The 112,547-nt window shown below is 61.2% G+C and carries 110 protein-coding genes and 1 tRNA gene (1 of these 111 running past the window's edge); 66 read left to right on the forward strand and 45 right to left on the reverse strand.

Annotated features, from left to right (window positions below):
• Positions 1-308 precede the first annotated feature (308 nt).
• The 7 genes from I3J13_RS15475 (at position 309) to I3J13_RS15505 (ending at position 5,382) form a co-directional block, all read left to right on the forward strand.
• On the forward strand, positions 309-1,475 hold the full coding sequence (locus tag I3J13_RS15475; protein ID WP_196379368.1) for a phage portal protein: 1,167 nt from the start codon (positions 309-311) through the stop codon (positions 1,473-1,475).
• Positions 1,476-1,670: 195 nt separating this feature from the next.
• Positions 1,671-1,991 carry a DUF6107 family protein gene (locus I3J13_RS15480; protein ID WP_020808622.1) on the forward strand — a complete coding sequence of 107 codons (321 nt, stop codon included), beginning with the start codon at positions 1,671-1,673 and terminating at the stop codon, positions 1,989-1,991.
• A 28-nt stretch (positions 1,992-2,019) separates the two neighbouring features.
• Positions 2,020-2,592, forward strand: coding sequence for an HK97 family phage prohead protease (locus I3J13_RS15485; protein WP_020808623.1), 573 nt, complete (start codon positions 2,020-2,022; stop codon positions 2,590-2,592).
• A gap of 30 nt (positions 2,593-2,622) precedes the next feature.
• Positions 2,623-3,891: a phage major capsid protein gene (locus I3J13_RS15490; protein WP_196379369.1), complete on the forward strand. Its 1,269-nt coding sequence runs from the start codon at positions 2,623-2,625 to the stop codon at positions 3,889-3,891.
• 190 nt (positions 3,892-4,081) lie between these two features.
• Complete coding sequence (locus I3J13_RS15495) at positions 4,082-4,651, forward strand: head-tail connector protein (protein WP_196379370.1); 570 nt, start codon at positions 4,082-4,084, stop codon at positions 4,649-4,651.
• Between the two features lie 3 nt (positions 4,652-4,654).
• Positions 4,655-4,990 carry a phage head closure protein gene (locus tag I3J13_RS15500; protein ID WP_196379371.1) on the forward strand — a complete coding sequence of 112 codons (336 nt, stop codon included), beginning with the start codon at positions 4,655-4,657 and terminating at the stop codon, positions 4,988-4,990.
• Positions 4,987-5,382, forward strand: a complete 396-nt coding sequence (locus I3J13_RS15505; protein WP_196379372.1) for a DUF3168 domain-containing protein — start codon at positions 4,987-4,989, stop codon at positions 5,380-5,382. The genes I3J13_RS15500 and I3J13_RS15505 overlap by 4 nt, the downstream gene beginning before the upstream one ends.
• A gap of 7 nt (positions 5,383-5,389) precedes the next feature.
• Here the strand turns inward: I3J13_RS15505 and I3J13_RS15510 are convergent, their stop codons facing one another.
• Positions 5,390-6,589, reverse strand: a complete 1,200-nt coding sequence (locus tag I3J13_RS15510) for an MFS transporter (protein ID WP_196379373.1) — start codon at positions 6,587-6,589, stop codon at positions 5,390-5,392.
• Positions 6,590-6,679: 90 nt separating this feature from the next.
• Between I3J13_RS15510 and I3J13_RS15515 the strand changes: the two genes are divergently transcribed.
• From I3J13_RS15515 to I3J13_RS15525, 3 genes are read left to right on the forward strand one after another with little or no spacing between them, the layout of a single operon-like run.
• The gene (locus tag I3J13_RS15515) at positions 6,680-7,087 is read left to right on the forward strand and encodes a phage major tail protein, TP901-1 family (protein ID WP_196379374.1); all 408 of its coding nucleotides are present in this window, start codon (positions 6,680-6,682) and stop codon (positions 7,085-7,087) included.
• Positions 7,087-7,446, forward strand: coding sequence for a gene transfer agent family protein (locus I3J13_RS15520; protein ID WP_196379375.1), 360 nt, complete (start codon positions 7,087-7,089; stop codon positions 7,444-7,446). The genes I3J13_RS15515 and I3J13_RS15520 overlap by 1 nt, the downstream gene beginning before the upstream one ends.
• Complete coding sequence (locus I3J13_RS15525) at positions 7,443-7,652, forward strand: rcc01693 family protein (protein WP_196379376.1); 210 nt, start codon at positions 7,443-7,445, stop codon at positions 7,650-7,652. The genes I3J13_RS15520 and I3J13_RS15525 overlap by 4 nt, the downstream gene beginning before the upstream one ends.
• A 5-nt stretch (positions 7,653-7,657) precedes the next feature.
• Here the strand turns inward: I3J13_RS15525 and I3J13_RS15530 are convergent, their stop codons facing one another.
• Entirely contained in the window at positions 7,658-8,062 is a 405-nt protein-coding gene (locus I3J13_RS15530; protein WP_196379377.1) for a DUF2442 domain-containing protein, read from the reverse strand.
• Entirely contained in the window at positions 8,055-8,282 is a 228-nt protein-coding gene (locus I3J13_RS15535) for a DUF4160 domain-containing protein (RefSeq protein ID WP_196379378.1), read from the reverse strand. Before I3J13_RS15535 ends, I3J13_RS15530 begins: the two co-directional genes overlap by 8 nt.
• A gap of 112 nt (positions 8,283-8,394) precedes the next feature.
• On the opposite strand from I3J13_RS15535, the gene I3J13_RS15540 reads away from it, so the two are divergent.
• The 19 genes from I3J13_RS15540 to I3J13_RS15630 all read left to right on the forward strand — a co-directional run bounded on the left by I3J13_RS15540 (position 8,395) and on the right by I3J13_RS15630 (position 29,032).
• The gene (locus I3J13_RS15540; protein ID WP_196379379.1) at positions 8,395-8,973 is read left to right on the forward strand and encodes a phage tail tape measure protein; all 579 of its coding nucleotides are present in this window, start codon (positions 8,395-8,397) and stop codon (positions 8,971-8,973) included.
• Positions 8,974-9,029: 56 nt separating this feature from the next.
• Positions 9,030-9,668, forward strand: a complete 639-nt coding sequence (locus tag I3J13_RS15545; protein ID WP_196379380.1) for a TIGR02217 family protein — start codon at positions 9,030-9,032, stop codon at positions 9,666-9,668.
• A complete protein-coding gene (locus tag I3J13_RS15550; protein ID WP_196379381.1) occupies positions 9,665-10,549 on the forward strand; it encodes a DUF2163 domain-containing protein in 885 nt (294 codons plus the stop codon). The genes I3J13_RS15545 and I3J13_RS15550 overlap by 4 nt, the downstream gene beginning before the upstream one ends.
• Positions 10,546-10,980 (forward strand): C40 family peptidase, encoded by a 435-nt coding sequence (locus I3J13_RS15555; RefSeq protein ID WP_196379382.1) that lies wholly within the window; start codon positions 10,546-10,548, stop codon positions 10,978-10,980. The genes I3J13_RS15550 and I3J13_RS15555 overlap by 4 nt, the downstream gene beginning before the upstream one ends.
• Positions 10,981-10,995: 15 nt before the next feature.
• The gene (locus tag I3J13_RS15560; RefSeq protein ID WP_196379383.1) at positions 10,996-14,796 is read left to right on the forward strand and encodes a baseplate multidomain protein megatron; all 3,801 of its coding nucleotides are present in this window, start codon (positions 10,996-10,998) and stop codon (positions 14,794-14,796) included.
• Positions 14,797-14,830: 34 nt separating this feature from the next.
• On the forward strand, positions 14,831-15,037 hold the full coding sequence (locus tag I3J13_RS15565) for a hypothetical protein (protein WP_035262738.1): 207 nt from the start codon (positions 14,831-14,833) through the stop codon (positions 15,035-15,037).
• Between the two features lie 136 nt (positions 15,038-15,173).
• On the forward strand, positions 15,174-15,428 hold the full coding sequence (locus I3J13_RS15570) for a hypothetical protein (protein WP_003497070.1): 255 nt from the start codon (positions 15,174-15,176) through the stop codon (positions 15,426-15,428).
• Positions 15,429-15,522: 94 nt separating this feature from the next.
• Positions 15,523-16,194 (forward strand): response regulator transcription factor, encoded by a 672-nt coding sequence (locus tag I3J13_RS15575; RefSeq protein WP_196379384.1) that lies wholly within the window; start codon positions 15,523-15,525, stop codon positions 16,192-16,194.
• Entirely contained in the window at positions 16,184-17,584 is a 1,401-nt protein-coding gene (locus tag I3J13_RS15580) for a sensor histidine kinase (protein ID WP_003521230.1), read from the forward strand. The genes I3J13_RS15575 and I3J13_RS15580 overlap by 11 nt, the downstream gene beginning before the upstream one ends.
• Before the next feature lie 105 nt (positions 17,585-17,689).
• Positions 17,690-18,118 (forward strand): membrane protein, encoded by a 429-nt coding sequence (locus I3J13_RS15585; protein ID WP_031233367.1) that lies wholly within the window; start codon positions 17,690-17,692, stop codon positions 18,116-18,118.
• A gap of 161 nt (positions 18,119-18,279) precedes the next feature.
• The gene (gene ccmI / locus I3J13_RS15590) at positions 18,280-19,443 is read left to right on the forward strand and encodes a c-type cytochrome biogenesis protein CcmI (RefSeq protein WP_196379385.1); all 1,164 of its coding nucleotides are present in this window, start codon (positions 18,280-18,282) and stop codon (positions 19,441-19,443) included.
• Positions 19,440-19,952, forward strand: coding sequence for a cytochrome c maturation protein CcmE (ccmE, locus tag I3J13_RS15595; protein WP_196379386.1), 513 nt, complete (start codon positions 19,440-19,442; stop codon positions 19,950-19,952). The genes ccmI and ccmE overlap by 4 nt, the downstream gene beginning before the upstream one ends.
• Positions 19,949-21,940, forward strand: coding sequence for a heme lyase CcmF/NrfE family subunit (locus I3J13_RS15600; protein ID WP_196379387.1), 1,992 nt, complete (start codon positions 19,949-19,951; stop codon positions 21,938-21,940). The genes ccmE and I3J13_RS15600 overlap by 4 nt, the downstream gene beginning before the upstream one ends.
• Positions 21,937-22,404, forward strand: coding sequence for a cytochrome c-type biogenesis protein (locus tag I3J13_RS15605; RefSeq protein ID WP_196379388.1), 468 nt, complete (start codon positions 21,937-21,939; stop codon positions 22,402-22,404). The genes I3J13_RS15600 and I3J13_RS15605 overlap by 4 nt, the downstream gene beginning before the upstream one ends.
• Positions 22,405-22,560: 156 nt before the next feature.
• Positions 22,561-24,159, forward strand: coding sequence for a Do family serine endopeptidase (locus tag I3J13_RS15610; RefSeq protein WP_196379389.1), 1,599 nt, complete (start codon positions 22,561-22,563; stop codon positions 24,157-24,159).
• A gap of 313 nt (positions 24,160-24,472) precedes the next feature.
• Positions 24,473-25,231, forward strand: a complete 759-nt coding sequence (locus I3J13_RS15615) for a response regulator transcription factor (RefSeq protein ID WP_031233368.1) — start codon at positions 24,473-24,475, stop codon at positions 25,229-25,231.
• Between the two features lie 9 nt (positions 25,232-25,240).
• Entirely contained in the window at positions 25,241-26,650 is a 1,410-nt protein-coding gene (locus I3J13_RS15620) for a sensor histidine kinase (protein ID WP_174056897.1), read from the forward strand.
• A 173-nt stretch (positions 26,651-26,823) separates the two neighbouring features.
• Positions 26,824-27,249: a DCC1-like thiol-disulfide oxidoreductase family protein gene (locus I3J13_RS15625; protein WP_196379390.1), complete on the forward strand. Its 426-nt coding sequence runs from the start codon at positions 26,824-26,826 to the stop codon at positions 27,247-27,249.
• 61 nt (positions 27,250-27,310) lie between these two features.
• Positions 27,311-29,032: a saccharopine dehydrogenase family protein gene (locus tag I3J13_RS15630; RefSeq protein WP_196379391.1), complete on the forward strand. Its 1,722-nt coding sequence runs from the start codon at positions 27,311-27,313 to the stop codon at positions 29,030-29,032.
• Between the two features lie 75 nt (positions 29,033-29,107).
• Here the strand turns inward: I3J13_RS15630 and I3J13_RS15635 are convergent, their stop codons facing one another.
• Positions 29,108-29,971, reverse strand: coding sequence for a MipA/OmpV family protein (locus I3J13_RS15635; RefSeq protein WP_196379392.1), 864 nt, complete (start codon positions 29,969-29,971; stop codon positions 29,108-29,110).
• A gap of 287 nt (positions 29,972-30,258) precedes the next feature.
• On the opposite strand from I3J13_RS15635, the gene I3J13_RS15640 reads away from it, so the two are divergent.
• Positions 30,259-33,228, forward strand: a complete 2,970-nt coding sequence (locus I3J13_RS15640; RefSeq protein ID WP_196379393.1) for a bifunctional [glutamine synthetase] adenylyltransferase/[glutamine synthetase]-adenylyl-L-tyrosine phosphorylase — start codon at positions 30,259-30,261, stop codon at positions 33,226-33,228.
• Positions 33,229-33,412: 184 nt separating this feature from the next.
• On the opposite strand, the gene I3J13_RS15645 is transcribed toward I3J13_RS15640, so the two are convergent.
• The 3 genes from I3J13_RS15645 to pepN form a co-directional block, all read right to left on the reverse strand.
• Positions 33,413-35,749, reverse strand: a complete 2,337-nt coding sequence (locus I3J13_RS15645; RefSeq protein ID WP_196379394.1) for a PAS domain-containing sensor histidine kinase — start codon at positions 35,747-35,749, stop codon at positions 33,413-33,415.
• 237 nt (positions 35,750-35,986) lie between these two features.
• A complete protein-coding gene (locus I3J13_RS15650; RefSeq protein ID WP_196379395.1) occupies positions 35,987-36,307 on the reverse strand; it encodes a carboxymuconolactone decarboxylase family protein in 321 nt (106 codons plus the stop codon).
• A gap of 128 nt (positions 36,308-36,435) precedes the next feature.
• A complete protein-coding gene (gene pepN / locus I3J13_RS15655) occupies positions 36,436-39,084 on the reverse strand; it encodes an aminopeptidase N (RefSeq protein WP_196379396.1) in 2,649 nt (882 codons plus the stop codon).
• 440 nt (positions 39,085-39,524) lie between these two features.
• Here pepN and I3J13_RS15660 point away from each other — a divergent pair, with 440 nt between their 5' ends.
• Complete coding sequence (locus I3J13_RS15660; RefSeq protein WP_059753763.1) at positions 39,525-40,460, forward strand: DMT family transporter; 936 nt, start codon at positions 39,525-39,527, stop codon at positions 40,458-40,460.
• A gap of 432 nt (positions 40,461-40,892) precedes the next feature.
• Here the strand turns inward: I3J13_RS15660 and I3J13_RS15665 are convergent, their stop codons facing one another.
• The 3 genes from I3J13_RS15665 to I3J13_RS15675 all read right to left on the reverse strand — a co-directional run bounded on the left by I3J13_RS15665 (position 40,893) and on the right by I3J13_RS15675 (position 43,477).
• A complete protein-coding gene (locus I3J13_RS15665; protein WP_003509784.1) occupies positions 40,893-41,084 on the reverse strand; it encodes a hypothetical protein in 192 nt (63 codons plus the stop codon).
• 151 nt (positions 41,085-41,235) lie between these two features.
• Positions 41,236-42,135 (reverse strand): uracil-DNA glycosylase, encoded by a 900-nt coding sequence (locus I3J13_RS15670; RefSeq protein WP_196379397.1) that lies wholly within the window; start codon positions 42,133-42,135, stop codon positions 41,236-41,238.
• A gap of 43 nt (positions 42,136-42,178) precedes the next feature.
• Positions 42,179-43,477 (reverse strand): Hsp70 family protein, encoded by a 1,299-nt coding sequence (locus I3J13_RS15675; protein ID WP_196379398.1) that lies wholly within the window; start codon positions 43,475-43,477, stop codon positions 42,179-42,181.
• 407 nt (positions 43,478-43,884) lie between these two features.
• Here I3J13_RS15675 and I3J13_RS15680 point away from each other — a divergent pair, with 407 nt between their 5' ends.
• Complete coding sequence (locus I3J13_RS15680) at positions 43,885-44,862, forward strand: sensor domain-containing diguanylate cyclase (protein WP_196379399.1); 978 nt, start codon at positions 43,885-43,887, stop codon at positions 44,860-44,862.
• A gap of 18 nt (positions 44,863-44,880) precedes the next feature.
• Here the strand turns inward: I3J13_RS15680 and I3J13_RS15685 are convergent, their stop codons facing one another.
• Positions 44,881-45,669 (reverse strand): SDR family oxidoreductase, encoded by a 789-nt coding sequence (locus I3J13_RS15685; RefSeq protein WP_003524086.1) that lies wholly within the window; start codon positions 45,667-45,669, stop codon positions 44,881-44,883.
• A 182-nt stretch (positions 45,670-45,851) separates the two neighbouring features.
• On the opposite strand from I3J13_RS15685, the gene I3J13_RS15690 reads away from it, so the two are divergent.
• On the forward strand, positions 45,852-46,772 hold the full coding sequence (locus tag I3J13_RS15690) for a cation diffusion facilitator family transporter (protein WP_196379400.1): 921 nt from the start codon (positions 45,852-45,854) through the stop codon (positions 46,770-46,772).
• A gap of 58 nt (positions 46,773-46,830) precedes the next feature.
• Here the strand turns inward: I3J13_RS15690 and I3J13_RS15695 are convergent, their stop codons facing one another.
• Complete coding sequence (locus tag I3J13_RS15695) at positions 46,831-47,589, reverse strand: hypothetical protein (RefSeq protein ID WP_236000967.1); 759 nt, start codon at positions 47,587-47,589, stop codon at positions 46,831-46,833.
• 292 nt (positions 47,590-47,881) lie between these two features.
• Between I3J13_RS15695 and I3J13_RS15700 the strand changes: the two genes are divergently transcribed.
• From I3J13_RS15700 to I3J13_RS15710, 3 genes are all read left to right on the forward strand, one after another.
• On the forward strand, positions 47,882-48,595 hold the full coding sequence (locus tag I3J13_RS15700; RefSeq protein WP_196379401.1) for a DNA helicase: 714 nt from the start codon (positions 47,882-47,884) through the stop codon (positions 48,593-48,595).
• A 451-nt stretch (positions 48,596-49,046) separates the two neighbouring features.
• The gene (locus tag I3J13_RS15705) at positions 49,047-50,711 is read left to right on the forward strand and encodes an electron transfer flavoprotein-ubiquinone oxidoreductase (protein ID WP_196379402.1); all 1,665 of its coding nucleotides are present in this window, start codon (positions 49,047-49,049) and stop codon (positions 50,709-50,711) included.
• 458 nt (positions 50,712-51,169) lie between these two features.
• Entirely contained in the window at positions 51,170-51,910 is a 741-nt protein-coding gene (locus I3J13_RS15710) for a pentapeptide repeat-containing protein (protein WP_059753741.1), read from the forward strand.
• Between the two features lie 87 nt (positions 51,911-51,997).
• Here the strand turns inward: I3J13_RS15710 and I3J13_RS15715 are convergent, their stop codons facing one another.
• Positions 51,998-53,014, reverse strand: coding sequence for a zinc-binding alcohol dehydrogenase family protein (locus I3J13_RS15715; RefSeq protein WP_196379403.1), 1,017 nt, complete (start codon positions 53,012-53,014; stop codon positions 51,998-52,000).
• A 103-nt stretch (positions 53,015-53,117) separates the two neighbouring features.
• Here I3J13_RS15715 and I3J13_RS15720 point away from each other — a divergent pair, with 103 nt between their 5' ends.
• Both I3J13_RS15720 and I3J13_RS15725 read left to right on the forward strand, forming a co-directional pair.
• A complete protein-coding gene (locus tag I3J13_RS15720) occupies positions 53,118-53,507 on the forward strand; it encodes a winged helix-turn-helix transcriptional regulator (protein WP_196379404.1) in 390 nt (129 codons plus the stop codon).
• A gap of 120 nt (positions 53,508-53,627) precedes the next feature.
• Positions 53,628-54,464 (forward strand): undecaprenyl-diphosphate phosphatase, encoded by an 837-nt coding sequence (locus tag I3J13_RS15725; protein ID WP_080817340.1) that lies wholly within the window; start codon positions 53,628-53,630, stop codon positions 54,462-54,464.
• 245 nt (positions 54,465-54,709) lie between these two features.
• Here I3J13_RS15725 and mgtE read toward each other — a convergent pair whose 3' ends face one another.
• A complete protein-coding gene (mgtE, locus tag I3J13_RS15730; RefSeq protein ID WP_196379405.1) occupies positions 54,710-56,083 on the reverse strand; it encodes a magnesium transporter in 1,374 nt (457 codons plus the stop codon).
• Between the two features lie 282 nt (positions 56,084-56,365).
• Positions 56,366-57,610, reverse strand: a complete 1,245-nt coding sequence (locus I3J13_RS15735; protein ID WP_051671853.1) for an MFS transporter — start codon at positions 57,608-57,610, stop codon at positions 56,366-56,368.
• A 235-nt stretch (positions 57,611-57,845) separates the two neighbouring features.
• Between I3J13_RS15735 and I3J13_RS15740 the strand changes: the two genes are divergently transcribed.
• The 3 genes from I3J13_RS15740 to I3J13_RS15750 all read left to right on the forward strand — a co-directional run bounded on the left by I3J13_RS15740 (position 57,846) and on the right by I3J13_RS15750 (position 60,972).
• The gene (locus I3J13_RS15740; RefSeq protein WP_196379406.1) at positions 57,846-58,754 is read left to right on the forward strand and encodes a diacylglycerol/lipid kinase family protein; all 909 of its coding nucleotides are present in this window, start codon (positions 57,846-57,848) and stop codon (positions 58,752-58,754) included.
• Positions 58,755-59,059: 305 nt separating this feature from the next.
• Positions 59,060-60,436, forward strand: a complete 1,377-nt coding sequence (locus I3J13_RS15745) for an aspartate aminotransferase family protein (protein ID WP_196379407.1) — start codon at positions 59,060-59,062, stop codon at positions 60,434-60,436.
• Between the two features lie 59 nt (positions 60,437-60,495).
• On the forward strand, positions 60,496-60,972 hold the full coding sequence (locus I3J13_RS15750) for an OsmC family protein (RefSeq protein WP_196379408.1): 477 nt from the start codon (positions 60,496-60,498) through the stop codon (positions 60,970-60,972).
• Positions 60,973-60,975: 3 nt separating this feature from the next.
• Here I3J13_RS15750 and vapC read toward each other — a convergent pair whose 3' ends face one another.
• The 7 genes from vapC to I3J13_RS15785 form a co-directional block, all read right to left on the reverse strand.
• On the reverse strand, positions 60,976-61,365 hold the full coding sequence (gene vapC, locus I3J13_RS15755) for a type II toxin-antitoxin system VapC family toxin (protein WP_196379409.1): 390 nt from the start codon (positions 61,363-61,365) through the stop codon (positions 60,976-60,978).
• Entirely contained in the window at positions 61,362-61,592 is a 231-nt protein-coding gene (locus I3J13_RS15760; protein ID WP_196379410.1) for a type II toxin-antitoxin system VapB family antitoxin, read from the reverse strand. Before I3J13_RS15760 ends, vapC begins: the two co-directional genes overlap by 4 nt.
• A gap of 66 nt (positions 61,593-61,658) precedes the next feature.
• A complete protein-coding gene (amn, locus tag I3J13_RS15765) occupies positions 61,659-63,164 on the reverse strand; it encodes an AMP nucleosidase (RefSeq protein ID WP_196379411.1) in 1,506 nt (501 codons plus the stop codon).
• A 105-nt stretch (positions 63,165-63,269) separates the two neighbouring features.
• A complete protein-coding gene (locus tag I3J13_RS15770) occupies positions 63,270-63,443 on the reverse strand; it encodes a hypothetical protein (protein ID WP_003509979.1) in 174 nt (57 codons plus the stop codon).
• A 10-nt stretch (positions 63,444-63,453) separates the two neighbouring features.
• Positions 63,454-63,636, reverse strand: coding sequence for a hypothetical protein (locus tag I3J13_RS15775; protein WP_020809511.1), 183 nt, complete (start codon positions 63,634-63,636; stop codon positions 63,454-63,456).
• 158 nt (positions 63,637-63,794) lie between these two features.
• Positions 63,795-64,391: a P-loop NTPase family protein gene (locus I3J13_RS15780; protein ID WP_196379412.1), complete on the reverse strand. Its 597-nt coding sequence runs from the start codon at positions 64,389-64,391 to the stop codon at positions 63,795-63,797.
• A gap of 161 nt (positions 64,392-64,552) precedes the next feature.
• Positions 64,553-64,891, reverse strand: a complete 339-nt coding sequence (locus tag I3J13_RS15785; RefSeq protein ID WP_003524108.1) for a DUF2147 domain-containing protein — start codon at positions 64,889-64,891, stop codon at positions 64,553-64,555.
• 599 nt (positions 64,892-65,490) lie between these two features.
• Between I3J13_RS15785 and I3J13_RS15790 the strand changes: the two genes are divergently transcribed.
• Entirely contained in the window at positions 65,491-65,754 is a 264-nt protein-coding gene (locus I3J13_RS15790; RefSeq protein WP_003524109.1) for an SEL1-like repeat protein, read from the forward strand.
• Between the two features lie 411 nt (positions 65,755-66,165).
• Here I3J13_RS15790 and I3J13_RS15795 read toward each other — a convergent pair whose 3' ends face one another.
• Positions 66,166-67,278 carry a pyridoxal phosphate-dependent aminotransferase gene (locus tag I3J13_RS15795; RefSeq protein ID WP_196379413.1) on the reverse strand — a complete coding sequence of 371 codons (1,113 nt, stop codon included), beginning with the start codon at positions 67,276-67,278 and terminating at the stop codon, positions 66,166-66,168.
• 440 nt (positions 67,279-67,718) lie between these two features.
• Here I3J13_RS15795 and I3J13_RS15800 point away from each other — a divergent pair, with 440 nt between their 5' ends.
• Both I3J13_RS15800 and I3J13_RS15805 read left to right on the forward strand, forming a co-directional pair.
• Complete coding sequence (locus tag I3J13_RS15800; RefSeq protein ID WP_196379414.1) at positions 67,719-68,864, forward strand: multicopper oxidase domain-containing protein; 1,146 nt, start codon at positions 67,719-67,721, stop codon at positions 68,862-68,864.
• On the forward strand, positions 68,861-70,057 hold the full coding sequence (locus I3J13_RS15805) for a ZIP family metal transporter (protein WP_196379415.1): 1,197 nt from the start codon (positions 68,861-68,863) through the stop codon (positions 70,055-70,057). Before I3J13_RS15800 ends, I3J13_RS15805 begins: the two co-directional genes overlap by 4 nt.
• Positions 70,058-70,212: 155 nt before the next feature.
• On the opposite strand, the gene I3J13_RS15810 is transcribed toward I3J13_RS15805, so the two are convergent.
• On the reverse strand, positions 70,213-70,557 hold the full coding sequence (locus I3J13_RS15810; protein ID WP_020809517.1) for a hypothetical protein: 345 nt from the start codon (positions 70,555-70,557) through the stop codon (positions 70,213-70,215).
• 306 nt (positions 70,558-70,863) lie between these two features.
• On the opposite strand from I3J13_RS15810, the gene I3J13_RS15815 reads away from it, so the two are divergent.
• Positions 70,864-72,081, forward strand: a complete 1,218-nt coding sequence (locus I3J13_RS15815) for an FAD-dependent oxidoreductase (RefSeq protein WP_196379416.1) — start codon at positions 70,864-70,866, stop codon at positions 72,079-72,081.
• Positions 72,082-72,088: 7 nt separating this feature from the next.
• Complete coding sequence (locus I3J13_RS15820; protein WP_196379417.1) at positions 72,089-72,889, forward strand: aldolase/citrate lyase family protein; 801 nt, start codon at positions 72,089-72,091, stop codon at positions 72,887-72,889.
• 1 nt (position 72,890) lies between these two features.
• Here I3J13_RS15820 and I3J13_RS15825 read toward each other — a convergent pair whose 3' ends face one another.
• Positions 72,891-73,067, reverse strand: coding sequence for a hypothetical protein (locus I3J13_RS15825; RefSeq protein WP_162935899.1), 177 nt, complete (start codon positions 73,065-73,067; stop codon positions 72,891-72,893).
• An 89-nt stretch (positions 73,068-73,156) separates the two neighbouring features.
• The gene (locus I3J13_RS15830) at positions 73,157-73,498 is read right to left on the reverse strand and encodes a hypothetical protein (protein WP_020812132.1); all 342 of its coding nucleotides are present in this window, start codon (positions 73,496-73,498) and stop codon (positions 73,157-73,159) included.
• A gap of 162 nt (positions 73,499-73,660) precedes the next feature.
• Here I3J13_RS15830 and I3J13_RS15835 point away from each other — a divergent pair.
• A tRNA-Ser gene (locus I3J13_RS15835) sits at positions 73,661-73,751 on the forward strand.
• Positions 73,752-73,846: 95 nt separating this feature from the next.
• Here I3J13_RS15835 and I3J13_RS15840 read toward each other — a convergent pair.
• The gene (locus tag I3J13_RS15840; protein ID WP_196379418.1) at positions 73,847-74,371 is read right to left on the reverse strand and encodes a chloramphenicol phosphotransferase CPT family protein; all 525 of its coding nucleotides are present in this window, start codon (positions 74,369-74,371) and stop codon (positions 73,847-73,849) included.
• A gap of 617 nt (positions 74,372-74,988) precedes the next feature.
• Between I3J13_RS15840 and I3J13_RS15845 the strand changes: the two genes are divergently transcribed.
• Positions 74,989-76,056: a porin gene (locus I3J13_RS15845; protein ID WP_196379419.1), complete on the forward strand. Its 1,068-nt coding sequence runs from the start codon at positions 74,989-74,991 to the stop codon at positions 76,054-76,056.
• A 604-nt stretch (positions 76,057-76,660) separates the two neighbouring features.
• Positions 76,661-77,725, forward strand: a complete 1,065-nt coding sequence (locus tag I3J13_RS15850; protein ID WP_196379420.1) for a porin — start codon at positions 76,661-76,663, stop codon at positions 77,723-77,725.
• A 331-nt stretch (positions 77,726-78,056) separates the two neighbouring features.
• Here the strand turns inward: I3J13_RS15850 and I3J13_RS15855 are convergent, their stop codons facing one another.
• Complete coding sequence (locus I3J13_RS15855) at positions 78,057-80,129, reverse strand: lytic transglycosylase domain-containing protein (protein ID WP_196379421.1); 2,073 nt, start codon at positions 80,127-80,129, stop codon at positions 78,057-78,059.
• A gap of 465 nt (positions 80,130-80,594) precedes the next feature.
• Here I3J13_RS15855 and dapA point away from each other — a divergent pair, with 465 nt between their 5' ends.
• Together dapA and smpB are read left to right on the forward strand one after the other, a co-directional pair.
• Complete coding sequence (dapA, locus tag I3J13_RS15860; protein WP_003524121.1) at positions 80,595-81,479, forward strand: 4-hydroxy-tetrahydrodipicolinate synthase; 885 nt, start codon at positions 80,595-80,597, stop codon at positions 81,477-81,479.
• A 161-nt stretch (positions 81,480-81,640) separates the two neighbouring features.
• The gene (smpB, locus tag I3J13_RS15865) at positions 81,641-82,123 is read left to right on the forward strand and encodes an SsrA-binding protein SmpB (RefSeq protein WP_003524122.1); all 483 of its coding nucleotides are present in this window, start codon (positions 81,641-81,643) and stop codon (positions 82,121-82,123) included.
• 228 nt (positions 82,124-82,351) lie between these two features.
• Here smpB and I3J13_RS15870 read toward each other — a convergent pair whose 3' ends face one another.
• Positions 82,352-83,851 carry a methyl-accepting chemotaxis protein gene (locus I3J13_RS15870; RefSeq protein ID WP_137452137.1) on the reverse strand — a complete coding sequence of 500 codons (1,500 nt, stop codon included), beginning with the start codon at positions 83,849-83,851 and terminating at the stop codon, positions 82,352-82,354.
• Positions 83,852-84,068: 217 nt separating this feature from the next.
• Positions 84,069-84,638 carry a LabA-like NYN domain-containing protein gene (locus I3J13_RS15875; RefSeq protein WP_003521125.1) on the reverse strand — a complete coding sequence of 190 codons (570 nt, stop codon included), beginning with the start codon at positions 84,636-84,638 and terminating at the stop codon, positions 84,069-84,071.
• A 392-nt stretch (positions 84,639-85,030) separates the two neighbouring features.
• Between I3J13_RS15875 and rpoZ the strand changes: the two genes are divergently transcribed.
• The 11 genes from rpoZ (at position 85,031) to recO (ending at position 94,615) form a co-directional block, all read left to right on the forward strand.
• Positions 85,031-85,423, forward strand: coding sequence for a DNA-directed RNA polymerase subunit omega (rpoZ, locus tag I3J13_RS15880; protein ID WP_035262680.1), 393 nt, complete (start codon positions 85,031-85,033; stop codon positions 85,421-85,423).
• A gap of 132 nt (positions 85,424-85,555) precedes the next feature.
• Positions 85,556-87,790, forward strand: coding sequence for a RelA/SpoT family protein (locus tag I3J13_RS15885; protein ID WP_003521127.1), 2,235 nt, complete (start codon positions 85,556-85,558; stop codon positions 87,788-87,790).
• 197 nt (positions 87,791-87,987) lie between these two features.
• Positions 87,988-88,134, forward strand: coding sequence for a DUF3563 domain-containing protein (locus tag I3J13_RS15890; protein ID WP_162180472.1), 147 nt, complete (start codon positions 87,988-87,990; stop codon positions 88,132-88,134).
• 437 nt (positions 88,135-88,571) lie between these two features.
• Entirely contained in the window at positions 88,572-89,150 is a 579-nt protein-coding gene (locus tag I3J13_RS15895) for a DUF2062 domain-containing protein (RefSeq protein ID WP_078054123.1), read from the forward strand.
• Positions 89,147-89,551 carry a holo-ACP synthase gene (gene acpS, locus I3J13_RS15900; protein WP_196379422.1) on the forward strand — a complete coding sequence of 135 codons (405 nt, stop codon included), beginning with the start codon at positions 89,147-89,149 and terminating at the stop codon, positions 89,549-89,551. The genes I3J13_RS15895 and acpS overlap by 4 nt, the downstream gene beginning before the upstream one ends.
• Positions 89,552-89,759: 208 nt before the next feature.
• Complete coding sequence (gene lepB / locus I3J13_RS15905) at positions 89,760-90,506, forward strand: signal peptidase I (protein WP_003496938.1); 747 nt, start codon at positions 89,760-89,762, stop codon at positions 90,504-90,506.
• Entirely contained in the window at positions 90,503-91,222 is a 720-nt protein-coding gene (gene rnc, locus I3J13_RS15910) for a ribonuclease III (RefSeq protein ID WP_035218055.1), read from the forward strand. The genes lepB and rnc overlap by 4 nt, the downstream gene beginning before the upstream one ends.
• Before the next feature lie 77 nt (positions 91,223-91,299).
• A complete protein-coding gene (gene era, locus I3J13_RS15915) occupies positions 91,300-92,250 on the forward strand; it encodes a GTPase Era (RefSeq protein WP_162936692.1) in 951 nt (316 codons plus the stop codon).
• Positions 92,251-92,510: 260 nt separating this feature from the next.
• Positions 92,511-93,263: a Crp/Fnr family transcriptional regulator gene (locus I3J13_RS15920; protein ID WP_035262671.1), complete on the forward strand. Its 753-nt coding sequence runs from the start codon at positions 92,511-92,513 to the stop codon at positions 93,261-93,263.
• Positions 93,264-93,401: 138 nt separating this feature from the next.
• Positions 93,402-93,779 (forward strand): response regulator, encoded by a 378-nt coding sequence (locus I3J13_RS15925; protein ID WP_035262668.1) that lies wholly within the window; start codon positions 93,402-93,404, stop codon positions 93,777-93,779.
• A 56-nt stretch (positions 93,780-93,835) separates the two neighbouring features.
• A complete protein-coding gene (gene recO, locus I3J13_RS15930; protein ID WP_003521134.1) occupies positions 93,836-94,615 on the forward strand; it encodes a DNA repair protein RecO in 780 nt (259 codons plus the stop codon).
• Here the strand turns inward: recO and I3J13_RS15935 are convergent, their stop codons facing one another.
• The 6 genes from I3J13_RS15935 to I3J13_RS15960 form a co-directional block, all read right to left on the reverse strand.
• Positions 94,616-95,830, reverse strand: coding sequence for an MFS transporter (locus I3J13_RS15935; protein ID WP_196379423.1), 1,215 nt, complete (start codon positions 95,828-95,830; stop codon positions 94,616-94,618).
• Between the two features lie 154 nt (positions 95,831-95,984).
• Complete coding sequence (locus I3J13_RS15940) at positions 95,985-96,491, reverse strand: hypothetical protein (protein ID WP_196379424.1); 507 nt, start codon at positions 96,489-96,491, stop codon at positions 95,985-95,987.
• A 73-nt stretch (positions 96,492-96,564) separates the two neighbouring features.
• Complete coding sequence (locus I3J13_RS15945) at positions 96,565-97,407, reverse strand: MOSC domain-containing protein (RefSeq protein WP_196379425.1); 843 nt, start codon at positions 97,405-97,407, stop codon at positions 96,565-96,567.
• Positions 97,408-97,418: 11 nt separating this feature from the next.
• Positions 97,419-98,063: an HD domain-containing protein gene (locus I3J13_RS15950; RefSeq protein ID WP_137452132.1), complete on the reverse strand. Its 645-nt coding sequence runs from the start codon at positions 98,061-98,063 to the stop codon at positions 97,419-97,421.
• Positions 98,060-100,840: a DUF2339 domain-containing protein gene (locus I3J13_RS15955; RefSeq protein ID WP_196379426.1), complete on the reverse strand. Its 2,781-nt coding sequence runs from the start codon at positions 100,838-100,840 to the stop codon at positions 98,060-98,062. Before I3J13_RS15955 ends, I3J13_RS15950 begins: the two co-directional genes overlap by 4 nt.
• Positions 100,841-101,110: 270 nt before the next feature.
• A complete protein-coding gene (locus tag I3J13_RS15960; protein ID WP_196379427.1) occupies positions 101,111-102,670 on the reverse strand; it encodes a VOC family protein in 1,560 nt (519 codons plus the stop codon).
• A 290-nt stretch (positions 102,671-102,960) separates the two neighbouring features.
• On the opposite strand from I3J13_RS15960, the gene I3J13_RS15965 reads away from it, so the two are divergent.
• The 4 genes from I3J13_RS15965 to xopAW all read left to right on the forward strand — a co-directional run bounded on the left by I3J13_RS15965 (position 102,961) and on the right by xopAW (position 106,826).
• Positions 102,961-104,004, forward strand: a complete 1,044-nt coding sequence (locus I3J13_RS15965) for an ABC transporter substrate-binding protein (protein ID WP_196379428.1) — start codon at positions 102,961-102,963, stop codon at positions 104,002-104,004.
• 109 nt (positions 104,005-104,113) lie between these two features.
• The gene (locus tag I3J13_RS15970; RefSeq protein ID WP_196379429.1) at positions 104,114-104,902 is read left to right on the forward strand and encodes an ABC transporter ATP-binding protein; all 789 of its coding nucleotides are present in this window, start codon (positions 104,114-104,116) and stop codon (positions 104,900-104,902) included.
• On the forward strand, positions 104,899-105,717 hold the full coding sequence (locus I3J13_RS15975) for an ABC transporter permease (protein WP_003520664.1): 819 nt from the start codon (positions 104,899-104,901) through the stop codon (positions 105,715-105,717). The genes I3J13_RS15970 and I3J13_RS15975 overlap by 4 nt, the downstream gene beginning before the upstream one ends.
• Positions 105,718-105,974: 257 nt before the next feature.
• Positions 105,975-106,826 (forward strand): XopAW family type III secretion system calcium-binding effector, encoded by an 852-nt coding sequence (gene xopAW, locus I3J13_RS15980; protein WP_196379430.1) that lies wholly within the window; start codon positions 105,975-105,977, stop codon positions 106,824-106,826.
• A 162-nt stretch (positions 106,827-106,988) separates the two neighbouring features.
• Here the strand turns inward: xopAW and I3J13_RS15985 are convergent, their stop codons facing one another.
• The 9 genes from I3J13_RS15985 to I3J13_RS16025 all read right to left on the reverse strand — a co-directional run.
• Complete coding sequence (locus I3J13_RS15985; protein ID WP_196379431.1) at positions 106,989-107,675, reverse strand: metal-binding protein ZinT; 687 nt, start codon at positions 107,673-107,675, stop codon at positions 106,989-106,991.
• Between the two features lie 166 nt (positions 107,676-107,841).
• Positions 107,842-108,663, reverse strand: a complete 822-nt coding sequence (locus tag I3J13_RS15990) for a mechanosensitive ion channel family protein (RefSeq protein WP_196379432.1) — start codon at positions 108,661-108,663, stop codon at positions 107,842-107,844.
• A 75-nt stretch (positions 108,664-108,738) separates the two neighbouring features.
• Complete coding sequence (locus I3J13_RS15995; RefSeq protein WP_196379433.1) at positions 108,739-109,257, reverse strand: tyrosine phosphatase family protein; 519 nt, start codon at positions 109,255-109,257, stop codon at positions 108,739-108,741.
• Complete coding sequence (locus tag I3J13_RS16000) at positions 109,254-109,877, reverse strand: YfbR-like 5'-deoxynucleotidase (RefSeq protein WP_196379434.1); 624 nt, start codon at positions 109,875-109,877, stop codon at positions 109,254-109,256. Before I3J13_RS16000 ends, I3J13_RS15995 begins: the two co-directional genes overlap by 4 nt.
• Positions 109,878-109,879: 2 nt before the next feature.
• The gene (gene ygfZ, locus I3J13_RS16005; protein ID WP_196379435.1) at positions 109,880-110,728 is read right to left on the reverse strand and encodes a CAF17-like 4Fe-4S cluster assembly/insertion protein YgfZ; all 849 of its coding nucleotides are present in this window, start codon (positions 110,726-110,728) and stop codon (positions 109,880-109,882) included.
• 122 nt (positions 110,729-110,850) lie between these two features.
• Positions 110,851-111,618 (reverse strand): hypothetical protein, encoded by a 768-nt coding sequence (locus I3J13_RS16010; RefSeq protein WP_196379436.1) that lies wholly within the window; start codon positions 111,616-111,618, stop codon positions 110,851-110,853.
• A 14-nt stretch (positions 111,619-111,632) separates the two neighbouring features.
• Positions 111,633-111,890 carry a hypothetical protein gene (locus I3J13_RS16015; protein WP_003501987.1) on the reverse strand — a complete coding sequence of 86 codons (258 nt, stop codon included), beginning with the start codon at positions 111,888-111,890 and terminating at the stop codon, positions 111,633-111,635.
• Positions 111,891-111,995: 105 nt separating this feature from the next.
• Positions 111,996-112,433: a TIGR02301 family protein gene (locus tag I3J13_RS16020; protein ID WP_059752361.1), complete on the reverse strand. Its 438-nt coding sequence runs from the start codon at positions 112,431-112,433 to the stop codon at positions 111,996-111,998.
• A 98-nt stretch (positions 112,434-112,531) separates the two neighbouring features.
• Positions 112,532-112,547 carry the 3' end of an NUDIX hydrolase gene (locus tag I3J13_RS16025; RefSeq protein WP_003520673.1) on the reverse strand. The gene runs 401 nt beyond the window's last position, so 16 of the gene's 417 nt are visible here — the last part of the coding sequence; its start codon lies beyond the right edge, outside the window; the stop codon is at positions 112,532-112,534.

Below are 112,547 nucleotides of genomic sequence, written 5' to 3' on the forward strand. Positions count from 1 at the left end.
TCTGTGCGTTGATCCATGACAGAAATCTCCCGCCAAGCCATCCCGACACTCCTCCGCCAAGCAGAAAAAGTGTCAGGGATGTCTCCGAACATCTGTCAACTATGTCTCCGGGCTGTACACTTGTCCCAAGGATCTAATCACGCCCAAATAAATCTCGACGTTGCAGATGCTCGGGACAGGCCCGAGCATGACGAAAGAGAGCTTTCAGGACTCGTCAGAAATTTCAGGGTTTACCCTGTCGGTGAAAACCCCACGCGGGCGACGCCGCAGGACTCGACGCCGCGCGCCATCAAAACAAGGACAACTCCATGCGATTTCCCTTTTCCCTGCCGTGGCTGCGCCCGGCGGATGGCAGAGCCGTGCCTGAAAGCCGGAAAATGGCCGATGGCTTCATGGCGGTTGCCGTGCAGGGCGGGCAGGCCTTCTGGTCGGGCCGGTCCTATGCCGCACTTGCCCGCGAGGGCTTCATGAAGAACCCGGTCGCGCACCGGGCCGCCCGCATGGTGGCGGAGACCTCGGCTTCCGTCAGCTGGCTGCTTTATGATGGCGAAGAGGAACTCGCCGATCATCCGCTCCTGGCGCTGCTTGCGAAACCGGGCGCCCATATGGGCGGGCCGGATTTTTTCGAGGCGCTTTATGGCCACCTCATGCTCGCCGGAAATGCCTATATCGAGCCGCTGACGGTGGGCGGGCGGCTGCGCGAGCTGCATCTGCTGCGACCCGACAGGGTCAGCATCGTCGAAGGGTCGGATGGTTGGCCGGTGGCCTATGATTACCGCGCTGAGGGCCGCGCCTCCCGGCGCATCGCCGCCGAGCGCGACGGGCTGGGGCTGCTGCATCTGAAACTTTTCCATCCGCTGGATGACCGGGCGGGTTTTGCGCCGCTCGCCTCCGCAGGGGCCGCGCTCGATCTGCACAATGCCGCAAGCCAGTGGAACAAGCGCCTGCTCGACAATTCCGCCCGGCCATCCGGCGCGCTTGTCTACCAGCCGAAGGAGGGCGGCAATCTCTCCACCGAACAATATGAGCGGCTGAAGCGCGAACTGGAGGAAGGCTATCAGGGCGCGATGAATGCCGGCCGGCCTTTGCTGCTGGAAGGCGGGCTGGACTGGAAGGCCATGGGTCTTTCGCCGCGCGACATGGATTTTCTCGAGGCCCGCAATGGGGCGGCGCGCGATATCGCGCTTTCGCTCGGCGTGCCGCCGATGCTGATCGGCATTCCCGGCGACAATACCTATGCCAATTACCAGGAGGCGAACCGCGCCTTTTATCGCCTGACCGTCCTGCCGCTCGTTAATCGCACGGCGGCGAGGCTCTGCGGCTGGCTTTCTCCGGTCTTCGGCTCTGGGCTGAGGCTCGAACCCGATCTCGACCGGATTGCCGGGCTTGCCGGCGAGCGGGATGCGCTCTGGGCACGCATCGGCGCGGCCTCGTTCCTGAGCGACGAGGAAAAGCGCGAAGCCGTCGGTTATTGATCGCCGCCCCGGCGGGATCGAAACCCCGGTTTCCTGTTCAATCATTTTCTGAAGAAGCGGAATCTCCCTGTGAGCTCTTCCGCCCAAGCGATTCCGAAGATTCGCAAAATCACCCGGCGCAGGCGCGCAAAAAGCGCCCGCGTGCGACGCGGCGCGTCCGCCCGATAACCACATCCTAGAACGGAATGATTACCCATGTCTGAATTCGCCAATGAGGCCGGCATCTGGGCCGCCCGCATCACCGGCGCCGTGGCGGGCGCGGGTGTATCGCTCGTTTATCTCCTGCCGAAAAGCAAACGCGAGGCCGCGAGCCGTTTCATCACCGGCGTTTCCTGCGGCATGATCTTTGGCGGCCCTATCGGCCTGTGGATCGTGCAGCAGCTCGATATCGCCGGCGCGCTTTCGGGCCGGGAAATCATGGTGGCGGGTTCCGCCGCCGCCAGCATGGGCGCGTGGTGGGGGCTGGGCGTGCTGGTGCGCATCGCCGACCGTTACGGTGCGCGCCCGCGCGCCTGACACTTCCTTCACATCGCAGGAGTTTTCCATGCACGTTTATCGCGGGCCGCGTCCCGCCACGCGCAAATTCGCCAATCTGGAACTGCGCGGCATTGCCAGCGACGGCACCTTTTCCGGTTATGCCAGCGTTTTCGGCGAGGTCGATCTCGGTCAGGATGTCATCGAGCGCGGCGCTTTCCGCCGCTCCATCGAGGAGCGGGGCGCAGCCGGTATCCGCATGCTCTACCAGCACGATCCGGCCGAGCCCATCGGCGCCTGGCGCACCATCCGCGAGGACGAGCGCGGCCTTTATGTCGAGGGCGTTCTCGCCCCCGGCGTCGCCCGCTCCCGCGAGGTGCATTCGCTGATGAAGACCGGGGCGCTGGACGGGCTGTCCATCGGCTTTCGCACCGTCCGTTCCGGCAAGGCGGCGAGCCACGGCGTCCGGCGCATCCTGGAGGCCGATCTGTGGGAAATCTCGGTCGTGACCTTCCCGATGCTGCCCTCGGCGCGCGTTTCCGACGTCAAGCATGCCCGCTTCTTCCGCGACCGCGAGACCGAGCTGGTGCGCACCATGCGCCGCGCCGCCCGCGCGCTGTTCGACACGACCCCCAAACGCTGACTTCCGGACAATCACCAACAAGGAAACGACATGACAGACCAGATGACGAAACCGGCCCCGATGACCGTCGCGCCGCAGGTGAAGGCCGTGCCCGATACGGTGACGGCCGCCTTCGACGAGTTCATGGAGGCCTTCGAGGCCTTTCGCGAGACCAACGACCAGCGGCTTTCCGACATCGAGCGCAAGATGGGCGCGGATGTCGTGACGCGTGACAAGCTCGACCGTATCGACAGGGCGCTCGACGACAACCGCCGGATCATGGACGATCTGGCGCTCAAGAAAGCGCGCCCCGCGCTTGGCCGCAAGGATGCGCTTTCCCACGATGCCGAAGAGCACAAGGCCGCTTTCGAGGCCTATATCCGTCGCGGCGAGGAGGGCGCGCTGCGCGATCTGGAGGCCAAGGCCTTCGCCGGTTCGAGCGGGGCCGATGGCGGTTTTCTGCTGCCGAACGAGACGGATGGCGAGATCGGTCGGCGCATGACGGCGATTTCGCCGATCCGTGCGCTGGCGACCGTGCGGCAGGTTTCCGCCGCCGTGCTGAAGAAGCCCTTCTCGCCCGGCGGCATGACGACCGGCTGGGTTTCTGAGACGGCGGCGCGTCCGCAAACGGCAACGCCGCAGCTCGCCGAGCTTTCCTTCCCGACCATGGAGCTTTACGCCATGCCGGCCGCGACTCAAGGGTTGCTGGATGATGCGGCAGTCGATATCGAAGCCTGGATCGCTTCCGAAGTGGATATCGCTTTCGCCGAACAGGAGGCCGCCGCCTTCATCGCCGGCGATGGTGTCAACAAGCCCAGGGGTTTCCTCTCCTATACCGCCGTCGCCAATGATGGCTGGAGCTGGGGCAATATCGGTTATGTCGCGACCGGCGTTTCAGCCGGTTTCGCCTCGGCCGGGCCGATGGATGTGTTGCTCGATGCCGTTTATGCGCTGAAGGCCGGCCACCGCCAGAACGGAACCTTCCTGATGAATCGCAAGACGCAAGGGGCGCTGCGCCGCTTCAAGGATACCAGCGGCGCCTATCTCTGGCACCCGCCCGCCGCCGCCGGCCAGCCGGCCTCGCTGATGGGCTTTCCGGTGACGGAGGCGGAGGACATGCCGAATGTGGCGGCCAACAGCTTCGCCATCGCCTTTGGCGATTTCCGGGCCGGTTACCTCGTCGTCGACCGTACCGGGGTGCGCATCCTGCGCGATCCCTATTCGGCCAAGCCCTATGTGCTGTTCTACACCACCAAGCGCGTGGGCGGCGGCGTGCAGAACTTCGAGGCGATCAAACTGGTGAAATTCGGGGTGAATTGACCGCAGACCTTGCGGCCCTTTCTTCTCCCCGCCGGGGAGAAGATGCCCCGAAGGGGCAGATGAGGGGGCAAGCTCTCCGAACACATCTACCCTTGCCCCCTCATCCCGCTGCCGCGGACTTCTCCCCCTCGGGGAGAAGAAACAAGCGGTGCCCGCTCGCTAATGCGATTACCTTTCTTCCGGAGACCCCATGACCTATGCCCTCATTCATCCGCCGCAGGCGGAGCCGCTGACGCTTGCCGAGGTGAAGGCGCATCTGCGTCTCGATAGCGGCGATGAGGATGCGCTTCTTGCCGCGCTCATCCGCACCGCCCGCGAGCATCTGGAACGCACGACTGGGCTTTGCCTCATCCGCCAGACCTGGCGACTTTATCTCGACCGGTGGCCTGAGAACGGCGTGATTCCGATTGGCAGGACACCGGTGCAAGCCATCGAAACGATTCTGGTTTTTGACGGTGAGGGGCGCTCGGCGGATATCACCGCCGGGGAAAAATTGCTCGATGGCGCGGCGCGTCCGGCAAGGCTGTGGCTGCGCGATCCGCCTGCCCCCGGACGGGCGATGAACGGCATCGAGATCGATTTCATTGCCGGCTATGGTGAAGCGGGAACGGATGTGCCCGACACGCTGAAACGCGCCATGCTGATGCATGTGGCGCAGATGTTCGCCTTTCGCGGTGCTGTCGCCCCGGAAAACCAGCCCGCCGCCATTCCCGCCGGTTACGAGCGGCTGGTGGCGCCCTTCTGCCGTCTGGGGCTTTGAGAGATGAACCTTGTTTTTCTCGATCCCGGCAGGTTGACGGCGCGGCTGGAGCTGGACGTGCGGACCGAAACGCCGGACGGGCAGGGCGGTGCTGCGGAAAGCTGGGATTTCCTGCGGTCGCTCTGGGCTGCGATCGAACCCGTTTCGGAGGCATCCCATGAACGGGCCTCGGCCGAGGGCGTGACGATCACCCACCGCGTCTGGCTGGCTTACCGCGCCGACATCGCCGCCGGCATGCGCTTTCGCAAGGGTCGCCGCATTCTGGCGATCCGGGCGGTGATGGACCCGGATGAGACGCGTCGCTTCATTGTCTGCCGCTGCGAGGAGGAGAGCCGATGAGCGCCGCAAATCTGCTTCTGCAGGTAATTTTCGCAAGGCTCGGCAGCGATGCGGCGCTGACGGCGCTTATCCCCGGCGGCATCGTCGACCGGCTTCTGCCGCGCGCGGTTCTGCCGTGCATCGTTATCGATGATCTCGAAAGCCGGGACTATTCGACGGCGACGGAAAAAGCCGAGGAGCATTTCCTGTCGCTGCAGATATGGAGCGACGCCAATGGCCGCAGGGGCGCAGGTGAAATCGTCGACCGGGTGAAGATCCTGCTCGATGATGCCGCGCTGCCGATTGCCGGCGTCTCTCTCGTCAATCTGCATCTTCTTTCCAGCCGCTCGCGGCGCGAGGCGAAGACACGGAATTTCATCGCGGAAATGCGCTTCAGGGCGGTGACGGAGTAGCGCCGTTTCAGGAGCCCTGCCTGCGCACGGTTTTCCACAGAACGATCAGCAGCAGAAACGAAATGCCGATCAGCACGGAGGCGATGGTGAGCATGGCGGATACGCCGCCGCGATCGAGCGCCACGGTGAAGATGACCGGCGCCACGGCAATGGCGAGGTTCTGCGGCAGGGAGATGCGCGCGGCCTGAAGCCCATATTCTTCCGGCGAAAACACAGCCAGCGGCAACACGGCCCGGCTGACGGTAAGCACGCCGGCGCCAAAGCCGAAGAAAACGATGAAACCGATGAAGGCGGGCATGGCCGGAGCAAAAACGAGCAGGAGCAGCAGGGAAAAGAGCAGCAGACAGAAGCCGATCATGGCGGTGAGGAAGGGATTCCCGCGCTTCCCGAGCAGAAAATCCAGCCCGCGCGCCGTAATCGCAAGGACGCTGCGTGCCGATGCCAGTTGCACCGCAAGCGATTGCGTCGCGCCGGCCTGAACCAGAAGCAGCGGCAGAAGCGGTGACAGGCCGAAGGTCGTAAACGCGCTGATCGTCGTCATGGCGGCCAGCAGCACGAAGGCGCGCCGCGTATCGACCGGTGAGGGCGATATCGCCGTCTCTTCTTTCGGCTTTGCCTCTTTTCGGGCCGGACGGCCGGGAAGCACGAAAAGATAGAGCGGCAGCAGGATGAAGATTTGCAGACAGGCATAGGCGGCAAGCGTGCCGCGCCAGCCGAGGTGCTGATCGGCAAGGGTGGTGACCGGCAGGAAAACCGCCGCCGAAAGCCCGGTGAACAGCATCAGCAGCGTCAGCAGCCGGCCGCTTTCCGCGCCCACACGTTCCACCACGGCCGCATGGGCCGCCGTCGTCAGGCCGCAGGTGGCGGCAAAACCCATCACGGCCCAGCCGAAGAGATAGCTCACCGCCCCGCCCGCGAGGGCGAGCACGGCGAAGCCGGCCGCGAAGAATACCGAACCGGCCGCCAGCACGGGCGCTGCGCCGTGGCGCATCAGCATTCGTCCAAGCAATGGGCCGCACAGGGCGCTGATGGTCATCATGATCGTGAGGCCGGCGAAAACCACGCCGTTGGTGATGGCCAGTTCCTTGCCGATCCGTGGCCCGAGGACGGCCAGCATATCGAAACCGCTACCCCAGCTCACGATCTGCCCGACCGCAAGCACGCCGATAAGGCGCGCGCGAGACGTCAGGGGGGCAGCGTCGGACATGGTGAGATCGCGGGGTGCGAGGTGCAGGAATGCTTTTGGTAGCAGGCCCGTCGCAGCCCCGCAACAGCAATTGAGACGAAAGGAAACAACATGGTGGCGCAGAAGGGCAAGGACCTGCTGTTGAAGATCGACAATGCCGGTTCCTACGCAACCGTCGCGGGGCTGAGGACAAAGCGGCTGGCCTTCAATGCCCAGGCGGTCGATGTGACGGATGCCGAAAGCGCGGGGCGCTGGCGGGAGCTTCTTGCCGGCGCCGGCGTGCAGCGGGCGTCGCTCACGGCCTCTGGCATCTTCAAGGATCAGGCGAGCGATGCGCTGGTGCGCGGCGCATTTTTTGCGGGCAGCTTTCCCGGCTGGCAGATCGTCATTCCCGGTTTCGGTATCGTTACCGGGCCGTTCCAGATCGTGGCGCTCGAATATTCCGGCCGTCACGATGGCGAGGTGCAATTCGAGATCGCGCTGGAATCGGCCGGTCTCCTCAATTTCGGAGCGTTGTGATGGCTGAGCGTTTGCGTTACGGGCGGGCGAACCGCCATCGCGGCGAGATCGAGGCGCTGATCGACGGCGAAAGGCGCGTTCTCTGCCTGACGCTCGGCGCTCTCGCCGAACTCGAAACCGCCTTTGCAGCCGACGACCTCACCGCGCTCGCCGAACGTTTTGCGAGTGGCCGCATGAAGGCGGTCGACATGATAAGGGTGATCGGCGCGGGCCTGCGCGGCGCGGGCAATGTCTTTTCCGACGAGGATGTGGCCGCCGCCACGGTGGAGGGCGGCATTGCCGGCCATGCCGCCATCGTCGCCGATCTTCTGACCGCCACCTTTGGCGGCCTGAAAGGCGAGATGCCGCCGGACCCTTGAGCGCCGCAGCAGGCGAGGCGACGCCGCGCCCGTTCCCCTGGGAGGCGGCGATCCATGCCGGCTTCTGCCTGCTGCGGCTCTCCTCCGAAACCTTCTGGCGGCTGACCCCGCGGGAATTCTTCGCGATGACGGGCGGCAACGCCGTTCTCCGCGGCCCCAACCGTCAGGCGATGGAGGCGATGATGCGGCGTTTTCCGGATGGGTGACGGCGTCAGGGCATTTTTCGCGGACGGCCGCCCTTGGCACCGTTCGCGCGACTGGCTGCCGTCTTGGCCGGAGAGCGGGATTGACCGCCCTTGCGCTGCGCTTCCATGAATGTGCGGCTGCCGAAAATACCGTTCATCAGACCGCTGATCGTATAGTCGACATCGAGGGTTTCCCAATGCAGACCCGTCTCGCCGAGCAGTTCGACATCCGCAAGCTGTTCGGCGGTCGCGTCCTGCAAGCCTTCGAGCGCCCGCGCGGGGAACATGAAGCAGGCGCCGTTGGCAAAATCGACGATGACACGGGCCGAGGCCGTTTCGAAACGCACGGAAACCGGAATGGGGCGCTCGGCGCGCTCTTTTTGCCAGCGTTCCTTGGCGGCGGCGAGTTCGGCATCGCTGACCTCAACCATGATATCGTCTCCAGGTTTCCATAAACAGTATCCGGTTTTCCTCGATGACGGCGACGGCGCGCCGCACATCCCGGTCCGACATGCCGCCCTGTGTGAGAACGACGAGGCTGACGATGTCGATACGGGCTTCACCCTCTCCATAAACATGGGCATGCGGCGGCTCGTGATCGGCCGTGTAGATGACAAAACGCATGCCATGCTGGCGGAGAACCGTGACCATGAGAACCATAACCCAAGAAGTTGGGTTTTAAAAGAGTGTGGGTTGAAGCAGCGGTTTTTGAGAGCTGTTTCAGCACCATGCATTCCCCAGTTGAATCAGAAAGGCAAGCGCGATGGCGGGCGAAGGATCGATGGCGGAGAACCGGGAAGAGGCGGAGGCGCTGTCCGAGGTGATGGGCGATCTTGAGCGCCGGTCCGAGCGGTTCGGCGCGGCCCTGACCTCGGCCCTGCAGGCGGCGACGGCGGGCGGCAAAGGGCTGGACGATGTGTTGCGCGGGTTAGGGCAGCGGCTGTCCGGCATCGCACTTTCGGCCGGTCTGAAACCGTTGGAGGGCATGATCGGCAATGCCGTCAGCGGGCTTTTGAACGGCGGCGGTTCGCTGTTCGCTTTTGCCGACGGCGGTGTGCCGGGACGCGGCATCACGCCCTTTGCCGATGGCGGCGTCGTTTCCAGTCCCGCCTTTTTTCCGATGGGCGGCGGGCTTGGCCTGATGGGCGAGGCGGGGGCGGAAGCGATCCTGCCGCTGAAGCGCGGTTCGGATGGCGCTCTCGGCGTTGCCGCGCCGTCCGGCGGCGGGGCGCAGATCGTTTTTAACGTGACGGCGACGGATGCTGCGAGCTTTCGGAAAAGCGAAGGCCAGATCGCCGCCATGCTGGCACGCAGCGTCGGGCGCGGCCAGCGCGGATTGTGACGCACGCGCGTCCTCCCACGTTTCAAGACCATCGAAAAGAATCCAGGAACAATGACATGGCGGCATTTCATGAAGTGCGGTTTCCGCTGCGGCTCGCACTCGGGGTGAGCGGCGGGCCGGTGCGGCGGACGGATATCGTCAACCTGTCCAATGGCCGCGAAAGCCGTAATCAGCGCTGGAGGAACGCCAGACGCAGCTATGACGCCGGATCCGGTATCCGCTCTGTTGCCGATCTTTATGAGGTGCTTGCCTTTTTCGAGGCGCGGCGCGGCGAGCTTTACGGCTTTCGCTTTCGCGATCCGGTGGATTTCAAATCCTGCCCGCCGGGAGAGACGCCCGCCGCGACCGATCAGAGGATCGGGACCGGCGACGGGATGACGGCCCGTTTTCAGTTGCTGAAGACCTATGCCGATGCGGGCGGCTCCTTTGTGCGGCGGATCGAGAAACCGGCCGAAGGCTCGGTCATGGTTTCGGTCGAAGGGGTAAAGGTCGAAGCGGCTGATGTGGCGGTCGATCATGTAACCGGAATGGTCGTGTTCCGTGCGGGGCGGGTGCCGCCCGCCGGCGCCGCGATCCGCGCCGGTTTCGAATTCGACGTGCCGGTCCGCTTCGGGATCGACCGTATCGACGTGAACCTGACCGCTTTCGAAGCGGGCCGCATTCCCTCCATTCCACTGATGGAAATCCTGCCATGAAAACCATTCCCGCCGCCCTTGCCGGGCATCTCGGGCAAGATGCGACGACCACATGCCATTGCTGGAAGGTGACACTAAAGGACGGTGCGGTGATCGGTTTTACCGATCATGACGAGACGATATCACTCGGTGGTCTGTCCTACCTTGCCGCCAGCGGTTTCGCTGCGAGCGATAACGACGGCGAAACAGGGCTGGGTGCAGGCGCCGGGGAGGTGGCTGGCGGTTTTTCGAGCGAGGCGATTGCGGAGGGCGATCTGGCCGCCGGGCGTTTCGATGGGGCGCGGGTGGAGCTTTTCCTCGTCAACTGGCAGGCGCCTGACCAGCATGTGCTGCTCAGCCTGCGTGAAATTGGCGAGGTGACGCGGGCCGGCGGGGCGTTTCGCGCCGAGCTGCGCAGCCTTGCGCATCGCCTCGGCCAGCCGCAGGGCAGGGTCTATGGGCGGCGCTGCGACGCCGCCCTTGGCGACAGGCGTTGCGGTGTCGATCTGGCCAGCTTTGCCGGGCATGGCCGCGTGGCGGCGGTGGACGCCTCGGGCGGCCTGCTCGTCTCCGGGCTCGATGCCTTTGCCGATGGTTTCTTCAGCCGGGGAAAGCTGCGTTTTCTGACCGGCCCGCTCGCCGGCAAGGGGTTCGATCTCGACGGGCAGGAGCGGCGTGACGGCGGGATGCTTCTGTCCTTCTGGCTGCCGCCGGAACAGACGCCTTCGCCGGGAGATACGTTTTCCGTCACCGCCGGCTGCGACAAGAGTTTTTCCACCTGCCGGGCAAAATTCGCCAATCATCTGAATTTCCGGGGCTTTCCGCATCTGCCAGGGGCGGATTTCGCCTATTCCTATGCGGCGGGCGGCGAGAGCCATGACGGCGGGGCGCTGTTTTCATGAGCGATCCCGGCGAAAGAGTGCTGGCGCTCGCCGAAGGCTGGATCGGCACGCCCTATCGGCATCAGGCCTCGTTGAAGGGTGTCGGCTGCGATTGCCTCGGCCTCATTCGCGGCATCTGGCGGGACCTTTACGGCCACGAACCGGAATTGCCGCCGCCCTATGCGCCCGATTGGGCCGAACGCGGCGGCGAGGACCGGCTGATGGCGGCCGCAAAACGCCATTTTTCGGCGGTGGCGGGCCTGGAAGAGGCAAGGCCGGGAGACCTGCTGCTGTTCCGCTGGCGGGCCGATGCGGCGGCCAAGCATCTGGGCATTCTGGCCGGTCCGCAGCATTTCATCCATGCCTATGAACAGGCGGCGGTGGTGCGTTCGGCGCTGGTGCCCGGCTGGCGGCGGCGCATTGCCGGCGTCTTCCGTTTTCCCGATTCCTGATTTTTCGAGGCAAGCATGGCGACAATCGTTTTTCAGGCGGCGGGCGCGGCACTCGGCGGCATTTTCGGTCCTTTGGGCGCGGTGATCGGCCGGGCGGCCGGGGCGCTGGCGGGCAATGCCATCGACCGCACGCTGCTTTCGAACGGGCGGACGGTAACGGGCGCGCGGCTCTCGACCGCGCGCATTCCCGGCGCGGATGAGGGAGCGGCGATCAACCGGCTCTATGGCGCAGCACGGATCGGCGGCACGCTGATCTGGGCGACGCGTTTCGAAGAAAGCGTGGAGGTGGAGCGGCGTGGCGGCAAGGGCAATCGCGGCCCGAAGGTCGAAACCTTTCGGTATTTTGCCAACATCGCCATCGGTCTTTGCGAAGGCGAGGCGGCAAGGGTGCGGCGCGTCTGGGCCGATGGGCGGGAACTGGACCTGAGTGCCGTGGAGATGCGCTTTTATCCTGGCAGCGAGACGCAATTGCCCGACCCGCTGATCGAGGCGAAGCAGGGGGCGGGCAATGCGCCGGCCTTTCGCGGACTGGCCTATGTGGTGTTCGAACGCCTGCCGCTCGACGGCTTCGGCAACCGCATTCCGCTCATGCAGTTCGAAGTGGTGCGGCCGGTCGGCCGGCTGGAAAAATCCATCCGCGCCATCACCGTCATTCCGGGCGCCACCGAGCACGGTTACGCCACCGCGCCGGTTTCCGAAAGGACGGGGATCGGCCAAAGCCGCATCATGAACCGCAACGGCCTGACCGCTTCGACCGACTGGGCTGCTGCGATCGACGAGTTGCTGGATCTGTGCCCCAATCTTGAGAGCGTGGCGCTGGTGGTGAGCTGGTTCGGCACGGATATGCGGGCGGGGGAATGCCGCATTCTGCCGGGCGTGGAAGTGGCCGGCCGGGATGGGGAAACCATGCCATGGTCCGTCGCCGGCATGTCACGCGATGAGGCGCATCCTGTCAGCCATCATGGCGGCGGCCCGGCCTATGGCGGCACGCCGAACGACGAAAGCGTGTTGCAGGCGATAGCCGATCTCAGGGCGCGCGGGCTTCGGGTGTGCCTTTATCCCTTCGTGATGATGGATGTTCCCATCGGCAATGGGCTGCCGGACCCCTATGGCAAAAGCGAGCAGGACGCCTATGCCTGGCGCGGGCGCATCACCTGCTTTCCTGCACCCGGCAGGGCCGGCACTGCGGATCGCAGCGCGGGCGCAAGGGCGCAGGTTTCCGCCTTCTGCAACCGTGACGAAGGCTATCGCCGTATGGTGCTGCACTATGCGGCGCTGGCGGCCCAGGCGGGGGGAGTGGATGCCTTTCTGATCGGCTCGGAGCTGCGCGGGCTGACCTCGCTCAGAGACCAGAACGACGCCTTTCCCTTTGTCGGGGAATTGCTGCGGCTGGCGGGCGAGGTGCGGGCGATATTGGGGCCGGCGGTGAAGCTGACCTATGCGGCGGACTGGAGCGAATATTTCGGCCACCAGCCGGCAGACGGCTCGGGCGACGTGTTCTTCCATCTCGATCCGCTCTGGGCGAGCCCGAATATCGACGCCATCGGCATCGACAACTACATGCCACTTTCCGACTGGCGTGACGGGGATGCCGCAAACGGCAATCCGGACGGCATGACCGGCCCGGACGATGTGAGCGCCTTCCGCCGCGCGATGACGGCGGGAGAGGGTTTCGACTGGTATTATGCCAGCGATGCGGACCGCGCCGCGCGGCGGCGCACGCCGATTACCGACGGGCTGAAGGGCAAGCCGTGGGTGTTCCGTTACAAGGACTTGCGTAACTGGTGGGGAAACCTCCACTACGACCGGGTGCGGGGTGTGGAGAAAACAACGCCGACGGCATGGGCGCCGCGCTCGAAGCCCATCTGGTTCACCGAACTCGGCTGCCCGGCGGTGGACAAGAGCGCGACGCGCCCCAATGTCTTTCCCGATCCGAAATCGGCGGAAAACGCCTTTCCCTATTTTTCCCGCCGCAACCGCGCCGACAGCCAGCAGCGACGGTTTCTGGAGGCGCATCTCGACCATTGGGGAAAGGGCGATGCGGCGATGGTCAATGCAAACCGGGTCTATCTGTGGACCTGGGATGCACGGCCCTTTCCGGCCTTTCCGCAGAATGGCGCGGCATGGAGCGATGGGGCGAACTGGCGCACCGGCCACTGGCTGAACGGGAGGCTGGGCACGGCAACGCTCGCCGATGCCATCGCCGCCATCCTCACCGATCACGGCTTTTCAGACTTCGACGTTTCCGCCGTCAGCGGCGATCTGGGAGGTTATGTGCAGGGCGACGTGACCTCGGCCCGCAACCTCTTGGAGCCGCTGATGGCGGCGTTTCAGGTGGATGTGACGGAAGATGGCGGAACCCTGCGCTTCCGCTCCCGCAACACGGCGGTCTTGCCGGTCCGGGATATTGCCGTGCTGGCCGATCTGGAAGACGAGCCGCTCTGGTCGGAAAATCGCGGCCATGACAGCGATTTCGCCGCTGAAGCCGTGCTGACGTCTTTCAACCCGGCGCTGGATTACGAGCAGGCAAGTGTACGGTCCCGCCGCATCGACAATGCCGGCAGCCGGGTGATGCGGCTCGATCTCAACGCTGCCCTGCCTGCGGAAACGGCGGAAGCCGCCGTCGAGGCGCTGTTGCGCGACAACCGGCAGGCGCGGCGCAGCCTGCGCTTTGCTCTGCCGCCTTGCGATATCGCGCTTGAACCGGGTGATTGTATCCGCCTGGCGGAAGGGGCCTTTCCGCAGGCGCCGGCAGGGCGGTTTCTGGTCAGCCGGATCGAGGACGGCGCGGTGCGGCAGGTGGAGGCGAGGGCCTTTTCCGCGGCCTTTCCGGTCTTTGCCGGCGGTGCGGAGGAACGGCGCAGCAGCGGCGCAAGCGGGGCGGAAGGTTTCGCGCCCGAGGTGCTGTTTCTCGATCTGCCCTACCATGACGGCGCCGCGCCGGAGGATTCGGCGCGGATTGCGGCGCTTGCAAAGCCCTGGCGGCCAATCGTCATTTCCGCGTCGCCGGGCAGGGAAGGTTACCGGCAGCGCGTGCTGCTGGACAGGCCGGCGATGATCGGCGCGCTGGCAATGCCGCTGACATCAGGCCCTTCCGGCCGCTTCGACCGGAAAAACACCGTCGTCGTCGATCTGCCCTTCGGCGAGGTATCGTCGGCCGGGGAGTTTTCGGTGCTGAACGGTGAGAACCGTCTTGCCATCAAGGCGGCGAACGGCGTGTGGGAAATCGTCGCCTTCGCAAAGGCCGAGGAAATCGCACCCGCACGCTGGCGGCTCTCCGCTCTTCTGCGGGGACTCGCCGGCACGGAAGACGCGCTCGCCGCAGGCGCGCCGAAAGGTGCGCCGGTGGTGGTTCTGGATGCGGCGGTGCAGCCGCTCGGTCTTGCCGCGAGCGAGCGCGGGCGACGCCTGAACTGGATTGCGGAGGCCGCCGGAATGGCGGGCGCGCCGAGCGGTCCTTTTGCCTTCGAGGGCGGCCTGCGGGCGCTGACACCGCTTGCGCCGGTGCATCTTGCCGCCGAGCGGCGCGGCGACGGCGTTTTCATCAGGTGGAAACGCCGGGGCCGGGTGGAGGCCGACGGCTGGGATGCGAGCGACATCCCGCTGGACGAGCCCTTCGAGCTTTATCGCATCGAGGTACTGGACGGCGAGACCGTGCGGCGCATGGCGGAGGTTTCGCAACCCTTCTGGTTTTACCCCGCCGCGGACGAACTCACAGATTTCCCGGCATTGCGGGATCACATTTCCGTGCGTGTCCGAATGCTCGGCCGCGCGGTGCCCTCGGGCGTCGTGGCTGAGGCCACCCTCCCGATCTGACATGTGCCTGAAAAACAACGCAAAGGATGAGACTATGGACAGTACCAAAGCATGGTATCAATCGCGCACGATCTGGGGCGCCCTGGTCGCGGTTTTCGCACCGCTTTTCAGCATCGCCGGCCTCGATCTGCCGGCCGGTCTGCAAGGAGAACTTGCGGACGGGCTGGTGACGGTTGCGGGCGGAATCGGTGGTCTGGTCGCACTTTACGGCCGTCTTTCGGCGACCAGTGCCATTCGCTGACAGCGCCCGCGACGACGCCGTTCCCGTCTTGCGCCCATGCGGCGGGGGCGGCATTCATTTGCCATTCAGACGCTTTGCGCTACATATTCGGTCAGAATACGGTTCGAGACGCACCCGGTTTTTGGAAGTTTGTAGAATGGCATCACCTCTCATCATCGCGACGCTTGCAGCCGGGCTTTCCGGTTTCACGGCGCCCGAGGCTGATCTGCAGGGCCATTACATTCTGGCGGCGAGCGATTGCGGCGCAGCCGTCGCCCGCGTCGTGCGCGAAACCGGCGGTCAGCTGCTTTCGGTCTATCCTTCCGGCGACGGTCAGTCCTGTGTCGTCACCGTTCTCGTTCAGGGCAATGGCGAACGCCCGCGCAAGGTGACGATGCGCGTGCCGATGTAGCTTGCCCGCATCGCCGAAATATCGGAAAACAATCCGACACATTTAGCATGACCGGCGACGCGCCTGCGGGCCGGGATACAGGAAAGGGCGGACAATGCGTATTCTCGTTGTTGAGGACGATGCCAATCTCAATCGTCAGCTGACCGATGCGCTGAAAGAAGCCGGTTATGTCGTCGATCAGGCATTCGACGGCGAGGAAGGCCATTATCTCGGCGATACCGAACCCTATGACGCCATCGTCCTCGATATCGGCCTGCCGCAGCTCGACGGCATCACCGTCGTTGAAAAATGGCGTGCGGCCGGCAAGTCCATGCCGGTGCTTATCCTCACCGCCCGCGACCGCTGGAGCGACAAGGTTGCCGGCATCGACGCCGGTGCCGACGATTATGTGACGAAGCCTTTCCATGTCGAAGAAGTGCTTGCCCGCGTGCGCGCGCTCATCCGCCGCGCCGCCGGCCATGCTTCTTCCGAACTGGTGTGCGGCCCGGTCCGGCTCGACACCAAGTCTTCCAAGGCGACCGTCAACGGCACGACGCTGAAGCTCACTTCGCACGAGTTCCGGCTGCTGTCCTATCTGATGCACCACATGGGCGAGGTCGTCTCGCGCACGGAGCTGGTCGAACACATGTACGATCAGGATTTCGACCGCGATTCCAACACCATCGAGGTGTTTGTCGGCCGTCTGCGCAAGAAGCTCGGTGTTGATCTGATCGAGACGATCCGCGGTCTCGGTTACCGGATGCAAGCGCCGGCAGATGCGAAGTAATTCCCTCACCGCCCGCGTTCTGCTGCTCGCCTCGCTCTGGTCGGTGCTGGCGCTGGTGGTGATCGCCGTCGTGATTTCGACGCTTTACCGGCAGGGGGTGGAGCGCAGCTTCACCGATCTTCTGAGGGCGCAGCTTTATAACGTCATCAATTCCGTGACGATTTCCAACGAGAACACGCTGGCCGGCAGCCCGCAGCTCGGCGATCTGCGCTTTTCGCAGCCCGATACCGGCTGGTACTGGGTTGTCGAGCCGCTCGGCAATTTCCAGACCGCGCCGCTGGTGTCGTCGTCGCTCGGTGTCTCCACCCTGCCGGTGCCGAGCATTCTCGATGCGCCCTTCGACAATCGCTATGAGCGCTTTTATGCCGTCACCGACGAGGCGGGCAATCAGGTGCGCGTGGCGGAAACGGAAGTCGTGCTGGATGGCGAAGGGCGCGCGGCGCGTTTCCGTGTCTCCGGCAATCTGAACGTCGTGGAAGACGATGTGCGCGATTTCTCCAACAGCCTTTATCTGGCACTCGCCGTTTTCGGTGTCGGCAGTCTCGTCGTCAACGGTCTTGCCATTCTCTACAGTCTGCGACCGCTCGATCAGGCTCGCGTCGCGCTCGGCAAGATCAGGGGCGGGGAGGCGGAAAGCCTCGAAGGCGAATTCCCGCGTGAAATCCAGCCGCTCGCCAATGAGGTCAATGCGCTGATCGACAGCAACCGCCGCCTCGTGGAGCGCGCCCGCATGCAGGTCGGCAATCTCGCGCATTCGCTGAAGACGCCGATCGCCGTTCTTCTGAACGAGGCCCGCACGCTGGAGCCGCAGCATGGCGATCTGGTGCGGGCGCAGGCGGACGCCATGCAGGCGCAGGTGCAATCCTATCTCTCCCGCGCCCGCATCGCCGCCCAGCGTGGCTCGATCCTTGCCCGCGTGGAAGCGGAACCGGCGCTGGAACGGCTGGTGCGCGTGATGCGCCGCCTGAACCCCGACAAGCAGTTCGTGCTGAATTTCGAGCAACCCGGCGCGGTGCTCGGCATGGAGCAGCAGGATCTGGAAGAGGTCGTCGGCAATCTTCTCGAAAATGCCGCGCGTTTTGCGCAGACGCGCGTGGTCATCACGCTTGCGACCGGCACGCACCCATCCTCCGATGCGGAAATCGCCCGTCGCTCCTGGGTGGAGCTGACGGTGGAGGACGACGGGCCGGGGCTTGAGCCGGAACAGATCAGCGAAGCGATGAAGCGCGGGCGGCGGCTGGATGAGAGCCGGCCGGGCACGGGCCTCGGATTGTCGATCGTTTCCGAGGTGGTGTCAGAGTACCATGGCCGCTTTTCGCTGTCGCGCAGCGCCATCGGCGGCCTGAAAGCCGATCTGATTTTGCCGGGCCTTTCGAAAGAGCTTGCGTGAGGCAAGAAAAAAGGCAAGAAATTCAATGGCACTATATTGGGTGCAATGCGGTAGGAAAGAGGACAGGGTTTGGTTGACGTGTATGATGGCTGCCGCTCCGTGACAATGCGTTCGCTGGTGTCACGCCCGGCACTTCTCTCGATCCTGTGCGTATCGATGCTGAGCGCCTGCACCACCACGGGCACCCGCCCGGCGGGCGGCGGTCTGTTCGGCCGCTCTGCGCAGCCCTCGACGCCTTTCCTTGCCAATCTGGAAGGCGGCATTGTCGGGCGAAGCGGCGTGCAGCTCGACAGGGGTGACCAGACCAAGGCGCTGGAAGCCGAATATAAGGCGCTGGAAACGGCCCCCGTCGGCACGCCGGTTTCCTGGACCGGCGATGACGCCAAGGGGCAGGTGGTCGCCAATGCGCCCTATCAGGTCGGCAACCAGAATTGCCGGCAATATTCGCACACCCTGACAGTCGACGGACGCGAAACCAGGGCGCGCGGCGCAGCCTGCCGCAATGCCGATGGAAGCTGGTCGCCGCTGACTTGAAATAGTTTGACGTAAATCAAGGTCACGGGCCTTTTGCGATGACAAGAAGAGGCATGGCGGTGCAGCCGGGAGATGGCCTGCGGTGCGGCGTGATGTCTCAAATTCGCGTCATCCCCGCGCTTCATGTTTCCATGTGCCGCGCATTCGAGTAATTGAGCCTTATGTTCTGGATTGTCGTTGCGATATTGACGGCGGCTGTCGCCATCGTCCTGATGTACCCGCTGATGCGGAAGACCGAGGCGCCGCAGACGCGCCGCGACGGTGAGGTTGCCGTTTATCGCGATCAGCTGGCCGAACTGGACCGCGAACGCGCCGCTGGCCTCATCGGCGACACCGAGGCGGATTATGCCCGCGCCGAAATCGGCCGCCGGCTTCTCGCCGCCGCCGAAGCGGAGGAGCAATCCGGCAAAGAAACCCGGCCGCGCCGGCACAATCTCGCCGCCAGCCTCATCACGGTTCTGCTGCCCGCGCTCGGTCTCTGTCTTTACATCTGGAACGGCAGTCCGGAGGTGCCGGACATGCCGCTCGAGGCACGTCTTGAAAAGCCCGGCAACGACATGAACCTGCTGGTCGCCCGGGCGGAACGGCATCTGGCGCAGAACCCGGAGGACGGCGCCGGCTGGGATATTCTCGCACCGATCTATTTCAAGACATTGCGGCTTGGCGATGCCGAGCTTGCCTATCGCAACGCGCTTCGTATTCTGGGACCGAGCCCGGAACGGCTGACGGGCCTTGGCGAAACGCTGGTGGCCGGCAATGACGGCATCGTCATCGAGGCCGCGCGTGCTGCTTTTGCCGAGGCAGAAGAGCTGAAGCCCGGCAATCCGCGCGCCCGCTTCTATCTGGCGCTGTCGCTGGAACAGGCCGGCAAGGCCGAGGAAGCGCGCGCTGCCTTCACCGCGCTGGCGGCCGATGCACCGGCCGGCGCGCCGTGGCTGCCGCTGGTGCGCGAGCATATCGCCCGGACTGGCGGCGCGGCGACCCCTGCCGCACCCGGCCCGACCGCTGAGGACATGGCAGCGGCAAAAGACATGACAGCAACCGACCGGCAGGCGATGATCGAGGACATGGTGGCGAGCCTCGATGCCAAGCTGAAGGAAAATCCGGCCGATTTCGAAGGCTGGATGCGTCTTGTTCGCGCCTATTCGGTGCTGAAGGACGAAGCCAAGGCCGGAGAAGCGCTGCGGGCTGGGCTGAAGGCCTTCCCGCCGGAGGGCGAGCAGGGCAGGCAGCTTCTGGCGCTGGCGAAGGAACTGGGCGTTTCGGCCGGACCGATCCGCATGAACGGGCAGCAGGATGCCGCGCCGCAGGGAGTGACGCAATGACCCGCAAACAGAAACGCCTAGTGATCATCGGCGGCGGCATGAGCTTCATCGTTGCAGCCGTGCTGCTCGTCATGTTCGCCTTCGGCCAGTCCATTGCCTATTTCTACATGCCGGCCGATCTGGAGAAGACGCCCGTCAACCCCGGCACCCGCATCCGCCTCGGCGGGCTGGTGGCGGAAGGCTCGATCAAGCGCGGCGAGGGCCGCACGGTGAGCTTCACGGTGACGGACGGTGAAGCGAACGTGCCGGTCAGCTATACCGGCATCCTGCCCGATCTGTTTCGCGAAGGTCAGGGCGTGGTGACCGAAGGCATGTTCGATGCCGCGACCCACGGTTTCGTGGCCGACAGCGTTCTGGCCAAGCACGACGAGAACTACATGCCCAAGGAAGTGGCCGACCGGCTGAAGGACAAGGGCCTGTGGCAGCATGCCGGAGACGGCGAAGAACCAGCCGCCGCAACGCCAGCGGCCAGCGCAGCTTCTTCCGACAAGACCGGAGCGACCAGATGATCAACGAGATCGGCCATTATGTTCTGGTTCTGGCGCTCGGTGTGGGGCTGATCGTCTCGACGCTGCCGGTCATCGGCGCGCGCCGCAACGACCGGGCGCTGATGGATGTCGCCTCGCTCGGCTCGGTCCTGATGTTCCTGCTGGTCGCCTTCTCCTTCGCGGCGTTGACGCGGGCTTATGCCGTCTCGGATTTTTCCGTGCGCAATGTCTGGGAAAACTCCCATTCGCTGATGCCGATGATCTACAAGCTGACCGGCGTTTGGGGCAACCACGAAGGCTCCATGCTGCTGTGGCTGTTGATTCTGGTGTTTTTCAGCGCGCTCGTCGCCGCCTTCGGCCGTAACCTGCCGGAAACGCTCAAAGCCAATGTTCTTGCGGTGCAGGCATGGATTTCCGTCGCCTTCCTGCTGTTCATCCTGCTCACCTCCAACCCGTTTCTGCGGCTGGAGCCGGTTCCCGCCGAGGGGCAGGACCTCAATCCGATCCTGCAGGATTTCGGCCTCGCCATCCATCCGCCGCTGCTCTATCTCGGTTATGTCGGCTTTTCCGTCTGCTTCTCCTTTGCCGTTGCGGCGCTGCTGGAAGGACGCATCGACGCCGCCTGGGCGCGCTGGGTGCGGCCATGGACACTTGCCGCATGGACCTTCCTGACCGCCGGCATCTCCATGGGCTCATACTGGGCCTATTATGAACTTGGCTGGGGCGGCTGGTGGTTCTGGGACCCGGTGGAAAACGCTTCTTTTATGCCATGGCTTGCCGGCACCGCGCTGCTGCATTCGGCGCTCGTCATGGAAAAGCGCGAGGCGCTGAAGATCTGGACCGTGCTACTGGCGATCATGACCTTTTCGCTCTCGCTGCTCGGCACCTTCCTCGTCCGCTCCGGCGTGCTGACCTCGGTGCATGCCTTCGCCACCGATCCGAGCCGCGGCATCTTCATTCTCGGCATCCTGACCGTCTTCATCGGCGGCGCCTTCGCGCTCTTTGCATGGCGTGCACCTTCCCTGAAGGCCGGCGGCCTGTTTGCGCCGATCTCGCGCGAAGGGTCGCTCGTTCTCAACAACCTCATCCTGACGGTATCGACCGCGACCGTGCTGATCGGTACGCTTTACCCGCTCATTCTGGAAACGCTGACGGGCGAAAAAATCTCTGTCGGTGCGCCTTTCTTCAATCTTACGTTCGGCCTGCTGATGATCCCGATCCTGATCGTCACGCCTTTCGGGCCGATGCTCGCCTGGAAGCGCGGCGATCTTCTCGGAGCCTTCCAGCGGCTTTATGTGGCGGCAGCGCTTGCGGCGCTTGCCGGGCTGACGCTCTGGTACATCGAAAATGGCGGTCCGGTGCTGGCCGCACTCGGAATCGCCGCCGGTTTCTGGCTGATCTTCGGCGCTTTCGCCGATCTCTGGTATCGCGCCAATTTCGGCAAGCTCGCCTTCGGTATAGCGTTTCGTCGCCTGAAGGGCCTGCCGCGTTCGGCCTTCGGCACGGCGCTGGCGCATATGGGGCTCGGCATCACCGTGCTCGGCATCGTCATCGTCACCACTTTCGAGACCGAGACGGTCCTGGAAATGAAGGAGGGCATGGCGGCGGAAGCGGGCGGTTACAGCCTGACCTTCGATGGCGTCCGCCACGCCGTCGGCCCGAATTTCACCGAGGATCGTGGCCATTTCACCGTGCGCAAGGCGGGGGTGGAGGTGGCCGATGTCTGGTCGTCCAAGCGGCTCTATACCGCGCGGCGCATGCCGACGACGGAAGCCGGCATCCTGACCTTCGGCCTCAGCCAGCTTTATGTCTCGCTGGGGGACCCCATGGCGGATGGCGGCATGGTGGTGCGCATCTGGTGGAAACCCTTCATCCTGTGCATCTGGGGCGGCACGCTGTTCATGATGGCGGGCGGTCTCATCTCGCTCTCGGACAGGCGTTTGCGGGTCGGAGCGCCGAATCGCAAGGCGAAGCCGGTGCGGGCTGCAATGCCGGAGGCGGCGGAATGAGGGAAGTTGTAGTGAGGCTCGCTCTGCTTCTTACCCTCATGTTTGTCGCAGCACTTCCCGCTTCCGCGTTCAATCCGGACGAAGTGTTGAAAGACCCCGTGCTGGAGCAGCGCGCGCGCAACCTCACGTCTCAGCTCCGCTGCATGGTCTGCCAGAACCAGTCCATCGACGACAGCAATGCCGAGCTGGCGCGTGACCTGCGGGTTCTGGTGCGCGAACGGCTGGTCGAGGGCGACAGCGACAAGGCCGTCATCGATTATGTCGTGTCGCGTTACGGCGAGTTCGTGCTCCTGAAACCGCGCCTCAGCCTGCGCACCGTGCTTTTGTGGGGCGCGCCCATCGGTCTCACCCTTGCGGGAATTTTCGCCGTCTTCGTCTTTTCCCGCCGTCGCGCCACCCAGGAACAGCCGCAGAAACTGAGTGCGGACGAAGAAGAACGAATTCGCAATCTCATTGAAAAATAACCGGTTTTCATTTTTCTCCCCGGTTCTTTTTCAACATTACGGATTTTTCATTCGTCAGACACTTCGCCGTAAGGTGTCGCCTCCTATATCTTCATCATCCACCGCTTCTCCCCCGGTCAAACGGGCTCCAGTCTGAATGAAGAAAGAAGGTACACCATGTCTCATTCGCAAAACGGCCATTCCTCGCTGAAGACGGCCTCGCTGAAGACGGCCTCGCTGAAGGCGGCCTCGCTGAAGACGGCTTTGAAGGCCACGACCGTTGGCGGCCTTGCGGCGCTGATGCTTTCCACCGGCATCGCCGCACCGATCCTCCATTCGTTTGCCGCTCCCGTCGAGGTGAATGCGCCGCAGGTTCCAAGCTTCGCCAATGTGGTCGATGCGGTGTCGCCCGCCGTCGTCTCCGTTCGCGTGCAGTCGAACGTGCAGCCCGCTTCCGATGATAGCAGCAATTTCTCCTTCAATTTCGGCGGCCGTGGCCTCGACCAGCTGCCGGACGACCATCCGCTTAAGCGCTTCTTCAAGGAATTCGGCGGCCCCAACCAGGATCGCTCCGACCGTGGCCCGAACCGCCACCGTGACGGCAAGGGTCCGCTGCGCCCCGTCGCTCAGGGCTCCGGCTTCTTCATTTCCGAAGACGGTTACATCGTCACCAACAACCACGTCGTCGATGACGGCTCCGCCTATACGATCGTGATGAATGACGGCACCGAACTCGACGCCAAGCTCGTCGGCCGCGATCCGCGCACCGATCTGGCGCTGCTGAAGGTCGATGTGAACCGCAAGTTCACCTATGTCCAGTTCGCCGATGACAGCAAGATCCGCGTCGGTGACTGGGTCGTCGCCGTCGGTAACCCCTTCGGCCTCGGCGGCACGGTGACATCCGGCATTATCTCGGCCCGCGGCCGCGATATCGGCTCCGGCCCCTATGACGACTACCTGCAGATCGACGCCGCCGTGAACCGCGGTAACTCGGGCGGTCCCGCCTTCAACCTCAACGGCGAAGTCGTCGGCATCAACACGGCCATCTTCTCGCCTTCCGGCGGCAATGTCGGCATCGCCTTCGCCATTCCGGCATCGGTCGCCAAGGACGTGATCGCCGACCTGCAGAAGGACGGCAAGGTCGAACGCGGCTGGCTCGGCGTGCAGATCCAGCCCGTCAGCAAGGATATCGCCGAATCGCTCGGCCTTTCCGAAGCCAGCGGCGCGCTCGTCGTTTCGCCACAGGCCGGCTCGCCGGGCGACAAGGCCGGTATCAAGCAGGGCGACATCATCACCGCCGTCAATGGCGAGCCCGTCAAGGATGCCCGCGACCTGTCGCGCCGCATCGGCGGCATGGCGCCCAACACCAAGGTTGAAATCTCGCTGTGGCGCGGCGGCAAGTCGCAGCCTGTCACGGTGACGCTCGGCGATCTCGCCAGCGACGATGCTTCCAAGGCGACGCCTGCCCAGAACGACGACAAGGGCGGCCAGTCCTCCAGCGAGAAGGTGCTCTCCAGCCTCGGCCTGACGGTTGCGCCCGCCGATGACGGCAACGGCCTTGCCATCACCGATGTCGACCCCGACAGCGATGCCGCCGCCCGTGGCCTGAAGACGGGTGAGAAGATCACCTCGGTCAACAACCAGCAGGTCGCTTCCGCCGCCGATATCGAGAAGATCCTCGAACAGGCCAAGAAGGACGGACGCTCCAAGGCGCTGTTCCAGATCCAGACGGACGATGGCAGCCGCTTCATCGCTCTGGATATCGACCAGGGTTGATAGGCTGAAAGGCGATGCCGGTTCTTTCGGGAGCCGGCGTCGCCAAGGAATGTGTCTCGCCTATAGGACGGGACAGAACATATGGAACGAGCGCGTGCCACTTGTTTCTTCTCCCCGTGGGGGAGAAGGTCGCGGCAGCGGGATGAGGGGGCAAGGGTAGCTAGAGACTGCGCGCTTGCCCCCTCATCCGACCCTTCGGGCCACCTTCTCCCCGGCGGGGAGAAGAAACCCAGCCGCACTCGCCCAGTCCCTGGGCGCTCGCTCCGTCTTGAAGCGCAAAGGTGCCAAAGACCAGGTCTTCGGAGGAAACCTCATGGAAAACAAGGTTCAGGAAATGTCTGTCGCATCTGTTTCCGGTTGTGCGGAAAAGGGCGAGGGCGCTATTGTCCCGCACATGAAGATTCTTGTCATTGAAGACGACCTCGAGGCTGCGGCCTATATGACCAAGGCGTTCCGCGAAGCCGGGATCGTCGCCGACCATGCGAGCGACGGTGAGAGCGGCCTGTTCATGGGTTGCGAGAACGCTTACGACGTGATGGTGATCGACCGCATGTTGCCGCGCCGCGACGGGCTTTCCGTCATCAGCGAGCTGCGCCGTCGCGGCATCGAGACGCCGGTTCTGATCCTCTCCGCGCTGGGGCAGGTGGATGACCGCGTCACCGGCCTGCGCGCCGGCGGCGACGATTATCTGCCGAAACCCTATGCCTTTTCCGAACTGCTCGCCCGTATCGAGGTGCTGGGTCGCCGCAAGGGCAAGCCCGAGCAGGACATGATCTACCGGGTCGGCGATCTCGAACTCGACCGGCTGTCCCACGATGTTCGCCGCAACGGCAAGGAAATCCTGCTGCAGCCGCGCGAATTCCGCCTGCTCGAATATCTGATGAAGAATGCCGGTCAGGTCGTGACCCGCACCATGCTTCTCGAAAACGTCTGGGACTATCATTTCGACCCGCAGACCAATGTCATCGACGTGCATGTGTCCCGCCTGCGCTCGAAGATCGAGAAGGACTTCGAGAAGCCGCTGCTGAAGACCATTCGCGGCGCCGGCTACATGATGAAGGACGAGGGCTGATTGGCGAAAATGGCCCGCCTCAGAATAGTGTTCCGGTCGACAGCGGTGCGCCTTTCGGCGCTCTATATTCTGCTGTTTGCGCTCTGCGCCGCCTTCTTGGTCTTCTATGTCACCGCCCTTTCCGAACGGCTGCTGAACCAGCAGACGCGCGATGCCGTGCTTCAGGAAGTCTCGGATGTGCAGCGCATCTATAATCGCGGCGGCATCAACCCGCTGCTGCGGATGATGGAACGCCGCGCCCGCCAGCCGGGGGCGAGCCTTTACGTCATCGCCGGGCCGAATGGCGAAATCCTTGCCGGCAACGTCGCTTCGGTGCAGCCGGGCGTTTTCGACAAGGAAGGCTGGACCGGTTTTCCTTTCCGTTACGAGCGTTACTCCGAAAGCGGCGACAGCGTGCAGCATCTGGCCACCGCCAATGTCTTCATGCTGGACAATGGCCTGCGCATCCTGATAGGGCGCGACCTCGGCGAACCCACCAAGTTCCGGGCGCTGGTGCGCAACGCGCTGATGGTGGCGCTCGCCATCATGGGTGGCGGCGCGCTGCTCATCTGGTTCGGCATCGGCCGCAACGCGCTGAAACGTATCGACCGCATGTCGGCGGCGACCAAGAAGATCATGGCCGGCGACCTTTCGCAGCGCCTGCCGCAGGGCCGCTCCGGCGATGAATTCGACCGCCTGTCCGGCTCGCTCAACGCCATGCTCGGCCGCATCGAAAAGCTGAATGAAGGCCTGCGGCAGGTCTCCGACAATATCGCCCATGATCTGAAGACGCCGCTGACGCGGCTGCGCAACAAGGCGGCCGCAGCGCTTGACGACAATGACGAGACGAAACGGCGCGCAGCGCTTGAAGGCATCATCGCCGAATCCGACCAGCTTATCCGCACCTTCAACGCGCTGCTGATGATTTCCCGCGTCGAGGCAGGTTCGATCGCCGCCGAAATGACCGATGTGGACGTCTCGGCGATTGCCGCCGACAGCGCCGAACTCTACGAGCCGGTGGCCGAGGATGCCGGGCTTGTGCTGGAGGCCGAAATAGAGGCTGACCTGTCAGTAAAGGGCAACCGCGAGCTGATCGGTCAGGCGCTCTCCAACCTCATCGACAACGCCATGAAATATGCCTGCGAGGGCGAAGGCGACAAAAAGCTCGTTGTGCGTCTGGCAAGGGAACCGGAGGCCATCGTGCTCTCCGTCGCCGATCACGGCCCCGGCATTCCCGCCGAGAAACGCGGCGAGGTGCTGAAACGCTTCGTCAGGCTGGATGAAAGCCGCTCGAAACCCGGAACCGGGCTCGGCCTGTCGCTGGTGGAGGCCGTGATGGAGCTGCATGGCGGATCGCTGATGCTGTCGGACACGGATGCCGCGAATGGCGCCTGTCCGGGGCTGACCGTTTCGATGGTGTTTCCCGTCTCGAAGGCTTAGGCATCGCGGCTGACGATGCCGTTCACCGGGATTTGTGCGCAAAGTCTTCGCCATCCGGAAAATGACTGTTTTTCAAGATTGTATTGCAAGATGATCTGAAGAATAGTCCGATTGATTGACGGCAATGGCTCTGTTCGGAAATCGCGTGCGATGGACGAGAGGATGTGTGACGGGTGGCAGCTACGGTTCCCTTGACCGACGACGGGCACGGCCCGATCATTCTGTTCGATGCCGAATGTGTGCTGTGCTCCGTGAATGCGCAATTCGTGCTGCGGCATGACAGGGCCGGATATTTCCGCCTGGCGTCCATGCAGGGCGATATCGGCGCGGAAATTTACCGACGTTGCGGCATGGACCCGAAAGATCCGGTCAGCATGCTGGTCGTGGAGGGCGGCAGGGTGCGGCAGGACAGCGATGCCGTGCTGAGCATATATGAAGCGCTGGGCCTACCCTGGCGGCTGGTCACCATATTGCGCATCGTTCCCGCATTCCTACGCGATCCCGTTTATCGCTTTGTCGCCCGCAATCGCTACCGCTGGTTTGGAAAACGCGAAGAATGCTGGGTAGCGCCGCCGGAGTACCGGGAGAGAATCCTTTGACCATGGCAATAGCCACCCGTTCAGGTAAACCGGGCATCGGCACAGAGGCGTCGGCAGGGCAATGAAAATATTGATCCTCGGCGGTTATGGTGTGTTCGGCGGCCGGCTGGCGGAACTGCTTGCCGATATGTCCAGCCTTGAAATTCTCGTCTGCGGCCGCAGCCTCGCACGGGCGGAGGCCTTTTGCGCAGCCTGGCACGGACAGGCGCAATTGCGCCCGCTGATGCTCGATCGCCGCGATATCGCAGACGCCCTGCGCATCCACAAGCCCGATCTTGTCGTCGATGCGTCCGGGCCGTTCCAGACCTATGGCAGCGCATGTTACGGCGTGATAACGGCATGCATCGACGCCGGGATAGACTATCTCGATTTCGCAGATGCCGCCGATTTCGTTTTCGGCGTCAGCCAATTCGACGAGCGGGCGAAAGCCGCCGGTGTTTTCGTCCTGTCAGGCGTCAGCAGTTTCCCCGTCCTGACGGCCGCCGTCCTGCGCGAAATGGAAAGGACCATGGACATTCTCACCGTCGAGGGCGGAATAGCGCCGTCTCCCTATGCCGGGATCGGCCTCAACGTCATGCGGGCGGTGGTGGGTTATGCCGGCGCGCCGGTCAAGCTCTGGCGGCATGGCAGGCCGGCGCATGGCGTCGGCCTTGCGGAAAGCAGGCGCTTCACCGTTGCCGTGCCCGGCAGGCTGCCGTTGCGCAATATTCACTTTTCGCTGGTCGATGTGCCGGATTTACAGGTGATTCCACCGGAACACCCGTCGATGACCGATATATGGATGGGGGCCGGTCCCGTGCCGGAGTTTCTGCACCGTATGTTGAACCTTCTGGCGAAAGCGCGGGCGCGGTTCGGCCTTCCCTCATTCGCGCCGCTATCGCCGCTGTTTCATGCCGTGCTGAACCGGATGCGCTTTGGCGAACATCGCGGCGGTATGTTCGTCCGCGCGCAGGGGCGTGCAGCGGGCAGGCCGATGGAGATGAGCTGGCATTTGCTGGCCGAAGGCGATGACGGCCCCTACATCCCCTCCATGGCGATCGAGGCTATTGTCCGCAAGATGCTGAGCGGCGAGCGCCCGCTGCCCGGCGCACGCGCCGGCACGGATGCGCTGAACCTTGCCGATTACGACCGGCTTTTCCGCAGCAAGACGATCTACACGGGGTTCCGCCGCGAGGAACCCGACGTCCCGCTGTTCCGCCAGCTTCTCGGCCCGGCCTTCGATGACTTGCCGCCGCGTCTGCGGGAACTGCACGACAGCAAGGATGCGAGGCAATGGAGCGGGGTCGCCGAGATACGCCACGGACAGGGCATGCTGGCCCGCATGATTTCCGCGCTCGTCGGCTTTCCGCAGGCGGGAAAGCAGGTTCCCGTCAGCGTCACCTTCACGCCGGAAAAGGATAAGGAGCGCTGGACGCGGAATTTCGGCGGGCGGCGCTTCTCGTCTACACAGTCGGCAGGCATGGGCAAGGATCGATATCTGCTGGCGGAGCGCTTCGGCATCGTTACCGTCGCTCTGGCGCTGGTGCTCGATGGCGGCCGGCTGGCTCTCATCCCTCGGCGATGGCATGTTCTGGGCGTACCGCTGCCCGGCTTTCTTCTGCCGAAGGGCGAGAGTTTCGAGTCCGAGGAAAACGGCCGGTTCTGCTTCGATGTGGAAATTTCTCTGCCCTTCGTCGGTCTCGTCGTCGCTTATAAGGGCACGCTGGAACCGGCCGCCCGTTCTGCGAAACATCGCGGCCCCGGTGAAACGCTTTGCGGCGCTTCACCGGGTGAGGAGGCGTGAGGGCAGAGACGCCTTTCCTCATTGGGGACGTGCTGGAGCGCGCATCCGTGGCCGCGCGGTTCTCCTGCTCGCGGTTTAGAACGTGTAAGCGATGCCCACCATTGCAAACGGCTGAATATCTTTCTTCGACAGGGGGCTGTCCTTGGCATCCCCCAGCAGGAAGCCGACGCCGCCCGTGCCGGTGATAGACCAGTTCTCGGTCATAAGGTAAGTGACGGAGGCGCTGGCGTCGATGCGCTTGAAGCCCGATTTCGCGTCGAAGCGGCGCAGGCCCGAGCGGGCGGACTGGGCCGAGGTGACGCCGAAATAGGATTTCATGTGCTTGTCGTCCGCCCAGGTGGCGGAGAGGTCGGCGCCCAGGATGAACTGGTCCACCTTGTGCGAGACGCTGGCGCCGATGGTCGCGGTCAGGCCTTCGCTGCCGTCGATGGTCTTGTCCACCTTGGCGTAGATTTCGAAGGGGTCGACGCCATAGGCGATGACGCCGCCCACCACGCCGGCCGCCTTGATATCGCCCATTCCGCGCAGGTTTTTCCTGTCGTCCTTCTCCTTGCGCCCGGCCTCCCAGCCGCCCTTCACACCCAGCCTGAAGCCGTTGTGGTTCAACAGGTTGACGGTGACGCCGCTGAAATCGATGCTAAGCGTATCTCCATATTCGATGGAAACCAGCGGCACGGCGCCTGCTTCCAGCTTGTCTGAACCCTCATATTTCGGGGCGTAGGCGGCACCGACACCGAGCGTGATCTTCCAGTCGCTGGAGCTGCTGTAGCGGGCATTGTCGAAATTGCCCTGCGGATCGGCCACCCGGTCCGATTTGCCGATATCGGCGGCGAAAACGGGGGTGCAGACGGCCTGCGCCATGGGCAGCGTCGTCAGGCAAAGGGCCATCGCGCGCAGGTTCTTTTGCAATTTCGCTGTAAAAATCTGTTTCATGATCATATCCGTAGCAACACCGAGCGTTGGAAAACCGGGGAGTCGGGTTTCGTTGAGGCTGACGCTACGCGGGCACAATTGCGGAGACATTACGGGGTACGGCGCTTTGGAAAACATCGCCATCGGCGGTTTTATGATCGCAAAGCGGCCTGCATTTGTTACAACGCCAGATGCATGCGCCGGGAGGATTCTAAGAGGTGCGGCGGCAGGGACGTTTCGGGTGCGGCGCATCCGGTCCTGAAAGCCGTATGTTAGGAAGCGGCGAGAGGATAGTCGGAAGAGGGAGAGACACAGTGACGAAACGGGAAACCGCCGAAAGGCGGCTGAGCGAGGTTCTGCCGGGCGTGATCCGCCCCTATACGCAGACGGAACTGAAATCCGTTCTTTCGACGCTGAAGGATATCGGCAAAAGCGAGCCGGCGGTGGCCGCGCTGCTTGCCGGGGAAAGCGCACTCAAAGAGTTCATCGCCGCGGCTTTCACGCTGTCCCCCTATCTGCGTGACATGGCGTCGGCGGATGAGGGGCTTTTGTCGCTGGCGATGTCGAAACCGCTCGAGCCGCTGCTGGCGGGTCTTGTCCATGAGGCGCGCGATTGCTGGAAGCCGGGCGAAGAAGGCGGGGTGCCGAGCGAAAACGAGGTGATGTCGCGGCTGAGGGTAGCCAAGCGGCGGCTCTCTTTCATCGCGGCACTTGCCGATCTGGCGCGCATCTTCACCGCCCGCGATACGACACGCTGGCTGAGCGACATGGCGGATGCATCGCTTTCCGCCGCCATCGATCACCTGCTGCTCGCCGCCCATGAGAGCGGCAAGCTGAAGCTGAAGAATGTCGCAGCCCCCAGCGATGGGTCGGGCCTCATCGTGCTCGGCATGGGCAAGCTCGGCGCGCGGGAGCTGAATTATTCTTCCGATATCGACGCCGTGGTGTTCTTCGAACCCTCAGCCGGCATCATGGATGATCCCTATGATGCGACGGAGAATTTCGGCCGGATGATGCGCCGTCTGGTCCGCATCATGCAGGAGCGCACGGCCGATGGTTACGTCTTCCGCACCGATCTTAGGCTGCGGCCAGACCCCGGCTCGACGCCGCTCGCCATCCCCGTGGAGGCGGCGCTGCTTTATTACGAGGGCAGGGGGCAGAACTGGGAACGTGCCGCCTATATCAAGGCGCGGCCGGTGGCCGGCGATATCAAGGCGGGTGAGGATTTCCTGCGCGAGCTGACGCCCTTCATCTTCCGCAAATATCTCGATTATGCGGCGATTGCCGATATTCATTCCATCAAGCGGCAGATCCACGCCCATAAGGGCCATGGCGCGATTGCGGTGAAGGGCCACAATGTCAAGCTTGGGCGCGGCGGCATCCGTGAGATCGAGTTTTTCGCACAGACCCAGCAGTTGATTGCCGGCGGCCGTATGCCGGCGCTCAGGGTGCGCGCAACGCAGGAGGCGCTTGCGGCGCTGACCGAGGCGAAATGGATCGACGCCGAAACGCGGGACAGCCTGACAGACGCCTATTGGTTCCTGCGCGAAGTGGAGCACCGCATCCAGATGGTGCGCGACGAGCAGACCCATGTGCTGCCCGACACCGAAGCCGAACTTAAGCGCATCGCCTTCATGCTCGGTTTCGAGGACACCAGGGCCTTTTCGGAAAAGCTGGAACAGGTGCTGCGGCTGGTGGAACGGCGTTATTCGGCGCTGTTCGAGCAGGAGGTGAAGCTGTCAGGCGAGGCCGGCAATCTGGTCTTCACCGGCCAGAAGGACGATCCCGATACGTTAAAGACGCTCTCCGCCCTCGGTTTCGAGCGGCCGGAGGATATTTCCCGCGTCATCCGCACCTGGCACAATGGCCGTTACCGGGCGACGCAATCGGTGGAGGCGCGCGAACGGCTGACGGAGCTGACGCCGGACCTGCTGCGCGCATTCGGTGAAAGCAAACGGGCCGATGAGGCGCTGCTGCGTTTCGACAATTTCCTCTCCGGTTTGCCGGCCGGCATCCAGCTCTTTTCGCTGCTCGGCAACAACCCGGCGCTGCTCGACCTGCTGGTGACGATCATGTCGTCCGCACCGCGCCTTGCCGAAATCATCGCCGCCCGTCCGCATGTGTTCGACGGCATGCTGGACCCGGCATTGATGAGCGACGTGCCGACGCGCGACTATCTCGCCCACCGCATGGGAAGCTTTCTCTCCAATGCCCGCCACTACGAGGATATTCTCGACCGGCTGCGCATTTTCGCCGCCGAACAGCGGTTCCTCATCGGCGTGCGGCTCCTGACCGGCGCAATCCGCGGCGAGGTGGCCGCCCGCGCCTTCACTCACCTTGCCGATCTGGTAATCGAGGCCGCGCTCAATGCCGTTCTGGCGGAGATGGAAGCGGCGCATGGGCCTTATCCCGGCGGGCGCGTGGCTGTCATGGGCATGGGCAAGCTTGGCTCCTTCGAGCTGACGGCCGGTTCGGATGTCGATCTTATCCTGCTTTACGATTATAACGATGCCGCCCATGAATCGACCGGCGCAAAGCCGCTCGATGTCGTGCGTTATTTCACCCGCGTCACCCAGAGACTGATCGCCGCGCTTTCCGCGCCGACGGCGGAGGGCGTGCTTTACGAGGTGGACATGCGGCTTCGCCCCTCCGGCAACAAGGGGCCGGTGGCGACGCGCATTTCCGCCTTCGAGAAATACCAGCGCGAGGAAGCCTGGACCTGGGAACACATGGCGCTGTCGCGCGCCCGCCTGATCTGCGGCGATGCCTCGCTGATGGAGGATGCGCGCCGCATCATCGCCTCCATCCTGTCCCAGAAACGTGACGTGGCCAAGGTCTCCACTGATGTGCTGGAGATGCGCAGCCTGATCGAGCAGGAGAAGCCGCCGGAAAACAACTGGGATTTCAAGCTCATCAATGGCGGGCTGATCGACCTCGAATTCATCGCCCAATATCTGGCGCTGGTGGGGCCGGTGAAGGGGCTTGCCGCGCATGAACCGGGGCGCAACACGGCCGAAGCGCTGCAGGCGCTCGCCGCCCCTGTCATGGAGCCGCAGGCCTTTGATGATTGCATGGCGGCGATGGCGCTCTACACCGAAATCTCGCAGATCGTGCGGCTATGCATCGATGGCGCCTTCAACCCGAAGGAAGCGCCGGCGGGCCTCACCGATCTCGTTTGCCGGGCGGGGGATTGCCCTGACATTCCCACGCTGGAGGGGGAGGTGAAGCGGCTGGCGAAGGCGGTGCGGAAGGCGTTTGTGGGAACGGTGAAGAATGGCGGGTGAGGCTTCACCCCCCTCTGCCCTGCCGGGCATCTCCCCCACAAGGGGGGAGATCAGCTAGACGGACGCTCCTCGCCGAATTCGCAACGTTTGAGATGATCGAGCCGTTGCCGCTGGTCGATCTCCCCCCTTGTGGGGGAGATGCCCGGCAGGGCAGAGGGGGGTAAGCTCCGCATCCGACGCCAACTCAATGCACCGTCCCGCAGCACCCCGCCGCATGCGGAATGATGATCGTCACCACGGTGCCCCGACCCTCGCACGAGCGGATTTTCATCGTGCCGCCATGCAGCTTCACCAGCGAGCGGGAAATGGCGAGCCCGAGGCCGGAGCCCCCCTGGCTCTTGGCATATTGGCTCTGCACCTGTTCGAAAGGCTGGCCGATCTTGTTGAGCGCCTGGGCGGGAATGCCGATGCCGGTGTCTGCGATGGTGAGGATCATCGCGGCCTGATGCACATGGGTGCGCAGCGCGATGCGGCCGCCGTCGCCGGTAAATTTCACGGCGTTGGAGAGCAGGTTGAGCATGATCTGCTTCATGGCGCGGCGGTCGCCCTGCATGGTGAGGCCAGCGCAGACTTTCTGCTGCACGATGATGTTCTTCTGTTCGGCCTGAATGGCGGTCAGCCGCAGCGTCTCTTCGATCAGTGGCGCGAGATCGATGGTCTCGCGGTTGATGCGCATATGGCCCGCCTCGATCTTCGACATGTCGAGAATATCGTTGATGACGTTGAGCAGGTGTTTGCCGCTATCGTGAATATCGCGAGCATATTCGGAATATTTCGGCGAGCCGACCGGTCCGAACATTTCGTTCTGCAGGATATCGGAAAAGCCGAGGATGGCGTTGAGCGGCGTGCGCAGCTCATGGCTCATATTGGCGAGGAATTCGGATTTCGCCCGGTTGGCGGCCTGCGCGCGCTCTTTTTCGGCGAGATAATTGGCGTTGGCGTCGGAAAGCTCGGTCTTCTGCCGCTCCAGCTTGTGCTGTGAGGCGGAGAGGTCGCCGATGGTGGCCATCAGCCGGCGTTCGGAATCGCGCAGCCGTTCCTGATGGCGCTTCAGAAGGGTGATATCGGTGCCGACCGCAACGAGGCCGCCATCGCGGGTGCGGCGTTCGTTGATCTGCAGCCAGCGGTCATCGGCAAGCTGCACTTCCGTGGTGCGCGACAGGCCGGACTGGTCCGGATCGGCAACGCGACGTTCAACGACGGGGCGAGCGGCTGCGGCATAGACGGTGCTTTTTTCCGTACCCGCCACCAGCACGCTGTCCGGCAGGCCATAGGCCTTCTGGTAATGGGTGTTGCACATGACGAGGCGATCGTTCTTGTCCCACAGCACGAAGGCTTCCGAGGTGGATTCGATGGCGTCGGCAAGGCGCTGGTCGGCTTCGGCGTAGCGTTGCGCAAGGCGGTGCTGTTCGGTCACATCCATGGCGATGCCGATGACGCGCGGGCCGTTATTGGTGCGGATGACCTGGGCGCGGGCGCGCAGCCAGACATAATGGCCCTTGGCATGGCGCATGCGGAAGATCTGATCGATCTGGCGCAGGTTGCCGCAGCCGACGGCGCGGGCAAGCTCGTAGAGATTGCCGTCTTCGGAATGCATCATGCGGGCGGCGTCGGAGAAGGAAAGCGGTGCGGCCTTCGGCGGCAGCCCGAGAATTTCGTAAAGCGAACCGGACCAGAACATGCGCCGGGTGGAAAGATCGAAATCCCACAATCCGCAGCGGCCGCGAGACAGCGCGGTCTCAACCCGCAGGTTGGATTCGGCGAAGATATCGTCGGCGTCGCGGGCGCGCTTCACCTGCATGTAATAGGCATAGAGCACGACCAGCAGGATCGAGGAGATGCCGGCGAACAGCGTCACGTTCATGGCGATTTCGCTGCGCCAGAAGGAACGGATCGGCTGCAGCGAGCGGGCTGCGATCACCATCGCGCCATCGTCGCCGAAGGGGATCATCGTCGCATAGTGCTGCTGGCCGTCAATATTGGTCTCGATGGTGCCGGGCGCGCCGGGGAAACGCTGCACGATGGCGATTTCCGGAAGCAAAGCCGGCAGCGACGTGCCGATATAAAGCATCGCTTCCTTGCCGGCGCCGGCGAAAATGCGGCCATTGCTGCCCGAAAGAAGCACCATCGTACCGTCGGCAAGGCTGCCCGACGGCAGCGCCGCGACGAGATTGGCTTCGGCGCGGGCGCGATCCTGCGCGGTGAAAACGGTATCGTTGTTGAGAAGGGCAGCTTTGGCCGTCAGCGCCGTCAGCGCCGTGGAATGGCGGGCGGCCTCTTCCATGCGGCTATATTCGGCAACGATGCCCAGCATGCGCGAGGCCGCGACGACGACGAGAAAGGCGAGGATGAGAATGGGAATGAGACGTTTCAGCAGGGTCTCGACCTGCGGCATCGGGCGGTCGGAGCCATTCATCAAACCCATCAGGTCGCTGGAAAGCCTTTCGCCCCAGGCCGCAAGATCAGAAAATTTGGCATACGGCCGCTCATCGCCCGCAGTCGCCCGCCGCACGTTCGTCATTGTCCCGCCTTCAAGATGTCCCCAGTGATTCGAAGCGCCGCCGCTCGAATATGACTAGTGAATCAAATGCGATTCGCTGTGTCCAGAGGCAAAAGTTAAAAGAATTTTAACCCCTTGAACCGACTCCGTATTTTTTCGGGACGGTCTGTTTCCGCTTTGGCGAAGGCGGGAATTATGAACGAAATCAGTGAGCCGGCAATCCGATCCGGTCGTTGCGGAGCGCCGCTGGAACAGGCGTCAGGCTCCGTCGAAGGCGTCGAGAGCCGTGCCAAGCGCGCTGATCACGCCATTGCCCGCCGCCGGAAGACCGGTCAGCACCGCGCTGATTATATCGTCGCGGCTCGCGCCCCGCACCTTGGCTTCCATCACGTGAAAGGAGAGCCCGCTTTCCAGACGCAGGGCGGCAAGAATGCCGATATAGATCAGGCTCTGCGTCTTCACATCGAGCGTGGACGCCGCCCTGAGACCCTGCACGGCCTGAAACCATGCCGCCTTGTGGGCCGGAGCATCGGTCATAAAGCGCTGAAACGAAGCGCTGGTCTTGGACATATCCGTCATCTGAAATTCCTTTCCGGTCTTCAGCCGTTCCCGGCCTCTCGCGAACCATCCTGTCGCGCAACGCAATACGCCGCCTTGATGGCGATCAAGACGGCGTATCGGCATTGTCCGGAGTTTTGGCGGGGCGGTCAGCCCTTCAGGATGCGCCCGACGATGTCGCTTACATCCGTCGACAGCCCCTTGGCGTCGGCGATCGTCGAAAGCGCCGCCTTGGCGTGTTCGGCGCGGCTTGCCTCCAGCGATCGCCAGGAGCGCATGGATGTGAGAATGCGGGCGGCAAGCTGCGGGTTGCGCTTGTCGATGGCGATGATCTGTTCCGCCAGGAACCGGTAGGCCGCACCATCGGCACGGTGGAAGCCGGTGGGGTTGGCGAAGGCAAGCGTGCCGACGAGCGAGCGTACCCGGTTCGGGTTGGTGGCGATGAAATGTTTGGATTTCATCAGCGCCTTGATCCGGTCGAGCGCACCGTCGCCCGGAATGGCGGCCTGCAGCGAGAACCACTTGTCGAGCACCAGCGCATTGTCGGCGAAGCGCGTTTCGAAGGCGGCAAGCGCTTCCTTTGTTTCCGTGCTTTCCGGGAAACGCTGGGTCAGGACGCTGAGCGCATGCGCGAGATCGGTCATGTTGGTGGCGTCGGCAAAGGCCTTCGCCGCGCGGGCCGGCGTTTCCTCGGCAAAGGCGAGGAAGGTCAGCGCGCCGTTGCGCAGCGAACGGCGTCCCGCACTTGCCGCATCCGGGCTATAGGCCTCGCCGTCAGCCGTGCTGTCGGCAAGCCGCCGCAGCGTTTCGAGCCCGGCCGTCGCAATGGCCTTGATGGTGGCGTTGCGCGCCTTGTGGATGGCGTCCGGATCGTTGTCGCCGCCCATTTCACGGGCGATATCCGTTTCGCTCGGCAAGGCGAGAGCCTGCGCCCGGAAGGCGGGCTCAAGTGCGTCGTTGCCGATGATTTCGATAAGCGTTGCGGTCAGTTCCGCATCCGTTTGAACGTCCTTGCCGTCCTGCACGGCCCTAGTGGCGGCAATCAGCGCCGGCAGGGCAAGATCGGTCAGCGCCTGGAAGCGCGCGAACATATCCGTCTCATGCCGGGCGATCTGCACCAGATCGGCCGCATTCTGCTCGAAATCCAGATTGATCGGCGCCGAGAAGCTGCGATTGATCGACAGCACCGGCCGCGAGGAAATGCCGGAGAAGGAGAATGTCTGGTTGCGTTCGGTCAGATGCAACACGCCATCGCGATAGTCGCCGCCTTCGACGGTCTGAGGCTCGGCGATCTGGCCATTGTCGAGGATCAGCGCCAGCGACAGCGGAATATGACGCGGCTGCTTCACCGATTGGCCGGGCGTCGGCGCGGTGGTCTGTTCCAGAGTGAGCTTGAATGTGGACTTGCCCGCATCATAAGCCGAGGAGACGGAGACGAGCGGCGTGCCCGCTTCGGTGTACCACAGCGAAAACTGCGAAAGGTCACGGCCGCTGGCGTCAGTGAAGCTCCTGACGAAATCCTCGACGGTTGCGGCTTCGCCGTCATGGCGCTCGAAATAGAGATCCATGCCCTTCTTGAAGTCGTTTTCCCCAAGGATCGTGGCGATCATGCGGGTGACTTCGGCGCCCTTTTCATAAACGGTCGTCGTGTAGAAATTGTTGATTTCACGATAGGTATCGGGGCGCGGCGGATGCGCCAGCGGGCCGGAATCCTCGGGAAACTGCTCCGATTTCAGGTGACGCACATCGGCAATGCGCTTGACCGGGCGTGAGCGCATGTCGGCGGAAAATTCCTGATCGCGATAGACCGTCAGGCCTTCCTTCAGGCAGAGCTGGAACCAGTCGCGGCAGGTGATGCGGTTGCCGGTCCAGTTGTGGAAATATTCATGCGCGATGATGCGCTCGATATTGGCGTAGTCAGCGTCGGAGGCGGTTTCCGGGTCGGCCAGCACGAATTTGTCGTTGAAGACGTTGAGACCCTTGTTCTCCATCGCGCCCATGTTGAAATCCGACACGGCGACGATCATGAAAATATCGAGGTCGTATTCGCGGCCGAAACGCTCTTCGTCCCATTTCATCGAACGCTTCAGCGCGTCCATGGCATAGGCCGCACGCGGCTCCTTGCCGTGCTCGACGTAAATCTTCAGCGTCACGTCGCGGCCGGACATGGTGGTGAAGGTATCTTCCACCACGCCGAGATCGCCGGCGACGAGTGCGAAAAGATAGCTTGGTTTCGGATGCGGATCGAACCATGCCGCGAAGTGACGGCCTTCATCGTAATTGCCGCCGCCGAGGAAATTGCCGTTCGAGAGCAGCAGGGGATTGCCGTCCTTCGCCGCGATGATCGTCACCGTATAGGGCGCCAGAACATCCGGCCGGTCGGGGAAATAGGTGATGCGGCGGAAACCTTCCGCCTCGCATTGGGTGCAATAAACGCCATTGGTGCGGTAGAGCCCCATAAGCTGCGTATTGACCTGCGGATTGATGTAATTGGTGACGCAGATTTCGAAGGGCGCCTCCGCCGGCAGGTCGCGGATGGTCAGGCTCTCCGGCGTTGCCTCATATTGACCGGCGGGAAGCTCCACCTGGTCGAGCAGCAGGCTGGAAAGCTTCAGCTCGTCGCCATCGAGAACCAGCGGCGCCTGCCGCTCAGCACCCTCGCGCCGGTGAAAGATCAGACGGGCTTCGACCTTGGTATTCTTGGGGTCGAGTTCGAAGGTGAGATCCACCCGCTCCAGAACGAAATCGGTGGGGCGGTAATCTGCCAGGTGAACGATCTGGCCCGTGTCTGTTCGCATGACTGTCCCTGAATAACTTTGCGTGGTCTTCCCGGCATCATGTCGTCATAAGGCCCGGATGTAAAATGGGTAGAATATTCGTCACGTTCATGTGCGCGTCGGAGGACGTTCTGTCCCGCCATGGAAGGCTTTGCCGGCCATGCAGACAATCCTCCCGCCGCCGGACCTGTGGACCATGGCAGCAAATGTTGAACGATTGCTGAAATTATATTTTATTTTCTTCAAATTTTAGCGCGCGTCGCTTTTGGTTTGCATCATTTCCGCAGCCGCGAAAACAATACATCCCCAAATCAACGGAATTCACGGGTAAATCACATTTTTTGTTGTAAAGCGCCGGGGGAATGCTCTAGCCTTGCGCAAATCCAATTCCCTTGCGTCGTCCTCCCCGCATGAAAAATCTCCCGATGGCGTGTTTGCGCAGCCGATATGAGTAGTTGCCAATGAACGCCGAACCGATGAATCCCTTTCGCGGGATTAGCCTGAAGCTGATTTCGGTCGGCTTTTTTCTTGTCATGCAGACCTGTATCAAGGCCGCAGGCGATGTGCCTGCCGGCCAGATCACCTTTTTTCGCTCCGCTTTCGCCATTCTCCCGATTGTCGTCTATCTGGCGTGGCTGCATGCGCTGACCAGCGCGCTGCACACCAATAATCTTTTCGGCCATTTCAAGCGCGGGTTTCTGGGCATCCTGTCCATGGCCTGCGGCTTTTACGGGCTGACCATGCTGCCGCTGCCGGAATTCATCGCCATCGGTTACGCCTCGCCGCTTCTCGCGGTCGTTTTTGCCGCCGTCATCCTGCATGAAAAGGTGCGCATCTATCGCTGGAGCGCGGTCTTTGTCGGCATGACGGGCGTGCTGGTGATTCTCTGGCCGAAGATGACGCTTCTGCGGGAAGGCGGTTTTGCCGCCGGCGAGGGGCTGGGGGCCATTGCCGTATTGTGCGGTGCGGCGCTCGGCGGTCTGGCGATGATCCAGGTGCGGCAACTGGTGGAAACGGAAAAGACGCCGACCATCGTGCTCTATTTTTCGCTCACCGCCACCCTGCTGTCGCTTGTCAGCGTGCCCTTCGGCTGGAGCGCGTTGAGCATGACGCAGGCCATGCTGCTGATCACCAGCGGCATCTGCGGCGGGGTTGCGCAAATCTTCCTGACGGAGAGTTATCGGCACGCCGAAGTCTCGGTCATCGCGCCCTTCGAATACAGCTCCATCATCTTCGGCATCGCGGTCTCCTACATTCTGTTCGGAGATATTCCCACGGTGACAATGCTGATCGGCACGGCGATCGTTATCCTCGCCGGCATCTTCATCATCTTTCGCGAGCATCAGCTGGGTCTGGCAAGACGGGCGGCCCGCAAGGCCTCGACACCGCAGGGATGACGGAACCCAAATCTGCGCGTCTTGCCTGTTTCCAGGATAAGCGCGCGGCATTCTCAACCACCGAATTTCACGAAAAATGCTTCTCCTCCGTCATCCCGGCCTTGAGCCGGGATCCAGCCGACGCGGCTCTCACGCGGCGAGAAGAGTCTTTTCAGCCCAAGGACTTGGGCTGGCTGGATTCCGGCTCAAGGCCGGAATGACGGATTGGATGACGCATGGTGGAAGACAAGATTGAGAGTGCCGTTTTTCGTCTCAACCGGCGTTAACGGAAGAAGGGACGGCTGGGCGCGCACTACAACCTTGTGACTCGGTTCAAGACTTCGTCGCAGCCTTTCGAAAAAAACCACGCAAAAGCAAAAGGCGCCTTCCCGAAGAAAGACGCCAGCGCGCAATCATATCTGTGGACCAGCGCTAGACTGGCCTGAGTGCTTCTCAGCGCTCGCGGAAATCCGCGAAGACTGCCGAGGGACGCGTCACGCGGACCTGCTGCATGGCAGCGCGTGCGGTCATCTGTTCGTTTGCGGCTGCGCCGAAACGATGGTAACCCTGACTGGAGCGAGGGCCGAGGCCCGCCAGGCGGAGCGTTTCAAAGCCGGAATGTACCGGACGGAAGCGAGTGGTCATTGCCTTGGTTCCTTAAACCTATTCCTCCCAAGACATGGGGCCTATATCGCAGCGCAGCATGGATTCGGCAAGCTGAGCAAATGCGCCGCTGTTATGCGCATTGTGCATGGCTTTTTTCATAATTCATTTACATTGAGCAAGAATAAGGCAATCAGCCTTCGGCAATCTTTGCCTGAAAAGCCAATAAATCCTGCCATGCCAATGACTTGCTGGCCGGCGCATTCAAAAGTTCCTGCGGATGCAGGCTGGCCAAAGCGGGCAAAATCAGGTGTCCGGCTGCGACATCACGCCACTGTCCGCGCAGCGTATGGATCGTGCCGGTGCCGCCAAAGAAGAAACGTGCGGTAAAGTTGCCGAGAAGCAACAGGTGTTTCGGCTCCGCCAAGGCGATCTGACGCTCGATGAAGGGGCGGCAGATATCCATTTCGGCCTGAGTCGGCGGGCGGTTGCCCGGCGGCCGCCAGGGCACGACATTGCCGAGCATGATGGTACTGCGCTCAAGCCCGATGGCTGCCAGCATGCGGTCGAGCAACAGCCCGGTCTTGCCGGCGAAGGGCAGGCCTTCGCGGTCGTCATCGGCATCCGGCATCGGGCCGATGACCATAATGGCGGAGGCGGGGTCGCCTTCGGTAAAGATCGTATTGCGCGCGCTGTTCTTGAGGTTGCAGCCGCTGAAACCGTCGAGCGCGGTTTTCAGCTCGGCAAGCGACCGCGCGCTTTCGGCCGCAAAACGCGCCGCCGCCACGGCCTGCTCGTCCGGCATGGCGACATTCTGCTGAATGGCGGGGGCCGCCGGTGCGCCGCGCGCCGGGGCGTTGCGCGTCGCCGCCTGCCGCTGAGGCGCATCGGCACGGCGGTCCGCCGGCCTTTCCATCTGGCGTGAAGCTGCTGCGGCCTCCTGCGCAGGCGCGGATCGGGCTGGGCGGGCGGCGGCAAATTCGGCGAAACGATCGACCGGCTGGTCTTCCAGCAGCCAGTCCACGCCCGCATCCGCATGGAAATGCAGGAGGGCGGCGAGTTCGGCCGGGGAGAGGTCGTGAGCGGCGATCATGGGCGGAAATTACCCCATGTTCCCCGCCCGGGGAACCCGCAAATCACACTGTCCAGCGCTGAATATCGCCGCTTTCGCCGATCATGGCCAGACCATGCGCAATCGAGAGCAACTCGCCGCCGCTTTCGATGCGGTCGGCGTCGAAACGGCGGGTGAAAAGCTCCCGAACCGCCGGCACGAAGGAGGTGCCGCCGGTCAGGAACACCTTGTCGATGGATTCGGGCGCGACTTTCGTCTTTTCCAGAACCTCGTCGAGCGCTTCTTCTATCTTGGCGAGGTCTTCGGCGATCCAGTTGTTGAAATCGCTGCGCTTCACCATCTTGCGGCCGGCCTTGCCCAATGGTGCGAAGTTGAATTCGGCTTCTTCCGCCGAGGAGAGCGCCATCTTGGTGGCGGAAATCGCCTGATAGAGCGGGTAACCCTCGTCATGTTCGACCAGATCGATGAAGAGTTCGAGCTTTTCCGGCTCCAGCGCCGAGCGCACCAGCGATTTGAGGTCGGTGAATTCCTTCGAGGTCTTGAAGATCGACAGCTGGTTCCAGCGGCCGAAATTCACGTAATAGCCGGAGGGCACGTCCAGTACCTTGTCGAAGCTCTTGAACTTGCTGCCCTTGCCGATTTCCGGCGAGACCAGATTGTCGATCATGCGGAAGTCGAAATGATCGCCCGCCACGCCGACGCCGGAATGGCCGATGGGGGTGGCGGAAAGCTTGCCGGCATGGGTCTCGAAGCGGATCAGCGAATAGTCCGTCGTGCCGCCGCCGAAATCCGCCACCAGCACATTGGCGTCCTTCTTCAGGCTCTGGGCGAAATAATAGGCGGCCGCCACCGGCTCATAGACATAGTGGATTTCCGGGAAACCGGCGCGGGTGAGCGCCTCGTTGTAACGGGCGAGTGCCAGTGTTTCATCCGGATTGCTGCCGGCGAAACGCACCGGTCGGCCGGCGATGACGGTGGAGACGTCTCCCGGCCATTCCTCGCCCGCATAGGTCTTCAGCTTGCGCAGGAACACGTCCATCAGATCCTCGAAGCTCTGGCGCTTGGCGAAGATCAGCGTGCCCTGAAACAGCGGCGAGGCCGCGAATGTCTTGATCGATTGCAGGAAACGGCAGTCGCCGGCATTGTCGATGAATTGCCGGATGGCGGCATGGCCGGCTTCCACATGCAGGGCGGCCGCACCAAGGCCGGCATCCTTCATGAAGGAGAGCGCCGTGCGCATGCTGTCATCCGTGCCCGCGCTGCTGGTGAAGCGCATGGACCGGCTGGCGCCGCCCGTGTCGGAAAGAGCCATGACCGTGTTGGTCGTGCCGAAATCGAGGCCGAGAGCCCGCTTTTGCGTCATCGCCATATCCTTGTTGCCGATAGAAACACCCGCCCGGCCTGAAAGGCGGCCCGGCGTGAAAATAAGGGATGCCTTTGGCACCCCGATGTCAGAGGAGGGCGGTTGATTGCACAGGCCCGATGGAATGGCAAGCTTTTCCCCCACCGTTTTTCGCAGATTGACGGCAGCGTCTGTCGGGTAGGGAAGATGGTAAACGATCCGCCTCCGCACTCGTGAAAGAGCACGGCAGTTTTTTGACAATGTTCTTAGGGGTTTGTCGCTATGCTGGTACGAAGCCGCTGCCGTTGAACAGCGCAATGGCAGCCGGCGCGCATGCATTGTTTTTTGTACTGGCGGAGCCCGACGATAAGGGTTTAATTCAACGCTCCCTTCGGTTTTGCCTGTCGCTTTGTCATCTGGAAAATTCAATGTCCCGCAAGACGACCAGTTCCAACTTCGACAATGTATCGCCGGATCATCCCGGCCTCGTTCGGGGCGACGCCGGCGTTTTCAACCGTCAGCTCATGAACCTTCTTGAAGCATCGCAGCAGGGTTATGCGCTGTTCGATGGCGAGGACAGGTTGTGTTTTGCGAATGCGGCTTTCCGCAAGGCGCTGGATGTCGCGCCGGATGAATTTCCAAGCTGGGTCGAGTTGATGCGCAGCGGCTACGGCAACTCCACCGGCACCGTAATCGAGACCTCCGACTTCGAGGTCTGGTTGCGCTCCGCCAGGACGAGGCGCGGCAAGCTGCCCTTCCGCACCATCGAGACCAGCCTCAATGACGGGCGCTGGATGTTGACGACGGAAACGACTTTGCCGGGCGGCTGGATGCTGTGCGTCATCACCGATATTTCCGAACTCGGCATAGAGCTTCGCGACCTCAGGCAGGAACGCGACAGGGCGCTCAAATCCGCCCTCTGCGACGAGTTGACGGGGCTCGGCAATCGCCGTTACCTGATGGACAATCTGGGTCACAGCCTCGGCCCCCACAAGGCGCAGGCGCTGGCGCTGGTGCTGCTCGATATCGATCATTTCAAGAGTATCAACGATCGCTTCGGCCATGCATCGGGCGACAGGGTGCTGAAACATTTCGCCGAAAAACTATGCGCCGCCGCCGGTCGCGACGATCTCATCGGGCGTATCGGCGGCGAGGAGTTTCTGCTGGGGCTGAGCGGCGCGCGAATGCACAATGCCGAAAGCGTCGTCGAAGCCCTGTTTGCGTCGCTGCGGGAGGCCTCGCCGCTCGAACAGGTCCCGGATTTCCGTTACACCTGTTCGGCGGGCATTGCCTTCGTGCGCCCCGGCGATTGCGCGGCTGAAGCGCTGCGTCGGGCGGATACGGCGCTTTATCGGGCCAAGAATACGGGGCGCAACCGCTTCGTCATCCACGATGCGCCCGTTTGATAACGCGCCGTCGCGGCCTTAATTCGACTTTGCCGCGCCGCCATCCACCCGCAGCATCGTACCGGTGATGTAGCTTGCCGGCACCGAGCAGAGGAAAGCGCCGGCGGCGCCGAATTCCTCCACCGTGCCGAGACGGCCCGCCGGAATGCTCTTGACGGAAGCCTCGCGAATTTCCTCGACGCTTTTGCCAAGACGCTTGGCGTTGGCGCCATCGAGCTCATCGATGCGGTCGGTATGGATACGGCCGGGCAGCAGCAGGTTGGAGGTGACGCCGAAACCGGCCACTTCGGAGGACAGCGTCTTGCTCCAGCCGACCAGTGCGCCGCGCAGCGTATTGGACAGCGCCAGATTGGCGATCGGCTCAAACACGCCGGAGGAGGCGACAGTCAGGATGCGGCCGAAACCCTGTTCCTTCATCTGCGGCAAAAGCGCATTGGTAAGCGTGATGACGCGCATCACCATCGACTGGAAGAAGGTATCCAGCTTGTCGGCCGTTATCTCCTGCGCAAGGCCCGGCGTCGGGCCGCCGGTGTTGTTGACGAGAATATCGATGCCGCCGAGCTTTTCCCTGACGGCCTGAACCATGGCCTCGACGAAATTATCCTCGGCCAGATCGCCCCAGACCCAGTCGGCCTTGCCCTTGCCGAGCGCATTGATCGCCTTGCAATTCGCCTCCAGCTTCTCGCCGCTTCTGCCGACAAGAAGGACATGTGCGCCTTCTTTCGCCAGCGCGGTGGCAATGCCCAGCCCAAGGCCGCGAGAGGAGGCGAGAACGAGGGCGCGTTTGCCGGAAATGCCGAGATCCATGGGTTTTGTCCTGTCTTGTGAGTGCTCAATGTGCTGTTTATAGAGCATTTCCAGGAAAAGTGGACCCCGGTTTTCCGTCTGGAAATGCTACAAAACAAAGAGTTAGAGCGTTTTCTCGATTCGAGGAAAAGAGAAAACGCTCCAGCAAGGTGGCGTCCGGTTTTGAAGGTAAAATACACGTCATGACAGAACAATCCCTGCTCAAATTCTCCATTGCTGTCACGGTTCTTCTGGCGCTCTTCGGCATCGGCGCAGGCCTGTTCTCCGGCTCCTTCGCCGTGGTTTTCGATGGTGTCTATGCGCTGACGGATGCTTTCATGACGGTGCTGGCGCTGCTTGTCGCGCGGCTGATCGCCGCTTCCGCCGCGCCCAAACCCGGCGGCCGGCTGGTGGAGCGTTTCACCATGGGCTTCTGGCATCTGGAGCCGATGGTGCTCGGGCTTAACGGCACGCTCCTGATGGGGGCGGCGATCTACGCCCTCATCAATGCCGTCGACAGCCTGATGGATGGCGGCAGATCGATCGAGTTCGATTACGCCATCGTCGTCACCTTCGTCAGCTTCGCCGTCTCGCTCGCCATGGCATGGTTCGTCAAACGGCAGAACCGCCGGCTGAAATCCGCCTTCGTGGCGCTGGACGCCAAAAGCTGGCTGATGAGCGCGCTTCTGAGCATGGCGCTATTCATCGCCTTCGCCGTGGGTTACGGGCTCACGGGAACGGCGCAGGCATGGCTGGCACCCTATATCGACCCGGCCGTGCTGGCGCTGGTCTGCCTCGTCATCATCCCCATGCCGCTCGGCAATGTGAAACAGGCGCTCGCGGACATTCTTCTGGTGACCCCGCTGGAATTCAAGCAGCATGTGGACCGGGTGGCCGCCGAGACGGTGGAGAAATTCGGCTTCTCCTCGCACTATTCCTATGTCGCCCGCGTCGGCCGCGGCCGTCAGATCGAACTCTTTTTCATCGTGCCGAAAAACTGGCCGCCCCGGCGTCTGGAGGAATGGGACGCGATCCGCGACGAGATCGGCGATGCGCTGGGCGGCGAGGGGAGCGACCGCTGGTTGACGATCGTGTTCACGACGGATGAGGAGTGGGCGGTTTGAGTGGGAAGGTCTGAGGGGCGGAGTTGCAGCCCCTTTGTGTCAACCGGGTATTGAGCGGCTACCGATCCATCGCGCAAAGCCCGTCGCAATTCTGGTTCATGAAGAGCGATTTCAGCGCCTGCGCCTTTTCGTGTTCAAGCCCGGACAGTTCCGGCAAAATCGTGTCGATCTGGGTGGCCATGGTGGTTCGGTCGGCAAGGGACGTCGCGGTGACCACGGGAATGGCGCTGGCATTGAGGGCGTTCAGCAAAATAAGCCGGTTCTCGGATCGCAAATTCGGTGAGCGCAGCATAAGGGTCAGTCCGGTAAACTGCTCCATGATGCCAAGGCGCATTTGGCGCAGGCCATCGCGGCGCGCCTTGTTCATCTGATCGGCAGGAAGCACGGCGACAAAATCGGTAATCGCCTCCAGCTGAGCCGCCTGGACATGTAATAGATAGGCTCCGGCGCGTGCGATTTCGTCCTGGTATTTGAACGTATTTGCCGCTGTGTCCGGAAGGCTGCCGTTCTGTGGGGTAAACAGTGCATAGGTTTTAAGAACGGCGCCCGCATTCGCGCCGATGGCGATGAGCGCCGGAACATCGGCGGACCGGTATGGCTGTCTGCCCAGGGTCCCCTCCACATTCCAGAGCCGGTCCAGCACCTTCGCATGAGCGGGGTTGGACAATCGCGGTAAATCCCCCTGCGCGAGCGTGTCGAGGCCCTGAAATGCTGCGGCCGATTCGTTTTGATTGGCGGAAGAGACATCGGCCTTTGCCACCAAGGGCATCGCGCCAAACCAGGACAATAACAACAGCGCTGGAATCAATCGCTTCAAGGTGGCGTTCTCCTCAATTGAACTGACGTTCTTTTTTACGGTGCATGACAGGTTTTATGGCGCCCGCAACTCGAGCGCAACATCAGGTAGCAATTCCGACGACCTGCCGAACGGCTTGCGCCCCTTGCTGCGAATCGCGCAACCCGCTAGCTTTCAACCACAGGCTAGACCCAAGCCTCCCCCCTCCTTTCGGGAAAGCATCGCACATGCAGGGTGACGCCAAATCATCGAACCATCTGTTCGAGCATCGCATAAGGAGGGGTTGCGTTCCGGCTCGCAATGGAGGTCTTTGATGAAACTTTCTGCACCGATATTTCAGCTTAAACGCCGTGCAAAGCTGATGGCGCGAAACAATGATGTTCCGCTGAATGAAGCGCTGGATCAGATCGCGCAAGAAGAGGGCTTTGCAAGGTGGAGCATGCTGTCGTCCCGGATGTCTTCCGGGCCACTTTCCGAAACGGTACTTTCCCGTCTCGATGCCGGCGACCTGTTATTGCTCGCTGGCCGACCGGGGCAGGGCAAGACCATGCTTGGTCTTCAGCTTCTGATCGATGCGGCCCGGGACGGCCGCAAGGCGTTCCTGTTTACGTTGGAATTGACCGAAAAACAGGCGGGAAAATATCTCCAATCGCTTGAAAGGGAGGCTGACGGCTTCGCCAACCAAGTTCAGATTGTCACTTCCGATGAAATTAGTGCGGACTATATCATCGATCGGATGTCGGGGTCGCGACCGGGAACAGTCGCGGTGATCGACTATCTCCAGGCGCTGGATCAACAGCGGAGCAAGCCCGTTCTTTCCGAGCAGCTACGAGCCCTCGGTGATTTTGCGCGACGGTCAGGTTGCGTTCTGGGCTTCATTTCGCAAATCGACAGATCGTTCGATCCGGAAAGCAAGCGGCTTCCTGACATCCGCGATATTCGCCTTCCGAACTTCGTCGATCTCGGCCTTTTTAACAGGGCGTGCTTCCTCCATGATGGCGAAGCGCAACTTCAGGACGTCGCCTGATTGCCTGCCGCGACTTGACGGGTCGCGGCAGGCACTCTGCTGAAATCTGGTTGCGACATAGCGCGGAACCGTGCCTGAAACCACGTGAGAAGACAGCGGAAAACGCCAAGCAGCTGCGGAAATAGGGCCGCCACAGCCTTCGCACCGTCACCCCACCTTCTTCAGTATCCCGGCTTTAACAACCCTTGACGCCCGTGCGCGTCACTCCTATTCTTTTATTTACGTGAACGTAAAAGTAATAAAGCAATCATCAGGTTGTCTGACAATTGACTGGCGTGCGACATGTTTTGCCGCTATAGAAGCTCGACAAAGGCGTCCTGCTTTGCGAAGACAGGCGCTGGTGGATGCGGTGTCGCGGATGGTTTTTTGACTGGCGCGGGCGATGCGCCGGGAATGCCGGAAAGCGGATATAACAACAGCCGGATGGGACCGGCGATGCGGAGAGGATGAGATGACGGAAGCGATGGAACTGCCCGAACGCGAAGCGATGGAATTCGACGTTGTGATCGTTGGCGCGGGTCCTGCGGGCCTTGCCGCCGCGATCCGGCTGAAGCAGGTGGAGCCGGAGCTTTCGGTCGTCGTTCTCGAAAAGGGTGCCGAAGTCGGCGCGCATATTCTCTCCGGCGCGGTGGTCGATCCGATTGGCATCGACAGGTTGCTGCCGGGCTGGCGCGAAGAGGAGGGGCACCCCTTCAAAACCGAGGTCAAGGACGACCAGTTCATGTTCTTAGGCCCGGCCGGCTCCATCCGCCTGCCGAATTTCATGATGCCGCCGCTGATGAACAATCATGGCAATTACATCGTCTCGCTTGGGCTGGTCTGTCGGTGGCTGGCGGAAAAGGCGGAAGGGCTCGGCGTCGAGATCTATCCGGGCTTTGCCGCAACCGAGGTGCTCTATAACGATGAGGGCGCCGTCATCGGTGTCGCCACCGGCGATATGGGCATCGAGAAGAATGGCGAGCCGGGTCCGAACTTCACCCGCGGCATGGAGCTGCACGGCAAATATGTGCTGATCGGCGAGGGCGTGCGCGGTTCGCTCGCCAAGCAGCTGATTTCCAAATTCGATTTGTCCAGGGATCGCGAGCCGCAGAAATTCGGCATCGGCATCAAGGAACTCTGGCAGGTCAAGCCGGAGAAGCACAAACAGGGTCTCGTGCAGCATTCCTTCGGCTGGCCGCTCGGTTTCAAGACCGGCGGCGGTTCCTTCCTCTATCATCTCGAGGATAACCTCGTCGCCGTCGGCTTCGTGGTGCACCTCAACTACAAGAACCCCTATCTTTACCCCTTCGAGGAATTCCAGCGCTTCAAGACGCATCCGGCCATCCGCGAGACCTTCGAGGGCGGCAAGCGCATTTCCTATGGTGCGCGCGCCATCACCGAAGGCGGCTATCAGTCGGTGCCGAAGCTCACTTTCCCCGGCGGCGCGCTGATCGGCTGTTCCGCCGGTTTCGTCAATGTGCCGCGCATCAAGGGCAGCCATAATGCGGTGCTGTCGGGCATGCTGGCGGCGGAAAAGATCGCCGCGGCGATTTCCGCCGGCCGCGCCCATGACGAGGTGGCGGAGATCGAGGCGGAATGGCGCGAGGGCGATATCGGCAAGGATTTGAAGCGGGTCAGAAACGTCAAGCCGCTGTGGTCGAAGTTCGGCACGCTCATCGGCGTCGGTCTCGGCGGTCTCGACATGTGGACGAACCAGCTGTTCGGCTTCTCCTTCTTTGGCACGCTGAAGCACGGCAAGACGGATGCCGAGAGCCTTGAGCCGGCCGCAAAGCACAAGCCGATCGCCTATCCGAAGCCGGATGGCGTGTTGACCTTCGACCGCCTGTCGTCGGTGTTCCTGTCCTCCACCAACCATGAGGAGGACCAGCCGGTGCATCTTCAGGTGAAGGACATGGCGCTGCAAAAACTGTCTGAGCACGATGTCTTTGCCGGCCCTTCGACGCGTTATTGTCCGGCCGGCGTTTACGAATGGGTGGAGAAGGACGGCGAAGAAGTCTACGTCATCAACGCCCAGAACTGCGTGCACTGCAAGACCTGCGACATCAAGGACCCCAACCAGAACATCAACTGGGTGCCGCCGCAGGGCGGCGAGGGGCCGGTTTACGCCAATATGTGATGGCGATTACGGGCGGAGCCTTCTCTTCCGTCATGCTCGGGCCTGTCCCGAGCATCTGCAACGGATTGATTTTACGATAGGTGGATAGATCCTCGGGCCTGTCCCGAGGATGACGTCGAGTGTGGAAAGACCGCTCGCAATCACTCTCAGCCATTGTGTCATGCGGCCGGGAGTGGCGACATGTGCGGAACGGGCAGACCTCTGATCGAAGGACTCATTTCCCACGATGCAGACGCGCCTTGACTGGATGCCAGTACCCAAGTCCGGCATGGCGGAAGAGCAGCGTCCACAGCCCGTCTCCCCGTCAGTATTTGTGGATTGCTCTTCGATTTCTTACATATAGGATGTTGGGGTGTTGCATGGTCGCGTGGCCCGTGGATTGTGGTTCAGCGATGCGGTAACGCCTTGAATGTGCATATGGTCCTAAGTGCCGTCGCCCGACGGCAGGGAGTGAAGGAATGTCCGGCTTTCAAAGGCTGAATATCGTGCGGAAGACAGGGTTCGTTGCCGGTGTGGCAACGCTTGCGATGATTGCCGTTTCTTTCAGCGGCGGTCCGCTGGTGGCCGCAAGCTGCCGTACCGATGCCATGGCCGGCATCGACTGGCGCGAATGCAACAAGCGCCTGCTGATGCTGGGCGGCAGCAATCTCGATTCGGCAATGCTTTACGGCACGGATTTCACCTATACCGACCTGCGCGGTTCTTCGCTGAAGGGCGCCAATCTCGAGAAGGCCAAGCTTATCCGCACGGCCCTTGGCGAGGCGAACCTGCAGGGCGCCAATCTGACCAAGGTGGAAGCCTATCGCAGCGATTTTTCAGCCGCCGACGCCACCAACGCCAAATTCGTCAATGCTGAAATGCAGCGGACCAAATTCGAAAACACCAAGCTGGACGGCACGGATTTTACCAAGGCTGAACTCGGCCGCGCCGATTTCGAGGGCGCGACGCTGAACGGCTCGAAATTCTCCCTGACCAATCTGTCACGGGCCCGTTTCGGCGGCGCCAAGCTCGGCGGTCCGGTGGATTTCACCAGCGCATTCCTGCTGCTGACGAGGATCGAAGGGCTCGATCTTTCCATGGCCACCGGCCTTGATCAGAAGCAGATCGACATTGCCTGCGGCGACGCCAAGACCAAATTGCCGAACGGCCTCACCGCGCCGGCCTCCTGGCCGTGCCCGGAAGATCCGGACGACGATTGACAGGAATAGCCGGGCGGTCTTACGCTCGGCCCAAACATCTCCATAAGCGGAAGAGAAGCGTCCGCGCTGCGGACGCCTCACCGGCGATCAGAAGCCCGAAAGCACGATCTTGCCCTTGGCCCTGTTGCTCTCGATCAGCCCATGCGCCTTGATGAGATTTGCGGCATTGATGGTGCCGAAAACCTCCGTCAGCGTCGTCTTGATCTTGCCGGCATCGACAAGCCCGGCCACATGGTTGAGCAGCCTGTGCTGCTCGATCATGTCAGGCGTCTGAAAAACGGCGCGGGCGAACATCATTTCCCAATGGATCGATACGCATTTGCGCTTGAAGGCCATGACGTCGAAACCGCCGGCCGGATCGTCGATCAGCGCGAAACGACCCTGCGGCGCAATGGTCGCCACGCTGTCGGCGGCATGGATGTCGCTATGGGTGGTGGAGAAAACAAAGCCCGGCGCACCGAGCCCGAGCGCTTCCACCTGCGGGGCGATCGGCTTGCTGTGATCGATGACGTGATGCGCGCCGAGTTCCTTCACCCACGCAATCGTCTCGGGCCGTGAAGCGGTGGCAATGACGGTGAGGTCGGTCAACGCCCGCAGAAGCTGGACGGCGATGGAGCCGACGCCACCCGCGCCGCCGATGACGAGAATGGCGTTGGCCGCGCCCGGAACCGGCTCCTTCACCCGCAGCCGGTCGAACAGCGTCTCGTAAGCGGTGATGGCGGTCAGCGGCAGCGCGGCGGCCTCCTCGAAATTCAGGGACTTCGGCTTTGCGCCGACAATGCGCTCATCGACCAGATGGAATTCGCTATTGGAGCCGGGGCGGTTGATGACGCCTGCGTAAAACACCTCATCGCCCGGTTTGAACAGCGTGACCTTGTCGCCAACGGCCTTCACCACGCCCGAAGCGTCGAAGCCCAGCACGCGGGCGGCGCCGTTTTCCGGCGACTGGTTGCGGCGCACCTTGGTGTCGACGGGGTTCACCGAAACGGCCTTCACCTCCACCAGAATATCGTGTCCCTTCGCTTCCGGCTGGGGCAGGTCGATATCGATGAGAGCGTCTTTCGCGGTGATGGGCTGGCTGGTCCTGTAACCGATGGCGCGCATGAACAGTCTCCTTTGCTTGTTTGCGTGCCTCTTACTTGATACATATGAACATCGATCGCAAGAATGCACATTTTGTGATGATACATACAAAAAGGATACTGTGATGTCGCGACCGCGCGCCAAGCTCACCGGCAACTTTCCCGGCTGCCCGGTGGAATCGGCCTTAAGTTTCCTCGATGGCAAATGGAAGGGCGTGATCCTCTATCACCTCATCAATGAGGGCACGCTGCGCTTTAACGAGCTGCGCCGCCATATTCCCAGCGTCACCCAGCGCATGCTGACGAAGCAGCTGCGCGAACTGGAAGAGGCCGGCCTGATTTCCCGCACCGTTTTTCCGGTGGTGCCGCCACGCGTGGACTATGCGCTGACGCCGCTCGGCGAGACGATGATACCGGTGATCTCGGCGCTGAAAAGCTGGGGCGACGCCCATGTCGTGTGCAGGAACGGCGAGAAATATACCCGCCTTCCCGAGACGAAGGAAAAGGCCGCCTGAAAAATCACGGGTAAAAGCCCATCCCTGCGCGCGCCTTTTTCATGGTGCGATGCAACATGTATTTGCCCCGATTGATGCATAATGCTGCGATCTCGATTCGCAGCAGGGACATCAGGACACATGAGCATCGGTTGGTTGGAGGCCGCATTTCTCGGCTTTTTGCAAGGGCTTACGGAATTTCTTCCGATTTCTTCAAGCGCGCATCTGAGGATCGCCGGGGAGTTCCTGCCCTCCGGCGCGGATCCGGGAGCCGCCTTCACCGCGATTACGCAGATCGGCACCGAAGCCGCCGTGCTGGTCTATTTCTGGTCGGATATCATGCGCATTGCCATCGCCTGGCTCCGGCAGAACTTTCGCCTCGGCGAGTATAACAAGGCCGATGCCCGGCTCGGCTGGCTCATCATCATCGGTTCCGTGCCGATCGTCTTTCTTGGCCTGTTCTTCAAGGATGCCATCGAGCACTCGCTGCGCAACCTTTACATCACCGCCGTAATGCTGATCGTCTTCGGCATCGTTCTCGGCGTTGCCGATAAAATCGGTGAGAAGCGTTACAAACTGAACCAGCTTATCTGGCGCGATGGCATCCTGTTCGGTTTCGCGCAGGCCATGGCGCTCATCCCCGGCGTTTCGCGCTCGGGCGGCACCATCAGCGCCGGCCTGCTTTTGGGCTATACCCGCGAGGCGGCAGCGCGTTATTCCTTCCTGCTCGCCGTTCCCGCCGTCTTCGGCTCCGGCTTTTATCAGCTCTTCAAGAGCATCGGCGAGGACAATCCGGTCGGCTGGGGTCCGACGGGGCTTGCGACACTGATCGCCTTCGTGGTCGGTTATGCGGTGATCGTCGTGTTCCTCAAGCTGGTTTCCACCAAGAGCTACATGCCCTTCGTCTGGTACCGCGTGGTCATTGGCGTCATTCTTTTGGGGCTGCTGGGAACGGGCGTGATCAACGCGGGTGGGTGAGGGGTAGCGTTAAAGCCTGTGCTCACCGCAAATGAAAAGGCCCGCTCCTTCGAACGGGCCTCAGCTTATTGACAAGGCTAATCAGGTACTCGACGTCATCCTCGGCCCTGTGCCGAGGATCTAACCAAGTCCAATTCAATCGAGACGTTGCAGATGCTCGGGACAAGCCCGAGCATGACGAAAGAGAGCTTTCCAGACTTAGTCGGCGTCCTAAGGCCCGCTCTTCGGAGCGGGCCTTTCGTTTTTTACAGCAACGTGCCGCTCAAGATCACCAGCGCCACCGAGAAGTAGATGATCAGCCCGCTGACATCCACCAGCGTCGCGACGAAGGGGGCCGATGCGCTGGCCGGATCGAGCCGCAGGCGCTGCAGTACGAAGGGCAGCATGGAGCCGGCGAGCGAACCGAAGGTGACGATGCCGACGAGGGCCGCGAAAACGGTGGCGCCGACCAGCAACCAGTGCTCGCCATAATCGTAAAACCCGGCCTGCTGCCAGAGGCTCAGACGCAGGAAGCCGATGGCGCCCAGAATGCAGCCGAGTGTCAGGCCCGTCGGGATTTCCCGCAGCAGCACCCGCCACCAGTCGGAAAGCTTCAGCTCGCCTAGCGCCAGCGCCCGGATGATGAGCGAGGTGGCCTGCGAACCGGAGTTGCCGCCCGACGACATGATGAGCGGAATGAACAGCGTCAGCACCACGGCCTTTTCCAGCTCGCCCTCGAAATGCTGCATGGCGCTGGCCGTCAACATTTCACCGAGGAAGAGCGCTGCGAGCCAGCCGGCGCGCTTGCGGATCATGTCCGGAAAACCGATCGTCATATAGGGCTTGCCGAGCGCTTCCATACCGCCGAACTTGTGGGCGTCTTCCGTCGTGTCGGCGATCATGGTGTCGATCACGTCATCGACGGTGACGATGCCGAGAATATGCGAACGGTCATCGACGACGGGCAGGGCCAGAAGGTCGTGCTTGCGGATCAGCCGGGCGACATCCTCCTGCGACATCAGGGGGCTGGCGCAGACGATGCCTTCCTTCGATGCGACGGAGAGGATGGAGGCGCTGGCTTCGCCGGTCAGCAGGCGGCGCAGCGTCACGACGGTGGAGAGCGTTCCATCCTGCGCCAGCACATAGATGGCATAGACCGTTTCACGCGACCGCTCGACGACGCGGATGTGCGAAAGGGTCTGTTCCACCGTCCAATTGTCCGGCACGCTGACGAATTCCGTGGTCATGATCGAGCCGGCGGTACGCGGCGGATAACCCATCAGATGCTGGATGGAGAGCGCCGTCGTGCGGTCCAGCCGGGAAAACAGCTTTGCGCGCGGCTCTTCGGCCATTTCCGCCATGACGTCGGCCACGCGGTCGTCGGACATCAGGTTGACGAGGCGGGCGGCCTGTTCGACCGGAATATCGGCGATGATGGCGGCGGCGCCATGCAGTTCCGGCCGGTCGAGAATGGCGACGGCCTTTGCCTGCGGCATGGCGAGGAGGGCGGTTACGGCTTCGCTGACATCGAGCGTGTTGAGGTGCTCGACGCGTTCGGCAATGGTGGTGGAGCCGGCGTTTCCGCTACGAAGAAGACGTGCGGCCTTGCTGGCCCTCTGGGAGAGGTTGTGGAAGTTCATGATTGCTCACCTTTCCGTCGATTCGCCGATCACGGCGAACGCGGTGGTGAGCCGACAGCGGTCGGATCAGTTCACGTTCGCCGGTCTCGGCAAAGGCAATCGACTGCTACTGTCGCTAGACATCCAATGATGCTCCGTTGAAATCCGCGCCGTGCCGGTCGGCATGCGCGTAAGGCCGTGTTGCGCCTGAAACCGAAAAGAGTCAAGCGCCCGATCATGAAATTTCCGCAAGGTTCTGCACCGTGGCGAGGGGCGGCGATGCAGACTGTAAAAAAGGCGGCTTCAAGCCGCCTTTTCGCGCCGTTCGACGGTGACGGAAACAAGGAAAACGCCAAGCCCGAGAAGGGAAAGAACCGCACCGACATAACCGGTGGAGGCGTAACCGAAACCCATGGCGATGACGAGGCCGCCGAGCCAGGCGCCGAGCGCATTGGCGATGTTGAAGGCGGAATGGTTGGAGGCGGCGGCGAGCGTCTGCGCATCCTGCGCCACATCCATCAGCCGCGTCTGCACGGCCGGACAGGCGGCGAAACCGCAGCCGATCAGGAAGACGCAGAGGCAGAGCATGAAAGGATTGTCCGCCGTCATGCCGAACACGGTCATGACAAGCACGTTGAAGGCAAGCATGCCGCCAATCGTGCCGTTGAGCGAGATATCGGCCAGCCGCGAGCCGACCACATTGCCGACATTCATGCCGATGCCGAACAGCGCCAGCACCATGGAAACGGTGGAAACCGGCATCATCGCCACATCGGTGGTGGTCTTGGCGATATAGCTGAAGACCGAGAACATGCCGCCGAAGCCGACGGCGGCGATGGCGAGCGTCAGCCACACCTGCACGCGGCGGAAAGCGCCGAGTTCGCGCCAGACGCTCGCGCCTTCCTCTACCCGATCACGCGGCTGGAAGAACCAGAGCAGAGCCACTGTCAAAAGCGCGATGCCGCCGACCAGCATGAAGGCCGCGCGCCAGGAAAGCAGCTGGCCGAAGAAGGTGGCGAGGGGCGTGCCGAGCAGGGTGGCGATGGTGAGGCCGAGCATGACGCGGCCAACGGCGCGGGCGCGCTTGTGGATCGGCGCCATGGAGGCCGCCACCAGCGCCGCAACCCCGAAATAGGCTCCATGCGGCAGGCCGGTGATGAAGCGCAGGACGGTGAAGCTCAGGAAATCCGGTGCGACGGCGCTCAAGATATTACCGGCCGCGAAAAGCCCCATCAGGCCGAGAAGCAGGGTGCGGCGTGTCATGCGCGCGGCGAGAACCGCGATGATCGGCGCGCCGATGACGACGCCGAGCGCATAGGCCGTGATGACATAACCCGCCTGCGGAACAGTGACGCCATAGGTGGTGGCGACGTCGGGAAGCAGGCCCATGATGGCGAATTCGCCGGTGCCGATGCCGAAGCCGCCGGCGGCAAGCGCCAGTTCGATGAGCGCGATGGCAAGCGGGGAGAGGGCCACGGCAGGGGCGGCCGTGTAAACGGTTTCATTCTCCGCGCCAGGGCGGGCTTCGGAAATATTCGACTGGCTCATCGTGACCTGAAAAGCGGGAAGGGCCCACAGAAAAAAGGGCAAGACCGTATGGGAGCGGTCTGCCCTGACTGGAGATGCGCGGTCATGAAAATGACCTTAAGTGATCCCTAACATGAAATGATGCGTTGCGGTAGAGCGATTCTCGGCAAAAGAGCATCTTCACGCGATGGTGTTCGGAACCCTATATAGGGTCAGGCATTTACGCGCGGCTGCCTCACTGGATCGGGTTGGAAACATGAAGCTCATTGCAATTTTCAATCGTGACGGCGGCACGTTTCGCACCACCGACATGGAGGCCTATTGCGACCATGCCCGCGAGGTCTTCACCAGCGCCGGCCACGCCATCGATTGCCGTCTGGTCTCCGGAAAGGATATCGTCGAGGAAATGGAGCGCGCCGCCGATGAGCCGGGCATCGAAGGCATCATTGCCGGCGGCGGCGACGGCACGATTTCCGCAGCAGCCGCCATCGCCTGGAAACACGGCATCGCGCTCGGCATCGTTCCGGCCGGCACCATGAACCTCTTCGCCCGCTCGCTGAAGCTGCCGCTCGATATTCGCCAGGCGCTGGAAACGCTGGCGAATGGCGAGATTGCCAGTGTCGACATTGCCAGCGCCAATGGCCGCCTCTTCGTCCACCAGTTTTCCGCGGGCCTGCATTCCCGCATGGTGCGCTATCGCAACAATCTCGCTTTTGCCTCCCGCCTCGGCAAGATCAAGGCAAGCATCCGCGCCGCCATCAGCGTCATCCTCAATCCGCCGGTCTTCGAGGTGGAATATACCGTCAACGGCAAAACGCAGCATCGCAAGGTCTCGGCCATTTCCGTTTCCAACAATGAATTCGGCCAGAGCGCATTGATGGTCGCGGACAATGTCTCGGGCGGCCATCTCGGCTTTTATCTCGCCGATCCGTTGCGTCCTTCCGGCGTCGCGAAACTCGCTTTTGATATTCTGCGCGGCAGGCTGAAGGAAAACGCCGCCGTGACCGCCATGACCGTGACGGATGTGGAGCTGCATTTTCCCAAGAAACGCCATGACCTGCGCTGCGTCATCGATGGCGAATTGCTGCCCATGGAGCGGGATGTGGCGCTGGAGGTTCACGCCGGCGAATTGAAGGTGCTGGTGGGGCGGCCGTTCTTCGGATAGCGCGTGACTGAGGAGCAGCGACACCCGCTTATGGACAGGGTGTTTGCCGCTTGTTTCTTCTCCCCGAGGGGGAGAAGTCCGCGGCAGCGGGATGAGGGGGCGAGCTCTCGGTCTATCTCTGCCGTCGCCCCCTCATCCGACCCTTCGGGCCACCTTCTCCCCCTCGGGGAGAAGAAACCCAGCCGCCTCCGTTCGTCCAAGCCGCCCCCTAAAAAACGCCAGCCTTGCCAAATCGAAGCCGCCCGGCCATGTTCGGCAGGCGCGGTGGCGTGAGCGCCGTTGCCTTTATGGGAGTGCGATCTGTCATGAATGAAATCTCCAAGCCGATGTCCAATCTCGCCGCCATCGATGCCGCCCATCACCTCCACCCCTTTTCTGACATGGGCAAGCTCAACGCCGCCGGCACCCGCATCATCGAGCGCGCGGAAGGGGTGTTCATCTATGACAGCACCGGCAGGAAATATCTCGACGCCTTTGCCGGCCTCTGGTGCGTGAATATCGGTTACGGACGCCGCGAGATTGCCGATGTCGTGCAGCGCCAGATGAACGAGCTGCCCTATTACAACGCGTTTTTCGGCACCACCACGCCGCCCGCGACGCTTCTGGCGCAGAAGATCGCCTCGCGCGCCGGGCCGAAGATGAACCATGTCTTCTTCACCAATTCCGGCTCGGAAGCGACCGATACCTGGTTCCGAATGGCGCGCGTCTACTGGAAAGCGCTCGGCCATCCGACGAAGACCAGGGTAATCGCAAGGCGCAACGGCTATCACGGCTCGACCGTGGCAGGCGCTTCGCTCGGCGGCATGAAATGGATGCACGAGCAGGGCAACCTGCCGATCGAGGGCGTGGCCCATATCGGCCAGCCCTATTGGTATGCCGAGGGCGGCGATCTTTCACCGGCCGAATTCGGCCTGAAGGTTGCGCGCGAACTGGAAGCGAAGATCGATGAACTCGGCGAGGAAAATGTCGCCGCTTTCGTGGCTGAACCCATTCAGGGTGCGGGCGGCGTCATCGTGCCGCCGGAAACCTACTGGCCGGAAATCGCCCGCATCTGCAAGGCGCGCAACATCCTGCTCGTCTCCGATGAGGTGATCTGCGGTTTCGGCCGTCTCGGCTCCTGGTTCGGTTATCAGCATTTCGGCGTGGAGCCGGACCTCGCCCCCGTCGCCAAGGGCCTGTCATCAGGCTATCTGCCGATTGGCGGCGTCATCGTCTCGGATCGGGTGGCGAAGGTGATGTTGTCTGAGGTCGGTGACTTCAACCACGGTTTCACCTATTCCGGCCATCCCGTCTGCGCCGCCGCCGCCCTGGAAAACCTCCGCATCATTGAGGAGGAGGGACTGGTGGAACGGGTGCGCGACGATATCGGCCCTTATTTCTCCGAAGGCTGGAAAAGCCTTGTTGGTCATGAACTGGTCGGCGAGGCGGTGAATGTCGGCCTGATGGGCGGCCTGCAGATTACCGCCGACAAGGCGACGCGCCGGCGTTTCGCCAAGCCGGACGACATCGGAACCGCGGTGCGCAACCATTGCCTGGCAGATGGCCTTGTGATGCGCGCCACCGGCGACCGCATGCTGGCCTCACCGGCGCTGACGATCAGCCGCTCGGAAGTGGATGAGATCATAGAAACGCTGCGCAAGGGGCTCGACCACCTGCGCGATACGCGGGAGCATTTTCAGTAAAACTGCGTAGCGGTTTTACGTCCGGAAAATGCGACGAAAAACTCTTAGGGAGGACTAAAATGGCAGGTCAGGAACATCATTACGCCGTTCAGGTGAAATGGACGGGCAATCGCGGCAAGGGGACTTCGGGCTATCGCGACTATGAACGCGACTACACGATTTCCACGGCGGGAAAGGCTGACATAGCCGGCTCCTCCGACCCCGCCTTCCGCGGCGATCCCTCCCGCTGGAACCCGGAAGACCTGCTGGTTGCCTCGCTCTCGGCCTGCCACAAGCTGTGGTACCTGCATTTCTGCTCGGTCAACGGCATCATCGTCGAAGACTATGTCGACAATGCCGAAGGCACGCTGGTGATGGAAAAGGATGGCGCGGGGCAATTCAGCGAAGTGGTGCTGAAACCGGTGATCACCATTTCGAAAGGCGATCCGGCCAGAGCGGATGAGCTGCACCATGATGCACACGACAAATGCTTCATCGCACGCTCGGTGAATTTTCCCATCCGCGTGGAGGGGACGGTGAAGGTGAAGGTGGTTTGAGGCTCACGCCAGTCGCAGACCGAGATGATCGGCCATCGGCTGAAAGTCTCGGTCGTTTTGCAACAGCTTGTGCCCGTGCTCGATACAGTAGGTACCGATAATGAGGTCGTTGCTTTTTCTGATCGTATAGCCGCGCTCCCGCAGGAAGCGGTAATTGGCGGCGGCCTTGATGGCGAGCTGGGGCGACATCATCGCGACGCAGGGAAATTCGCCCATCATCTGCTCAAGGCGGCGCGCATGATGACCGTCACGCGCGCCTCTAAGCACCTCAAGAAGAATGATATCGCCGATCAGAATTTCGCCCTGCGCCATTAAAGCGCGAAACTTGGCGGAGAGGGTAGGCGCGTCTTTTCGAATAAATGAAATCCAGGCAGAGCTATCTGCTACGATCATTTGGCGTTCTTCACATCCCAGTCCGTCTCAGCATCCCAATCCGTCCGCATCTCGTCCAGATCACCTTCCCAGCCCATGCCCTCCAACGCATCGAGGGCGCGCATCTGACGATGAATGCGCACCAGATCGCGCAACGCCTTTTCCACTGTCGCCTTTTTTGTCGAAAGACCGGTGATTTCCATCGCCTCGGCGATCAAGGCGTCATCGAGTTCAATGTTGGTACGCATCGAAAACTCCTTGGTGTATCGATTTTCGAAACAATACACCAAGGACGCTTTCCGCGATATCTGTTTTTACTGGAACGCCGTCTCGTAAAAACTTCGAAGCTTGCGCGAATGCAGCGTTTCCGTCGGCATGGCCGCAAGTTTCTGCACGGCGCGGATGCCGATCTGCAGATGCTGGGCGACCTGGGTGCGGTAGAACTCCGTCGCCATGCCAGGTAGCTTCAATTCGCCATGCAGCGGCTTGTCGGAGACGCAGAGCAGGGTGCCATAGGGCACGCGGAAGCGGAAGCCGTTGGCGGCGATGGTGGCCGATTCCATGTCGAGTGCTATGGCGCGGGACTGCGACAGGCGCTTGACGGGGCCGGCCTGATCGCGAAGCTCCCAGTTGCGGTTGTCGATGGTGGCGACGGTGCCGGTGCGCATGATGCGCTTCAGTTCGAAGCCTTCGTAGCCGGTAACTTCCGCCACGGCGCCTTCCAGCGCCACTTGCACTTCGGCCAGAGCCGGGATCGGCACCCAGACCGGAAGATCGTCATCAAGAACGTGATCTTCGCGCACATAGGCGTGGGCCAGAACATAGTCGCCAAGCCGCTGGCTGTTGCGCAGTCCGGCGCAGTGGCCAACCATCAGCCAGGCATGCGGGCGCAGCACGGCGATGTGGTCGGTGATCGTCTTGGCGTTGGAGGGGCCGACGCCGATATTGACGAGCGTGATGCCGGCATGGCCCTTCTTCTTCAGGTGATAGGCGGGCATCTGCGGCAGGCGCGCGAGCACGGCATCCGTTTCCGGCTTGTCGCAACCGGCTGGGGTGACGATATTGCCCGGCTCCACGAAAGCCGTGTAACCCTCGCCGCCATTCTTCATCAACTGCCGCGCCCATGCGGCGAATTCATCGATATAGAACTGGTAGTTGGTGAACAGCACGAAGTTCTGGAAGTGGCTGGCGCTGGTTGCCGTATAGTGGCTGAGGCGAGCCAGCGAATAATCGATGCGCTGCGCGGTAAAGGGGGCGAGCGGCGCGGGTTCGCCCGGCACCTGATCGTATTCGCCATTGGCGATGAGATCGTCGGTATTGTTGAGGTCGGGCGTATCGAACAGATCGCGCAGCGGCACGTCGGACAGCGAGGAGGCCGCTGCCGCCTCGACATAGGCGCCTTCGCCGAAAGCGAAATGCAGCGGAATGGGCGTGGCCGATTCCGACACCGTGACCGGAACGCCGTGGTTCTTCATCAGAAGCCCCAGCTGTTCCTTGAGGTAATGGCGGAAAAGCTCCGGCCGGGTGATGGTCGTCGTGTAAACGCCGGGGGCGGTGACATGGCCGTAGGAGAGACGCGAATCGACATGGCCGAAGGTGGCGGTCTCAAGGCTGACCTGCGGATAGCAGGCGCGGTAACGGCCGGCAATCGGCGCGCCCTTGGCAAGTTCGGTGAAGGAATTGATCAGGAACGCCGTGTTGCGTTCGTAAAGCGCGGTCAAAGCCGCCACAGCTTGTTTCGGGTCCGTGAATGTCTGCGGCGCGAAAGGCTCAGGAGTGACGAAGGTGAGGGGCGGAATCGTTGGTTTTGCTATTGTCATGGCCCATTATAAGAGGGCAATTTCGACAGGCAAGCGACAGAAATACGAAGAAACTGAAAAGAAACGCAAAAAGGCAGTTCGAATAACAGCGGGTCGGCGGAAATTTCAGCCGAGCGCGCCGCGTTGCAGGCTCATCAGAAGCACGAAACCGGCGCCCTTGGAGGCGGGGCGGGGATCGGCCTTGTAAACAGCAAGTCCGGCGACCGGACCGAGAAAGATCGAGGCCATCAGCACTAGCCGCAGCGCGGAAAACAGGCCGTTGGAAAAACTTGTCGTCATCGGCCTGTCCTCACAACACGACGGGGCAATTGGCGGCGGGCGAGGGGCTATGCTGGCAGGCGATTGCCGCGCCGGCATTCACCCGCTGGAAACTGCGGTTCGGATTAACGACGAGCGAGGCGAAGGACATGGCGAAGATCGCCATGAGAAACGCGAAGATTGCCAGTCGGCTGATCAGCTTTGCCATGTCCATTCCCCTTATTGGAGTTGATGGACAGAGTTTTGCCACACTCGGACTGAACGGACCCTGAGACCCCGGTTCATATGGCATTCAGGGATGTTAACGGGCGGTGACATGACAGATTGATGCCGCAATGGCGCCGGGCATCTCGCGGGCCACCCGCTTTTCGATCAGGACAGAGGGGCTTCCGCACGTGCTGCAAGATCGGTCACGAGGGTCTCGAATGCCTGAGGCTGCGTCACATCGACAACCGGCACGCGGTGCTCCTGCGCGGATGCCAGCATGTCCCTGTTTTCCCGCAACGAACGCTCGATGAAGGCGTCGATGATCCGCCGCTTCTCAGCCGTTGCATCTTCATAGCGGGCGTGAGAGCGCATTCTCTCGAGAAGAAAATCATTGCCGGCATGGAGAAAGACACCGGCGACCTCGCCGCCAAGCAGGGGCGAAATCAATTCCGGCCGCAACGCCGCGCCCTCGAAGATTGTGGGAGTGCCGATGCCCGACCTGCTGTCGATCATCGTGTGGATAAGCGGCCAGATGTTCTGATGATGTATCTTCAGGAACCAGTGGATCGTTTCCGCCGAGAGCCGTGCGTAATATTCTTCCACCGGTGCCGGAATGCCCGGCCATGGCCTGCCCGGATGACGGGCGAGACTGTCGGTCGATATTGCCTCGCAGCGCAGCCTTTCGCTCAGCAGGCCGGCAAGGGTGCTTTTGCCGACATGCGAGGTGCCCGCAATCAGGATTGTCGAAAGGGTGGGGCGCATGCGTCGCTCTCGTTGGTGTTGGGCGCAACGATACATCAACGGATATATGGCTTCCATGCGGCGTGCGCCCGCAGTCTCAGGTGAAATCCTTGGCAGCGCACCGTGCCGTCAGGCGCGGGACCGCAGGCGGCAGGACAGAAGCCCGCCCGCCGCCCTGTCGATTACAGCCGCGTCCAGGTCTGCGATTTGCACAGAACCTTCAGCACGCAGCCCTTCATGCTCAGCGAGTTGCCGGAAACGGTGCCGGAGCCGCTATAGGTCTTGTCATTGGCGGGATCGGTGATTTCACCCGAATAGCTGTTTCCCTTGCCGGAAAGCTTGCCGATCTGTTTTCCGGCGTGTTTGCCGGTCTTCAGCGTCACGCAGAAGGCGCCGCCGCAGGGGCCGATCACGGCGGTTTCGCCACTGGCGGTCTTCCAGTTGCCTTCGATTGCCTCGGCGGCGAAGGCAAGGTTGCCGCTCAGCATGAGGGCGGCGGCAATCGTCATTATACGCTTCATAAAATTCCTCCCGAAATTCGCGCAGGCTTTCTCGAGCCGGCGGCCCAAAGACGCGATGCGCAGATCAAACCCTTTTGGCGTGCGAATGCGCCATCTCTGGCCCAAGCCGCCTGCGGCGCAACGATTGCTCCTTGCACCGCGCTATCCTGTGCCCGTTTCATCCTCATGACGGGCAGGGCGGATAGTATTTGACGTTCACGTAAAAGGAAACAGAAATTTGCGGCCTCGGCGCGGCATTTGCAGCGGCGGCAGGAGCGAAAGAGGGAGAATTGGAAAATCGCTGTTTTGATCGTGGTGAAGGAAGAGTTTAAATCCAATTCTAAACTTTTCGTAAAATTCGCCGCAAAGTCCTTAATTTCCGCGGCTCGTGATATTTAACGAAAACCCAATTTTACCAATCGTTTGCAGTTTGTTTGCAGCGCATTAATCATGCCTTTTAAGCGACCGTTGAAGGCCCCGTGGCATAGTGAACTCATCAAAAGCGCAGGGAAAACCTGCCGGACGAAAGGACAAAAAAGCCGCAAAAGACGGCAGGTCCGGACGATGGCCTCGACAAGAAGGCGAATGATGAAACAGGCAGAAGGACAGGGATTAAAACAATGGCACGCTTTGAAATTCGCGATATCGAAATGGCTGCCGGTGGCGAAACCCGCGCCGACACTCTTTGCAATCTCGGCCTGGTCTATGCGACCGGCCGGGGCTGCAAGGTGGACCTGATCGCCGCCCATAAATGGCTCAACATCGCCGCGATCCGCGGATCGGAAAGAGCCGCTTCGCTGCGCGCCGATCTCGCCCGCAACATGACGAAATCGGAACTGGCCGAAGCGCTGCGCGCCGCCCGCGACTGGATGACGATGCACTGATCGACCCAAGCCTTTATTGAGATTTCCGGTCCGGTTCCCTCCAGTCCCGATGACCGGCGCAAAGGAAAGTAAACCCGAAGGGGAACGCGGCGAGGGCTTTGAAAAGGGCTTTTGCGCTGACACATCAAACCGCGACCGGCAGGAACAAGGCCGGCGCGGTTTTCTTATGTTTGGCGATGTCTCTTCGCCGGAAAACGATTCGCGGGCAGGGGCTTGCGGGAGGATGTTGAATCGATGCGTGCAATGCGCGGCACTTTCCAACCCTCATCAAGTCAGTCTTATTTGGATGTTTTCATACTCTTTGAGCCTAGCGTTTGCGATCACGACGATGTGTCGCATGATCGCAAACGCCAGGCTCAAAGAGTATGAAAACATCCAAATAAGACTGACTTGATGAGGAGACGTAGGAGCTTACCCGATCGCCTTGAGGACCTTCGGCAGCGCCTGCTCGAACAGATCGAGCTTGTCATTCGGCCCCACGCTCACGCGAATGCAGCGGTTGAGCGGCGCGACGCCCGGCATGCGGATGAAGACGCCATGTTCCATCAGCCCATCGACGATGGCGCGGGCATAAGCCCCGTCGCGGTGGCAATCGATGGTGACGAAATTGGTGGCGGAGGGGAGCGGTGAAAGGCCGTTATTACGCGCGACTGCCGAAATGCGCTCACGGGCGTCAGAAATTTTACCAACGACTTCATGCAGATAGGCCTGATCCTTCAGCGCCGCCAAAGCGCCGGCGACCGAAATGCGCGCCATGCCGAAATGGTTGCGGATCTTGTCGAAGGCTTCGACATTGCCGAGCGTGCCGATGGCGTAACCCACGCGCGCACCCGCCAGCCCATAGGCTTTCGAGAAGGTGCGCATGCGCAGAATGTTCGGCTGGCCGATCAGCGCGTCGATGGCCGGCACGGCGCTGGCCGGCGCGGTTTCGCAATAGGCTTCATCCAGAATGAGCAGGCAGGTTTCCGGCAATGCGCGGGCAAAGGCGACGACTTCGCTCGCTTCCCACCAGCTTCCCATCGGATTGTCGGGATTGGCAAAATAAACGAGCGGCGCATTTTCCCGGATGACGAGATCGAGAAGCCCGTCAAGGTCTTCGTGATCGTCGACATAGGGCGTGGTCACGAGTTTCCCGCCAAAACCGTTCACATGGTAATTGAAGGTGGGGTAGCCGCCAAAAGAGGTGACGACAGGCGTGCCCGGCTCGACGATCAGCCGCGCGATCTCACCCAGCAGCCCATCGACGCCGCTGCCGATGGCGATATTGCCGCGTGCAACGCCATGGTGGATGGCAAGCGCTTCCTTCAGCTCGTAATTTTCCGGATCGCTGTACATCCATGTCTCCGCCGCCGCATCGCGCATGGCCAGAAGCGCGGAAGGGGCGGGGCCGAAGCCGCTCTCATTGGCGCCGATACGCGCTTCAACCTTCAGGCCGCGGTTGCGCTCGATGGCTTCGGGGCCGACGAAGGGAACGGTTGAGGGAAGCGAAGCGGCAAGCGGCGTGAGGCGGGAAAAGGCTGACATTGTTTGATCCGATATGCAGTTGGAAAGTCTCGTTATGAGCAAAGCTCAATTCGCCACAATGGGTCAGATTTCCGACGGTTTGGAAACCCCTTCCTGCCGGAATTTACGCTCATGCCCGGTCCACAGGCGCGACGGGCGGCTGGAAATGCTGTCTCGGTGGGGCCTAGCTCCACGGCGCGACGCCCCGATTTTGAGGATCTCGGTTGAAAATCGACCTCGCAGGCTGGGTTCCGCAGGCGGCCAAGCGATGGATTGCCGCAATGTTGCACCCGTTCGTCAAATGCTTGTTGCAATTAATTCCTAATTGCAGAATATAGATAAGCTGGCGAGTATAGTTATTTTTATTGCAAATGATTCTTAATTGCAAAAATGCAAATGAAATCGATAGTTCTCACGACAAACAGCCGCCGCAAGAGATGAAAATGGAAAGAAAGTCGCAAATGGAGAAGACGTCACCGACGCGATTGACGGGTGAATTGGTCAGCCGCAGAGGGTTACTCGCCGGCGGGCTCGTGGCTGCGGGAGGAGGGGCGCTTCTGGCCACCAGCGCCTCCGGCCAGACCGCGCATTCAGCTCACGGGGCGACAGCGCCGGGCCTGGCTTCGGCCGATAGCGCGGCGAAAGCCCACGGCGCGCATGGTTCGATGATGACGGTCGGCGAGGTCGATCCGCAAACCAACGGTTTCGACCCCCACGACATGCTGACGGATTGGGAAACCGGCACGGTGGAGCGCACCGCCGACGGGCGCACCCTTCGCACCTTCGATATTACCGCCGAGGACAAGGATATCGAGATTGCACCCGGTGTCATGTTTCCGGCCTGGACTTACAATGGCCGCGTGCCGGGACCGACCCTGCGCGCCAGGGAAGGCGACCGTATCCGGGTGAATTTCAGGAATTACGGTTCCCACCCGCATTCCCTTCACTTCCACGGCATTCATTCAGCAAGGATGGACGGCATCCCCGGCACGCCGGGCATGGTCGATCCGGGCGGTGAATTCACCTATGAATTCGACGCCAGACCCTTCGGCTGCCATCTGTATCATTGCCACAACGTGCCGCTGCGCCGGCACATGCACAAGGGCATGTACGGCGCCTTCATCATCGATCCGGATCCCGACCGGCATCCCGAGCACGCCGAGGTCGCCCGCTCGCGCCTGCTCGGCACGCCGGAAAATGCGGGCTGGCAGGAAATGGTGATGGTGTCGAACGCTTTCGACACCAATTTCGATGAGGAGAACGAGTTCTACGCCGTCAATACGGTCGCACACGCCTTCGCCAAGAAGCCGATCAAAATTCTCCGCTCGAAGCCGGTGCGCATCTATCTCGTCAACGTGCTGGAATTCGATCCGATCAATTCCTTCCATCTGCATGCGAATTTCTTCAATTATTTCAATCAGGGAACGACGCTGACGCCGACATTGCAGACCGTCGACCTCATCACCCAGTGCCAGGCGGAGCGCGGCATTCTGGAATTCAGCTTCGCCGAGCACGAGCCCGGACTTTATATGTTCCACCCCCATCAGACGGAGTTCACCGAACTCGGCTGGATGGGCATGTTCGACGTCGTGGAGTCGCTGTCATGAATGTCATGGAAACGAAAAAAACATCCGCGCCCGCCCGCTCCGGCCTCACGCTCGTCTGGATCGTCCTGCCGCTTCTGGCGCTGGCCGCAGCCATCGCCTGGATTTTCGCCGCCGACCCGCTCGGGCGGCTCGACAACGGCGCGCCGCCCGTCGAAAACCTCACCTTCGAGCGCACCATCCTCAACGACAGGGGCCTGCAATTGCTGGTCCGGGCCGGCGGTTCGGAGCCGATGACGATAGCGCAGGTACAGGTGGATGCGGCCTACTGGACGTTCACGCAATCGCCTCCGGGTGAAATTCCGAGGGGGTCGTCCGTCTGGCTCAACATCGATTTTCCGTGGAATCTCGCCGATACCCACGCCGTCACCGTGGTCACCAACACCGGCGCGAGCTTCGACCACGAGATCGCCGTGGCGGTGCCGACGCCCACCGCGACATCCGGGCAACTCTGGATTCAGGCGCTGGTCGGCATCATCGTCGGCGTCGTTCCCGTCGCCATCGGCCTGATGTTCTATCCCGCTTTGCGCAATGTCGACCAGGGCGGCATGAATTTCCTGCTGGCGCTGACAATCGGCCTGCTGCTCTATCTTCTCATCGACATGACGGAAGAGGCGCTGGAAATCGCCGGCGAAACGGCGGCGCTGTTTCAGGGCCGGGTGATGGTCGTGCTCGGCGCCTTTGCGGCATTCCTGATCCTGATGGCGGTTGGCCGCCGGCATGGCACGCCGACCGGGCTTGCGCTCGCGACTTACATCGCGCTTGGCATCGGCCTGCATAATTTCGGCGAAGGGCTGGCTATCGGCGCTGCCTTTGCGGCGGGCTCGGCGGGGCTCGGTGCGTTTCTCGTGCTGGGTTTTGCGATCCACAATATTACCGAGGGTATCGGCATCGCCGCGCCGATTCTCAAAAAACGGCCGTCATTGTGGATTTTCGCCGGGCTTACCCTTCTGGCCGGCGGCCCGGCGGTGCTTGGCATGTGGCTCGGCAGTCTCGCTTATGCACCGCAATGGACGGCTTTCGCCCTCGCCATCGGGGCCGGAGCCATCCTGCAGGTCATTGTCGAGGTCTCGGCCTATATGGTCCGCAGCAACGCCCGCAACTTCGCTTCTCTCTCCCTGTCTCCGGCGGTCCTCGGCGGCCTCGGAGCGGGAATAATGTTTATGTACGTCACGGCGGCGGTCGTGAAGATATGATGACGGCCGCCCCGATAGTCTCGATCTCCGCCTGCGATGCGGTGAGCCGGAAGAACGGGGTGACAGATTTGGATGCCGAATCTATCAGCTTCAGCGAGGTGGCGGTCCCGCCGCTTCGCATGCCTATTCCGTGAGCCGCGCTTTTGCGGCGGTCATCATGATGTCTCGAAGCTCAGGCGTCGCACATGGTGCAGGAACTCCGCATCGATCAGCATATTGAAGCCGATCGTCACTTTTTCCTCTTCGCGGCGGATCAGCGTGCAGCCGATCTCATCGCGGATACCGAGAATTTCCAGATAGAAATTGGCCGGCATTTCCAGATCGGGGCTGACATCCAGTTCCGCGCCGTAAAGGGAAATGGTCCGCACCAGGCAGCGCATGGTGTCCTTGGCGCTGAGATGATGCCCGATGAAGGTGATCTTGCCGGGCCGGTCGATCTGAAATTTCTCGTACATCTCGTCCTGGGGGACGTTCTGACGGGGATCCATATGCAAAGCCATGACAACCTCCCGGATTGCCTCTTTTGATGCCGATTTTAACGCCGCTTCCTTGCCAGGGCATGAAGGAAATGCGCGCAATTGTCTGTTCTCTGTCTCGATCTCGACCAATCTTCCCTTCGGAAGCCGATGTTTCCGCTATGGAAATGCGTTCGGCCCCATCCGGTTGCAGCCTGTGCTGATACTGCGTCACGCTTGCACGGGGCTGGTGTTGACTGGGGCCGTACTTGGCGTTACGCCTGAGCCTTGCAATATCGCTTCGCGAGGCCCGGCAGGACCGGCGCTTCGTGATTCTTCTGGGAGTGGACTGTGACGGGAAGGCTGGTAATCGTCGGGGCGGGGCAGGCCGCTTTCGCGCTGGCGTCGAAGCTTCGGGCGCTGAAGGACGAGCGCCCCATCACCATCGTCGGTTCCGAGGATGCCTATCCTTACCAGAGGCCGCCGCTCTCCAAAAAATACCTCCTCGGCGAGATGAGCTTCGACCGGCTGATGTTCCGGCCGGAAGAATGGTACGCGGAGAACAATGTCGATATCCGGCTTTCCACCTGGGTCGAAGAAATAGACCGCGCCGCTAAATCCCTGCGCATGCAGGATGGCAGCACGCTTTCCTATGACAGGCTGGTGCTGGCGACCGGGGCGGCTCCCCGCCTGCTGCCCGCCAGCATTGGCGGCGATCTGGAAGGCGTCCTGACCGTTCGCGACAAGCGCGATGCCGACCGGCTTATGGAGGAGATGAAGCCGGGCCGCAGGCTGCTGGTAATCGGCGGCGGTTATATCGGTCTCGAAGCAGCCGCTGTCGCGCGCAAGCTCGGCCTCGAAGTGACCTTGATCGAAATGGCCGACCGCATTCTCCAGCGTGTCGCGGCGAAGGAAACCGCCGATATCATGCGCGGCATCCATCAGGCCCACGGCGTTTCCATTCGCGAAAAGACCGGCCTTGTGCGCCTTGTCGGCATGGACGGCCGGGTGGCCGCCGCCGAACTCTCCGACGGCTCGACGCTGGATGTGGACTTTGTGATTGTCGGCATCGGCGTGACGCCGAATGATCGCCTCGCTCGCGAATCAGGCCTTGATGTCGGCAATGGCATCGTGGTGGATGACCATACCCGCACCTCCGACAGCGCCATTCATGCCGTGGGCGATTGCGCGCTGCTGCCCTGGCGCGGCCAGCATGTGCGTCTCGAATCGGTACAGAATGCTGTCGATCAGGCCGAGGCGGCCGCTGCCGTGCTTACCGGGGCTGAAGCCGCCTATGATCCGAAGCCATGGTTCTGGTCGGATCAATATGACGCCAAGCTGCAGATCGCCGGCTTCAACCTGGGTTACGACGAGACGATGCTGAGGCAGGGCGCGCGTGAGGGCAGCTGGTCCGTCTGGTATTTCCGCGAGGGGCGATTCGTGGCGGTGGATGCCGTCAACGATGCCAAGGCCTATGTCGCGGGCAAGAAACTGCTCGATACCGGCGCCGAGCCGGATCGCGCCATCCTGGCGGATGCTTCCGCCGATCTGAAATTACTGCTTTCCTGAGGATATCATGCCTGCTCCCGAAAACCGTTTCAAAACCGCCATCCATGCCGGCAAGCCGCAGATCGGCCTCTGGCTCGATATGGGCGAAGCCATCACGGCGGAAATCGCCGGTACGGCGGGGTTCGACTGGCTGGTGATCGACGGCGAGCATGGGCCGAACGATCTGCGCAGCATCATCGATCAGCTGCGCGCCCTTGCCACATCGTCTGCGGAGCCCGTGGTGCGCGTGCCGGTCGGCGAAAGCTGGATGATCAAGCAGCTTCTGGATGCGGGTGCGCGCACGCTTCTGGTGCCGATGGTCGATTCGGCCGACCAGGCGAAGAATCTGGTCAGCGCCATGCATTATCCGCCGCGCGGCATTCGCGGCATGGGTGCTGCCGTTGCCCGCGCTTCCGCCTTCAACACGATAACCGACTATGCCGACAGCGCCTCGGATAGCGTCTGCCTGCTGGTGCAGGCTGAAACGCGGGCGGCGATCAACGATCTCGACAATATTCTCGCGGTGGAGGGTGTGGACGGCGTCTTCATCGGCCCGGCGGATCTGGCCGCGGATATGGGCTATCTCGGCAGGATAGACGAGCCGGAAGTGCAGGCGGTGATCGAGGCGGCCATCGTCAAGATCGTCAAGGCGGGCAAGGCTGCCGGCATTCTCACCTTCAACGAAACCTATAATCGCCGCTATCTCGAACTCGGCGCGTCCTTCGTGGCCGTCGGTGCGGATGTAACCGAATTCGCCAGCACCCTGCGTGCGCTCTCGGCCCGCTACAAGGGCGGAGCGGCGCCTGCACCATCCCGGTCTGGCTATTAATTCAGTCGTCGTTGCTGGCGTTCAGTTTTTCCGGCGGAATGCCTTCTTCGCCGGAGGCGAGATAACCGGTATTGATAAGGGCGGCGCGAATGATGCGCTGGATGGCCTCATCCCTGTCGACGCCGTGATCCCTCGCAAAATCCGACAAAGCCGTTTCAAGATCGTCGCTGAACCGCATATCCGCCCCCATTCATCACATTTCACATAAATACGAAAAGGCAAGGCAGGATAGACCCGCCTTGCCTCAATTTTAATTCGATGCGGCGACTAGCGCCAGCGATAAAGGCTGCTGTTCGACGAGTTCTGCTGCGTGCTCGCACCAACCGCATAACCGATGGCAAAACCGAGTGCGCCAACGATCGTCAGCAGGGAGGTCGCCGTGCCGGGATTTTCCTTGACGGCTTCCACGACATTCTGGCCCTGGGCGCGGACATTATGCGCGGCCTTGCGAACGCGTCCGCGCGCCTCATCCAGAAATTCGGACGCATCCTCGCTCACACCTTCCGCGCGGGCGGATACGGATTTGGAGAGGGATGCGATCTGCGAACGCAGCTCCGCAATCTGGTTTTCGATCGTGTCTTCGACAACATTCAGTTTGGTCTGAGCCATTAGAACACCTCTTTTGTTACCGAAGGCAGAACGTGCCGGCCTGCAAGAAGTTCCCGAAAGGCCCGCAAAGTTTCGCAGGAGGATGTTCAGCCAACAGGTTTTTGTGCTTCTTGGCGAAAAAGCCTTGCAATCATTTTTTTTACGCAATAATCAGGCCGCACCGGAGAGGTGGCCGAGTGGTCGAAGGCGCTCCCCTGCTAAGGGAGTATACGTCAAAAGCGTATCGTGGGTTCGAATCCCATCCTCTCCGCCACTTCGGCACAAGACCGGAAAATTCCAGCTCAATAGATTCCCCCAGTTCCAGATCACAACCGCACGCATGTTTGTAAATGCGCGCAGCCGTGCGCACTATGAAGTCGCGGATGGTCGCGCCCGCCAGGTCTCGATTATGGAAGAAACGAGCGAGTGAAGAGGCTCGGTGGTGTCGACTTCGATGTCGTACCGGCAGTAATCATGTGTTTTCAGATGATACCGCGCTTCCCCGATTGTCCTGTCCCCGCGTTCCCGCTCGCGTCGTTCCATCTCCGCGAGGGGAGCGTGCACGCCGACCCAGAACGTGTCCAGATGCACGAACAACGCCCGCAATTGCTGTGCCCAGCCTGCCTCTTCAACGATGTGCTCGACGACAATATCGTTTCCAGCTTCGGCAAAGGACACGATGGAGCGGTGAAAACCGTCAAAGAACCTGGCGCGCTCATTGCTCAGGCCGGTATGCGGCGTTTTTTGTTTGATGGTGCGAAAGCCGCCATCGGCAAGCTGATCAGACGCGTAATAACAAAAGGGTTCCGTCAGCGCCGACCTGAGCGCCTTGGCGAGTGTCGATTTGCCGGCACTCGAGGTGCCGTTCAATAAAATAATACGACCATTCCGCATGTCGATCTGTTCTTCCGTCTGTTTCGAATTGGCACTCGTGAATCGATATTAAAGGATAGTGTTTCAAGCGCGATGTCGCGTCGTCAATCAAGTCTCCAGTCGATACGGATTGGTGGCGGCATGTCGGTGTCGTAACCAGTCCGGGGGAGGCCCTTCGAATCGTTGCGCGAGGAATCGTTGGCAAAAGGCATGGTTTTTTCCGCTGTTTCTTCATACGCGCTGTCGCGGCGTGACAGATGCAGGCGGGAACGAAGCAAAAGTTTCCATCATCCTTGCCCAGCGAGGCAAGGTTTCGCCGAAAAAGCCGGTAGTTTAGAAAGACCTTGTTAACCTCGCTAACTAACGGATTTTCAAGCAATTTCTTAACGCATGGTAAAGCCGCCTGCAGGCCGGCTAAGCACTGTGTGTTGTTTCCGCAACAAACCGAAATGAAGCATATACGTAAATGCTATTTATCGGATGTTGGCGATTGCAAGCGGCGAAACCTTTTGTATTTTCACCACCAGAAGCGAGGCGGTGGATCGTTTGGCTTCTAAGAACACGGGAATGGGGCAGGGAATGCTGTCCTTCAGCGAAAGTACCCAGACCCACTTAAAAACTTTGACTGGAGGTCAACCATGAACATCAAGAGCCTTCTGATCGGCTCCGCTGCGGCTCTCGCAGCAGTATCCGGCGCTCACGCTGCCGACGCTATCGTCGCTGCTGAGCCTGAGCCCCTGGAATACGTTCGCGTTTGCGACGCTTTCGGCACCGGCTTCTTCTACATCCCCGGCACCGAAACCTGCCTGAAGTTCGACGGTTACATCCGTTTCCAGACCGACTTCGGCCGTAACAAGGCTGGTACGTCTGACTGGGATTCCTTCACGCGCGCTCAGTTCAACATCGACACCCGCACCGACACCGAGCTCGGCGCTCTGCGCGGCTACATCGGTCTGCGCGGTCAGGCCGACCACGACAGCAACCGCGCCGTTGTTGTCGACCAGGCTTTCATCGAACTCGGCGGCCTGAAGGTCGGTTACTACTACAACTGGTGGGATGATGGTCTCTCCGGCGAAGTTGACAGCCTTGCTTCGAACCAGACCCGTCTGAACGCTATCCGTTACACCTACGACGCTGGCTCCTTCTACGTCGGCGCTGCTGTTGAAGAGCTGGAAGCTCCTCGTGGTGACTCCAACATTTCCGCAGACTTCGTAAAGGGCGGTTCGTTCGAACGTGCTAACAACGTTGGTATCTCTGCTATCGTTGGCGCCAAGTTCGGCGGCGTAAACGCTAACCTGCTCGGTGGCTACGACACCGACGCTGAAGAAGGCGCAATCCGCGCTATCGTCACGGCCGACATCGGCCCGGGTACGCTTGGTCTCTCCGGCGTTTGGGCTTCTGGCGCAAACCGCTACTACGAAGAGTCCGAATGGACGGTTGCTGCTGAATACGCAATCAAGGCAACCGACAAGCTGACCATCACCCCCGGCTTCCAGTACTTCAACACGATCGACCTCGGTGCTGATAACGACTGGGTTGGCGACCGCGACGCATGGCGCGCTGGTGTAGCTGTTGGCTACAAGATCACCCAGGGCCTCTCCACGCTCGTTTCGGTTAACTACCAGGACGTCGACGGCACCGAAGGTGTTGACACCGGCGCTGGCGACAGCTGGGTTGGTTTCGTTCGCCTTCAGCGCACGTTCTAATCTGATCTGACATTGTCAGTGATGGAAAGCCCGGCTCTTGAGCCGGGCTTTTTGTTTGAATGGCATCTTGATAGAGTGGACATCGCGGCGGGTGGCGAAATCGTGGCGGCGTTCCGATTTTCTGCAGCTTTATCCTCGGAACAGATCGCTAGCGCACGCCCATTGATTCGCTCGGTATCGGGATCCTTGAGTCGGTTAAGGAATCCGAAGCTGTGGGCTTTTGCTTTTCGGTCAGTTTTTTCTTGCAGAAGTAGGGCCATCTGCACATTGCAATCGTTTTTTGAACAATTTCCAGTGGCCTGATCGTGTCCAGATTCAGGTGATCTCGTAGGTTTTCTCAAAGTGGATTTTTCGAGTCTCTGGTTAAGTGACTGAAAAGCATGAGTTATTAATCATTTTTTAACGAATGGGGTCCCGTACGTTAGAATTGTAGCTATTTCGCAACAATGAAAAACTAAGGACACCTTACTGTCTTCCTTCTGTCATGATTACGATTGCCTGAGCGACCGGTTTTGGCTCTAATCAGCTTCATAAGCGGCACGCATTTCTGAAGTGCTTTCCCATCCGCTGCTTAGAAGATTAAGCGTTTGACTGGAGGTCAACCATGAACATCAAGAGCCTTCTCATCGGCTCCGCTGCAGCTCTCGCAGCAGTATCCGGCGCACAGGCCGCTGACGCTATCGTCGCTGCCGAGCCCGAGCCCCTGGAATACGTTCGCGTTTGCGACGCTTTCGGCACCGGCTTCTTCTACATCCCCGGCACCGAAACCTGCCTGAAGTTCGGCGGTTACATCCGTTTCCAGACCGACTTCGGCCGTAATGAATCCGGCACGTCTGATTGGGATTCGTTCACGCGCGCTCAGTTCGAAATTGACACCCGTACGGACACTGAACTCGGCGCTCTGCGTGGCTTCATCGGTTTCCGTGGCGAAGCTGACAATGACAGCAACCGTGGCGTCAACGTCGACCAGGCTTTCATCGAACTCGGCGGCCTGAAGGTCGGTTACATGTACACCTGGTGGGATGACGATCTCTCCGGCGAAACCGACATCCTGTCTTCGAACTCCACCCGTGCAAACGCTCTGCGTTACACCTACGATGCCGGCTCCTTCTACGCTGGTATTTCGGTTGAAGAACTGGAGACCCCGCTTGACGCCGACTCGAACCTCGGCATCACCAAGGGCGGCTTCATCGAAGGCCCGAACAACGTTGGTATCAGCGGTATCATCGGTGCCAAGTTCGGCGTAGTTAGCGCAAACCTGCTCGGCTCCTACGACACCGACCAGGAAAACGGTGCACTCCGTGCAATCGTAACGGCTGACATCGGCCCGGGCACGTTCGGTCTCTCCGGCGCATGGGCTTCCGGCGCAAACTCTTACTACGAAGAGTCTGAGTGGACTGTTGCTGCTGAATACGCAATCAAGGCAACCGACAAGCTGACCATCACCCCCGGCGCTCAGTACTTCGGTACGGTTGACATCGGCGCTGACAACGACTTCACCGGCGACCGCGACGCATGGCGCGCTGGCGTAACGTTCGACTACCAGATCACGCAGGGCCTTGCTACCAAGGTTGCTGTTAACTACCAGGACGTTGACGGCACCGAAGGTGTTGACAACGGCGCTGGCGACCAGTGGACCGGTTTCGTTCGCCTTCAGCGTTCGTTCTAATCTGATCTGACATTGTCAGTGATGGAAACCCCGGCAGAAATGCCGGGGTTTTTCGTTTTGGAAGACTAGATGGGACTATAGGTCGTCGGACACCGCGTATGCTTTGAAGCATCGGCCAGCGGGCCTCTCGCTTATCGGCAAATCTGCCCAAGCCGTCGGCGTCATCCCTGGGCTTGTCCCAGTGATCCAGCCACGTCGCATGAAATCTAAACGTTGCAGATGCTCGAGACAGGCCCGAGCATGACGCAAGGGAACTTAAGGCTTTTCAGCGGTTCGGAGCGCTCGCCGACCGGTGCTCGAGTGCTCCGCTCGTCAGGTGAGGAAGCCAGCTTTACCCCGCACGCCCATGGCGCAGGTCGTCAACGATATCGGCCTGTTGCCCGAGCCTCGTCTTGTAGACCTGATAATTCTCCATCACCCGCTGCACGTAATTGCGGGTTTCGGGGAAGGGGATGCGCTCGATCCAGTCGACCACCTCGTCGATCGGCTTGCCGCGTGGGTCGCCATAGCGGGCGATCCATTCCGGCACGCGCTTTGGCCCGGCATTATAGGCGATGAAGGTGAGGATATAGGAGCCGCCGAAACTGTCGATCTGCTCGCCGAGGTAATGCGCGCCGAGCGTGGCGTTGTAGCCCGCATCGGTGGTCAGCCGCGCCTGAGTGTAGGGCAGGCCATGGCGTCCGGCCACGCCCTTCGCGGTTCCGGGCAGCAGTTGCAGCAGACCGCGCGCATTGGCGGCGGAGACGGCGGCAGGGTTGAAGGCGCTTTCCTGCCGGGCAATCGCGTAAGCAAGCGCCTTGCCGGAGCCGGCAATATTGGCGCTGGCGGGAATGACGCCGAGCGGATAGGCGAGTGCGGCCGCATCGATGCCGCGGCTGAAAGCCGTCTTGCCGATTTGCAGCGAAACCTGATGATTGCCGTTGCCCTCCGCCCGCGCCGCCAGAATGGCAAGTTCGCCGGGGCTGTCGAGCTGTTCCGCCAGCGACCGGTAAAGGCTATCGGCCCGCCAGCCGTAACCGGCTGCTTCCAGCCTGTCGATGGCGCGCACGGCTTCGCGACCGGCGAAACGTTCGCGGTCGCCGCTGTTGGGGCTCGGATAGGTGACGTTCAGTGTCTTGGCGCCGATTCGCGCGGCGGCAAGCTGGCCATAGAATGTGCCGGGGTGGGCAGCCGCTTTGGTGAAGAAATCACGGGCATCCCCCGGTCCGCCCGCTTCCGCCGCTCGCCCGAGCCAATAATAGGCGCGCGACGCCGAAAGCGGCCGGTTCGAAGTCTGAAGCAGCGTGTTGAAGTGACGCGAAGCCGTGGCCGGATCGCGCAGCGCTCTTAGCGCATACCAGCCGGCATGGAATTCCGCATCGGCGGTATCGACGGCGGAGGTGGCCGAATGATTGGCGACGATGCGATAGGCCTCGGCGAAATCGCCGAGATCGGCGACGCCGCGCGCAATGATGCGCCGCTCGTTCCACCATTCTCCCGGATTGACGAGCTTGGCCGTTTCCTTCGGGGCCTGCCGCAAAAGCACGGCGGCTTCGGAATATTTCTGCTGGTTGCGCAGGTTTTCCACCCGCGCGAAAAGATAGGCGGGGTCGCTGCGCCAGGAGGCATCGACCTTGCCGAGCAGCGCAGTCGCAGTAGTGGATCGCTGCAGCACGGCTGCCCAGGCATTATAAAGCGACTGCGCTTTGCCGAGATCGCCGAAACGCTTCGCCTGGCCGATGCGGCTGCGATACATCAGATAATCCATGCGCGCCTTATGATCGGCGGGCGTCAGATAGGTGGGAAACTCGGCAAGAACACGGTCTTCCATGTCCTTGTCCATGCCTTCGCTTACCCAGAGCTGGCGAATGAGACGCTGCGATTCCGCACCCTTGCCGGAGGAAGCGAGCGCCTTGGCGAGCACCACGCTGCCTTCCGCGGTTTCCGGCCGGCTATTGCCGAAGGCGGTAAGCACCTGCGACGCCGGCGGATCTTCGCGGTAAAGCGCTTTTTCGGAATTGGCGCGCAGGGTGGCGGCACCCGGCCAGCCGGAGAGCTCGCGCTGGGCGGCGGCGATTTCGGCGGAAGCCACGTCCTTCTGGCCGGAAACGGCGATTGCCCAGGTGAGGATATGGCGGTCGAGGCTACCGGTCGGCATGGTGTTGCGCAACGCAATCGCGCGCGCCGCATCGCGGCTGGAAAGCGCGTCGAGACCGGCCTTCAACTGGCTTGTATCGTCGGGGCGGTCGAGGCGCGGTATGGCGCCGGTGATCTCGGGCGAGGCCGGCATGAAGGCCGGAACGGTCGGCGCATTCGGCTTGACATAGGGAAGCGGTGCCGCACCTTCCGGCAACGGCCCGGCCAATGCGTTCCAAACGGTTGCGGCAAGGCCCGCCGCCATCAATCCCCAGACTGTCTTTTTCATGCCGTTCTTCATCGTGTAACGGAGTTGCCGACTTTCTTCCAGAGCACGTCCTGTTAGACGGAATCGTTCGACATGCTCTGGCTCTTTGTTTTTCCGCATTTTCCAGACGTAAAACCGCTACGCACTTTTACTGGAAATGCTCTAATATCATTTCATTACAGCGGGATTGCCGAAAACGGTCTGATGTCCCACCCGGAAATCTTGGGATTTCAGGCTTAATGAAATGTTAATCGCCGCCCTGCAATTCAATCAACTTTTATTCACCGTCCTGCGAGCGGCGTCTCATTTCGACGCCTGCTTTTTATGCTTGCCGATTGCAGCCCGGAGACTGTCACACTTCCGACAATTTCGGACAAAATACCCTGCCTTTGCGCTTGTCGGCGCCAAGGGCTGGCACTAATGTGTGCCGGTTTTAACCATCGAATGCGGCCGAAGCATGAACCGGCTCGGCGCCAGGAGCTTTGCATGTTCAAGGGATCAATTCCCGCCCTCATTACCCCGTTCACGGACAATGGCGCCGTGGACGAACAGGCATTTGCCGCCCATGTGGAATGGCAGATCGCCGAAGGCAGCAACGGACTTGTGCCCGTGGGCACGACGGGGGAATCTCCAACCCTCTCCCACGACGAGCACAAACGTGTCGTCGAGCTGTGCATCGAGGTAGCGGCGAAACGGGTTCCGGTCATTGCGGGCGCTGGCTCCAACAATACCGATGAGGCGATTGAGCTTGCGCTGCACGCGCAGGAAGCCGGCGCGGATGCGCTCTTGGTTGTCACTCCTTATTATAACAAACCGACCCAGAAGGGTCTGTTCGCGCATTTTTCCGCCGTTGCCGAAGCGGTGAAGCTGCCGATCGTCATCTACAATATCCCGCCGCGCTCGGTGGTGGATATGTCGCCGGAAACCATGGGCGCACTGGTTAAGGCGCACAGGAACATCGTCGGCGTCAAGGATGCGACCGGCAAGATCGACCGCGTTTCCGAACAGCGCATTTCCTGCGGCAAGGACTTCATCCAGCTTTCGGGCGAGGATGGTACGGCGCTCGGTTTCAACGCCCATGGCGGCGTCGGCTGCATTTCCGTCACCGCTAACGTTGCGCCGCGCCTCTGTTCGGAGTTCCAGGCGGCGATGCTCGCCGGCGACTATGCCAAGGCGCTGGACTATCAGGATCGCCTGATGCCGCTGCACAAGGCGATCTTCATGGAGCCCGGCGTCTGCGGCACCAAATATGCGCTGTCGAAGACGCGCGGCGGCAATCGCCGGGTCCGCTCGCCCTTGATGAGCACGCTGGAACCGGCAACGGAAGCTGCCATCGATGCGGCGCTGAAGCACGCCGGCCTGATGAACTGAGACAGGCCTGAAAGCGTTTAAGGCGCGCCATGAACCGCTTCGTAACAGAAGCCGTTCGGCGCGCCTTTTCTTTTCGCGGCGACAACATTAAATAGGGGTTCGAAAACCGCTCTCGGCGGTAAGCCGAAGGCGCAATAAGAAAAACAAGGGATTGAAATATCATGGCCCCCAAAGGCAGCCAGCGCGTGGTGAACAAGATCGTTGCGGAAAACCGCAAGGCTCGCTTCAACTACGAAATCATCGACACCTATGAGGCAGGGCTCGTGCTGACCGGCACCGAGGTCAAGTCGCTGCGCGAAGGCAAGGCGAATATCGCCGAATCCTACGCCTCTGACGAGGGCGATGAAATCTGGCTCATCAATTCCCACCTGCCGGAATATCTGCAGGCCAACCGCTTCAACCACGAGCCGCGTCGCCGCCGCAAGCTGCTCCTGAGCAAGCGCGAGATCAACCGCCTGCGCGCCGGCATCAACCGTGAAGGCATGACGCTGGTGCCCTTGAAGATCTATTTCAACGACAGGGGCCGCGCGAAGCTGGAGCTGGCGCTCGCCAAGGGCAAGAAGCTGCACGACAAGCGCGAGACGGAGAAGGAACGCGACTGGAACCGGCAGAAATCGCGGTTGCTGAAGGGTGGCAACGCGTAAAGCCTCCTCCCTCATTCCTGTGCTTGTCACAGGAATCCAGCCGACGCGCGTCCGCGTGGTGAGGGAGTACTTTCTCCACTTGCTCCTTCGTCATGCCGGACTTGATCCGGCATCCAGCCACGGCGCGTCTGCGCTGTGAGACGAGTCCTTTCAGCCCAAGGACTTGGGCTGGCTGGATCCCGGCTCAAGGCCGGGATGACGGGAGTGTGTTGCTGCCCGCTGCGCCCCTCAAGCGGCCCGGTACGTCCGCTCCACATGCGCCTTCGTCGTCGAAACGCTGAACCGGCTGACAAGCGCCGCCAGATTGGCGCTGACATCGCTCAGATTATGCGTCGCCGCATTCGTCTCTTCCACCATGGCCGCATTCTTCTGGGTCAGGTTGTCCATGCTGTTGATGGCGGCATTGATTTCCTGAATGCCGACGGACTGTTCCTGCGCCGCCTTGGTCAGCGAGGCGATATGTTCCTGAATATGATCCACCTTGTTGCCGATCGTATTCAAGGATTCGCCCGTCTTGTTGACCAGCGAAACACCCTGCATCACGTCTTCGGAAGACTTGGCGATCAGCGTCTTGATTTCCTTCGCGGCGGTGGCGGAGCGCTGTGCGAGTTCACGCACTTCCTGGGCGACGACGGCGAACCCCTTGCCGGCCTCGCCGGCGCGCGCGGCCTCGACGCCTGCATTCAGCGCCAGAAGGTTGGTCTGGAACGAAATCTCGTCGATGACGGAGATGATCTGGGTGATCTTCTGCGATGAGTCCTCGATGGCTCCCATCGCCTTCACCGCTTCCGTCACCACATCGCGCGAGCGCGCGGCTTCGACGGCTGAGCTTTCGACGATGGCCTTCGCCTCTTCGGAACGCTGCGCCGACAATTTGGAAATGGTGGTGATTTCCTCGACGGCGGCGGCGGTTTCCTCAAGGGCGGCGGCCTGCTGCTCCGTGCGGCGGGCCATGTCATCGGTCGCGGAAGTCAACTCGCGCGTATTGCCGGAAATCTTGTTCGCCTCTTCGACGATCTGCGCGAATGCGCCGGAGAGATTGCCGACCGCAGCGTTGAAATTGGCGACAAGCCCTTCGAATTGCGGTGCGGTCTTTTCGCCGATGCTGGAAGTGAGGTCGCCATTGGCCAGCCTGTCGAGGGCGCTGTTGAGCAGTGCGAGAACGTGCTCCTGCTCCTTCTTCATCTGCGCCTGCTCGGCTTCCACCTTCTGCCGTTCTGCCGCCAGCACGTCGAGATAGACGGAGATCGAATAATCCATGTCGAGAAGGGCGGCCTTGATGGTGGCCGACAGGGCGTCCTTCACCTTTTTGGCCTTCTTCTCCATGAAAAAGCCCTTCAATTCGGACTCGATCAGGGCCTTGACGATGCCGTCGAGCATCAGGGCATAACCGCCGATGTACCATCTCGGCTCCAGCCCCAGCCTCGCATGGGTGCGGCCGATGGCGGTTACGGCGTCGGTATAATCCGCATTGAATGTGCCGGAAGCGATCCTTGCCCAGTGTTTGAGCTGCATGCCCTTGGCGTGCTGCACATGCGCGTCGTTGGCGAAGAATTTCGCCGTCTCCGGCACTGAGCGAACCTTCGCGTAAAAACGATCCAGAGATGCATCGAGAGAGCCGGTGATGACGCCCTTCATGTCTGAAAGATTTTGCCGCTGCTCGTGGCCGAGCCCCAGAAAATTCAGTCTTTCATCGAGCTGTCGGTCGGTTTTTGTCTGGCCATGCATGTCTAGTCATCCTGCTTTGACACCCAAATCACGTCGCTGGTGCCGTTGCGTGATTTAGACACGTCTAAAATTAACCAAGATATAATTTCGACTGGCCGGATTTGACGGTTGTTAATTCCAGGGGGAATTTTTGCCCTGCCGACAGGGTGTCAAACAAAAACGCGCCCGTCTTTGCAACGGGCGCGTTTCTGAAATATCAGCGATGCGAAAGCCGGGATCAGATCGTTTCCGGGCTTTCGGCGTGCCGGGCAGGGCGCTCGTTCGGGTCGCGCCCGATCTCGGCCTTCAGCGTCATCAGATCGATGAAGTGATCGGCCTGGCGACGCAGGTCGTCGGCGATCATGGCGGGCTGCGTGGCCATGGTGGAAACCACGGAAACCTTGCGGCCCTTGCGCTGCAGCGCGTCTACCAGCGTGGTGAAATCGCCATCGCCGGAAAAGAGCACCAGATGATCGACCGTCTCGGACTGTTCCATGGCATCGACTGCCAGTTCGATATCCATGTTGCCCTTGATCTTGCGGCGGCCGAGAGCGTCGGTGAATTCCTTCGCCGGCTTCGTCACGACCTTGTAGCCGTTATAATCCAGCCAGTCGATCAGCGGGCGGATCGAGGAATATTCCTGATCCTCGATGAGCGCGGTGTAATAATAGGCGCGCAGCAGGTATCCACGCTTTTGAAACGCCTTCAGGAGCTTGCGGTAGTCGATATCGAATCCCAGGCTTTTCGATGCTGCATAAAGATTGGCTCCGTCTATGAAGAGCGCAATTTTCTCCCGTGGATCGAACATTCCATCCCATTCCTTTTTTTGGAAAGGCCATTATCTGGCTTTTATATCCGGTCGATAACGCAAAAAAACATGTCGTATCAACGAGCTTTGCGTATCGCCGTTGCGTTTTAAGTAAGCTACCTTCCCCCTTATTCCAAGACAATTCTTCTAGACATTTTGTTCATCAGACGCCAAAGGTGGGCAATAAGGTGCCAAAAGACGCCAAAGACAGGAAAAACTTGAATTCCGCGGCCAATGGCTGTATCGGAAGCTGGAAAGCATCGTCGCGAGAAATCTTGAATGTTTTTCGCAAGGCACGAAGCGCAGATTCAATAGGTTAGAGCAACCCTTGTGCACCCCGAACATCGCACGGCGCTCTGATCCACGACATTACGACCCGCAAAGGACAGGCAATGGCCCGCGTCACAGTTGAAGATTGCATTGATAAAGTAGACAACCGTTTCGAGCTGGTGCTTCTCGCCAGCCACCGTGCGCGCCAGATTTCTCAAGGGTCCTCCATCACGGTTGACCGCGACAACGACAAGAACCCGGTTGTGGCGCTGCGCGAAATCGCCGACGAGACGCTGTCTCCCGACGATCTGAAGGAAGACCTGATCCATTCGCTGCAGAAGCACGTGGAAGTGGACGAGCCCGAGCCCGATCCGGTCACGCTCGCCGCCTCCGCCATTGCCGATGGCGAAGAAGACGACCAGCCGGAAACCGTTACTTTCGACCAGATGTCGGAAGAAGAACTGCTGGCCGGTATCGAAGGCCTTGTGCCGCCGGAAAAAAATGACGACTATTGATAGGATTTTATGATGCCTTTGGCAGGCGGCGGTTACCGTCTGTCAATAGTTGCCGTCATAATCTGATCCCTATTGATGCAGCATTGTGCGCCGACCCTCAGGTTGGCGCGCTTTCTTTTTGTGGAATATCGCATGATGCGGCAATACGAACTCGTCGAGCGGGTTCAAAAATATAAACCGGATGCGAATGAGGCCCTGCTGAACAAGGCCTATGTTTACGCCATGCAGAAACACGGCCAGCAGAAGCGGGCCAATGGCGACCCCTATATTTCGCATCCGCTCGAAGTTGCCGCGATCCTCACCGAAATGCATCTCGACGAATCGACCATCGCGGTGGCGTTGCTGCACGATACGATCGAGGACACCACCGCCACCCGCGCCGAAATCGACGAGCTGTTCGGCGAGGATATCGGCCGGCTGGTGGAGGGGCTGACCAAGCTCAAGAAGCTCGACCTCGTTACCCGCAAGGCCAAGCAGGCGGAAAACCTGCGCAAGCTGCTGCTCGCGATTTCCGATGATGTGCGCGTTCTCCTGGTGAAGCTCGCCGACCGCCTGCACAATATGCGCACCATGGAATATATGCCGGCCGACAAGCGCAGCCGCATTTCCGAAGAAACCATGGAAATCTATGCGCCGCTCGCCGGCCGCATGGGCATGCAGGATATGCGCGATGAGCTGGAGGACCTGTCCTTCCGTTATCTCAACCCGGAAGCCTACGAGACGGTGACCAACCGCCTTCAGGAACTGGAAACGCGCAATGAAGGGCTGATCAAGAAGATCGAGGACGAGCTGCGCGAGCTTCTGGTGGCGAACGGCCTCATCGGGGCCAATGTCAAAGGGCGTCAGAAGAAGCCCTATTCGGTGTTCCGCAAGATGCAGTCGAAGTCGCTCTCCTTCGAGCAGCTTTCCGATGTTTACGGTTTCCGCATTCTGGTCGACGACATTCCCTCCTGCTACCGGGCGCTGGGCATCGTGCATACCCGCTGGCGCGTGGTGCCGGGCCGCTTCAAGGATTACATCTCCACGCCGAAGCAGAACGATTATCGCTCCATCCACACCACCATCGTCGGCCCGTCGCGCCAGCGTATCGAGCTGCAGATTCGCACCAAGCGCATGCATGAGATCGCCGAATTCGGCATCGCCGCCCATGCGCTTTACAAGGATGGCGAGAACGGGGAGGGCGATCTGCTCTCGCCGGAGAGCAACGCCTATTCCTGGCTGCGCCACACCATCGAATCGCTGGCCGAAGGCGACAGCCCGGAGGAGTTCCTCGAGCATACCAAGCTCGAGCTTTTCCAGGACCAGGTCTTCTGCTTCACGCCCAAGGGCAAGCTGATTGCCCTGCCGCGCGGCGCGACCCCCATCGATTTCGCCTATGCCGTTCACACCAATATCGGCGACACCACCGTTGGCGCGAAGATCAATGGCCGGATCATGCCGCTCGTCACCCGCCTGAACAACGGCGACGAGGTGGAGATCATCCGTTCTGGCGTGCAGGTGCCGCCCGCCGCATGGGAAGAGGTGGTGGTGACAGGCAAAGCCCGCTCGGCCATTCGCCGCGCCACCCGCATGGCCATCCGCAAGCAATATTCCGGCCTCGGTTATCGCATTCTGGAGCGCACCTTCGAGCGCGCCGGCAAGGCTTTCTCGCGGGAAGCGCTGAAGCCCGTGCTGCATCGGCTGGCACAGAAGGACGTGGAAGACGCCATTGCCGCGGTCGGTCGCGGTGAGGTTTCCTCGCTCGATGTGCTGCGCGCGGTCTATCCGGATTATCAGGATGAGCGTGTGACGGTGAAGATGACCGGCGACGACGGCTGGTTCAACATGCGCAGCGCCTCCGGCATGGTCTTCAAGATCCCCGGCAAGTCGCGCTCGGTGCTTGAGGACGACGGTGCGGCCGAGATGCTGGATGGACCGGACCCGCTGCCCATCCGTGGCCTTTCCGGCAATGTCGACGTGCATTTCGGTGCGGCCGGCGCCGTTCCGGGTGACCGCATCGTCGGCATCATGGAAAAAGGCAAGGGCATCACCATCTATCCGATTCAGGCGCCGGCGCTGCAACGCTTCGACGATGAGCCGGAGCGCTGGATCGATGTCCGCTGGGATCTCGATGAGGCGAACAAGTCGCGCTTCATGGCGCGGGTGATGATCAATGCGCTGAACGAGCCGGGTACGCTCGCCTCGGTGGCGCAGTCCATCGCGACGCTCGATGTCAATATTCGCGGCCTCAACATGGTCCGCATCGGCACGGATTTTTCCGAGTTGGCGCTGGATGTCGAAGTCTGGGATCTCAGGCAGCTGAACCAGCTTCTGTCGCAGCTCAAGGATCTCGATTGCGTCTCGACCGTGACGCGTGCCTTCGATTGAGGCATTTTTGATCCTTTGCAAATACTAAAAGGCCGTTGTTATGCATTGAACGCATGGCAGCGGCCTTTTCCTGTCTCTGGTGGTGGAGGCGGTTTGCGACTATTTTCTTCTCAGAAATTGAAGAGAAGGAAACGCGGCGTGCCGGTGGATGAACACCGATGAGAAACGCCAGTTCCAAACCGAAAGGACCGAAAATCATGTTTACTCCGCTTCGCAAGATCGCCCGCGCCGTTCGTGGCAAGACCACCCAGGAACGCGAATTCGAATATCTCAGCGCTTCCGTGTCGAATGTCGACCTGGAATTCCGCCAGCGCGAAATCGACCGCGGCCTGTTCCGCCGGTAATGCACTCAGCGCATGGCAGCCCATCGCCATGCGTATGAGACTCGGAGGGTGCACGGCCGTCGTTGGCACGCTCGCCCCTCTATATTGCAAAACTATGTGAATGCGCGCTTCAAGCGGCTGTCCCAAACTGGTTGACCAATACGCCGCAAAAAATCCCGGTTCAGTCCCCTGTCGCAATAGACGACACTAAATTGGGACTGATATCGAAGGCTCGATATTCACTGTATTCGTGACATCCCGCGTCCGTCATGCCGGACTTGATCCGGCATCCAGCCAGCCCAAGTCCTTGGGCTGGAAAGAGTCTTCTCGCCGCGCAAACGCTCGTCGGCTGGGGTCCGGCTCAAGGCCGGAATGACGGAAGCTACACCTGCAAAAGAAATCCCTGCGTCATCTATGATGCTCTTGGCGCGGCCGGGGCGATGAAATAGACTGCCCCCATGCCGTTTCGCCGCCGTGAACCCGTTGGTTTTTCAGAGAAGATTCGCGACCTCTTCTGGCCGCGCACGGGTTTTTCCCGTTCGTTGCGCTATATGAAGCTGCGCCTTCTGCGGCTTTCCGCCTCTCCGCATTCGGTTGCCGCCGGTGTCGCTCTCGGTGTCGGCGTGGCGTGGACGCCGTTTCTCGGCGTACATATCATCATCGCCATGGCGCTGGGTTTTCTCATGCGCGTCAATCTGGTGGCGGCGGCGCTTGGCACCACCTTCGCCAATCCGCTGACATTTCCCTTCATCTGGGCATCCACCTGGGAGCTGGGGCACTTCATCCTCGGCCGGCAGAAGACGGAAAGCGCTGCGCACGTGGATTTCGTGGCGCTGTTCAGCCATCTCGAATTCCGGCAAATTTGGACGCCGGTGCTGGAACCCATGACCATCGGCGCGCTGCTTCCTGCCGTTATCAGCGCAATCATCGCCTATATCGCCGTCTATGGTCTCATCAGCGGTTTCCAGCGCCGCAAGATGGAAAATCTCGCGCATCGCGCCGCCAACAAGAATGCTTCTCTGGAGATGCTGAAATGATCATTGGATTGGGTAGCGACCTGATCGACATCCGCCGCGTTGAAAAATCGATCGAACGTTTCGGCGAGCGCTTCACCCATCGCTGTTTCACCGATATCGAGCGCGCCAAGTCCGATGGCCGCAAGAACCGTGCCGCTTCCTATGCCAAGCGTTTCGCCGCCAAGGAAGCCTGTTCCAAGGCGCTGGGAACAGGCCTTGCGAACGGCGTATTCTGGAAGGATATGGGCGTCGTCAATCTGCCGGGCGGCAAGCCGACCATGATTTTGACCAATGGGGCAGGGGAAAGGCTGGCGGCGCTGCTGCCCGCCGGCCACCGCGCCAATATTCACCTGACGATCACGGACGATTTTCCTTACGCTCAGGCATTTGTGATTATCGAGGCGCTTCCCGTGAACGGGTAAGACCCGGTGAAGCCGCATTGGCGTCCTATTTGCGGACGTGTCACAGAAGCGCTTCCCTTCGGGCTGGAAAGGTTCTAGAGAAGTCGCAGAAATATGAAAGCGTTGCCGGCTGCGTGAAACCGCTTCACCCGCCGCAGGCGCGACAAACAACGGCCCGGAAGCCTTCGTGAAGCCGAAGAAGCCGGGAAACAATCAGGCAGGTCTTTAAGTGTCCGAAAAAGCTGAAAAGAAGCAGAACGCCCTCTGGGAGAACGTCAAGGTCATCATTCAGGCGCTGCTGCTGGCCATGGTCATCCGCACCGTGCTGTTTCAGCCCTTCACCATCCCCTCCGGCTCGATGATGCCGACGCTTCTGGTTGGCGACTATCTTTTCGTCAACAAGTTCTCCTACGGCTATTCGAAATATTCGCTGCCCTTTTCGCCGAACCTGTTTTCGGGCCGTATTCTCGAATTCAGCAAGCCGAAGCGCGGCGATGTCGTGGTGTTCCGCCTGCCGCCCAATCCTGAAGTGGATTACATCAAGCGTCTGGTGGGCCTGCCGGGCGACCGCATCCAGGTGACGAACGGCGTGCTGTTCATCAACGGCCAGCCGGTGCCGAAGCAGCCCGATGGCACCTTCACCTCCGATTACCGCGCCGATCCGGGCGCCAATGTGCCGGTCTTCCGTGAAACGCTCGACAATGGCGTCACCTACGACACGCTCGATCAATCGCCCGACTCGCGCGGCGACAACACCCGCGAATTCGTGGTGCCGGAAGGCCATTATTTCATGATGGGCGACAATCGCGACAATTCGCTCGATAGCCGCTTCGACGTCGGTTTCGTACCGGAAGAAAACCTGATCGGCCGCGCCAGCGTCATCTTCTTCTCGCTGGGCAATGACACGCCGTTCAGCCGCATTTGGGAATGGCCGGCCAACATGCGTTGGGACCGCCTCTTCAAGGTTGTGGAATGAGCAAGACCAAGCCGCTTTCGGCGGACGAGATTTCCCGTCTGGAAGCGTTGATCGGATATGAGTTCAAGGAAAAGGCCCGGCTTGACCGGGCCTTGACCCATGCCAGCGCCCGCTCGGCGGCGGCCGGCAATTACGAGCGGCTGGAATTTCTAGGTGACCGTGTCCTCGGTCTCTGCGTTGCCGAATTGCTGTTCTCCACCTTCCGCAACGCCACCGAAGGCGAGCTTTCGGTCCGTCTGAACCAGCTCGTCAGCGCCGAATCCTGCGCCGCGATCGGCGACGAGATGGGCCTGCATAATTTCATCCGCACCGGCTCGGATGTGAAGAAGCTGACCGGCAAGGCGATGCTGAACGTGCGCGCCGATGTGGTCGAAAGCCTGATCGCCACCATCTATCTGGATGGCGGGCTGGAAGCATCGCGCAAATTCATTCTGAAATACTGGCAGGGCCGCGCGACCAGCGTGGATGCCGGGCGACGCGACGCCAAGACCGAGTTGCAGGAATGGGCGCATGCCAGATTTGCGACCACGCCCTCTTACCGGGTTGACGATCGCTCCGGACCGGATCACGATCCCCGCTTTACGGTGACTGTCGAAATTCCCGGCGTAAAGCCGGAAACCGGCGTCGAGCGCTCCAAGCGCGCGGCCGAGCAGGTGGCGGCAACAAGATTGCTGGAACGCGAAGGCGTCTGGCAGAAGACCTCCACCCGGAACTGAGCGCCCGGCGAACCGGGTGCTGAACATCGAGCGCATGGCGGACCCTTTGGCCGCATGTTGAATACCTCTGACCTTGAATGGATATCATGACCGATCACGAAAACCCCGCCATGACTGGCGAAGATGCAGCCCTTCCGACCCGCTCCGGCTTTGTCGCCCTCATCGGCCCCACCAATGCCGGCAAGTCGACGCTGGTGAACCGTCTGGTGGGCGCCAAGGTTTCGATCGTCAGCCACAAGGTGCAGACGACGCGCGCCGTGATGCGCGGCATCGCCATTCACGATAACGCCCAGATCGTTTTCATGGACACGCCCGGCATCTTCAAGCCGCGCCGCCGGCTGGACCGCGCCATGGTCACCTCCGCCTGGGGCGGCGCGAAGGATGCCGATCTCATCCTGCTGCTGATCGACAGCGAACGCGGCCTGAAGGGCGATGCGGAAACCATCCTCGAAGGTCTGAAGGATGTCCCGCAGAAGAAAATCCTCTGCCTCAACAAGATCGACCAGGTGAAGCGCGAAGACCTTCTGAAACTCGCCGCCGCCGCCAATGAGACGGTCGCTTTCGACCGCACCTTCATGATCTCGGCGACCAACGGTTCGGGCTGCGAAGACCTGATGAACTATCTGGCCGCCGAACTGCCGGAAGGCCCGTGGTATTACCCGGAAGACCAGATTTCCGATCTGCCGATGCGCCAGCTCGCCGCCGAAATCACCCGCGAAAAACTGTTCCTGCGCCTGCATCAGGAGCTTCCCTACGCCTCGCACGTCGAGACCGAAAAGTGGGAAGAACGCAAGGACGGCTCCGTGCGCATCGAGCAGGTGATCTATGTCGAGCGCGACAGCCAGAAGAAGATCGCGCTCGGCAAGAACGGCGATGCGATCAAGGCCATCTCCACCGCCTCGCGCAAGGAGCTGTCGGAAATCCTCGAACAGCCGGTGCATCTCTTCCTGTTCGTCAAGGTGCGCGAGAACTGGGGCGACGACCCCGAGCGCTTCCGTGAAATGGGACTGGAGTTCCCGCGGGGCTAGTTACCAGGCATCCTCCCTCATCCCTGTGCCTGTCACAGGGATCCAGCCAGTCCAAGTCCTTGGGCTGGAAAGACTCTCTCGCCGCGCAGACGCGCGTTGGCTGGATTCCTGTGACGAGCACAGGAATGAGGGAGAGTGGGGGAAACGGAACGACGCACAAAGCACGAACTGAATATCTTCACCCACCATCGGGAACCGAATACGTTCGGGCGGGTTGTTCCAAAACAATTGGGCGCAACCTTTTTCGATGACGGATATTCATGTCGCCAAAAAAACCGAACGGAATTTCCACCACCCCGTGCCAGCAATGTCCCCTGCGCGACCTGCCGCATTTCCGGGATTTTTCCTCTTCCGAACTGGATTTCGTCTCGCGTTTCAAGACGGGGGAACTTGCGGTGGAGAGCGGCTCCGTCATCCTGATGGAAGGCTCGCATAGCGCCCATCTTTACACCGTTTTGCAGGGCTGGGCTTTCCGTTACAAGACGCTGGAGGACGGCCGGCGGCAAATCCTCAACTATGTCATGCCCGGCGATCTCGTCGGTCTTCAGGGCACGGTGATGGGGGAAATGCAGCATTCGGTGGAGGCGCTGTCGCCGGTGACGCTCTGCGTCTTCGAGCGGTCCCGCCTCAACAACCTTTTCACGGATCATCCGACGCTTGCCTATGACCTCACCTGGATCGCGGCGAGCGAGGAACGCATGCTCGACAGTCACCTCCTCAGCATCGGCCGCCGCACCGCGCTGGAACGCGCCGCCTATCTGATCGCGTTTCTCTATCGCAAGGCGAAAGCGGTCAATCTCATCCCCGGCGAAACACCGATCCCGGTCACCCAGCAACACGTTGCCGACACGCTTGGCCTGTCCATCGTTCACACCAACAAGACCTTGAGAAAGCTCGTCGATCGCGGTCTCATCCGCTGGACGGACAAGGGCTGTCTGGTGCTTGACGATGCCGGCTTGACCAACGTGGCGGGTTGGGAAAGCGATGAAAAGCGGCAAAGACCCTTCATCTGATCTTCCTTTGACATGTCTTTTTTAAATGACGGTGGAGCCGTAATTTGCGACTCCTGTCGTGATATCTCACGGGAGAATCATGTCGGAGACCGCAGCTTCGAGCCGTGCGGTCGTCTTTTTTTGGGAAGAAGAAAACATATGGTGCCACAACGGGTTATCATCGTTGAGGATGAATATCTGGTGGCGCTCGATGTCGAAGCGGTTCTCCAGTCCATGGGGGTGGAATCCGTCGCCATCGCCACCACGCTTGCGCAGGCGAGGCAGGCTGTCGAAGAGGACGGCGCCGATTGCGTGCTTCTCGATGTCAGCCTCACCGACGGCAAGAGCTACGATTTCGCGCGCGGGCTGCGCGATGCGGGCATTCCCTTCGGTTTTGTCAGCGGTTATGGCGACACGACGGGTTTTCCGGAAGATCTCATGCACGCGCCGTTGCTCGGCAAACCCTTCGGGGAAAACGAAATTATCGATTTCGTTCTCAACCTCGTCGGCGCGGTCGACGATGCCGTAAAAGAATAACGTTTTGCCGCCAGATCGGGTATGATCGGACCTGAATCGAAATTCGGACGCGTTTCATGCAGTGGCAGGAAGAGGCAATCATTCTCGGCGTCAAACGCCATGGCGAGACGAGTGTCATCGCCGAGGTGATGACGCCTTCGCGTGGCCGCCATCTGGGGCTGGTGCGTTCCGGCCGTTCCCGCAGCATGCAGCCCGTGCTACAGGCGGGCAACCGGGTGGATGTCATCTGGCGGGCGCGCCTTCACGATCATCTGGGTGAATTCCGCATTGAGCCGCTGCAATTGCGCGCTGCGCAGCTGATGGAAACGGCAACCGCCGTTTATGGCGTACAGGCCATGGGCGCTCTGCTCAGGCTTCTGCCGGAGCGCGATCCGCACCCGCATCTCTATCAGGCGCTGGATATCATTCTCGACAATCTGCACGACCCCGTCGATGCCGGGGAGTTATTCGTGCGCTTCGAACTGGCGGTGCTGAACGAACTCGGTTTCGGGCTCGATCTTACCGAATGCGCGGCGACGGGGCTGCGCACCGATCTCATCTATGTATCGCCGAAAACGGGCAGGGCGGTTTGCCGCACGGCAGGTGCGCCCTATGCGGAGCGGATGCTGTCGCTTCCGGCTTTCTTAAGCGAAGGCCAGTCGAAGGCCGCCGATCCTGACAGTCTTGCGGCTGCTTTCCGCCTCACCGCTCATTTCCTCAACCGGCATGTCTACGATCCGCGTGGCCTCAACGAAAACGCCGCCCGCGACGGTTTCGTGCAGGCGGCGCTGAAGGCGCTGGAGCGCAGGGCAACGGAGGGCAGGGCGATGCCGCCCGCCCTCGATAAGGCTGTCTGACTAGGCCATTGCAGGCCGCGGAGCCGGTCGCTCCTGAATGGGCCAATGCACGATGGCCGCGAAAATCCCCATGCCGACGCCCAGCCACCAGACGAGATCATAGGAACCCAGCCTGTCGTAAAGGAAGCCGCCGAGCCAGACGCCGAGGAACGAGCCGATCTGGTGCGACAGGAACACGACGCCGCCGAGCATGCCGAGATGGCGCGTGCCGAACATGATCGCCACCAGCGCATTGGTCGGCGGCACGGTGGAAAGCCAGAGGATGCCCATCACGGCCGCAAAGATGATGACCGAAAGCGGCGATTGCGGCAGAAGCAGGAAAGCGGTGACGGCAACCGAACGGGCGAGATAGATATAGGCTAGCAGATAGGGCTTCGAATAACGCTGGGCGATGACGCCGGCGGCAAGCGACCCGATGATGTTGAAGAAGCCGATCAGCGCCATGGCGATGACGGCGTAGCGCGGTTCGATGCCGATATCGCCGAGATAGGCCGGGAAATGCGCGGTGATGAAGGCCACCTGAAAACCGCAGACGAAAAAGCCCGTGGTCAAAAGCAGGTAGCTTTTATGGCCGAGCGCTTCTCTCAGCGCCTCGCCCGCCGTCTGCTGGAACTGCGCCTGCGACTGGCTGCCGGAAGAGGAATTGCCGCGCATCGGAAAGGCGAGCAGCGGCACGAGCATCATCATCGCGGCAAGCCAGACGAGGCTATCCGACCAGCCATAGGTGGAAATCAGGCCCTGGCTGATCGGCGCGAACAGGAACATGCCGGCCGAGCCCGCCGCGGTGCCGATGCCGAAGGCGAGCGAGCGCTGCTGCGGCGTGACATGGCGCGCAAAGGCCGAAAGGATGACGCTGAAGGAGCCGGCGGCAATGCCAAGCCCGACCAGCACGCCGCCGCCGAAATGCAGCCAGAAGGGCGAGGTGCCGAAGGACATGCAGATGAGGCCGGCGGCATAAAGCAGGCCGGAAAGCACGAGCACGCGGCCCGTGCCAAATTTATCGGCGATGGCGCCGAAGAAGGGCTGGCCGAGCCCCCAGAAGAGGTTCTGCAGAGCCATGGCGAGACCGAAGGTGGAGCGGTCCCAGCCGGTGTCGGCGAGCATCGGCAGCTGGAAAAAGCCCATGGCCGAACGGGGCCCGAAGGTCATGACCGCGATCAGCGACCCGGCGGCGATAATCAGCCAGGGCATGGTCTGGCGTGTGGCTTGCGACATGAATATTCCCCCATCGTGGCGCCTCACCCCCAAAAAAAGAGGGGCATGGCTTGCCGCGGATTCCGCTACGATGGGATGAATATTATCTTTTGTCAGCCGGTCCCACTAGCGACTTTTCTTGACGGCCACTATTCATGGGATTGATAAGACGCTGTCAGCGCATCTTGCCTATCAGAGCCTCGTTTTTGCCGAGAATATCCTCAACGCTCTGCTGCCGCTGCTGAATATCGCCCAGGAGCGAGTCTGATTTGTCTATCGACGAGCTCAGATTCTTCTGGATTTGAAGCCAATTTATCTTTGGCGTAAAGGAATTATCCGACCCGGCGGCAGGCGTGTTGGCAAATGTTTGCACCACGGTGTTGAGTGCCGCCAGCCCCTGTTTCACTTCCTCGATGGCTTGCGTTTGCTTGGCTACGGTCGTCGCCAGTTCAATATTGGCCTTCTGGCTATTGGTCAAAATCTCCAATCCGTCCCTATTGACCTTCATGCTGGTGATGAAGGGCAGAGCGGTAAAAACGGCGCCGACAAGAGCAAGCAGGAGCCCATGTGTTTTGCCGCCGGAAAAGAAGCACAGAAGCAAACCCGATACGCACATCAACATGCCTATCGTTGCTACGACGGATATATGATTATTTGAAATGACATTGAAAAAATCGACCATGGAACATCTCCTGAAAATAAACCCATGATTGATTTTTGTTATTCGAAAATCAACTTAAAACTACAGTCTCCAACTAACGCCGCTTGATCGCCCAGCCCTCCGGCCTTTCCTCGATCACCTTCGCCACATCGCCAACGGACAGCCTGCCTTCACCACGCGGCGTCACGTTCCAGCCGAACAGCGGGCCGGGCACGCGCCGGTCGCCGGACATGCGGATGCGGCCCATGGCTTTCATGGGGGAGGGCACATCGCGGGAGCCGGTCGTCTGGTCCTGCGTGGTCATGATGCAGCGGGCGCAGGGTTTGACCAGATCGAAGCGAATGCCGCCGATCTCGATGGCCGCCCAGCGGTCCTCGGCCCATGGCTCGTCCGTATCAAGCACGATATTGGGCCGGAAGCGCTCCATGCCGACCGCGTCCTCACCATTGGCGCGCATATTGTCGTTCAGCGCGGCAAGCGAGGCGGTGGTGGTGACGAGAATCTGGTAACCGTCCGCAAAGGTGACGGGCGTTTCGTTGCCGGTCCATTCGAGGCTTGCAATGCGTTTCGAGGCGTCGTCGAAGAACACCAGCTGCACCTCGCGCCCCAGCCATTCCGAGAGCGTGTCGTTGGTCTCGCCATCGGCGATATTGGCGCTGACGATGGATTTCCACACCGCCACATCCATGCGCTCCCCGGAAGGTCTTGCGAGAACCTCGCCATTCGCTTCCCGCGAAAGCACCATGCCGCCATCTTCATGCCGGGCCAGAACCGTGGCGATGGCCGGCAATTCGCGCTGGGTGATGAAATGGCCGGTGGGATCGATGAGCATGGCGCGACGGTCGCCCGGCAGGCCTTCTGCCGAAACAATGCTTTCGGAGAGGGGAATGCCGCGCGCGCTTTTCAGCGGATAGATGTTGAGTTCGGTCACACGCATCTCGGGTCTCCTCAAATCTCGTCGAGAAACAGGTCCAGCACCTGTTTCAGCCGCTCATGGCGGGCCTTGGCCATCTGCCGGCCCGTCTCGGTGCGAAAGCCGTCGGCCAGCTTGAACAGCTTGGTTTCGAAATGGTCGATGGCAAAGGCGCGGTCGTCAAGCGGCCGCTCCTTCGCCAGCGGGTCGACCGGGTCGTAAAGCGCCGAACCCATGCGCCCGGCAATATAAAAGCAGCGCGCCGCCCCCACCATACCGATGGCGTCCAGCCGGTCGGCATCCTGAAGGATTTTCGCCTCCAGTGTCTGCGGCTCTATATTGGCGGAAAAGCTGTGGGTGGTGATGGCATGGGCGGCGGCGTCGATATCGCTGCGTTGCCAGCCAAGGGCTTCAAGAATGCCCGAGGCTTTTTCCGCCGCAAGCCGTGAGGCCTGCGCGCGGAGCGGCGAGTTCTTCTCCACCGCCACGCAATCATGCAACAGCACGCTGGCGGCCAGCACGGTGCCATCGCCGCCTTCGCCCGCATGGATGCGCATGGCGTTGCGGAAGACGCGGTGAATATGGGCAAGATCATGCGAGCCATCGCCCGTATCGGCGGCGTGCGGTATCAGGTCCTGCGCAAGCGCCGCATAGGGCGCGAAAGCCTCGGCCGCGATCATGCCTGCGGCTTCCGGGCGAGGATTTTCTGGTAGAACAGGCCGATGCCGATCAGCACCGCGCCGAGACCGATGAAGGACAGCGCCCGAAGCACGCCTTCTAGATTGCTCATGTCGATCAGGAAGGCCTTGGCCACCGAGATCAGCACGAAGGCGGCCGATGCAAGACGCAGGCTGCGGGCATTGAAGCGCGAACCGAGCACGAGCAGCAACACGCCGATCAGCAACCAGACCACCGAATAGCTATAGGTCTCGCCCTGCAGGAAGCCCTTCCAGTCGGCGATGTTCTCGCCCTGCCAGAAACGGCGCACCGAAAGCGTGGCCCAGGCAAAGCCGAGTGCCGCACCGGCCACCGCCAGCATGCTGACATAGGGCGGCGGACGTTTTCCGCGCGCATAATAGGCCAGGCCGCCATAGGCGAGCGCCGGCAACAGGTAGCCGATCAGCAGCAGGTTGAGGAACGGAATGCTGCCGGTATTTTCGCCGGTGAAATAGGGGTTGAGCGTGAAGAAATGCATCGTCAGCACATTGATGACGGCAATCACGCCGGCAATCATCGAGCCGTAGCGGAAGACGGGGCTGGGGCTCTTCAGGTCCAGCGTCATCAAGACGCCCGAGAAGCCGATGGTCAGCAGCGTGTAGATCGACTGTTCGCCAAGCGTCGGCACGCTGTCATCCAGCGTGCCGCCATTCATCGCGTGGCGGATGAGGATGGCGACGGCGAGAAGGCCCATGACGCTGGCAATCGCCTGCAGGAAGTTCTTCGCCCTGACCCCCGGCCAGTCGCGCAGCAGCCATGCCGAGGCGACGGCCAGCAGTGCGGGAATGCCGTAACCCGGCAGAAGCGCGTTGAAGACCGGCGTGAGCCCGAGATTTTGCGGCCCGACGATGGTGGGTTCCCAGGCGATGCGGCCGAGAACGGCAACGCTTGCCACAGCCATCACCCAGGGCAACACATCCCAGTTGCGGTAACGGGTCGCGAGCACATAAACGAAACCGATGACGGAGAGCAGCACGGTCGTCGCGAGCCCCTCCGTCAGCGTGTGCAGGCAAAGCGCGAAGGCGGCGAAGGAGCCGAGCACGAGGATGTTCAGCGGCTTGCGATAGGCCTCGTTGTTCTGCCGGTGCAGCCACTCGGCGCCTGCAAGCAACACCAGTCCAAGGCCGAGGCCATAGGCGGCGTGTAGCCAGTCACGGCCGAGATTGCCGAAAAGCACAAAGCTCGTCGTGCCGATCCAGACCGGGAACAGTGCGATGAGGAACGCCCACAACTTCGCGAAGCTTTGGTCTGCCGGACCTTTTCTTTTGATGAAAGAAAATCCGCACAGCACCAGAATGGCGCCAAATGAAAGGCTCGCGGCGACGTTCGGGCTCGTGCCGATACTCACGGGTGGCAAAGTAACCACGGCGCTTCCATCGAGTAACGGATCGAAGCCGAAAAACCGTTGCCCGAGGAGCGAGATGCCGGTCTGTGCGGTCAGGGCCGCGAAAATTGCCGGCCAGACGGCAAAATGGCGGCCCGCACCGAGTGCAGCGAGCGCGGAAAGGAGTGCTATCATTGCGAATGCGGGATGGACACTCACCCCACCGCTGGAAAGTAGGATGGCGACTGCCGGTAGCGCAGCGGCAAGCGATACGGTGAGACTGATCGCCAGGGACGGCCTCGCAAAAAGGTGTATCAGCCGCATCGCGGTCGTTTCGGCTTTTGCCTCTTCCAGCGCGTAGATTTCGCGGTTGGATTTATCAAACGTGTCTCCCGGCCAAAGCCAGATCGTCCCGGCAATCATGAGGAGCAGGGAAAGAACGACAGGCTCGACATTCACCGTTTCGGAAAAGCCGATATAGCCGAGCGCCCAGAGGCCGAGGCCGGCATTGGCGAGAGAGGGAACCACGGTCCAGCCCTGTCTGCGCGCCGCGGCCGCTGTTGCCAGCCAGGAGATGGTGAGGAACACGAAGAGCGCCCAGATATTCGGCGTTTCGGTGGAAATCAGCGCCGGCGTCAGCATCGAACCGAGAAGGCCTAGACCGGCCAGCGCCTGCCCGTGCAGCAGCGAAAGCCCGATGGTGGCGAAGGCGACGAGTCCAAGCAGGCCAAAAGCCATGCCGGGGCCGATATAGCCGTAAATGCCATAGGCGGCGTAGACGACGCCGAACAGCGTCAAGGCGCCGGCCGCCGTCAGCACGCCCGGTATCATGGCGTTGGAATAGGTGGCGGCGATGCCCGGCACCGCCTTGCGGCGGACAGCCTCGCCGGCAAGTCCGAGGACGAGGCCGAAAATGGCGGCGAGCGACAGCCTGACCGCCGGGCTGAGCAGCCCCGATTCGATCGAATATTTGACGAGGAAAATACCGCCGAGCGCCAGCGCCAGGCCGCCTGCCCAGACGGCCCAGCGCGCGCCGAGCAGGCTTTCGAAGCTTTCCTTCGTTGCCGGTGCTGATGCCGTATCGCTCGCAGGAGCGGAAGGTGCTTCCTCGCGGACGGCGTCTTCCGCCTGCGCCATGGCGGCGGCTTCGTGGGGTTCGGAGGCGTATTCAGTCTGGGAGGCTGCGTCTTCCGCAGGCGTCCTGCTTTCCTCTTCCGTCTCGAAATCCGGTTTTACCGTGGATTCCGCGCTCTCCGCCTGCGCCGCCACAGGCGACGTGACGCCCGCAGCCACCAGCCGCTTGAGACTGAGAACTTCCCGTTCCAGCGACTTGATTCGACTTGAATTGCGGATGCTCGCGACAAGCGTGTAGATGAAGGCCGCGACGAGGGCGAGGATAAACAGCGGGATTTCCAAACGGACTCTCCAATTACGAAGCTGTTTTTAAAGCCCTTTTGGTGAATTTATGCAAGGCCCGGTTGATGGATGGCAAGAGGTAACAGGGAGCGAGCGGGTCCCGCTTGTTTCTTCTCCCCGCCGGGGAGAAGTCCGCGGCAGCGGGATGAGGGGGCAAGGGTAGCGATAGACCGAGAGCTAGCCCCCTCATCCGACCCTTCGGGCCACCTTCTCCCCGACGGGGAGAAGAAATTGGCGGCACCGGCTCGGCTCATGCGTATCGCTCGAAAATCAGGAAACATCCGCCAGCCAGCGCCGCGCCGCTTCGATATCGGCAAGCCCGAGCTCATGCCCGTCCTCAACCGTTTCCATTTCGGCTCTTGCTCCGCTCGCCGCTAGCCGGCCCTGCAATTCGTGCGCCTTGTCGAGATATTTGTCGCGCTCTCCCGCCACAAGCAGGACATTGCGGCCGGAAAGATCGGTCTGCGGCCATGTTTCCAGAACCGGCATCGGGCGATAGAGCAGGGCGTCTCCGGCAAGCTCGGGATAAAGCGCGGCAAAGGCCGCGTAGAAATTTGCGCCATTGGAATGGCCGATAAACCGCAGTTTCGAACGGTCGAGACCATAGGACCGTATCGCCCCCTCCACGAAGTCGGCGAAGGCTTCCGCTTCCGAGGCGATATCCTTCTGGTCGAAGCTGAAATCAGGATAACGGCGGAACCAGCGGGCAATCTCTTCTTCCGTGCTGCGGCCGCGCACGCCGAGAAGCGTGGCGCGCGGCGCTGCCCGGTGCGCCAGCGGCATCAGGCTGGTTTCGCTGCCGCCGGAACCGTGCAGCAGAATGATGGTGCTGCCATCCGGCTCGTCGGGCGTATAGAAACGGTGCACGAAGGGCAGGTCGCGATAGACGATGCGCTCTTCGCCCGGCATTGCAAATTGCGGCAGGGCGACACGCACATCCGCCTCGTCCTTCATGAAGAGCGGCGGGATGAACAGTTTTTCCCCGAGCGATTCCAACGGTTCGTCCACCGTCATGCCCGGCCCGTCGGTTGCCATTTCGATCAGCACGCCGCCCGGTTCGCGGACATAGAGCGAGTGGAAATATTTGCGGTCATGGGCATTGGTGGTGCTGGAATTCAGCGATTTCAGCCCGGTATGAACCGCGTTCAGCTCATCCATGTCCTTCGCCCGGAAGGCGATATGATCGACGGTGCCGGTGCCCGGCGCGCTGGACCAGAAGCCGGTTGCGTCGCGCACATCGATAATGTCGCCGCTTTCGGAAACGAGCCGGCGGATTGCGCCTGCCTGGCTTTCCTGCCGGTAACCGAAATGTTTCTCCAGAAACGCCACGGTTTCTTCCGGCACTTCGCTTAGCACCGTCGCGCCATAGATTCGGCGAATGGCGTCCTCCGCGGAAATATCGTCCGTCACATGCGGCGTGGCGTCGGCAAAGGCGTGGGTACCGACCAGCTTGACGATCAGGCCGTCAGGATCCTTCAGCCGGATGACCGGAGTGCCGAACTCATCGGAGGGGCCTTCCGCCCGGATGCCGAATTTCAGCGCCCGCGTCAGCCAGAAGCCGATGGCGGCGGGATCGATGGCCACGGAAATCTCCAGCGTCTGGCCGTAACCGACACGGCCCTGGCCGCCATCTTCCCAGACGAGAAATGTCAGAAGCGAGCCGGGCGAGGCGATATCGTCGCCATAAAGCAGGTGCAGCTGCATGGCGTCTTCGAAACCGGCTGTGCGCTTGGCCAGCCTCAGGCCCAGAAAGCCGGCGTAAAAATCCACATTCGCCTGCACCTTCCGGGTAATCATGGTGATGTGGTGTATGCCCAGTGCAGAATTCATGTTGCCGTCCCGCTGTTTCGCCTGCTGTTCGTGGCCCTATTTGTCGCACGCTGCCCCTGATCCGCAACCCCGGCAAATGAGAACGCTGTGTTCTCTGCGTGAACGATCCCGCTTTCGCTTCGTTGCATGCACGATGGGCAAAATGCCGGGTTTTTGCCTGTCTTGTGCGTGTTTGTGCATATAAAATAAGCATACAAAATAACGGCTATTTTGTATGCAATTTTATCTTGCCTTGAGGGCTGGAATTGGGTCTTATGCAACCAATCCAACAAAACCATCAGGGGGAATAGATGATTTTAACGCGCAGGTTGTTGACCAGGGCTCTGGCCATTACCGCCATCGGTGTAACCGCTGGTTTTTCGCTGCCGGTCGTCGAGGCGCGGGCCGAAACGCCGGTGAAATTCACGCTCGACTGGAAGTTCGAAGGCCCCGCCGCCGGTTTCCTGCTGGCGCTCGACAAGGGTTACTTCAAGGCTGAAGGCCTCGATGTCACCATCGATAGCGGCAACGGCTCGGTGGAAGCCATTCCGCGCGTGGCGACCGGCGCCTACCAGATGGGGTTCGGCGACATCAACTCGGTGATGAAGTTCCTCGACGAGGATCCGAGCCAGAAGATCAAGGCCGTTTATATGGTCTATGAACGCCCGACTTTTGCCGTGGTCGGCCGCAAGTCGCTCGGTGTCACCGGCGATCCGAAGTCGCTGGAAGGCAAGAAGCTCGGCGCGCCGCCGCCGGATGGCGCTTTCGCGCAATGGCCCGCCTTCAAGCAGGTGGCGGGTCTCGATGACAGCAAGATCAAGATCGAATCGATCGGTTTTCCGGTGCGTGAACCGATGCTCGCCAAGGGCGATGTCGATGCCGTTTTCGGCTTTGCCTTTTCGGTGATCCTCAACCTCAAGAAACAGGGCATCGCCGATGACGATATCTCGACCATCCTGATGGCCGAGCACGGCTTGAATCTCTATGGCAATGCGGTGCTGGTAAACACTGATTTCGCAGAGAAAAACCCGGATGCCGTGAAGGGCTTCCTGAAAGCGCTGGCCAAGGGCTTCGCCGATTCCATCAAGAACCCCGAAGAGGGCGTGGCGGCCGTGCTCAAGCGCAACGAGACGCTCGACAGCGCCATCGAGCTTGAACGCCTCAACATGGCCAACAGCATGAATATCAAGACGCCCTATGTGGTGGAAAACGGCATGGGCGGCGTCGATCCGGCCCGGCTTTCCGCCTCCATCGAGACGCTGAAAGTTTCCCTCGGCCTGAAGGGCAACGTCAAGGCGGAGCAGGTCTTCGACGCGACCTACCTGCCGGCCAAGGAAGAGCGCATGCTTCCGTAATGGAGGAGTGAGCGGGTGCGGCATGCTTCTTCTCCCCGCCGGGGAGAAGAAACAGGCGGCGACGTTTCGGGCTGCCATGGTCCATCTTTAACTTAAAACGGGAACAGCAATGTCACATCTCGTGGAAATAGACAGTGTGGACATGCGCTATGGCGGTTCCGCCGGCACGCTGGCCGTATCCGGCTTGAACCTGACGGTCGACAAGGGCGAATTCGCGGCCGTGGTCGGCCCCTCCGGCTGCGGCAAGTCGACCCTGATGAAGCTGGTAACGGGATTGCATATTCCGCAGAAGGGCAATGTCATCGTTGCCGGGCGGCAGGTCACGGAGCCGGTTTCCATTGTCGGCATGGCGTTTCAGAACCCGACGATGCTGCCCTGGCGCACCACGCTTGAGAACATCCTGCTGCCGCTGGAGATCGTCGAGAAACATCGCCGACGCCTGCGCGCCCACAAGGCTGAATATGTCAGGAAAGCCGAGCGTCTCCTGGAAATCGTCGGCCTGAAGGGGTTCGGTTCGAAGTATCCGTGGCAGCTTTCCGGCGGCATGCAGCAGCGCGCCAATCTTTGCCGGGCCCTGATCCACGAGCCGGAACTGCTGATGCTGGACGAGCCTTTCGGCGCGCTCGATGCCTTCACCCGCGAGGAATTATGGTGCGTCATCCGCGACCTGCACGCCGCGCAGCGCGTTACCATCATCCTCGTGACCCATGATCTGCGCGAGGCGACATTTCTGGCCGACAAGATTTTCGTGATGAGCGCAAGGCCGGGCCGGGTGCTGGCGGAACACCGCGTGCCGTTTGCCCGCCCGCGCCAGCTCGATATCATGTATGACAAGGGTTTCAACGACATGGTGCAGGAACTGCATGGCGAAATCGCGCAGGCGAGGGTGGCGGCATGAGCGCGATCATGGAAGGCACCGTTGCGGCAGAGCCGCGCAAACCGCTGATTGCCCGCGTCAACTGGGTGAAAGCCGCCCCCTGGCTTTATACGCTGGCGCTTTTCGTGTTGTGGGAACTGTTGGTCTACGCGCTGAAAATGCCGCCCACCATTCTGCCGTCACCGGTAAGGGTCGGGCAGGCCATCGTGCAATATTGGTCGCCGATCTGGAAGAACTCGCTGCAGACGCTTTATACCACGACGCTGGGTTTCGCCATTGCGGTGGCCGCTGGTCTCGCCATCGGCCTGTTCATCGGCTGGTCCAAAACCATCTATGCCGGGCTCTATCCGCTGATGATCGGCTTCAACGCCATCCCGAAAGTGGCACTGGTGCCGATCCTCGTCATCTGGTTCGGCATCGGCACGGTTCCTGCCGTGTTGACCGCCTTCCTGATCTCTTTCTTCCCCATCGTCGTCAACGTCGCGACCGGGCTTGCCACCATAGAGCCGGAAACGGAAGATGTGCTGCGGGCGCTTGGCGCAAAGAAGATGGACATCATGCTGAAGGTCGGCATTCCGCGCTCCATGCCCTATTTCTTCGGCTCGCTGAAAATCGCCATCACGCTCGCCTTTGTCGGCTCGGTCGTGTCGGAAACCGTCGCCTCCAATTACGGCCTCGGCAACATGATGAGTTCGGCGCAGAGCCAGTTCAATGTGCCGCTCGTCTTTGCCGGCCTGCTGATGCTCGCGGTGGAAGGCATCGTCATGTATGCGATCATGGCCTGGCTTGAAAAACGCATGACCGGCTGGGCGCATCGCTCCACCATGGGGCAGTAATGGAGGCCGCCTGGATGCGGCCTCTCTTTGCCAGCGATTCGGTTAATACAGCCTCAGTGAGCGGTGATTCCGACGCTGCGCGAATGGCGTGGTCATTGTTATTTCATTGTATAATATAACTTTTTGCGGCTCGAAAATATTTTTGCCTGATAAAGCAAATCACGATATTGTGTAGTGGTTCGCCTTTATCGCGTGACGCGGACATGTCCCCCCCTTGAACTAATCAGCTTTGAAAAATCCGTTGACGGGAGACCTGTATGACCAGCGTTTCATCGCTTGGCGCTTACCAATATAGCGCGAAGAATTATAGCAGCCTTGACAGGAATGGTGACGGCATCGTGAGTGCCGACGAACTCCAGGCGTCCGCCAAGTCGGGAAACGGCATTTCCTCGCTGGGGTCAGATCAGGAGGACAGCGGCGCTGCAGGCGGTGCGGCGACGAACCAGCTGCTCACGATGCTCGTGAACATGATCATGAATCTTTCGAGTGGCCAATCATCCGGATCGTCGGATTCATCCGGTGGAAATTCGCCGGGCAGCGCGGATCGGCTTGCTGAGCTGGATACGGATGGCGACGGCTCCCTGTCCGCGAGCGAGTTTCTTGCCGGACGCCCTGAGGATGTCAGCGAGGATATGGCGACGAACCTGTTTACGCAGCTCGATACCGATGGCGATGGTGTTGTCAGCAGCGAGGAGTTTTCCGCCATGGCGCCGCCCAAGGGTCCGCGGCCGGGTTCCGCCGGTGGGACTGATGCTCGAGACAGCACGGATATGCTTGCTGACCTGGATACGGACGGCGACGGCTCCCTCTCCGTAAGCGAGTTCCTTGCTGGACGCCCAGAGGATGTCAGCGAGGACATGGCGACGAACCTGTTCACGCAGCTCGATACTGATGGCGATGGTGTTGTCAGCAGTGACGAATTGTCTGCCATGACGCCGCCCAAAGGTCCGCCGCCGCCGGATATTTCGGCTGGTCGGACTGGCGAGGATGATCAATCGACAGAGAGTGCAACAGCTATCGAAGACCTTCTGTCGCGTCTGGAAGAGATCGCCAAGGCCTATATGGCTTTTAATGCGGATGAAGCGGCAACTCAGTCCATTACGGCCTGATGTTGCATTGGAAAAGGGTTGGCTGAGACCCTCCAGAGCCTGCAAGAGCCTCGCATCCGGCTCTTGCAGTGGCGTTTCTTGCCGAGTTGGGCAGGCGTGGCCTCTGGCTGAATGCGATCGCCCTGCGCAATGGCAGGGCGTCTTTTTCGCATCCGGGCGCTCTCAATGCGCCGCCATTTCTTCCACAATATCGCCGCCGTCCATCAGGAACGGGTAGTAGGTCGGCCAATTGGTCACTTCGTCCAGCAATGCCTTGCGGTCGTTGCCCCAGTAGAGATGGTAGTGGCCCGCTTTGACCGGGGCGATGGAGTGGTCGCTGAACTGGATGAATTGCGGTGCGGCCTCGTCGCCGCCGGTTTTCTTGAAGATGTAGCGGACACCGCGATTGCCCTTCTTGTAGGTCAGGATTTCATGGCCATCGCTGACATAGGTGCCTTCAGCGGGCTTGCCGTCCTTATAAAACGCTACGCTGTCGCTCTTGATGACGATGCGGTTCACATCGGTCTTGTAACCGATTTCGTAATAGGCGCGGTACTCCGCCGCCGTCTTGTCGCCATGCGCCGCCTTTTCCGCCATGACGGAATCGAGCGAGCCGTTCAGCAGATAGGGATAGACCGACTGCCAGTCGCCTTCCCAGTCGGAAAGCGTGCGCGTCTTCACCTGCGCATCCTCGAAATAACCCTTGTAGATCTGCTTTTCAGCCTCGGTCATCTGGTGGCCGTGATCGTGCCCATGGTCGTGGCTGTGGGCAGCGGATTTGTCGCCACCGGCAGCCATTGCCGCGGTCGCCGCCAGCAGCAGGGAACCAAGTGCGACGGCGCCGGTGACGCGGGTGAGTGTCTTCTGCATTGTTTCGGGCCTCTCATATCGATAAAGATAGTTACGTAATAACATTACGTATCGACCTATAGAGGCCGCCTTCGCGGGATGCAAGTGCGCACTCCAACGTGGCGCAACGAAAAAGCGCGATGGCTGTTGCAGCCACCGCGCTTGAAAAGAGGGGAGACGTGCGGTCTCAGGCCGGCTGGGCGCTTACTTGCGCCTTGCGCTCGTCGAAGGCGAGTTTCATGGCTTTCGTCACATCGCGGGTCGTCGCGAAATAAGTGTCGCTGCGCACCCAGTAGCGCAATTTTACGGTGGCGCTGTCGGCGCTGACCGAATCGACGAAGGTGACGGGGGCGGGGTCCAGCAAAACCCGGCTCTCCGAACGCACGACTTTCATCAGCATATCCTGTGCGGCCGCCAGATCCTCATCATTCTTGACCGTCAGGCTGAGTTCGTGACGACGCGAGGGAAAGCGGCTGTAATTGGTGATCGGCACGTTCCAGAGCGTGGAGTTGGGCGCGAGACGGTAAAGTCCGTCGCTGGTCTTCAGCTCGGTCGCAAACAGCCCGATCTCGATCACCGTGCCGTTGACCGTGCTGGTCTCGATATATTCGCCGACCCGGAAGGGGCGCAGCACCAGAAGCATGATGCCGGCGGCAATATTCTGCAGCGTGCCCTGCAACGCAAGGCCGATGGCCAGACCGGCGGCGCCAAGGGCGGCGAGGATGGAGGCGGTCTGCACCCCGAACTGGCCAAGCACCATGACCAGCACCAGAATGAGAACCACATAGCGGATGGCGCCGGCGAAGAAACCGGCAAGCGTCGCATCGAAGCCGCGAATGCGCGACAGGCCCTGAAATGCCCAGCGTTGCAGGAAGGTGGCGGTCAGCCAGCCGATGATCAGCAGCAGAAGCGCACCGACGACCGAGAAGGAATATTGCACCGCAAGCGCGCTTGCCTGCTGCAACGCCGCCTGCGATGCGACGATGATATCCGTTGCCTGTTGTTCCATGAATTATCCTGTGATTTTCATTGCTCTTCAGGGTTGGTAACGACTGGACGCCGTGAGGGTTCCGCCAAAACGGTCTCAGTTGCCAAGCGGCAGCACGAAAGGCACGTTACCATCCGTATCCGCGCCCCTGCCAATTTTTTTGATCGCCGCCACCAGCCTGCCATCGCGCCCGAGCAGACGGTCGCCGATGGCGATGATGCGGGCATTGGGCGTGGCATAGGGCGAGACGGCGCGCAGACGCAGCGCGAGCTCCATCTCGTCCTGGTCCGGATAAAGGCTGAGCACGGCGATGACGGCGGCGGCGGGTGAGCGGGAAACGCCCATCCAGCAATGGATGAGCAGCGGCGCGGACTGGTCCCATTCGTGGGCGAAATCGATCAGCTGCAGCACATGTGCATCGTCAGGCGCGATGAGATCGGCGGTGCCCTTGAATGCGATGTCGTTCATGGCAAGCGTCAGATGCCGGTCTGCGGCAATGACGGCGGGGCGGTGAAAGGACTGCTCTTTGGCGATCAGCGTCACCATTTCGCGGGCCTTGTGTTTGACGGCCATCTCCGCGATCCGCGACAGCGGCGATACGACAATGGCCGTCATGTCGCGCTCCCCGTCTTGACCGCACGCAACGCCTCGATCGCTTCGAAACGTTCGATGAACAGCTTTTGCGCTTGGGTTGAGGGCAGGGGCGTGATGTCGAACATGTCGCGGGTAATGCCGCGCGGCAGGCCGAAGAACTTCTGCGCCTCGGCGGTGGAAAAACCGGCAAGCTCCGTCGCCTCGAAAAAGGCGGCGACCGTATCGGCCTTCTTGATGCGGTCCTTCAATTCGCGCGATGCATGCGGCGGCAGGCCGAAACGCAGATGCACGGCGGCTTCCAGCCGTTTTTCCACGGTCTTGTAACCGCCGCCAACCACGGATTTGAACGGCGAGATCATGTCGCCGATGACATATTCCGGTGCATCGTGCAGAAGCGCCATCTGCATGTCATCAGGCGTCGCGCTTGTGCACATGCGACAGAAGATGGTTTCGACGATGAGGCAATGCTGGGCGACGGAAAAGGCATGGTCGCCGCGCGTCTGGCCGTTCCAGCGGGCGACACGGGCAAGGCCATGGGCGATATCGGCGATTTCCACATCGAGCGGCGAAGGATCGAGCAGATCGAGCCGCCGGCCGGACAGCATGCGCTGCCAGGCGCGCGGGCTTTTTGCAGCAGCCACTCTCAGTCCTCCGCCCGCGCCGCCGGATCGGCCGCCGGGAAGGAAAGGCCGCTCCAGGCGGGCAGGGCCACGGTTACGGGAAGAGTCTCCGCCAGAAGCGGCGTGCCGGATGCGAGCGCATCGGCAATGCGGTCGATCCGAACGATGGCAAGCGCCCTGTTGCCGCAGACGGTTCCGAGCGTGCCGACCGGTTTTCCATCGGCGGTAATCTCCGTCCCGCTGGCGGCAAGTGCGCCTTCGGCCGAAACGGTGACGACGCGGCGTCTTGCCGTGCCGCGATGTTTCATGCGCGAGACGACTTCCTGACCGACAAAGCAGCCCTTCTTAAAGGAAACGCCGTCATTCACATCCATCAGCACATCATGCGGAAAAGCATCCTGCAGCGCATAGTCCCGGCCGGATTCGGCAATGCCATGCTCGACACGGAGCGCATCATAGGCCGCGATGTCGTCGGATGCGGACGCGCCCGGTATACGGTAAAGATCGATGCCGGCCTTGCCGAAACGACCATCCCGAGTGCCTGCCGTCGGCGCAGTCTCGTTCCAGAAAACACTCACGCCTTCGAACGTCTCGGCTTTGAGATCGACCGGCGCACGCAGCTTGTACATGGTCAGGCGGCGCAGCAGCGCGTCCTGTTCGGCGGCGCCCGTTTCGATCAGATAATCGCCACCATCGCGCCAGATCAGGAAATCGAACAGGATCTTGCCCTGCGGCGTCAGAAGGGCTGCGGCCCGTGCTTCGCCTTCCGGCAGGTTTTCAACATCTGCGGTGATGAGATTGTTCAGAAATTCCTCGGCGCCGGTGCCGGAAACCCGGATCAGGCGGCGGTCGGCAAGAAGGGCGGAAGGCATGGCGTCACCGTTCGGTTCGTCGAGACTCTGTGATCTCCGGCAAAAAGCAGATGCGCTTTGCCGGAATGCTCATTCCGCACAGTTAGGATTTTTGCCAGAGAACGGCAAGCACCGCGATGCGATCAATCGCCGGCGGTGAAGAACTTCCACTTGCCATCGGGCGAAATGCCGACCCGGTAGAAGCTGTAATTGCCATATTCCTGCATGTCCGCCAGATCGCCCGCCGTGATGATGCGCAGAAGCTCCACCTTTTCCGGCGCAGTCAGCGTATTCAGCGGCTTTCCGGCGAAATAGGGGAAAACATAGGCTTCGTCAGGCGTGCCGGCATCGATATGGGCATAACCGGTCGATAGCAGGTCGATGATGATCGCCAGCACTTCCAGCCCGTCAGGATCGCCGGAATAGCTTTTCAGCGCCGCAATCGGGTCTTCGCCGTCATTGCCGTCGATGCGGAATTCTTTCTGGCCGGCGGCGATGAAGGGCCGCAGCTTTTCGATATCGCCGGAGGCGGCGGCATCGATGATCTGCTGGCGCAGCTTGCGCACGGGTTCCGGCGCCTTGGAAATGTCGTGCTCGATCACAACGGACATTTCCGGCGTGTTGTCGGGCGTGGAGGATTGCTGGTTCGACTGGTTGGCGGAACGGTCCACCAGAGGGTCGGGCAGGGGAATGCCTTCCGAATCGCCTTCGATCTCGTCCGGCTCCGCAGGCTGGGCCTGCTGCGGCTCACCGCCATTCTCAGCCTTCGGCTCGCTTTCGGTGTTCTGCGCCGGCTTCAGCTCGGAAAGGGCAAAGGCGCGGCCTGGCATGCCAATCGGCCCGGCGGTCAGGGCAAGCAGGATGGACAGCAGGGCGGAAGAGCGCAAAAGCCCCTTGCTCAGGCAAGACATGATAGACCCCGGCTTTACTGTATTACCCGCTGCGGCGAAAATTCGCCCTGAAGCATGCGCTGGCGCAGCGATTCCAGCATTGCTTCAGCGCCGGCCTCGCCATGGATACGGATGGTTTCGCGCATGGCCAGAGCGATGGCGGCATCGGCGATGATCTCCGGCTCGATGCCGTCGGCCATGCCGTCAGCCCATGCCTCGTTCTGGTGTTCCAGAGCGACCTGCATCTTTTCATGCACGATCATATCGTCGATTTCGTTACGGCTTGTCTGCATCTTTCATCCTCGACAGGGCGGGCAAGTCCTTACCACCCTGTTAACAACACTAGCAGCCTTTTATCAAAACGGCACGGCCTGCGGCGAAAAGAGGTTAATAATCCTCTAATTTCCGAACCGGGACGCGATTTCCTGCGCGAGTGTTGCCCCTTCGTTACGGTAGTTCTCTTCTGCCATGATGGCGGCGCGTGTGCAACTGGTGTGGATGGCCGCAAAGGAGCGGTATCCACGGTTGAATGCAGCCGTCATGCGCTGACGTCGTTCAGGTTCGTTGGCCGTGTCCGCAGCCAGAAGATCGCTCATCGATCTGCGCCAGTCCTCCGGTCCGGAAGAAGGGCACAGGGTTCTGAGATATTGCACCGCGCCCAGTATCTCCGACAGCCGTGCCAGCTTGTCGTCATAAGGGGCCGGTTTGGGCGGCGCGGCTTCCGCCGGACGCACCTCGGAACCGGGTTTTGAAGGCTGCGCATAAGCGACGCCCTGCTGCCCGGCGGTGGCAAGCATTGTCAGAAAAAGAGACAGGAAGATGGTTGGCCGTATCAAAATTCTATTCTGCCCCACACATACTCGTGAACTGTTGGCTCGTGACCATCCGGCGGGCGGATCGGCCCTAGATAATAGCGATTCTGGCTGGCTGGCAATCATGCAAGCAGGCGT

The organism is Agrobacterium leguminum, from assembly GCF_015704895.1.
Taxonomy (GTDB): Bacteria; Pseudomonadota; Alphaproteobacteria; order Rhizobiales; family Rhizobiaceae; genus Agrobacterium; species Agrobacterium leguminum.

Excerpts from the sequence above, each read along its gene's own strand:
- I3J13_RS15770 (WP_003509979.1), bottom strand. The coding sequence starts at position 63,443 with ATGACGACAAGTTTTTCCAACGGCCTGTTTTCCGCGCTGCGGCTAGTG.
- I3J13_RS15680 (WP_196379399.1), top strand. The coding sequence starts at position 43,885 with ATGTCCCGCAAGACGACCAGTTCCAACTTCGACAATGTATCGCCGGAT.
- I3J13_RS15805 (WP_196379415.1), top strand. The coding sequence starts at position 68,861 with ATGAATGTCATGGAAACGAAAAAAACATCCGCGCCCGCCCGCTCCGGC.
- I3J13_RS15725 (WP_080817340.1), top strand. The coding sequence starts at position 53,628 with ATGAGCATCGGTTGGTTGGAGGCCGCATTTCTCGGCTTTTTGCAAGGG.
- I3J13_RS15940 (WP_196379424.1), bottom strand. The coding sequence starts at position 96,491 with ATGGTCGATTTTTTCAATGTCATTTCAAATAATCATATATCCGTCGTA.
- dapA (WP_003524121.1), top strand. The coding sequence starts at position 80,595 with ATGTTCAAGGGATCAATTCCCGCCCTCATTACCCCGTTCACGGACAAT.
- I3J13_RS15710 (WP_059753741.1), top strand. The coding sequence starts at position 51,170 with ATGTCCGGCTTTCAAAGGCTGAATATCGTGCGGAAGACAGGGTTCGTT.
- I3J13_RS15500 (WP_196379371.1), top strand. The coding sequence starts at position 4,655 with ATGAACCTTGTTTTTCTCGATCCCGGCAGGTTGACGGCGCGGCTGGAG.
- I3J13_RS15515 (WP_196379374.1), top strand. The coding sequence starts at position 6,680 with ATGGTGGCGCAGAAGGGCAAGGACCTGCTGTTGAAGATCGACAATGCC.
- I3J13_RS16015 (WP_003501987.1), bottom strand. The coding sequence starts at position 111,890 with ATGCAGACAAGCCGTAACGAAATCGACGATATGATCGTGCATGAAAAG.
- I3J13_RS15840 (WP_196379418.1), bottom strand. The coding sequence starts at position 74,371 with ATGCGGAATGGTCGTATTATTTTATTGAACGGCACCTCGAGTGCCGGC.
- recO (WP_003521134.1), top strand. The coding sequence starts at position 93,836 with ATGCAGTGGCAGGAAGAGGCAATCATTCTCGGCGTCAAACGCCATGGC.
- I3J13_RS15750 (WP_196379408.1), top strand. The coding sequence starts at position 60,496 with ATGGCAGGTCAGGAACATCATTACGCCGTTCAGGTGAAATGGACGGGC.
- I3J13_RS15965 (WP_196379428.1), top strand. The coding sequence starts at position 102,961 with ATGATTTTAACGCGCAGGTTGTTGACCAGGGCTCTGGCCATTACCGCC.
- I3J13_RS15570 (WP_003497070.1), top strand. The coding sequence starts at position 15,174 with ATGGCATCACCTCTCATCATCGCGACGCTTGCAGCCGGGCTTTCCGGT.
- I3J13_RS15705 (WP_196379402.1), top strand. The coding sequence starts at position 49,047 with ATGACGGAAGCGATGGAACTGCCCGAACGCGAAGCGATGGAATTCGAC.
- I3J13_RS15985 (WP_196379431.1), bottom strand. The coding sequence starts at position 107,675 with ATGCAGAAGACACTCACCCGCGTCACCGGCGCCGTCGCACTTGGTTCC.
- I3J13_RS15545 (WP_196379380.1), top strand. The coding sequence starts at position 9,030 with ATGGCGGCATTTCATGAAGTGCGGTTTCCGCTGCGGCTCGCACTCGGG.
- I3J13_RS15610 (WP_196379389.1), top strand. The coding sequence starts at position 22,561 with ATGTCTCATTCGCAAAACGGCCATTCCTCGCTGAAGACGGCCTCGCTG.
- I3J13_RS15480 (WP_020808622.1), top strand. The coding sequence starts at position 1,671 with ATGTCTGAATTCGCCAATGAGGCCGGCATCTGGGCCGCCCGCATCACC.
- I3J13_RS15560 (WP_196379383.1), top strand. The coding sequence starts at position 10,996 with ATGGCGACAATCGTTTTTCAGGCGGCGGGCGCGGCACTCGGCGGCATT.
- I3J13_RS15550 (WP_196379381.1), top strand. The coding sequence starts at position 9,665 with ATGAAAACCATTCCCGCCGCCCTTGCCGGGCATCTCGGGCAAGATGCG.
- I3J13_RS15605 (WP_196379388.1), top strand. The coding sequence starts at position 21,937 with ATGAGGGAAGTTGTAGTGAGGCTCGCTCTGCTTCTTACCCTCATGTTT.
- I3J13_RS15485 (WP_020808623.1), top strand. The coding sequence starts at position 2,020 with ATGCACGTTTATCGCGGGCCGCGTCCCGCCACGCGCAAATTCGCCAAT.
- I3J13_RS15845 (WP_196379419.1), top strand. The coding sequence starts at position 74,989 with ATGAACATCAAGAGCCTTCTGATCGGCTCCGCTGCGGCTCTCGCAGCA.
- I3J13_RS15735 (WP_051671853.1), bottom strand. The coding sequence starts at position 57,610 with ATGAGCCAGTCGAATATTTCCGAAGCCCGCCCTGGCGCGGAGAATGAA.
- I3J13_RS15535 (WP_196379378.1), bottom strand. The coding sequence starts at position 8,282 with ATGGTCACGGTTCTCCGCCAGCATGGCATGCGTTTTGTCATCTACACG.
- I3J13_RS15715 (WP_196379403.1), bottom strand. The coding sequence starts at position 53,014 with ATGCGCGCCATCGGTTACAGGACCAGCCAGCCCATCACCGCGAAAGAC.
- I3J13_RS15665 (WP_003509784.1), bottom strand. The coding sequence starts at position 41,084 with ATGACCACTCGCTTCCGTCCGGTACATTCCGGCTTTGAAACGCTCCGC.
- I3J13_RS15620 (WP_174056897.1), top strand. The coding sequence starts at position 25,241 with ATGGCCCGCCTCAGAATAGTGTTCCGGTCGACAGCGGTGCGCCTTTCG.
- I3J13_RS15630 (WP_196379391.1), top strand. The coding sequence starts at position 27,311 with ATGAAAATATTGATCCTCGGCGGTTATGGTGTGTTCGGCGGCCGGCTG.
- I3J13_RS15490 (WP_196379369.1), top strand. The coding sequence starts at position 2,623 with ATGACAGACCAGATGACGAAACCGGCCCCGATGACCGTCGCGCCGCAG.
- I3J13_RS15970 (WP_196379429.1), top strand. The coding sequence starts at position 104,114 with ATGTCACATCTCGTGGAAATAGACAGTGTGGACATGCGCTATGGCGGT.
- ccmE (WP_196379386.1), top strand. The coding sequence starts at position 19,440 with ATGACCCGCAAACAGAAACGCCTAGTGATCATCGGCGGCGGCATGAGC.
- I3J13_RS15530 (WP_196379377.1), bottom strand. The coding sequence starts at position 8,062 with ATGGTTGAGGTCAGCGATGCCGAACTCGCCGCCGCCAAGGAACGCTGG.
- I3J13_RS15475 (WP_196379368.1), top strand. The coding sequence starts at position 309 with ATGCGATTTCCCTTTTCCCTGCCGTGGCTGCGCCCGGCGGATGGCAGA.
- I3J13_RS15785 (WP_003524108.1), bottom strand. The coding sequence starts at position 64,891 with ATGAAGCGTATAATGACGATTGCCGCCGCCCTCATGCTGAGCGGCAAC.
- I3J13_RS16010 (WP_196379436.1), bottom strand. The coding sequence starts at position 111,618 with ATGTCTTGCCTGAGCAAGGGGCTTTTGCGCTCTTCCGCCCTGCTGTCC.
- acpS (WP_196379422.1), top strand. The coding sequence starts at position 89,147 with ATGATCATTGGATTGGGTAGCGACCTGATCGACATCCGCCGCGTTGAA.
- I3J13_RS15685 (WP_003524086.1), bottom strand. The coding sequence starts at position 45,669 with ATGGATCTCGGCATTTCCGGCAAACGCGCCCTCGTTCTCGCCTCCTCT.
- mgtE (WP_196379405.1), bottom strand. The coding sequence starts at position 56,083 with ATGAACTTCCACAACCTCTCCCAGAGGGCCAGCAAGGCCGCACGTCTT.
- I3J13_RS15690 (WP_196379400.1), top strand. The coding sequence starts at position 45,852 with ATGACAGAACAATCCCTGCTCAAATTCTCCATTGCTGTCACGGTTCTT.
- I3J13_RS15505 (WP_196379372.1), top strand. The coding sequence starts at position 4,987 with ATGAGCGCCGCAAATCTGCTTCTGCAGGTAATTTTCGCAAGGCTCGGC.
- I3J13_RS15790 (WP_003524109.1), top strand. The coding sequence starts at position 65,491 with ATGGCACGCTTTGAAATTCGCGATATCGAAATGGCTGCCGGTGGCGAA.
- I3J13_RS15575 (WP_196379384.1), top strand. The coding sequence starts at position 15,523 with ATGCGTATTCTCGTTGTTGAGGACGATGCCAATCTCAATCGTCAGCTG.
- I3J13_RS15775 (WP_020809511.1), bottom strand. The coding sequence starts at position 63,636 with ATGGACATGGCAAAGCTGATCAGCCGACTGGCAATCTTCGCGTTTCTC.
- vapC (WP_196379409.1), bottom strand. The coding sequence starts at position 61,365 with ATGATCGTAGCAGATAGCTCTGCCTGGATTTCATTTATTCGAAAAGAC.
- amn (WP_196379411.1), bottom strand. The coding sequence starts at position 63,164 with ATGACAATAGCAAAACCAACGATTCCGCCCCTCACCTTCGTCACTCCT.
- I3J13_RS15885 (WP_003521127.1), top strand. The coding sequence starts at position 85,556 with ATGATGCGGCAATACGAACTCGTCGAGCGGGTTCAAAAATATAAACCG.
- I3J13_RS15795 (WP_196379413.1), bottom strand. The coding sequence starts at position 67,278 with ATGTCAGCCTTTTCCCGCCTCACGCCGCTTGCCGCTTCGCTTCCCTCA.
- I3J13_RS15870 (WP_137452137.1), bottom strand. The coding sequence starts at position 83,851 with ATGCATGGCCAGACAAAAACCGACCGACAGCTCGATGAAAGACTGAAT.
- ccmI (WP_196379385.1), top strand. The coding sequence starts at position 18,280 with ATGTTCTGGATTGTCGTTGCGATATTGACGGCGGCTGTCGCCATCGTC.
- I3J13_RS15820 (WP_196379417.1), top strand. The coding sequence starts at position 72,089 with ATGCCTGCTCCCGAAAACCGTTTCAAAACCGCCATCCATGCCGGCAAG.
- era (WP_162936692.1), top strand. The coding sequence starts at position 91,300 with ATGGATATCATGACCGATCACGAAAACCCCGCCATGACTGGCGAAGAT.
- I3J13_RS15920 (WP_035262671.1), top strand. The coding sequence starts at position 92,511 with ATGTCGCCAAAAAAACCGAACGGAATTTCCACCACCCCGTGCCAGCAA.
- I3J13_RS15760 (WP_196379410.1), bottom strand. The coding sequence starts at position 61,592 with ATGCGTACCAACATTGAACTCGATGACGCCTTGATCGCCGAGGCGATG.
- smpB (WP_003524122.1), top strand. The coding sequence starts at position 81,641 with ATGGCCCCCAAAGGCAGCCAGCGCGTGGTGAACAAGATCGTTGCGGAA.
- xopAW (WP_196379430.1), top strand. The coding sequence starts at position 105,975 with ATGACCAGCGTTTCATCGCTTGGCGCTTACCAATATAGCGCGAAGAAT.
- I3J13_RS15495 (WP_196379370.1), top strand. The coding sequence starts at position 4,082 with ATGACCTATGCCCTCATTCATCCGCCGCAGGCGGAGCCGCTGACGCTT.
- I3J13_RS15745 (WP_196379407.1), top strand. The coding sequence starts at position 59,060 with ATGAATGAAATCTCCAAGCCGATGTCCAATCTCGCCGCCATCGATGCC.
- I3J13_RS15975 (WP_003520664.1), top strand. The coding sequence starts at position 104,899 with ATGAGCGCGATCATGGAAGGCACCGTTGCGGCAGAGCCGCGCAAACCG.
- I3J13_RS15810 (WP_020809517.1), bottom strand. The coding sequence starts at position 70,557 with ATGGCTTTGCATATGGATCCCCGTCAGAACGTCCCCCAGGACGAGATG.
- I3J13_RS15520 (WP_196379375.1), top strand. The coding sequence starts at position 7,087 with ATGGCTGAGCGTTTGCGTTACGGGCGGGCGAACCGCCATCGCGGCGAG.
- I3J13_RS15855 (WP_196379421.1), bottom strand. The coding sequence starts at position 80,129 with ATGAAAAAGACAGTCTGGGGATTGATGGCGGCGGGCCTTGCCGCAACC.
- I3J13_RS15740 (WP_196379406.1), top strand. The coding sequence starts at position 57,846 with ATGAAGCTCATTGCAATTTTCAATCGTGACGGCGGCACGTTTCGCACC.
- I3J13_RS15585 (WP_031233367.1), top strand. The coding sequence starts at position 17,690 with ATGCGTTCGCTGGTGTCACGCCCGGCACTTCTCTCGATCCTGTGCGTA.
- I3J13_RS15875 (WP_003521125.1), bottom strand. The coding sequence starts at position 84,638 with ATGTTCGATCCACGGGAGAAAATTGCGCTCTTCATAGACGGAGCCAAT.
- I3J13_RS15675 (WP_196379398.1), bottom strand. The coding sequence starts at position 43,477 with ATGACGCAAAAGCGGGCTCTCGGCCTCGATTTCGGCACGACCAACACG.
- I3J13_RS15800 (WP_196379414.1), top strand. The coding sequence starts at position 67,719 with ATGGAGAAGACGTCACCGACGCGATTGACGGGTGAATTGGTCAGCCGC.
- I3J13_RS15650 (WP_196379395.1), bottom strand. The coding sequence starts at position 36,307 with ATGACGGATATGTCCAAGACCAGCGCTTCGTTTCAGCGCTTTATGACC.
- rnc (WP_035218055.1), top strand. The coding sequence starts at position 90,503 with ATGAGCAAGACCAAGCCGCTTTCGGCGGACGAGATTTCCCGTCTGGAA.
- I3J13_RS15895 (WP_078054123.1), top strand. The coding sequence starts at position 88,572 with ATGCCGTTTCGCCGCCGTGAACCCGTTGGTTTTTCAGAGAAGATTCGC.
- I3J13_RS15830 (WP_020812132.1), bottom strand. The coding sequence starts at position 73,498 with ATGGCTCAGACCAAACTGAATGTTGTCGAAGACACGATCGAAAACCAG.
- I3J13_RS15935 (WP_196379423.1), bottom strand. The coding sequence starts at position 95,830 with ATGTCGCAAGCCACACGCCAGACCATGCCCTGGCTGATTATCGCCGCC.
- I3J13_RS15555 (WP_196379382.1), top strand. The coding sequence starts at position 10,546 with ATGAGCGATCCCGGCGAAAGAGTGCTGGCGCTCGCCGAAGGCTGGATC.
- I3J13_RS15825 (WP_162935899.1), bottom strand. The coding sequence starts at position 73,067 with ATGCGGTTCAGCGACGATCTTGAAACGGCTTTGTCGGATTTTGCGAGG.
- I3J13_RS15960 (WP_196379427.1), bottom strand. The coding sequence starts at position 102,670 with ATGAATTCTGCACTGGGCATACACCACATCACCATGATTACCCGGAAG.
- I3J13_RS15660 (WP_059753763.1), top strand. The coding sequence starts at position 39,525 with ATGAACGCCGAACCGATGAATCCCTTTCGCGGGATTAGCCTGAAGCTG.
- I3J13_RS15700 (WP_196379401.1), top strand. The coding sequence starts at position 47,882 with ATGAAACTTTCTGCACCGATATTTCAGCTTAAACGCCGTGCAAAGCTG.
- I3J13_RS15850 (WP_196379420.1), top strand. The coding sequence starts at position 76,661 with ATGAACATCAAGAGCCTTCTCATCGGCTCCGCTGCAGCTCTCGCAGCA.
- I3J13_RS15925 (WP_035262668.1), top strand. The coding sequence starts at position 93,402 with ATGGTGCCACAACGGGTTATCATCGTTGAGGATGAATATCTGGTGGCG.
- I3J13_RS15670 (WP_196379397.1), bottom strand. The coding sequence starts at position 42,135 with ATGATCGCCGCTCACGACCTCTCCCCGGCCGAACTCGCCGCCCTCCTG.
- I3J13_RS15615 (WP_031233368.1), top strand. The coding sequence starts at position 24,473 with ATGGAAAACAAGGTTCAGGAAATGTCTGTCGCATCTGTTTCCGGTTGT.
- I3J13_RS15945 (WP_196379425.1), bottom strand. The coding sequence starts at position 97,407 with ATGCGTGTGACCGAACTCAACATCTATCCGCTGAAAAGCGCGCGCGGC.
- I3J13_RS15950 (WP_137452132.1), bottom strand. The coding sequence starts at position 98,063 with ATGATCGCGGCCGAGGCTTTCGCGCCCTATGCGGCGCTTGCGCAGGAC.
- I3J13_RS15600 (WP_196379387.1), top strand. The coding sequence starts at position 19,949 with ATGATCAACGAGATCGGCCATTATGTTCTGGTTCTGGCGCTCGGTGTG.
- I3J13_RS15635 (WP_196379392.1), bottom strand. The coding sequence starts at position 29,971 with ATGATCATGAAACAGATTTTTACAGCGAAATTGCAAAAGAACCTGCGC.
- I3J13_RS15990 (WP_196379432.1), bottom strand. The coding sequence starts at position 108,663 with ATGGAACAACAGGCAACGGATATCATCGTCGCATCGCAGGCGGCGTTG.
- I3J13_RS15645 (WP_196379394.1), bottom strand. The coding sequence starts at position 35,749 with ATGACGAACGTGCGGCGGGCGACTGCGGGCGATGAGCGGCCGTATGCC.
- I3J13_RS15580 (WP_003521230.1), top strand. The coding sequence starts at position 16,184 with ATGCGAAGTAATTCCCTCACCGCCCGCGTTCTGCTGCTCGCCTCGCTC.
- I3J13_RS15995 (WP_196379433.1), bottom strand. The coding sequence starts at position 109,257 with ATGACGGCCATTGTCGTATCGCCGCTGTCGCGGATCGCGGAGATGGCC.
- I3J13_RS15780 (WP_196379412.1), bottom strand. The coding sequence starts at position 64,391 with ATGCGCCCCACCCTTTCGACAATCCTGATTGCGGGCACCTCGCATGTC.
- I3J13_RS15540 (WP_196379379.1), top strand. The coding sequence starts at position 8,395 with ATGGCGGGCGAAGGATCGATGGCGGAGAACCGGGAAGAGGCGGAGGCG.
- I3J13_RS15565 (WP_035262738.1), top strand. The coding sequence starts at position 14,831 with ATGGACAGTACCAAAGCATGGTATCAATCGCGCACGATCTGGGGCGCC.
- I3J13_RS15890 (WP_162180472.1), top strand. The coding sequence starts at position 87,988 with ATGTTTACTCCGCTTCGCAAGATCGCCCGCGCCGTTCGTGGCAAGACC.
- I3J13_RS15510 (WP_196379373.1), bottom strand. The coding sequence starts at position 6,589 with ATGTCCGACGCTGCCCCCCTGACGTCTCGCGCGCGCCTTATCGGCGTG.
- rpoZ (WP_035262680.1), top strand. The coding sequence starts at position 85,031 with ATGGCCCGCGTCACAGTTGAAGATTGCATTGATAAAGTAGACAACCGT.
- I3J13_RS15720 (WP_196379404.1), top strand. The coding sequence starts at position 53,118 with ATGTCGCGACCGCGCGCCAAGCTCACCGGCAACTTTCCCGGCTGCCCG.
- ygfZ (WP_196379435.1), bottom strand. The coding sequence starts at position 110,728 with ATGCCTTCCGCCCTTCTTGCCGACCGCCGCCTGATCCGGGTTTCCGGC.
- pepN (WP_196379396.1), bottom strand. The coding sequence starts at position 39,084 with ATGCGAACAGACACGGGCCAGATCGTTCACCTGGCAGATTACCGCCCC.